We start from the raw sequence: 101,480 nt of genomic DNA on the forward strand, positions 1-101,480 counted from the left end.
ATGCTGTGGTGGGCCGAGTCGCTGACCAGGATCGTGTTCCGCGGCGTCACGACCGCCTTGGCGGGGAACCGGAGCGTGGTGTCCGCGGGCTCCGGCGCGACGTACGGCCCGGAACCGCGGTGCAGCGTGCCCTTGGCACCGTGCTCCTCGACCAGCTCGCCGATGATCGTGTCGAGCGCGTCGACGTGCCCCTCACCGGCGGCGACGTGCACGACGTAGCCCTCGGGGTCGATCAGCGTGAGCGTCGGCCACGCCTTGACCGCGTAGTGCTGCCACGTCGTCAGCTCGGGGTCGTCCAGAACCGGGTGGTGCACCTCGTAGCGCTCGACGGCGGCCTTGAGGGCTTCCGCGTCCGCCTCGTGCACGAACTTCGGCGAGTGCACGCCGATCGTCACCAGGACGTCGGAGTACTTCTCCTCCAACGGGCGCAGCTCGTCGAGGACGTGCAGGCAGTTGATGCAGCAGAACGTCCAGAAGTCGAGCAGCACGATCTTGCCGCGCAGGTCCTTCAGGCTGACCGGGGCGCCACCGGTGTTGAGCCAGCCGCGTCCGACCAGCTCAGGGGCGCGGACACGGGCACGGCGCTTCGCAGTCGTCACGGCCGTATCCAACACTGTGGACGGTCGAGCTGTTCCGGTGTCCATCATGTGGACTGGGCCAGCACCTCGCGCAGGTCGCCCACGCCCTGGCGCCACAGCGGTCCGTGCCCGGCGTCGTCCCAGAGCACGGCGAGCTCGGAGTTCGCCAGCACCCGGTCCAGCGCCCTCACCGCGAGCGGAGCCAGGTCCGCCGGGAACGCGGGCAGGGCCTCGCGGGGGCCGTAGGCGGTGGTGACCGGCTTCCCGCCGGGGCACTGCGCGGCGACCAGCGTGGCTGCCGCCACGGCTTCGCTGCCGTCATCGGCCTCGACGTCGTCCGCCTCGGCCGCGCGGGCCAGGGCGGCCCGGACGATGCCTTCGCGTTCCTCGGCCCGCGCCTTGTCCAGCCTGCCGGCGAAGTCCGCTGCCGCGTCGTTGTCGAACGACCCGATGTCCCAGGTCCCCAAGGCGATCCCCCGGTGTCAGGTGGAAAGGCGGCGTGGAGCTCGCCGGTGCTGATCATGCGTGACCGCGCGGCCCCGGCGAGCGGCACCCCTGCTCCACACGGGCACGACGGGCTCTACGACCTGCCCTTGGACACGCCGTTCGAGCGGATGCCGACCGAAGACCCCGAAGGACCGGCACGACCTTGCCGCGCAGGAGTTCAATGGCGGCGTGGACGCTCTCTACCCGCGCCTGGTCGTGCGCGACTTCGCCGCCTCCGTCGAGTTCTGGACGACCGTGCTGCGCGAGCTCGTCGGAGTCGAGCCGGTCAAGGTGATTCCGCAGGCCGAGTACGCGAACTGGGACATCGGCGGCGAGGCCGCGCTGGCGGTGTTCGGCCGGGCGCGGCTCGTCGAGGTGGTCGGGAGCGAGGACGTTCCCGGGCCGGCGATGCTGGTGTTGCGGGTCGGTGACGTGGACCGGGCGGCGGAGGTGTTCGTGGCGGCCGGGGGCAGGGTCGTGGTCGAGCCGACGGATCGGCCGGACTGGGGTGTGCGGGCCGCGCACCTGCGGGATCCGGAAGGGAACCTCGTGGAGTTGCAGGCGTACTGAACCGCGAACCTGTCGACGTCGACAGGTTCTGAACCGGGTGCTGACCATCGGCGTACTGGTCGCCGGGAGGTGCGCGGTGGTGGAGTACGTGGTGATCGGTGCGGGTCCGGCGGGGCTGCAGATGGGGCACTTCCTGCACGAGGCGGGGCGTGAGTACGTGATCCTCGAAGCGGGGCCGTCGGCCGGGACGTTCTTCCGCGAGTTCCCGCGGCACCGGGTGCTGGCGACGGACGACAACTCGTTGTTCGGGATGCCGTTCGCGCGGTACAGCAAGCGGGCGTTCCCGCCGGCGGACGACCTGGTCCGGTACCTGGAGGACTTCGCGCGGCCGCTCAACGTCCGGTACCGGACGCGGGTCGAGGGCATCCGGGGCAACGAGGTCCGGCACGAGCACGGGACGGTCGTCGCCGAGCGGATCGTGCTGGCCACCGGGCGGGCTGAGCCGCACCTGCCGAGGATCGAGGGGATCGAGCTCGCCGAGACGTACGCGTCGGCGAGCACGGACCCGACGGTGTACGCGGGGCAGCGGGTGCTGATCATCGGGCGGGGGCGCAGCGCGTTCGAGACCGCGGACCTGGTGTCGTCGACCGCGGCGGTCACGCACACGGTGGGGCGGACGTTGCGGCGGATCGCCAGGCACGGCAACGGGTTCAAGGCGACGCTCGACACCGGGGAGCTGTACTACGACCGGGTCATCGCGTGCACGGGGTTCAAGCGGGACACGTCGCTCGACGTGCCGCACGTGCACCTGGCGGCGGGCGACTCGATCAAGGCGATCCGGCACTCGACGAGGGCGCTGCACCGGACGCTGGAGGCCGAGCACCACGGGGTGCCGTGGCCGCACCGCAGGCTGCGCAACCGGCCGGACGCGCTGGCGGCGACGATCGCCACCAGGGCGCGGGAGATTCCCGAAGGGCTGGCGGATGTCGTTGTGCCGCAAGGGCAGCACGCGATCCTCTACGACGAGATGCCCACGCGCGGGCGCAACGGGTTCGTGGTCACGCGCGCGCAGGTCGAGCACTACCGGCACAACGAGCTGATCGCCGTGGAACGCAGGCTGCACCGCAAGCCGCTGGAGAGGTTCTTCTCCACGCAGCTCGCGGTGCCCTGTATCGCCTGAAGAGCCTTACACCACCTGGAACTGGTGCAGCTTGGTGTTCTGGCCGGCCTTCACGGTGCACGGCGAGGTGAACGTGCCGAGGAACGTCGTCGAGCCGTCGGCGTGACGCGGGGTGAGCGTCAGCGAGGCGTTGCCGAGGTTGATCGTCGTGGTGCCGGCCTTGGCCAGCGTCAGCGACGGGAAGACGCCGGTGCCGGTGACGTTGAACGTGCCGGAGGCCGCGACGGGCGTCTTCGGGATGGTCAGCGTCGCCGTGGCCGAGGAGACGGTACCGGCGTTGTTGATGGTGTTCGTGGTGCTGAGGGTGCCTTCGACGGTCGCGGCGCCGAGCCAGTTCAGCACGCCGGTCGCGGACTCGGAGACGGTCGAGACGACCTGGGTCTGGCCCGCCGGGGTCGGCGTGCCGACGGTGGCGGAGTCCGGCATGTTCGTGGCGGTGACCGTGGACGGCTGGTCCTGGGCGCCGATCAGGGTGAACGTGCAGGAGTACGTGATGTTCAGCGTTACGTCGGCGGCCTGGCCGGTGCCCGCTGCCGCAATGCTCATCGTTCCGGCGAACAAAACAACCGCGGCGGCACGTGCGATGATTCCGAGTTTCATGGCAGGGTTCTCCTGAGTGCGGCATCGAACTACAGGGAATGGAGCTACTCACCAGTAAAGTAGCGACGGGGATTGGACAAAGCAAGCATCGCGAAGTTTTTGTCATCCGCGTAATAATCGCCGCGAAGCGATTTGTCAGTCGCGACCCAAAAACGTCTGCGCCCGCAGTGCCAGTTCGAGCGTGAAGCGCTCGTCGGCGTCGTGCAAACGGTCGCCGAACAGTTCCTCCAACTGGTTCACCCGGTACCGCACGGTCTGCGGGTGCACGTCCAGGCGGGCCGCGATCTCCGGTGCGCCGCCACGGGCCGAAAGCCACGCGAACAACGTCTCGGCGAGCTTCGTGCGTTGTCTGGTGGTCAACGGCGCGAGGGGTGCCAACGCGCGCGCGGCCAGCTGACGGGCCAGGAACTCGTCAGCGAGCAACGTCAGCTCCACGAGGTGGTCGGCGCAGTCGAACACCTGCCCGCCCGGCAGCACACCCGCGTGCGACAACGCCAGCACCCGGCGAGCGCAGGCCAGCGACCTGCGCGCCTCCTGCGGCGGCACGGCCAGCCCCACCACGGCCCGCCGGTCGAGCGCGCGGATCATGCGCGGCACCTCGACCGGGTTCGGGACCAGCAGGTACGGCGTCGCGTCCTCCAGGCTGACCAGCACGTCCGGTGGCAGCAGCAGCTCGTCCACGTGCCCGGACGACGGTTCCAACGCCACGGCGCACAGTGTCGCGGGCATCGGCCACGCCGCCACGTCCGCCGCGTCGACCACGGCCTGCCACGGCGCCGGCGGGTCGCCGACCAGCAGTTCCGTCAGCCGCCGGCGTTTGCGTTCCAACGTCCCGGCGGCACTGGCCTGGGCCGCGGCGTACCCGTCGACGGACAGGCTCACCAGCTCGTCGACGTGCGCGATCATCGCCTCGCCGAGCACGCTCATCGCGCGCAGCGACAACGCCCGCCGCTCGGCGAACGCGCACACGTGCCGCCACGCCACCCGCGCGCCGATCCGGTAGGCCGCCTGCAGGCTGTCCAGGCTGCGGCCGGACTTGAACTCCCACGCGCCCAGCTTGCGGTGGATGTCGTGCGGATAGACCACGGCATCGGGCACCGCGATGTGGTCGACGAACTTGTCCAGCGCCTGCTGAATGCCTTCGATGACGTTTTCCCGGAAATGCTGGTACTCCGGAATCGATTTCTCGATCGCCTCGAAGATGCTCTCGGCGAGCGGCGGTATCTCCCGCCGCAGAAGTGGTGCGAGTTCGCGGGGCACCGAACTGCGCGGATCGTCCGGCCGGCTCATTCACCCTCCCACTGCCCGGAGCGTACGGGGCAGGTGAAAGGACGTCGTCAGCCAACCGGACGAAGCCGCGGTTCAGACGATCGCACTACCCACCGGCAGCGTGCGGTCCAGGAACGCCGTCGTGAGGTCCCACGCGCGGTCGGCGGCGGCCTTGTCGTGGAAGTGGCCCAGGTGGTTGTGGAACGCGTGCCCGGCCGGCTGCAGGTGCACCTCGGCGCCCTCGTGCGCGTCGGAGGCGTCGACCACCTTCTGGTAGCCGGGGATGAACTCGTCCTCGGTGCCGAAGTGGAAGATGATCGGGCAGGTGATCTGCTCCAGCTTGCCGATCTGGTCCGGCACGCCCGAGCCGTAGAACGACACGGCGGTGTCCGGGTCCGAGACCGCGGCGGCGTTGAACGCGAGCGTCCCGCCCAGGCAGAAGCCGAACACGCCGACCCCGCCGGTGACCTCGGGCAGTTCGCGCAGGTACTGCACGGACGCGACGACGTCCCGCACGGCCTGCGGGAAGTCCAGTCCCTGCACGACCTCCATGGACCGCTGCACGCCCGCCTCGTCGTGCTCGCCGACCCAGCCGGGCTGGAAGCGGTGGAAGAGCTCGGGAATCGCCACGACGTACCCGCGTGCGGCGAGGTCCGCGGCGACCCCCTGCAGGTAGGAGTCCAGCCCGAAGATCTCCTGGATCAGCACGATGCCGGGGCCGGATCCGCTCTCCGGCAGCCAGACCGGCAGCGGGATGTCGTTCACTCGATGGGTCATGGGTCGATCCTGCCGGAAGGTCAACTGTGCGCTCACGCCTGCCCGTGCGATGGGAAAAGCCGTGCCGCGCACGAGACCGTTGCCCGATAATCGGCCGATGATCAGGCTGATCGCCACCGACCTCGACGGCACCCTGCTGCAGCCGGGCGGTGTGCTCAGCGACCGCACCCGCGCCACCCTCGACGCGGTCGACGCGGACGTCGTCGTAGTTACCGCGCGGCCACCGCGGTTCGTGGCGGACCTGGGGCTGACCGGAACCGCGGTCTGCTCGAACGGGGCGGTGGTCTACGACCTGACGAGCCAGACGGTCACGCACGCGCAGACGGTGCCGCTGGACGTCGTGCGGACGGTGTCGAAAACGCTGGCGGGGGTCATCCCGGACGTCGGCATCGCGGTCGAGACCGGCCTGGAGGTGTTGTGCGAGCCCGCTTTCCGCGGGTTCAGCGCCGGCAACCCGCACCGGACGCTGGAGCTGCTCGACCACGTCTTCGACGAGGCGCACCAGGTCGTGCAGATGCTCGCGTGGGCGCCGGAGCGCGAGTCCGACCACCTGATGGAGATCGCCAGGGAGGCGGTCGGGCAGCACGTGACGGTCACGCACTCGGGCGGGCTCGGGTTGCTGGAGATCAGCCTGCCCGGTGTGTCGAAGGCCGCCACGCTCGAAGCCCTGTGCGGCACCAGGGGAATCGGCAGGGACGAGGTGGTCGCGTTCGGCGACATGCCCAACGACCTGTCGGTGCTCGGCTGGGCGGGCACCGCCTACGCGATGGGCAACGCGCACCCGCTCGTGAAGCAGGCCTGCGCGAACCACGCCCCGCCCAACACCGAGGACGGCGTCGCGCAGGTCCTCGAACAGCTCTTCCGGCTCTAACGGCGCGGCACCGAGGTGGGGCCGGCCACCTCGGCACCGAGCGCCGTCACCCGCCGCCGCAGCTCGCGGTCGGCGGTCACCACCGTCACCGCACGGCCGTCACCCTCGGCCCGCACGACCTCGACGATCGCGTCGTCGCCGGAGCGGTCGGCGGCGACCACGCGCACGCCGGGAACGCTGGAAACGGTGCGCGCCTTGCCTTCCACGACCAGGACGACCTCCTCGTCGCGGCCGCGCAACGCGTCGCGCAGGCGTTCGGCCGCGCCCGCGCGGTCGCGCCACCACCCGTCGGGCACCGATCCCACGACGTTGGCGGCGTCGACCACGAGCAACGGCTTCACGCCCGTCAGCCTGCCTCAGCCCCGGCGAGCCCGCAGCGCGTCCAGCGAGTCGGGGTCGGCACCGGTGTCGGCGACCGACGCCGAGACCGCGGCGGACACCCCGGCCCAGCGCCGCACCGCCGCCGTGGCCGCCGCACGCTCGGTTTCCGGCAGCTTCGCGATGTTCGCGCCGTGGTTGCCCGCGGGGACAACGAACGACAGCGAGTCGCGCGTCCCCGGCCCGATCCGGAACGGTTCCGCGCTCCACGGGTCGTTCTGCCCGTACACGAACAACAATCGGCTGCCCTGGAGGCGCACCCAGCGGTCGACGTCCTTCATCGCGTGCCGGTCGAACCGCGGGAACCCGATCTCGGCGGGCACCATCGTGCGCGGCACCGAGACACCGGGGTAGCGCAACAGGTCCGCCACCGCCGACTCGTCCGCCGCCGGCCAGCCGAGCTGCGTTCCCGCCTGGTAGTAGTACGCCGTGTAGGGCGCGACACCCGCATCGTTGTAGAAGTCCCAGCCGACGGTCTTGTCGATGAACGTCCACAGCTCGTCGACGGTCGCACCGGCACCCGGCACGAGCGCGCACTGCTCCTGGGTCCCGTACTGCCAGAACGTGAACGGCGTGTCCAGCACCAGGACCTCCAGCGCCCGCTGACCGCCGCCGAACTGGCGGAACGTGTACCCGGCGGCCTCCAGCCGGGCGACGAACGCGTCGCGCTGCCGCAGGATCTGCCGCTGCACGCCTTCGAGCCGCCGGTTGCAGGAGGGGTCGTTGCCCACGCCGCGGATGAACTCGCCGTAGGCGTCCCGGTCGTTCACCACGTCGTTCGGCGTGACGTAGGCGATCGTCGCGTCGACGTCACGCGGGAAGAACCGCCGGTGGTAGACCGACGTCATGCCGCCCTTGCTGGCCCCGGTCGACAGCCACCTGGCGCCGTAGATCCGTTTGAACGCCGAGACGATCCGGTGGTGGTCGTTGGCGGCCTGCCAGATGTTCAGGTCGCCCCAGTCGGCCGGCGCCGGGCGTGAGGGCGTGAAGAACCGCTGCTCGACGCTGAGCTGGTTGCCGTCGACCAGCCGGGCCGGTTCGGAGGCACCGACCGTGCCGGGCAGCTGGTAGCCGGTGGTGTGCAGCACCATCGGGCGGGCGGTGTCCTTGTGCAGCAACGAGAACCGCTGCTCGAACCACTGCCCGCGCGGCCTGCGGTGGTCCGCGGGCTGCCGGATGCCGAGCACGAACGTCCTGGCGGTGCCGGACGTCCCTTCGCTGATGATCCGCACACCGGGGAGGGCGGCGATGCGGTCCTTGATGTCGGTGGCGGCGGTCGCGACCGCCGCTGTGGCCGTGACCTGTGCCGATACCAGGCCGAACGCCAGCAGGGAGCGCACGAGTCTGTTCACGCACCGACGCTAGCCAGCGCGGGCCGGGCGGCGGACCGGCCGATCGGCGGGACTGCAGGTCTCTTGCAGCGGACTTGGAGACGCCTTGCAGACGGGCCCTCGAACCTTGCCCCAAGTCTGAAGAGGGAGACCGGGGATGAAGGTTCGGGAGTTTCTCGGAACCAGCGTGGTCGCTGTCGCGCTCGTCATGGGAATGGCGAACGTGGCGGCGGCAGACGACATGAGCGTGATGTTCAACTGCGGGACGTACCCCGCGGGCAAGCAGACAGCCAGGGACGAGGCGCTGGCCAGATCCACGACGTGGCTCCAGGCACGGGTGCCGTACAGCCAGAGCGCCTGTCACAACAACCAGTTCGGTTCGTACCGCACGGACTGCAGCGGCTACCTGTCGATGGTCTGGGGGCTGGGCCACTCCTACACGACCGCGACGCTGCACGAGGTCTCGCACACGATCAACCGCGCGGACCTGCAGCCGGGCGACGCGCTGAACTGGCCGGGGCAGCACACGGCGTTGTTCATCGGCTGGGCGGACGCGGCACGGACGATGCCGCGGGTGCGTGAGCAGGCCGGCCCGAACGGTTCGCCCACGACGGAACGCAACTGGGCGGCCGCGACCGCCGCCAAGTACACGCCGATCCGCTACAACAACATCGTCTCCTACAACGTCTACGGCGACATCGGCGCGAAGTGGCGTGCGATGGGCGCCGAGGGCAGCGTCGTGGGCGCACCGGTCAACAACGAGGCCGACGGCGCTCCCGGTGGCCGCTGGCAGGGCTTCCAGCGCGGCAACATCTACTGGACGCCCGCGCTCAACGCCCACCCCGTGTACGGCGACATCCACACCAGGTTCATGAACACCGGCGACGAGCACCGCTGGGGCTACCCGGTCAACGACGAGTCGGCCGGCGCGAACGGCGGGCGCTGGCAGGGCTTCCAGGTCGCGAACTTCTACTGGACCGCCGCGACCGGCGCGTTCCCCGTCTACGGCGACATCCTGACCAACTTCATGAACGCCGGTGACGAGCACCGGTGGGGCTACCCGCTGATGGAGGAGGCGGCCGGCGCCAACGGTGGCCGCTACCAGAAGTTCCAGAACGGCGTCTGGTACTGGTCGGCGCGCACCAACGCCTACCCCGTCTACGGCGACATCCTGACGAAGTTCGCGGCGACCGGTGACGAGCACACCCACGGCTACCCGAAGGAAGCCGAGAAGGAGTGGACCGGCGAGACGGGCGGGCGCATGCAGGTCTTCGAGAACTCCACCTTCTACTGGACCGCCGCCAAGGGCGCCTGGTCCGTGCAGAACGCCGGGTGACGGGCGTGCGGAAGAGCGTTCTCACGATCGCCGCGCTGTCCCTGCTGCCCCTCGCGGGCGTCGCGCAGGCCGAGCCGGTGCACATCTCCAACGCCGAGATGATCGCCGCCTGCGCGGTGCCGTCCAACCGCGACCTCAACGTCACGCGGATCGTCCACGACGTCGGTCTCCGGCGCGGTGTGTCGGCCAAGGTCATGCTCGCCGGGTTCGAGGCGGGCTGGGTCGAGTCGCACATGAACAACCTCAGCTGCGGCGACCGCGACTCGCTCGGCGTGTTCCAGCAACGGCCCTCGCAGGGCTGGGGAACACCCGAGCAGATCATGAACGTCGACCACGCCGCCGACCGCTTCTTCGCGGAAGCCCAGCGCGTGGAACCGAAGTACCCGAGCCTGAGCGCGGGTCTGCTCGCCGACAAGGTGCAGCGCTCCTGCTGCCCGGCGCGCTACGACCAGGCCGAGGCCAAGGCGCGGCAGATGCTCGACGAGGTCAGGATCTCCGTCTACGGCGACATCGGCGTGAAGTGGCGTGCGATGGGCGCGGAGAACAGCGTCGTGGGTGCGCCGGTCAACAACGAGGCCGACGGCGCTCCCGGTGGCCGCTGGCAGGGTTTCCAGCGCGGCAACATCTACTGGACCCCGGCGTTGAACGCCCACCCGGTCTACGGCGACATCCTGACGAGGTTCATGAACACCGGCGACGAGCACCGCTGGGGCTACCCGGTCAACGACGAGTCGCCGGGTGCCGGAGGTGGCCGCTGGCAGGGGTTCCAGGTCGCGAACTTCTACTGGACGGCGGCGACCGGCGCGTTCCCGGTGTACGGCGACATCCTGACCAGCTTCATGAACGCCGGTGACGAGCACCGCTGGGGTTATCCGCTCATGGAAGAGGCGGCGGGAGCGAACGGCGGCCGCTACCAGAAGTTCCAGAACGGCGTCTGGTACTGGTCGGCGCGCACCAACGCCTACCCGGTGTACGGCGACATCCTCACGAAGTTCGCCGCCACCGGTGACGAGCACACCCACGGCTACCCGAAGGAAGCCGAGAAGGAGTGGACCGGCGAGGCGGGCGGCCGGATGCAGGTCTTCGAGGGCTCGACCTTCTACTGGACCGCCGCCAAGGGTGCCTGGTCCGTTCGGAACTAGCTGTTGAAGCTGGCGTAGTAGGCGGCGGCCATGTCCTCGTCGCCGTGGCCTCGGGTGACCGCGCGGTTCAGGCGGGCACCCGAGGCCTGTGCCACGTCCAGCTGCACACCGGCCCGCACGGCCGCCTCGTTCACCAGCAGCGCGTCCTTCAGCGCGTTCTGCACGCTGAACGCGGGCTGGAAGGACCGTTCGATGATCGCGTTGCCCTTCAGCCGCAGGTATCCGCAGTCGAGCGGGCCACCGGAGACGGCGTCGAGGAACAGCTTCGGGTCGAGCCCGGAGGACTCCGCGAGCGCCACGGCCTCGCCGATCGCGGAGGTCAGCGCGAGGACCCAGCTGTTCGCGACGAGCTTCAGCCGCGACGCCGCACCCGCCTCGCCGACCCACATCGTGCGGGCGCCGATCACGTCGAACACCGGCTGCACCCGTTCGCGCAGCTCCTCGGCACCCGCGGCGAGCACGACGAGCGTGCCGTCCTGGGCGGGTTTGGTGCTGCCGAGCACCGGGGCGTCCACGAACTCCAGCCCGAGCGAACGGGCGAGGGCGACGTGGTCGTCGGTCGCGTCGACACCGACTGTCGAGGCCTGGATCCACACGGCGTCGTGCGGCAGCGCGGAGGAGGCGTCCTGCATGGTCGCGGTGACGGCAGCACCGTCGTTGAGCATCGTCAGCACGATCTCCACGCCCTCGACGGCGGCCGCGGGCGAGTCCGTCACGGTGGCGCCCCGCGCGGCCAGCGGTTCGGCCTTGGAGCGGGTGCGGTTCCAGACCCGGACGTCGTGTCCGGCGGCGGCGAGGTTGACTGCGATGGGGGCACCCATGAGGCCGGTGCCGAGCACGGCGATCTTCATGCCCCCAGCAAACAAGAAACCTCGCGGTGCTGCCAGGTCGGGGGTCCGACAGCACCGCGAGGTCAACCGTGACATCGGCGTACCGATGCGCTCTGTTACACAGCCACCATACTGTGTCCTGGATCACGTTTAACAGAGAAAACCCCCTGACGCGCGGGAGGTGCGTCAGGGGGTTCCCGTTTGGGGAGGCACTCGCGACGGGGCGCCGTGCGAGTGCCGGGTTTCGTGAGTGTCAGCGCAGGGTCGTGACCTGAGCCTGGGCGATGGCCATCAGCTCGTGACGCATGGCCGGGGTGGGGGCCATGTCGATCGCGCGAGCCACGGCCTTCCGGTTGCGCGCCTCGGCACGACGGGCGCGGAGCTTCGCTGCGAAGTTCATCGGGGTCTGCACTTCCCTCTCGGAGGTCTGTTCGGTTGGTAACCCAAGTATGCACCCTCAGAGCCACGAAAGCACGTGTTTATCCGGTGAGGTGGCGCACACGCCGATGAATCGTCGGTCGACAAGGTGAACGGCCGGACAACGCCGGTCAGTCCTCCCTGCCGAGCAGGAACCGCCCGAAGTGGGGAACGGTGAAGGCGATCTGACCCCGTTCCGCGCTGTAGACCAGGCCTTTCTTGATGAGCGAGTCTCGTGCGGGGGACAGCGAGGAGGGCTTGCGGCCCAGGTGGTCGGCCACCTGCGCGGTGTTCACCCCCGCGTCCTTTCCGTCGGTCAACTCGGCCATCGACCGGAGATACTCGCGTTCAGCGGGCGTTGCACGCTCGTATCGGGAGCCGAAGAACCCCACGGCAAGCTCCGCGTCGGCCTCGGGAGCGGCCACGGAGACGTCCAGCGCGGTGATCGGGTCGGCCGGGGCGGCGTCCCAGGCGGCCTTGCCGTAGGCCTGGATGAAGTACGGGTAGCCGCCGCTCGCGTCGAACAACGCGTCCAGCGCCTCGTCGGTGATGCCCGCGTCCTCGCGTTCGACCGGGGCGAGCACGGCCCGGTCGGCGTCCGCGCGGCTCAGCCGGTCGATCCGGACGTACCGGAAGAGCCGTTCCGAGTAGGACTTGCTCGCGCTCAGCACGGCCGGCAGGTGCGGCAGGCCCGCGCCGACGACGACCAGCGGCGCGCCGAGCTGCGACAGCTCGTGGCAGGCCGCGCACAACGCGCTGATGTCGTCCGGCCGCAGGTCCTGCATCTCGTCGATGAGCAGCGCGACGCCCGTGCCGACGTCCTGCGCCAGCTCGGCGACGTCGGTGAACAGCTCGACCAGGTCGATCTCGATGTCACCGGAGTCGGCCCTGCCGCTCGCCGCCGGCACGTCGATCCCCGGCTGCCAGCGGTCACGGAGCTTGGCGCCGTCCGGGGCGGCCCGCAGCGCAAACGCCTTCAGCACGCCCAGGATCGCCTCGACCCGGTCCGGCGCGCGGTGGCGCACCGCGAGGTCGCGGACCGCCCGGTGCAGCGCCGCCGACAACGGTCTGCGCAGGTCGGCGTCGGGCCGTGCCTCGATCTTGCCGGCGCCCCAGCCGCGTTTGACCGCCATCGACCGCAGCTCGCCCAGCAGCACCGTCTTGCCCACGCCGCGCAGCCCGGTCAGCACGAGGCTGCGTTCCGGACGCCCGCGGGCCACGCGTTCGAGGACGACCTCGAACGCCGAGACCTCCTTCTCGCGGCCGGCGAGCTCGGGAGGCCGCTGGCCGGCACCGGGGGCGAACGGGTTGCGCACCGGGTCCATGCCTCGCACCGTATCGGCGTTTCTAGGCCCTCCAGTAGAGACGCGCAGCCGAACTACGACTGAAGCTGTATTCGTTTATCTAGTGATAGATCTATAGAGGCGAATAGTTGCGGATGGGGTGGGGTGGCGGTTGGGTGGGTCACGTGGCTGAAGTCGTGACGAAGGGAACCGGCGAGGTCGAGCGCACCGCCGACCGCGCCCAGGTGGACGTGACGTTCGAGGCGCTCGGCGCTGAGCGGTCCGAGGCGGTGAGCACGCTCAACCAGCGCATCTCCGCCGTGGAACCGCTGCTGGCGGACTTCGAGGTGCGGTCGCGCCAGCTGTCCGTGCACGACAACTGGGACAACAACCAGCGCATCGGCAGCCGGGCCACCCAGCAGTACGTGATCTGGGTGAAGGACCTCGACAAGCTCGACGGCCTGCTCGCCGAGCTGGTCCAGGCCGAGCCGTCGTGGGTCAACGGGCCGTCGTGGACGCTCGTCGACGACACCGAGGCGATCCGCGAGGCGCAGAAGGAGGCCGTGGCCGACGCGTTGCGCCGGGCCGAGGGCTACGCGAACGCGCTGGGGCGGCGGCTCGGGCCGTTGCTGCGGATCGGCGACACCGAGAGCGGCGGCTACTCGCCCAAGATGATGCGCAGCGCGTCGTTCGAGATGGCCGGACCGGCCGGGATGGTCGACCAGCTGAACCTCAAGGCGCAGCAGATCACCGTGACCGCGACCTGCACGGCCGCGTGGGCGTTGCTCGACTAGAGCTTGAGCTTCGCCTTCCGGCAGGCGTTGACGCGGTACTCCAGGAACGTGCCCTTCGGGTCCTCGAAGCGGCTCCACGGTGCGCCGTCCGCCCGGTTGCCGAGGGCACGGAACTGGTCGATCACCTCGGTGAAGCGGTTGTGGTCGTACAGCGCGAGGACCAGGTGGCCGCGGTCGTCGTTCGACAGCTCGTCCTCGGCCAGGAGCCGCTCCACCGCGTCGGTCACCAGGTCAGTGCGCCAGATGACCGGGTCGTCGTCCTCCAGCAGGAACGCCGCCCGCAGGACCAGGGCGGGGCCGGCGTTCGCCGCGAAGTCGAGCATCACGTCGGACGACTGACCGGCCCAGTACTCCAGGGCGTCCTCGTGGGCGGCCCGGTGCCGCGGCGCCCGGCACCTGAGCCCGTGCCAGATCTCGGCGAAGCGCGCCTGGTCGAACGAGAGACCGCAGGCGATCTGAACGAGCGTCCACCACGGCGTCGGGTCCTGCGGGGCGAGCTCGGCGGCGTGCCGCGCCGCGCGTTCTGCCCGGCGCAGCACGCGGTGGAAGCCGTCCACGTGGTCCTGCTCGTCGCTCTCGCCGAGGATCGCCTTCGCCACCAGGACCCACGCCGCCGCGTCGAGCACGGCCAGGTCCTCGTCCGGCTGCTCGTCGCGCCAGCTGATCAGCCACTCGTCGGTGCGCGCGCCTTCACGGGCCAGCGCCAGTGTCACGCGGGCGCGGCGGTCCCAGTCGCCCCTGGTGTCCCTCATCGCGTCCGCGGCCGGCCGCCACCGCCCGCGGGAGGCGGCCGCGATCGCGCGGGCCAGCACCGGGTCCTCCTCGGGGAAGAAGTCGCGGACGTGCGCGTCCGGCACCAGGCCCCAGCGCTCCGGGTCGGCATGTCTGTTCGGGTCGAGCACCACTGGTTCTTCTCCTAGCGGGCCGGGGCGTGGTCGACGTGGAGACCGGCGAGCGCCGCGCGCAGACCGGCCGTCGAGCCCCTGTCGTCGGTGGCCTGTTCGATCTCGGCGGCGAGATCGGGGCCGTGGAACGTCGTGGTGCCGAGCCAGTCGGACTCCCAGTGCGCCTGGTGCTGGTCCGCGAGGGTCAGCTCGACCAGCGCGGTCAGCTCCCCGATCAGCAGGCCGCGGGCGAACTCGCGTCGCACCCGCTGCCCGGACGTGCCGCTGCCGGGCCGGACGTCGGTGCGCAGCAACGAGGTCAGCTCGCCCGCGTCGAACAGGTCGAGCACGGCGCCGAGCGAGCCGCCGCCGACCCGCACCAGCCGCCGCGACCGATCCACCCTGGTCGCGCGGACCGCGGTGTGCGACAACGTCGCCCAGTCGACGCGCCTCTTCACGCCGAGCTCCTCGACCAGCTCACCGACCAGCGTCTTGTCCATCACCGCGCCGTTGTCCGCGAGCAGTGCACCGGCCGGCCGGTCGGGTCCCTTGCCGGGCACGGCCAGCGCGGTGACCGCGGCGATCCGCTCCGGCAGCGGCGGGTGCGAGTCGTACCGGCTGAGCACGCGCTCGGGCGGGTTCTCCCGCACCTCGTCGAGGTGGGCGCGCAGCTCCGGCGAGCCGCGCAGCCCCGCGAACGCCTCGAAGATCGTCGTCGGCAGGAACCCCGCCTCCCAGGCCGGGCGGAAGTGCCGGTCGTGGAACAGGGTCCAGGCGGCGTGGACCACCGGGAGCTCCCGCAGCGAGCTCACCGCGGCCTCGGTCCCGGCGATCCGGGTGGCCGTCGCGTCGGCGGCGAGCTCCTGCTGACGTGACAGGGACGCGGTCACCGCGAAGTAGAGGTTCGCGTAGAGCGCGAACATCCCGGCGACCACGGCGTGGTACCAGGAGCGGTTGTCCAGCTTGGCGAGCACGCGGATCAGCGCGACCCGCCCGGCCACCACCACGCCCGTCAACCTCGTGTCGCGGTTGCTGTAGTGGCCCAGCTCGTGCGCGAGGACGAAGCTCAGCTGCCGCTCGGTCAGGCACGCGAGCAGCGGCGCGCCCACGTACATCCGGCGGGTGGTCGCGATGAGCCCGAGCAGCCTGGTGCGCTGGGACACCGCGGCGTTCGCCTCCGGCACGATGAAGACGCGGTCCGGCGGACGCGTGCCGACCTCGGCGGCGAGGCGGCGGACCAGCGCCCACAGCTCGGGCTCGTCCTGCTCGCCGACCGGTTGACCGCGCACCTCGTCGTCCGAGGTACCCGCGATCGTGAACAGGCTGCTGAGCAGCGCGAACGCCAGCATTCCCTCGACCCCGAGGGACCACAGGAAGGCGATCGGCCGGTCGTTGACGAAGAACAGCACGTCGACCAGGACGATTCCGGCCAGCACCGCCAGCACCAGGACGTACGTCCCGAGCAGCAGCGCCAGCGCGACAACAGCACGCATCACTTCCCCCCACGCACCGCTCCCCAGCGGTGGAAGTGAGAGTGTGCACGATCAACGGTCCTACCGGGCAGCGTGTTTCCAGAAGTCGCGCATCACCGGCACCGGCTCGGGGCTCGTCATGGCGGTGCGGGTGAGCAGAACGGTCACCTTGTCCTGCGACGGGACCACGTGCGCGGCCGTGCCGGAACCGCCGACCCAGCCGTAGCGGCCGGGCACGTTCCACGGGTTGATCTCCGCGATGTCGACGCTGCCGCCGTGGCCCCAGCCCTGCCCCTCCAGGAACAGCCTGGCGGCCTCGCGCTCGTCCGCCGACGTGGTGTCGGTCGCCAGCACCGGCAGCAGGTCGCTCGCGAGCAGGCCGCGGCCGAACGCCAGCAGGTCGTTCGCGGTGGAGTTCAGCCCGCCCGCGCCGGAGGGGAAGACCGGGCTGGCGAAGCTCGTGGCGGTCATGCCGAACGGGCCGCAGACGCGGTCGGCGAGGAAGTCCGGCAACGACCCCGTGACGCGGTCGAGGAGCACGCCGAGCACGTCGTAACCGGTGTTGTAGAGCCATCCCGCACCCGGCTGGTGCAGCAGCGGGACCTCGGCGAGCTGCGGCAGCCACTCGTCCGGCGTGGGCAGCTCCGACGCACCGTGCAGGTGCGCTTTCGCGAACAGCAGCTGCGTGGCGGGCAACGAGAAGTCGGCCGTGAAGCCCCAGCCCGACCGCGACGACTGCAGGTGCCGCACGGTGATCGGCGTGGTCGCGGGCACCACGTCGTCGACCGGGCCCCGCGGCGTGCGGGCGACCTTCGGCTCGGCCAGTTCCGGCAGCCACTGAGCGATCGGGTCGTCCAGCGCGATCCGGCCGTCGCGCACCAGCAGCTGCGCGGCGTAGGCCACGACCGGCTTGGTGACCGAGGCGACCGCGAAGACCGAGTCGCGGGTCTCGCCGCCGAGCGCCGCGAACTCGACGTCGTCGCCGCGGGCCACGAGCGCCGCGGCGTTCGGCGTGGTCTCGCGGTGGGTCTCCAGCACGTTCTGCAGAGTCATGGCGCCATCCTTCTCCTGAACGGGTTCGGATGGTCTGACCTCACGACCGCGCGGAACTCATCGCTCCAGGATCGCCGTGATCCCCTGACCGCCGGCCGCGCAGATCGACACGAACCCGCGCCCGCTGCCCTTCTGGTGCAGCAGCTTGGCCAGGGTCGCCACGATCCGGGCGCCGGTCGCCGCGAACGGGTGACCCGCCGCGAGCGACGAGCCGTTGACGTTGAGCTTGGCGCGGTCGATCTCGCCGAGGTCGTCCTCCCAGGCCTTCAGCGTGGCGAGCACCTGCGACGCGAACGCCTCGTGCACCTCGTAGAAGTCGAACTCCTGCAGCTTGAGCCCTGCCTTCTCAAGCATGCGCGGTGCGGCGTGGACGGGTGCCATGAGCAGGCCCTCGTCGCCGTGCACGTAGTCGACGGCCGCGGTCTCGGCGGAGGTCAGGTAGGCGAGCACCGGGAGGTTGCGGGCCGCCGCCCACTCCTCGGTGGCGAGCAGGACCGCGGAGGCGCCGTCGGAAAGCGGGGTGGAGTTGCCGGCGGTCATCGTGTCGCCGAAGACCGGCTTCAGCTTGGCCAGCTTCTCGGGTGAGCTGTCCGGGCGCAGGTTCTGGTCACGGGTCAGGCCCAGGTAGGGCGTGACGAGGTCGTCGAAGAAGCCCTCGTCGTAGGCGCGGGCGAGGTTGCGGTGGCTGCGCGCGGTCAGCTCGTCCTGGTCCTCGCGGGTGATGCCGTACTTCGCGGCGGTGACGGCAGCGTGCTCGCCCATCGACATGCCGGTGCGCGGTTCGCCGTTGCGCGGCAGGTGCGGGACGACGTGGCCGGGGCGCAGCTTGGTGAGCAGGCTGACCTTGCGGGTGCGGTTGAACTCCAGCAGCAGCTTGCGGAAGTTCTCGTTCACGCCGATCGGGGCGTCGCTGGTGGTGTCGACGCCACCGGCGATGCCGGCCTCGATCTGGCCGAGCGCGATCTTGTTCGCCACCGCGATGACGGCCTGCAGCCCCGTGCCGCACGCCTGCTGGAGGTCGTAGGCGGGGGTCTGCGGGCTGAGCCGGCTGCCCAGCACCGACTCGCGGACGAGGTTGAAGTCGCGCGAGTGCTTGAGCACGGCGCCGGCGACCACCTCGCCGAGTCGTTCGCCCTGCAACCCGAACCGGCTGACCAGCCCGTCCAGCACCGCGGTGAACATGTCCTGGTTCGACGCGGTGGCGTACGGGCCGTTCGAGCGGGCGAACGGGATGCGGTTGCCGCCGATGATCGCTACTCGCATGCCGCCATACTACCTACTAGCGGGTAGACTTACTAGCGAGTAGGTTGTTCGGCGTGGACAGGTACCAGAAGTTCGCATCTTCGGGGCTGGGGCGCCAGCTCGTGCGCAGGCTCGGCCTGCCGAACCCGTACCCACTCCGTCGCGACGCGGCCCTCGCCACCCCCGCGCTGGTCGGTGGCGCCGATCGGTTGCCCTTCCTCAAGCAGCTGGAAACCGGATCGGCCCCGTACGGCGCGCTGGTGTTCGACGCCTCCGACATCGCGACGGTCGGCGACCTGCGGCAACTGCACGACTTCTTCCACCCGGTGATCACGCGGCTCGGGCCGTGCGGGCGGGTCGTCGTCATCGGGCGGTCACCGGACACAGTGGCGCAGCGGGCGCTCGAAGGGTTCGTCCGGTCGGTCGGCAAGGAGCTGCGCCGCGGCGGGACGGCGAACCTGGTGTACGTGGCCGACGGCGCGGAGGACGGCGCCGAGTCGACGCTGCGGTTCCTGCTGTCCGGGCGGTCGGCGTACGTGTCCGGGCAGGTGGTCCACGTGTCGGGGGCCGCGGCGCCCGGCACGCTGGAGGGCAAGGTCGCGCTGGTCACCGGCGCGTCGCGGGGCATCGGCGAGGCCATCGCGGCGACGCTGGCCCGCGACGGCGCGCACGTGGTGTGCCTGGACGTGCCCGCGGCCGGCGAGGACCTGTCGAAGGTCGCCAACGCCGTGGGCGGCTCGGCGCTGCAGCTCGACATCACCGGCGACCCGGCGAAGCTGACGTCGTACCTGCTCGAACGGCACGGCGGCGTGGACGTCGTCGTGCACAACGCGGGCATCACCCGCGACAAGACGCTGGCGCGCATGGACGCGTCGAAGTGGGACGCGGTGCTGGAGGTCAACCTCGCCTGCCAGGAACGGGTCAACGCGGCGTTGCTGGAGGGCGACGTGCTGCGGACCGGCGGGCGGATCGTCGGGGTGTCGTCGATCGCCGGGATCGCGGGCAACGTCGGGCAGACCAACTACGCCACGTCGAAGGCCGGCGTGATCGGCATGGTGAAGTCGCTCGCTCCGGTGCTCGCCGAGCGCGGGGCCACGATCAACGCCGTGGCGCCCGGTTTCATCGAGACGAAGATGACCGCCGCTGTGCCGTTGCTGACCCGCGAGGTCGGACGGCGGATGAACAGCCTGTCGCAGGGCGGTCTGCCCTCGGACGTGGCAGAGACCGTCGCGTGGTTCGCCGCGCCCGGATCCGGTGGCGTGAACGGCAACGTCGTGCGGGTGTGCGGCCAGATGCTGCTGGGGGCGTGATGTTGCTGAAGGCGGCGCTCACGTCGTTCCGCCGCGGTGACTCGCTCACGGCGGCGCCGGTCTCGGCCACGCACGACGTCTCGCTCAAGCACCTGGCCGCGTACAACGAGGTGTGCGGGTTCGGGCTACGCGACGCGTTGCCGCTGACCTACCCGCACGTGCTGGGCTTCCCGTCGCAGATGCGGCTGATGACGGGGCCGGGGTTCCCGTTCCCGTTGCCCGGCCTCGTTCACGTCGCGAACCGGATCACGCAGTCGCGGCCGTTGACGCTGGACGAGCCGCTGGAGATCACGGTGTCGGCGCGCGACCTGCGCGAGCACCCGCAGGGCACCCAGGTCGACGTGGTGACGTCGGTGTCCGGGGTGTGGGAGGGCGTGTCGACCTACCTGCGGCGCACCCGGTCCGGTTCGTCGTCGGGCGAGGAGCTGCAGCGTCCGGCCGGGTCCGCGGTGTGGCGGGTGCCCGCGGACATCGGGCGGCGCTACGGCGCGGTGTCCGGCGACCGCAACCCGATCCACCTGCACCCGTTGAGCGCCAAGCTGTTCGGGTTCACCAGGGCGATCGCGCACGGGATGTGGACGAAGGCGCGCTGCCTGGCCGCTCTGGAGGGGCGGCTGCCGGAGGCGGTGGCGGTCGACGTGAGGTTCAAGAAGCCGTTGCTGATCCCGGGACGCGTGGAGTTCTCCGCGCGCGAGAACCCGGACGGCTGGGAGTTCGCCGTCTGGGGCAAGGGCCCGCACCTGGTGGGGTCAACGGGGCTGGGCTCAGCGACGTGACGGCGGGTGCCAGACGTTGCCGTCGACCAGGTCGCCGAAGCCCATCCACACGAGGTTCATGAGCCGGGCGGCGACCACGCCGGCCGGCTCCTCCGGGTGGTCGAGCCACCAGTCCGCGAGCGACTCACCGGCACCGACGAGCGCGGCGGCCAGCGACTCGGCCTCCAGCTTGGTCGCCGGCGCCTTGGTCGACTGGGTGAGCAGCGCCGCAACCAGCGACACCGCCCGCCCGCGCATGTCGGCGAGCTCGGCGGCGAACGGCCCGCCCTGCGAGGACGCCTGCCGGTGCAGCACCTGCCAGCTCGACCGGTTCTCCCCGACGAACCCGAAGAACGCCCGCAGCCCGCTCCACAGCTGCACGTCCGGTTCCTGGTCGGGTTCGACCCCGGTCGCGATGGCCTCGATCATCCTGGTGGCCTCGCGCCGGATGCAGGTCGCGAACAGCTCCTCCTTCGACCCCAGGTAGGCGTAGAGCATCGGTTTGGAGATGCCGGCGACGTCGGAGATCTCGTCCATCGACGCCGCGTGGAAGCCGAGCCGCGAGAACACGTCGATGGCGGCGTCCATGATCTGCCGCTCACGCACCGCGCGTGGCAAGCGCTTGGCTCGACCTTCTGTGCGCATCACTACCCCTCAGTCAGGAGGTGCAAGATTATCCGATCGGCTTGCCGCTCTATCTACTCACCAGTAGTCTTACTCGCGAGTAGGTACCAGGAGGTGTCTCGATGACGCTCGACCTCACGACCGAGGCGATCGCGAAGCTCAGCCCGGCCGAGCTGATCAGCACGTTGCGGCAGATCTCACCGGACGATCCCGCGCTCAAGGACGTCGACATCGACGTCATCGCGCGCGGCATCGACCCGAAGAAGCTCGGCAAGGACGACTTCGCCGCGCTGCTGAACGCACTCGGCGCGCTGGCCGACGGCGGCGCCGACCTCGACCTCTCGAAGATGGACCCGTCGAACTTCGCCCGCATCATCTCGCGCGCCTCGAAGGACCAGATCGAGGCCGTCGTGGCGGACCCGGCCCTGCGCGTGCGGGTGCTGGACGAGGTGTTCCGCCGCATGGAGGTCCACTTCCGCGCGGACCGGGCGGGTGCGACTCGCGCCGTCGTGCACTTCCACGTGCTCGAAGACGTCTACGAGGCCATCATCGAAGACGCGCAGTGCACCATCAACAAGGGCGTCACGCGCGAGGCCCGTGCCATCGTGACGCTGACACCGGCCGACTTCCTCAAGCTCGCGACCGGCAACGCGTCGGCTCCCGTGCTGTTCATGACGGGCAAGCTGAAGGTCAAGGGCGACCTGGGGTTCGCGGCCGGGTTCATGAGCCTGTTCAACATCCCGAAGGCGTAGGAAGGTTCTCCAGTGGGTGGCTTCTCGCTCGAACTGAACGAAGACCAGACCGACCTGCGCGACTGGGTGCACGGCTTCGCCCGCGACGTGATCAGGCCGGCCGCCTCCGAGTGGGACGAGCGCGAGGAGACGCCGTGGCCGGTGATCCAGGAGGCCGCGAAGATCGGCCTCTACGGCTTCGAAGCCCTCGCGACCTGGTTCGCCGACCCGATCGGCCTCTCGCTGCCCATCGCGACCGAGGAGCTGTTCTGGGGCGACGCGGGCATCGCGCTGTCGTTGATGGGCACCGGTCTCGCCGTCGCCGGCATCTTCGCCGGTGGCGAGCCCGAGCAGCTGGCCGAGTGGGTGCCGGAGTGCTTCGGTGACGAGTCGGACCCGAAGCTGGCGGCGTTCTGCGCCTCCGAGCCGCAGGCCGGCTCCGACGTGGCCGGGTACCGCACGCGGGCGCGGTACGACGAGGCCACCGACGAGTGGGTGCTGAACGGCCAGAAGGCCTGGGCCACCAACGGCGGCATCGCGAACGTGCACGTCGTGACGGCGGTCGTGGACCCGGCTCTGGGCTCTCGTGGCCAGGCCGGCTTCATCGTTCCGCCCGGCACGCCGGGCCTGTCCTCTCCCGGCAAGATCAAGAAGCACGGGATGCGTGCGTCGCACACGGCGGACGTGTTCCTGGACGACGTGCGGGTGCCCGGCCGTTGCGTGCTCGGCGGCCGCGAACGGCTGGAAGCCCGCCTGGCACGCGCCCGCGAGGGCCTGAAGGCCGGCGGCCAGGCGGCGATGGCGACGTTCGAGACCACCCGCCCGACCGTCGGCGCGATGGCCGTGGGTGTCGCCCGTGCCGCCTACGACTACGCGCTGGAGTACGCGAAGGACCGCGAGGCGTTCGGCCGCAAGATCATCGAGAACCAGTCGATCGCGTTCGACCTCGCGAACATGCGGATGGAGATCGACGCGTCCCGGCTCCTGGTGTGGCGCGCGGCCTGGATGGGCCGCAACAACGTGCCGTTCACCGCGGGCGAGGGCTCGATGTCGAAGCTCAAGGCGTCCGAGGTGTCGGTGTGGGCGACCGAGCGGGCGATCCACATCCTCGGCGGGGCCGGGTACACGCGCGAGCACCCGGTGGAGCGGATGCACCGGGACGCGAAGATCTTCACGATCTTCGAGGGGACGTCGGAGATCCAGCGGCTGGTGGTGTCGCGCATGATCTCGGGGATGCAGATCAAGTGATCCGCGCGGGCGGGCGTGGCGACAGCAGGTCCGTGCCCGCCCAGCGGTGAAGCCCTCGCCTTCTGCGGGTCCCGCTGACCGGATGACCGCGGAAACGCGGGGTGACGATGCGCCCGATCCGGTGACCCCGACGACCCGTGGGTGGGCTCGGTGAGGCCCTATCCTCCGGCCATGAAGACGTTGCCGGTGCAGCGGTTCGCCCTCGGCGTGGCCGTGCTGAACGCGCTCCTGGTCGTCGCGACCTTCCTGCCGGGCGCACCGCTGCTGCCGACGTGGGTCGCGATCGGCTGCCTGGTGCTGGCCGGTGTGGCGGTCGTCGTCATGGTGATGGGTGTGCGCCGGGTGCGGTTGCGGGTCGACGGGATCGGTGGTCTGTTCCGCGCGGTGCGCGAGACGTTGCCGCGGTGGGCGGTCGTGCTCGCGGCTGTGGCGTTCTACGGTGGCTGGGGTCTCGGGTTCGTCATGCTCGCGACCGAGACCAAGGGCAACCTGAAGTACGAGAACGGCGAGTACACGACCACCCAGCGCAGGACCGTCACCGTCCTGACCGAGGAGCAGTACCTGCGCGCCACCAACGCGAACCAGCGCGCCGCCGCCTCCACGGCGTTGGCGGTCGCGACCGGCGTGTTCGTGCTGGCGGGTCTGGCGCAGCGGCTCAGGCAGCAGGCCTAGGCAGCGGTCTGGGGCAGGTCCAGCACGCGGCTCACGTGGTGCGCGAGGTCCTTGCGGTGCAACGCGAGCAGCACCGTGTCGTCGGCACGGCGGAAGTGCACGACGACCAGGTTCGGCGCGATTTGCCACGCGTCGTCGTCATCGGTGACCTTCTCGATCCAGCCCTCGTCGGGGCTGAAGATGATCTGCTCGTTCCAGATGACCTTCGTCGGGCCGAAGAAGAGCTGGCCCTCCTCCCAGCGGCCGTCGAGGTACACGGCACCGCGACCGCGCAGGTCGTCCTCGGCGCCGGGCGAGAAGAACTCGCCGATCGCGCCACCGAGCAGTTCGAACAAAGCAGACATGGCGACTCCCCCTTCGTTGTCACGGGAACGAGCTGGGCGCCCAGCTGGTTCCCGTGTGCGGCAGGGGGCCTAGCCCAGCGGCACCCCGGCGGCGCGCAGCCAGTCGCGTTCGCGGGAGTGGTCGGGCATGGCGGGCCAGCCGTTGACGCGGCCGATCAGCACCCAGTACCGCTCCGCCCGCGGGTCGGCGAAGTCGGCGTACTCGCGCAGCCGCTGGACGACGGTCTCGTCGTCCGGCACGCCCAGCGCCTCCGCCCACCTGGTGTTGACGCGGGCGACGACCTCACGTGCGGCTGCCGAGTCCGGTGCGATGCCGGCCTCGATCGCCTCGCGCGCCTGCTCGACGGAGTAGTTGAACGTCTCCAGCTGCGTGCCGCCCGACGGCGGTGTCATGTCGACGTCGTTGCGGCGGTACTCCTCGTGCTGCCGGGACATCCGCTTGATCGACGCGCGGAAGTCCGGGTCCTGCACCAGCTTCGCGAGCTCGACCCAGGCCTCCAGCTGCTCGGGGGTCGGGTCGTCCGGCAGCTCGATCCGCACGGAACGCATGTGCTGCTCGAACTGCGGGTCCAGCTCGTACGGCCCGAACACGTCCTCGAAGAAGTCGTCGAGGATGCGCTGGCGCTCCTCGTCCGACATGCGGGCCAACTCGTTCATCAGTTCCATCTCCCCTCCTTTGGCGACGGCGCGCAGGACGGCACGGCGCAGCCGCAACGTCTTCATCTGCGCGTCGATCGCATCGGCGTGTGTGCGCGCCACGTCGGTCACCGACACCTCCCGTGCCAGCACTCGCCCGGCCGTCGGCAGGTCCACACCCAGGTCTCGCAGGGTGCGGACGAGCTTCAGCCGGGCGACCGCGTCGGCGTCGTAGGTCCGGTAGCCACCGGCGGTCCGGTCCGCGGGCGGGATGAGGCCCGAGTCGGAGTAGAACCGGATGGTCCTGACGGTCAGGCCGGTCAACCTGGCCAGCTCGCCGATCTGGTAGCGCGTCACGGGGACAACTCTGAACCCTCCAGCGACTGGAGAGTCAAACCCGATTACCGACCGAGTTCCAGAACGAGCAGTTGTGCCTGGTCAGAGCATTGATCTGGCCGATGCCGCCGAGCTCGTACTGGTGCACGCGGCCGGAGCGGTAGGGCGCCCAGCCCGGCTTTCCGGTGCGGGCGAACGTGGTCCAGTCGCGGATCATCGTCGCGGCGAGCTCCCGCTGGGCCGGGTTCAGGTCGAACGTGGGGATGTCGAACAGGTAGGAGAGCTCGAACGAGTGCGGTGCGCCGGCCGGGAAGCTCTCGGAGAAGAGGTCCTTGAACCACCCCGCCGGTGCGGTGCGGTCGGCGAACTCGTAGCCGTACGTCGGTGTGAACCGGGCGAGCAGCCGGTCGTCGTCGGCGAGCTGGTTGCACGCCCACACGCCGTCGGTGAGCACGGCGCCGTACGCCAGCCGTGCGTTGCCGTACGCGCTCACCGGGTACTCGGCGATGATCTCGGCCGCCCTGTCCGCGCCGAACGACTGCTCCAGCAGACCGGGGTAGTCGAACGGTTCCGGCACGGTCGCGGACGTCAGCCTGCCCTCGTCACGGGTGTTGCCCCAGATCACCGGCACGCGGTTGAACCGCCCGGACCGCAACGCCTCGACGGGGTGCACCGGCAGCACCCGGTTGCCGACCACCACCGGCGTCGTGCCGCGGTCGATGGCGGTGAAAGCCCTGGGCGGCAACGCACGCAGGCACTCGACGTCCGAACACCCGAGCTGCGCCGAAACCGCCACCGCGTCGGCCTGGGCGGCCTTCTGCGAGATCCAGGGTGCACCGGCCGCCTTGCCGTGGATCACGCCGTTGGCACCCCACGTCGTGGAGCAGCCACCGCTCTGCGCGATGGCACGGTGGAACAGGCCGCGCGACAACGGTGACGTGACGTGCGCGCACACGTCGAACGCGCCGCCGGACTCGCCGAAAACCGTGACGTTGCGGGGATCTCCGCCGAACGCGGTGGCGTTGCGCTGCACCCACCGCAGCGCGGCCTGCTGGTCCTCGATGCCGTACGCGCCGGAATCCGGCAGGTCCGGGTGCCCGAAGAAGCCGAAGAACCCGAGCCGGTAGTTGATCGTCACGACCACGACGTCGCCCTGCACGGCCAGGCGGCCCGTGCCGTACCCGGCGCCGGACAGGTAGCTGTTGCCGCCGCCGTGGAGGTAGACCATGACCGGCTTGCGGCCGTGCCGCGAGGGCGTGTCCACGTTGAGGTACAGGCAGTCCTCGGTGCTGCTCGGCGAACCGGCGCCGGCCGCCTGCGCGCAGGCCGCGCCGGGTGCGGTGGCGTCACGGGGTGCCGTCCACGGCGTGACCGGCTGCGGCGAACGCCACCGCAGCTCGCCCACCGGGGGTGCCGCGTACGGAATGCCCTGGTAGAGCTGGTGGTCTGCGAGAACGGTGCCGCGCACCGGGCCGGCGTCGGTGCGCACGAGGGTGGGTTCGGACGCCTGGGCCACGCCCACCGGACCCGCCAGCAGGGCCGCGGCGATCAGCAAGGAAAGTCGCTTCTTCATGCCCAGGCGTCGAACGAAGGGCCCGCGGATCGACATCCGCGGGCCCTCGCATACCGAGCAGCAGATCAGTAGGTCATCGCGATGCCCGGCTCGGCCAGCAGCGCGCCGACGTCGGCCAGGAACTGCGAGCCCTGCTGGCCGTCGACCACGCGGTGGTCGAAGGACAGCGCGAGCTGGCAGACCTTGCGGATCTTGATCTCGCCGTCGACCACCCACGGCGTGTCGCGGATCGCGCCCAGGGCGAGGATCGCGGACTCGCCGGGGTTGAGGATCGGCGTGCCGGTGTCGACGCCGAAGACGCCGACGTTGGTGATCGTGATGGTGCCGTTCATCATGTCGGCCGGAGACGTCTTGCCGTCGCGGGCGACGGTGGCGAGCTCGTCGAGCGCGACCGCGAGCTCCTTGAGGGACATGCGGTCGGCGTCGCGGACCTTCGGGACCACCAGGCCGCGCGGCGTGGCGGCCGCGATGCCGAGGTGCACGTAGTCCTTGTAGACGATCTCGTTCGCCGCCGCGTCCCACGTGGCGTTCACGTCCGGCGTGCGCCGCGCCGCCAGCACGACGGCCTTGGCGCAGAACGCCAGCGGCGTGAGCTTCACGCCGCGGAACTCCGGGTGGTTCTTCAGCCGGGCCCGCAGGTCCATCATCGGCGTGACGTCGACCGTCAGGAACTCGGTGACGTGCGGTGCGGTGAACGCGCTGTCCACCATCGCCTGCGCGGTCGCCTTGCGGACGCCCTTGATCGGCACCCGGCGTTCGCGCGTGCCGTTGTCCACAACGGACTGGGCCGGCGCGGCGGCCGGTGCCGTGACGGCGTTCTCGACGTCGGAGCGGGTGATCACGCCGTTCGGGCCGGAGCCGGAGAGCGCGTACAGGTCGACGCCGAGGTCCTTGGCCAGCTTGCGGACCGGCGGCTTGGCCAGCGGGACGTACCCACCCGGAGCCGTGACAGGTTGCGGCACGACCGGAGCAGGCGCCACGACCGGCGGTGCGGCGATCGGAGCCGGCGGTGCCACGGCGGCGGCCGGGGTGATCGCGGCAGCGGCGGCGTTGGCCGCGGCCGGTGCGTCCTTGCGCGCACGGCGCTTGGCCACACCGGACTTCGGGCCGTAGCCGACGAGCGTCGCGATGCGCCCGCCCGGCATCTCCTCGCCGATCTTGCCCGACGAGCTGCCGTTGGACTCCGCGGCGGCAGCGGCGGGAGCCGGGGCGGCCGCGCCACCGGGGTCGGTGTCGATCGTGATGATCGGGACGCCGACCTCGACGGTCTGACCGGGCTCCGCGAGCAGCTCGGTCACGACGCCGGCCCACGGGCACGGCAGCTCGACGGCGGCCTTGGCCGTCTCGATCTCGACGATGATCTGGTTGACCGCAACGGTGTCACCCGGCTTCACGTGCCAGGTGAGGATCTCGGCCTCGGTCAGCCCCTCTGCCGTGTCGGGCAGGGGGAATTGCTTGTACTGCGGCATTTCCGGTGTTCCCCTTACCAGGCGAGAGAGCGGTCGACGGCGTGCAGCACCCGGTCGAGGTCGGGGAGGAACTCCTCCTCGAGCTTCGAGGGCGGGTACGGGGTGTCGAAACCGGTCACCCGCAGCACCGGTGCCTGCAACGAGTAGAAGCACTCCTGCTGGACCTTGGCTGCAATCTCGCTGGCGATCGAGGACTCGGACGGCGCCTCGGACACGACGACCAGCCGGCCGGTGCGGCGCACCGACTCGAACACCGGCTCCAGGTCCAGCGGCGACAGCGTGCGCAGGTCGATGACCTCAAGTGAGGTGCCGTCCTCGGCGGCCGCGTTGGCGGCGTCGAGAGAGGTGCGGACCATCGGGCCGTAGGCCACCAACGTAGCGTCGGTGCCCTGACGCAGCACGCGCGACTCGAACAGCTTGCCGGGCTGGGTCGTGGTGTCGACCTCGCCCTTCTCGTAGTAACGGCGCTTGGGCTCGAAGAAGAGCACCGGGTCGTCGCAGTCGATGGCCTGCTGGATCATCCAGTAGGCGTCGGCCGGGTTCGAGCACGAGACGACCTTGAGGCCGGCGGTGTGCGCGAAGTACGACTCGGGCGACTCCGAGTGGTGCTCGACGGCACCGATGCCGCCACCGAACGGCACGCGGATCACGATGGGCATCTTGATCTTGCCCTGCGTGCGGTAGTGCAGCTTCGCGACCTGCGACACGATCTGGTCGAAGCCGGGGAAGATGAAGCCGTCGAACTGGATCTCGCACACCGGGCGGTAGCCGCGGATGGCGAGGCCGACGGCGGTGCCGATGATGCCGGACTCCGCGAGCGGCGTGTCGAGCACGCGCTGCTCACCGAAGTCCTTCTGCAGGCCGTCGGTGATGCGGAAGACGCCACCGAGCTTGCCGATGTCCTCGCCCATCATGATGACCTTGGGGTTGGCCTCCATGGCCGCCCGCAGGCCCATGTTGAGCGCCTTCGAGATCGTGAGCGTCTGCGCCGGGGTCGCCGGGGCAGCCGCGGTCGAACGATCCATCGTCGGAGCAGCCATCAGTGCTCACCTCCAGCAAAACCCGAGACGTAGTCGAGGAACTCATCGCGCTGCGCTTCGAGGTTGGGGTTCCCCTCCGCGTAGACGTTGCTGAAGATCCGTTCAGCGGGCGGGTCGGGCATGTTCGTGCAGAACTCCCGCAGCTCCTCGCCCAGCTTGTCGGCGTCTGCCTCGACGCTCTCGAAGAACGCGCTGTCGGCCCACTGCTGGCGGACCAGGTAGACCTTCACGCGCTCGATCGGGTCCTTGAGCTTCCACATCTCCAGCTCGTCCGACAGCCGGTAGCGGGTCGGGTCGTCGGAGGTGGTGTGCGCGTCCATCCGGTAGGTGAACGCCTCGATCAGGATCGGGCCGTTGCCGTGGCGGCACTCGTCCAGCGCCCACTTCGTCACGGCCAGCGTCGCGAGGACGTCGTTGCCGTCGACGCGGATGCCGGGGAAGCCGTAGCCGCGGGCGCGCTGGTACAGCGGCAGGCGCGACTGGCGCTCGGTGGGCTCGGAGATGGCCCACTGGTTGTTCTGGCAGAAGAAGACCAGCGGCGCGTCGTAGACCGCGGCCCACACGAAGCCCTCGTGCACGTCACCCTGGCTGGTCGCGCCGTCGCCGAAGAAGCACATGGTGGCTTCTCCCTCGTCGTCGCCGACCTTGCCGTCGAACTTCTGGCCCATCGCGTAGCCGGCCGCGTTGAGGACCTGGTTGCCGATGACGATCGTGTACGGGTGGAAGCGCTTCTCGACCGGGTCCCAGGTGCCCTGGTCGGTGCCGCGGAAGATGCCGAGCAGCTCCGTCGGGTTGATCCCGCGGGTCCACGCGATGCCGTGCTCGCGGTAGCTCGGGAAGGCCATGTCGGTCGGGCGCATCGCGCGGCCGGCACCGATCTGCGCAGCCTCCTGGCCGAGCAGCGGCACCCAGATGCCGAGCTGGCCCTTGCGCTGCAACGCGTTCGCCTCGCGGTCGACGCGGCGGATCAGCACCATGTCGCGGTACAGACCGCGCAGCTCCTCCGCCGTGATGTCCACGTCGAAGTCGGGGTGGTGGACCCGCTCGCCCTCCGGGGTGAGCAGCTGCACCAGGTCGGCGCCGCCCTCGTCTGTTGCTCGCAAGCCTGCGATCACCTGTTCCGCCGTCGGTTTCGCGGCAGTGGCGGCCGGCGCTGCGTCCGGCTCAGGGTGCGTCCATTGCTCAGGGGACGACATGCGCCTTCTCCTCTGTCTTCTCCGACCGCCTGATCGCTCGTGACGACCTCGTGCGGCGACGTCAGCGGTCGCCGCCAACCCTGTGGGACCGGAGGCAGCCGTCGACGGTGACGGTGGCTTACGACCACATCCTGACACGGCCTCACCCGAGTTGGTGAGACCCGTCCCACTTCGTAACACACCAGTCAACGTTCTGATCAGGGACAACAGTCGGAGGTTCGACCTTTTGTCCTCCGACTAGGCCGTCCGATTACCGGACAGCACTGTCCCGGTTACCGATCGTTAACTTCTGCGGCCCTCTCCTGGTAAGAGGCTAGGGACGCGAGCAGAGGCCGAGTCGTGACAGGATCGAGAGGTGGACCGCTCCGTTGTGACCAGCACCGTCCGGACGCTCTGGGACTCCGACATCGTCGAGAGCCTCTCTCAGCTCGTGGCCGTGCCTGCCATCTCTCCCGCATTCGACCCGGCGTGGGAAGAACACGGCGAACTGGCCGCCGCGATCGACCACGTGCGCGCCTGGATCGCCTCCCGCGACCTGCCCGGCGTGACGCTGGAGGTCGTCCAACTGGCGGGACGCACGCCGCTTCTCGTGGTCGACGTGCCCGCGTCCGGTAACGCGGGCGACGACACCGTGTTGCTCTACGGACACCTCGACAAGCAGCCGCCGGTGGGTGGCTGGAGCGAGGGACTGGGCCCGTGGACCCCCGTGCTACGTGACGGACGTCTCTACGGCCGCGGTTCGGCCGATGACGGTTACTCCGGTTATGCCGCAATTGCCGCTATCGAGGCCGTGCGCGCGGCCGGTGGCTCCCATGCGCGCTGCGTCGTGCTGCTGGAGACCGGCGAGGAGTCCGGTTCGCCCGATCTGCCCGCGTACCTGGAGCACCTGTCCGAGCGACTGGGCCGCGTGTCGCTCGTCGTGTGCCTGGACTCCGGCGGCTCCGACTACGAGCGGATGTGGCTGACCACGTCGCTGCGCGGGCTGGTGCAGGTCACGATGACCGTGCGGGTCCTCAACGGCGGCCTGCACTCGGGCATGGCGTCGGGCATCGTGCCGTCGTCGTTCCGCATCGCCCGCGCGCTGCTCGACCGCCTCGAAGACTCCGCGACGGGCGAGGTCCTCGTGCCGGAGATGCACGTCGAGATCCCGCCGCACCGGCTCACCGAGGTCCGCGAGGCCGTCGAGGCCGCGCCGGGCGCCCTGTGGGGCCCCGTGCCGCGCGTCGGCGACCTGCAGCCGGTCTCGCCGGACGAGGTCGAGATGGCGCTGAACTCCGGCTGGCGGCCGACCCTGTCCGTGACCGGCGCCGACGGCCTGCCCGCACCGGACGACGCGGGCAACGTGCTGCGCCCGTTCACGACCCTCGTGCTCTCGTTCCGCCTGCCGCCCACGGCCTCGTCCGCGGCCGCGCTGGAGGCCGTGCGCGACAAGCTCACCACCGACGTGCCCTACGGCGCGACCGTCGAGCTCACGCGGGTCGAGGCCGCCGACGGCTGGAACGCCCCCGAGCTCGCACCGTGGCTGTCGGCGACGCTGGACGACGCCGGCAAGGACGTCTTCGGCTCGCCGTGGCGGACCGTGTCGCTGGGCGGCTCGATCCCGTTCATGGGGCTGCTGCACGAGGCGTACCCGGACGCGCAGTTCCTGGTCACGGGCGCGGTCGGGCCCGACTCGAACTGCCACGTGCCGGACGAGTGGCTGCACCTGGGGCACGCGGCACGGGTGACCGAGGCGGTGGCGCTGGTCCTCGAGGCGCACTCCAGGCGTGCGTGACCAGCAGCTGAGTGAGGAATGACTCAGAGCTGACCGGGAGGTAACCGGACTTTCGCCGCCGTGTCGCACACTGGAACGATGGGCGAACAAGCGGAACGGGCGCGTCTCGCGGAGTCGGACACCCCGACTTCGCCGTGGCGGCGGTGGGGGCCGTACCTCTCCGGTCGCCAGTGGGGCACGGTCCGCGAGGACTACTCGGACAACGGGGACGCCTGGGCGTCGTTCCCGTTCGACCACGCACGCTCGCGCGCCTACCGGTGGGGCGAGGACGGCATCGCGGGCATCTGCGACGTGCACGGGTTCCTCAACCTCTCGCTCGCGCTGTGGAACGGCAGGGACCCGATCCTCAAGGAGCGGTACTTCGGTCTCGCCAACGAGGAGGGCAACCACGGCGAGGACGTCAAGGAGCACTGGTGGGTGACCGACGGGACGCCCACCCACTCCTGGATGCAGGTGCTCTACCGCTACCCGCAGCGCGAGTACCCGTACGGGCTGCTCAGGGAGCTGGCGCGCAGCGCGGGGCGGGAGAACCGGGAGCCGGAGCTCTCCGACACCGGGGTGCTCGACGAGAACCGGTTCTTCGACGTCGTGGTCACCTACGCCAAGGCCGAGACCGACGACATCTGCGTCGAGATCAGCGCCACGAACTGCGGGCCGGAGGACGCGCCGCTGCACCTGCTGCCGCAGCTGTGGTTCCGCAACACCTGGGCGTGGGGGCGCGACGGGCGGCCGTGCCAGCTGGTCGCGAGCACCACGACCGGGCGCAAGGTCACCGCCGACCACGGCAACCTCGGCCGGTACACGCTGCACCTCGACGACTCGCCGTCGTTGCTGATGACGGACAACGAGACCAACGAGGTGGCGCTCTTCGGGGCCGGGCGCAACCCGTCGCCGTGGACCAAGGACGGCATCTGCGACTACGTCGTGGGCGGGTCCACGTCGTCCTGCCAGGTGGTCGGTCCGGACGACCCCGGCGCGGCGGGCACGAAGTTCGCCGCCTGGTACTCGTTCGACCCGGTCGAGCCGGGCGAGACGGTGACGATCCGGGTGCGGCTGGTCGGCGGCGACGGGCACATGGACCCGTTCGGGCCGAGTTTCGCCGAGACCATGGCGGCACGGAGGCTGGAGGCGGACGAGTTCCACGACTCGATCGCCCCCGAGGCCGCTCCTGAGCAGAAGCACGTGCTGCGGCGCGCGCTCGCCGGGCTGATGTGGACGAAGCAGCACTACCGCTTCCGCACCCGCGACTGGCTCGACGGCGACCCGACCAAGCCCGAGGCGCCGTCGAGCCGCAGGACGCCGGAGGCGCGCAACGTGCACTGGCGGCACCTCGACGTGGCCGACGTGATCTCCATGCCGGACGAGTGGGAGTACCCCTGGTTCGCGGCGTGGGACCTCGCGTTCCACACCATCCCGTTCACGCTCGTGGACCCGGCGTTCGCGAAGGAGCAGCTGCTGCTGTTCTGCCGTGAGTGGATGATGCACCCGAACGGCCAGATCCCCGCCTACGAGTGGGAGTTCGGCGACGTCAACCCGCCCGTGCACGCGTGGGCTGCGCTGCAGGTCTACCGCGCGGACGGCAGCAGGGACCGGCAGTTCCTCGCGAAGGTCTTCCACAAGCTGCTGCTGAACTTCTCGTGGTGGGTCAACCGCAAGGACGCGGGCGGCAGCTACCTGTTCGAGGGCGGCTTCCTCGGCATGGACAACATCGGCCCGGTCAACCGGTCGGAGCCGATGCTCGGCGAGTGGCGGCTGGAGCAGTCCGACGCCACGTCGTGGATGGCCGCCTACAGCCTGCACCTCATGCAGATCGCGCTGGAGCTCGCGCGTGACGACGAGTCGTACGAGGACGTGGCGACCAAGTTCGTCGAGCACTTCCTGTCGATCGCGGAGGCGTTCACGCACTTCGGCTCGTCGGGCAGCGGCATCTGGCACGACGAGGACGGCTTCTGCTACGACCGGGTCTCGCGCCGGCGCCCCGACGGCTCGGTCGAGTCGGAGCCGGTGCGCGTGCGGTCGATGGTGGGCCTGATCCCGTTGCTGGCGTCCGCGGTGCTGGAGCCGTGGGTGCTCAACGAGCTGCACGGCTTCACGTCACGGCTGGAGCACCTGCTCCGGCGCCGGCCGGAGCTGCGGCAGTTCATCACGTTCCACTACGAGCGCGGCGCGTTCGTGTCGCTGCTGGACGAGCTCAAGCTGCGGCGGGTGCTGCACCGGATGCTCGACGAGCAGGAGTTCCTGTCGCCGCACGGCATCCGGTCGCTCTCGGCGGCGCACCGCGAGGGCCTGGAGGTCAAGGTCGCCGGGCAGGACCACCGGATGGGCTACGAGCCGGGCGAGTCGAACACGCCGATGTTCGGCGGCAACTCGAACTGGCGCGGCCCGGTCTGGCTGCCCACGAACGCCCTGCTCGTCGAGGCGCTGCGCACGGTCGAGGCGTTCCACCGCGGCGAGTTCCTGGTCGAGATGCCGACGCACTCCGGACGCGGTCTCACCGCCGGTCAGGCCGCCGACGAGCTGAGCGACCGGCTGATCGGGCTGTTCCTGCCCGACAGCGACGGGCGGCGGCCCTCGGACGGCAAGCGGATCGAGGCGTCGGAGTCACCGCTGTGGCGGCGGCACGTGACGTTCAGCGAGTACTTCGACGGCGACACGGGTGAGGGGCTCGGGGCGACGCATCAGACGGGGTGGACGGCGCTGGTGGCGGGCCTGCTGACGGAACGTTCCCGCTGACCGCGGGCGTCGTGATCAAATCCTGATCAAGGGCACGCTCGCACTTCGTCACCATTCGTGTGCAATACGTGCAGACGTTGTGTGATGTAAGCCAATTCGCGCAACATTCTGCGGTCGAACGGGCCATGTCACGCAAAATTGTTGCAGCGGAGTGTCCTGTAACACGCACGTGCTGTCCACCACGTCACCCGAGTGGCAGTATCCCGTTCACTCGTCCGCAACAGTTACGAGGAGTGACGCAGTGGCTCGTCGAACCCGGCACGTGCTCGCCCTACTGCCCGCAGCGGCCCTAGCGCTGACCGCGCTGTCCGGCTGTGCGACGAGCACCAACAGCGGCAGTGGCAACGGCGACAGCGGGGTGAAGCTCGTCAAGGATGGCAAGCTCGTCACCTGCACGCACCTGTCCTACAAGCCGTTCCAGTACAGCGAGGGCGACAAGACGGTCGGCTTCGACGTCGACCTCGTCGACTTGGTCGCCAAGAAGCTCAACGTGCAGCAGGAGATCCTCGACACCGCGTTCGAGGGCATCCAGAACGGCCAGAGCCTCAACGTCGGTGACTGCGACGTCGCCGCCGCGGCGATGACGATCACCGACGAGCGCAAGAAGGCGCTCGACTTCTCCGACGCGTACTTCGACGCCGAGCAGGCGCTGCTCGTCAAGAAGGGCACCGGCTACAAGGACCTGTCCGCGCTCAAGGGCAAGAAGCTCGGCGTGCAGCAGTCCACCACCGGTGAGATCTACGCGAACGAGAACAAGGAGAAGTACGGCTACGAGGTCGTGCAGTTCGAGGACCTCACGCTGCAGGAGACCGCGGTCCGCACCGGCGCCGTCGACGCCGCGATCAACGACAACGGCCCGCTGTACGACTACGCCAAGGAGTTCCCCGACACCGAGGTGACGACGGAGTTCCCGACCGGCGACAAGTACGGCATCGGTGTCAAGAAGGACAACAAGCCCCTGCTCGACGTCGTCAACCAGGTGTTGAAGGACGCGAAGAGCAGCGGCGAGTACGACAAGATCTACGAGAAGTGGTTCGGCAAGAAGCCGGCGTCGAAGTAAACGGCTTCCAGCGGGGTCGGCAGACGAGCTGCCGACCCCGTCTCACGTCCGGACCGAACCGCTAGGAGCCTCACATGGCGCTGTCCAAGCGAAAGCGCGCCACTTACTTCAGGTATGCGCAGTACGGCCTGCTGGTGCTGATCGCACTGGTGGTGGCGTTCACCGCGAACTGGTCGGAGATCACGCACACGTTCTTCGACGTGAAGACCGCGACGGCGATGTTCCCCGAGCTCATCACGGTCGCGCTGAAGAACACCGTCCTCTACACCGTCTTCGGTTTCGCGCTCGCCCTGGTGCTCGGTCTCCTGCTGGCGCTGATGAAGCTGTCCTCGGTGGCGCCGTACCGGTGGATCGCCACCGTCTACATCGAGTTCTTCCGCGGTGTCCCGGCGCTGCTGGTGTTCCTCGCGTTCACGGTCGCCGTGCCGCTCGCGTTCCAGGTCAAGTTCGACATCCTCTCCACCGTGATGATGGCGCTCGGCCTGGTCGGCGCCGCCTACATCGCGGAGACGACCCGCGCCGGCATCCAGGCGGTGCCGAAGGGGCAGATCGAGGCGGCGCGGTCGCTGGGCATGTCGCGCGGCCGGGCGATGATCACGATCGTGATCCCGCAGGCGTTCCGGATCATCCTGCCGCCGCTCACCAACGAGCTGATCCTGCTCACCAAGGACTCGTCCCTGGTGTACATCATCGGCCTGGCGCGCGACGAGTACGAGCTGCTCAAGTTCGGCCGCGAGTTCCTCAGCCGCAGCCCCACGCTGACGCCGATCCTGGTCATCGGCCTGACGTACCTGATCATCACGCTGCCGCTGGGTTACCTGTCGCGGTACCTGGAGCGCCGCACCGGCGGGAAGAAGGTGGCCGTCGTATGAGCGACATCTGCGTCGAGATCACCGGGCTGAAGAAGTCGTTCGGCCCGCTCGAGGTCCTCAAGAACATCGACCTGACGGTCAACCGCGGTGACGTGGTCTGCATCATCGGGCCGTCCGGTTCCGGCAAGTCGACGTTGCTGCGGTGCATCAACCTGCTGGAGGAGCCGAACGACGGCAAGATCGTCGTCAACGACGTCGAGCTCACCGACCCGGACGTCGACATCGACCAGGCGCGCACGAAGATCGGCATGGTCTTCCAGTCGTTCAACCTGTTCGCGCACCTCAACGTCATGAACAACCTGACCGTGGCGCAGCGCAAGGTGCTCAAGCGCAGCGAGCAGTCGGCGAACGAGATCGCGATGCGCAACCTCGAACGCGTGGGGCTCAGGGAGAAGGCCAACGCCATGCCCGCGCAGCTCTCCGGTGGCCAGCAGCAGCGCGTGGCGATCGCCCGCGCGCTGTCGATGGACCCCGAGGTGATGCTGTTCGACGAGCCCACCTCCGCGCTCGACCCGGAGCTCGTCGGCGACGTGCTCGGCGTCATGCGCCAGCTCGCGGACGAGGGCATGACGATGCTGGTCGTCACACACGAGATGCAGTTCGCCCGCGAGGTCGCCGACAAGGTGATCTTCATGGACGGCGGCTACATCGTCGAGGCCGGTCCCGCGGCCGAGGTCATCGGCAACCCGCAGGAGGAACGCACGAAGTCCTTCCTGTCCCGCGTGCTCGACCCGACGCACCAGGGGCCGGCCCAATAGCGGACCGGTTCGGCGTGATCGACCTCGAAACGCGGTGCGGCCAGTCACACTGGTGGGGTGGCCACGCAGAAGAGGCTCCCTGCGGCTGACGTACTGCGCGGCCTGGGGGAGAACGAGAACAACTCCGGTGGTGGCGGGTGGCGGTTGCCGCGGCGCAGGCCGAGCACCCCACCCGTCATCCGCGTGGTGGACCGCGTGGTCACCGACGTGCTCGACCTGCGCGCGGTCGACGTGCCGTACGTGCTGGAGTTCGAGCGCTGCCGGTTCGAGGCGCCGCCGGACCTGCGGCAGGCGAACCTGGCGGGGATCTCGTTCACCGACTGCGAGCTGCCCGGTCTCGAAGCGCGCAACCTCAGCAGCAGCAACGACGTCTCCCTGCTCGGCTGCGCGGTCACCGGCCTGGTCGACCTGACCGACGCCGAGATCGCGGGCTCGGTGTTGTTGCGCGACAGCAGGTTCAGCGTTCCCGGCGGGTTGTGCGTGCACGCCGACCGGTTGACGCTCGCCGGTGCGCTGCTCGGTTTCGGCATCCACACCGAGGGGGAGATCCGGCTCGCGGGTGCGCGGATCGGCGGCAACATCAACCTGGTCAACGCGGTGCTGCGCAACGCCGACGGTTTCACGTTGAACGGCAACGGGATGCGGGTCGGCGGCAACTTCCTCGGCACGTTCACCTCGCACGGCGTGGTGTTCCTCGCGAACGCCCGGATCAGCTCGGCGCTGTCGTTGCGCGGCGCCGTGCTCTCGCGCGGCGAGGAGTTCGAGGAGACCACCGACCCGCACGCGGACCCGTCGGCGACGCTGGTCCTGGACCGCGTCGACGTGTCCGGTGACGTGGAGCTCGACCGCGCCTTCACCAGCGCGGGCACGATCCGCGCGGTGAACGCGAAGATCGGTGGCACGCTCTCGCTGGCCGACGCCGTCCTGGACGCCGTGTCGCCACCCGCCGTGGGCACCGAGCCGACGGGTTCCGGGCGCGCGTTGCACGTGGACGGCGCGGAGATCGGCGGCGACGTCGTGGGCCGGGGCGTGCGGATCACGGGCCAGCTGCGCATGGTCGACACGCACGTGCGCGGCAGCATCACCATCGAACGCGCCACTGTGGACAACCCGTTCGCGGACGCCGTGCTGGCCAACCGGACCCGCGTGGGCAGCAACTTCGTGCTGCGCGAGTCGGACATCTCCGGCGGGCTGGAGCTGCGGGCCGTGACCATCGGCGCGAACCTGGACCTGCGCGGCAGCCGGCTGACCAAGCCGGGCAAGTACCGCCACCAGCCGCGCGAGAAGCCGTCGCTGGACATCGGCGGCGCCACGATCGGCCGCGACCTCATCTGCGCGCGCGGCGACAAGGAGTTCGTCGCACACGGCGGCGTGCGGTGCCGGCGTGCGGTGATCGGCCGCATGGCGAACTTCAACGGCGGCGTGCTCGGCTACAAGCTCGACAGCCACGCGTTGAACGCCATGGGCATGCACGTCCAGGAGCTGATGCTCAACGTCGTGTCGCCGCCCAAGGGCCTGGTGACGCTGCGGCAGGCGCGGTGCACGTCGCTGGACGACAACGAGACCTTCTGGAACGCCACCGGGTTCATCGACCTCGACGACTTCCGCTACGACTCGCTGGCCAGGCCGATCGACCTGCGCGACGACGCCCAGGTCCAGCAACGGCTGCGCTGGCTGCGGCACGCGATGCGGCGCAGCTACCACCCGCGGCCCTACGACCACTTCGCCGAGATGCTGACCGCGGCCGGCAACGAGGAGCACGCCTCGACCGTGCTGATCGAGAAGCAACGCCTGCGGTACCGCGCGGTCGCCGAGGGCATGCGGTTCTTCGGGCCGCTGGTGCTGTTGTGGAGCTTCCTGCAACGCTCGATGGTCGGCTACGGCTACCGCCCGGCGCGCGCGTTGGGGTGGCTGATCGCGGCGTGGGCGATCGGCAGCATCTGGTTCCAGTACAAGGGCCCGCTGGTGCCGATCAACGCCGACGACCACCTGCCGTGGAACGCGTGGCTCTACACGATCGACCTGGTCGTGCCCATCGTGGACTTCGGCAACAAGAACCGCTGGCAGACGCCGGGCACGTCGATGTGGATCGCGTCCGGCCTGATCGTGACCGGCTGGCTGCTGGCGACGACCGTCGCCGCCGGTCTCACCCGGATGTTGAAGCGCTGACCGCGCGAACTCCACCATCGGGGTATTTCGTCGACTGCCCAACAGTGGTGCGATCGTCTGCGTGATCGCCGCCGAGTCGACCGAGCTCTTCGTCGGGCCTCGGACCGCGCTGCTCCAGGTGGTGCGCGTGACCGCGCCGGAGCACATGGGGCCGGTGCACGCCCACGTCACCGGTCCGGGCCTGCACTCGGCACGGCACGGCGGTTCGCTGCCGCACGGCCCGTTCGGGTTCGAGGTCGGTGTCGACGTCTCCGGGCACCCACCCGGCTCGGTGGTGCCCGCGGTGGCCGTCGTGCGCTCCGCCGAAGGCGAGTCCACCTGCCCGTTCTCGCTGGTCGTGGCGTCGCCGGGGTGGACGGTGCACCTGGTCGGCCACGTGGCGGCGGACGCGCCGTTCGACGTGCTGCGGGCGCACCTGGACCTGGCGCTGACCGATCCGGTCTACCGCTTCGCGGTGACGTCGGTGGAGCTGCTGCAGCCGTACTGGGACACGTTCCCGCAGCACCGGTCGTTGCTGCTGCGGCTGATCGAGGAGGGCCGCGTCGAGGTCGTCGGCGCACCGTCCAATGTGGTCGGTGTCGCGCCGCTGCTGCCGTCGTTGCCGCCCGGCGTCGAACTGCTGGCGTCGTCGCTGGCCGAGGCGGAGCGGTCGGTCCACGCGTCGTTCCTGTCGCTGCGCAGGCCGGTCGGCGCGCCGCACGTGATGGTGCCCGTGGGCTCGCCGCGGGCGTGGCCGAACCCGTGGACGACCGCGATCCACCACGACTGGAACGCGCGCTACACGTGGCCGCGGATCGTGTGCGCGTTGCCGCGCGACTACTACGTGCGCGGCTCCGTTCCGCTGCCTCCGCCACCGGTCGACGAGTCCCCGGCGGCGGTGTTCGCCACGCACGCGGCCCGGTTGACCGGTGCGGCTTATCCGGCGGCCACGCTGGAGCGTGCTCGTTTCGCGCATCCCCGCGAGGCCTTCGACCTGCGTTCGGAGGTGGTGGCGCGGTCACTGGCGGCGCTGACGTCTACTGTGGACTCGTCGGTGACGGTGTGGAACCCGTTGACCGTGCCCGTGACCGACGTCGTGACCGTGCATCTGCCGGTGGCGCGCAACGTGCACGTGTCGGACGGTTCGCCGGTGCCGACGCTGGTCGACGGTGTGACCGTGACGTTCCTCGCGCGTGATGTGCCGGCGTGCGGCTGGCGGACGTACGCTCTCGTGGAGGACGACGCCGACCACGGCTGGAAGCCCGGCTACGGCACCGAGATCGCATCCACGCACTTCGTGCTGTCGTGCGATCCGGTCGCTTCCCTGGTGGCGGTGGACGGTCCGGCACTGGAGCCGCCCGCGCTGGAGGGGCCGGTCAGCGTGTGGCACTGCGAGGTCGGCGAGAAGATGGTCGGGACGTCTTCTTTCGTGCTGTGGAACGAGGTCGCGCACCTCGGACCGTCACCGCTGGTCGGCGTGCTCGGCTCGCGGACACCCGCTTCCGGCTCGCTGCCCGCGGTGCCGGCGCGGCTGGCGCTGGCCGGCGAGCCGCTGGGCCCCGTGTCGCCCGCGGTGACGCCGGTGTTCGCGCGGTACTGGCTGCACGAGCCGGCACCGTTGGGCGGCCTGGCGGCGAACGTCCGCCTGGAGGCGTTGTCACCGACGCGGCTGCGGGTCGTGGTGATGTCCGACGGCCCGGCGTTCTCCGGCTCGGTGTCGCTGTCGCTGCCGGGCGGCTGGTCGGCGTCGTGGACGTCGTTGCCGGTCACGGTGCCCGCGGGCGGTTACGTGACGGAGGAGGTGCGGTTGCTGCGGTCGTCGACGCCCGGCTGCCACCCGGTGCGGGCCGTGCTGGACGGGTCGGTGGAGGACGGGGCGGTGGAGGACGTGGTGCTGCTGACGGTGCCGGAGTGGGACTCCGCGGCCCCGGTGGCGCCGCTGTGGGGCTCCGGGGACCCGGTGGCGCCGCTGTGGATCGCGTCCGCACCTCCGGTCGTCACCGTTTCGCCCGGTACGTCCGCCCCGCTGCGCGTGGTCGTCGCGTCCGGCGCACACGGCTCACTCCCGTTGCGGGCGTGGCTCCTCTCGCCGCGCGCGACGTGGGAGCTCGCCGGACCGTTCTGCGTGGGCGGCACACTGCCCGCGCAGGGCCGGACGACGCTGGAGTTCACCGTGTCGGCACCTCCGTGGGCCGAACCGGGCTCGTGGCCGGCGGTCGTGAAGGTGGCGGCCGCCGAGCTGGTCACGACCACTCCGGTGATCCGGATCGAGGTCGCTGGTTAGGATCGGTCATCATGACTGATCTGGTGCTGGCACTGGACTTCGGCGGCACCAAGATCGCCGCCGCCCTGGTCGACCCGTCCGGTTCCGTGGTGCGGACCGCGCGCGTTCCCACGCCCACCTCGGACCCGTGGCCCGCGGTGGAGTCGCTGATCCGGTCGGTGGTCGCCGACGCGCCGGTCGTGGGCGCTGCGGTTCCGGGCGCTGCGGTTTCAGGCGGGACGGTCGCCGACGCCGCGGGCGCCGCGGCTGCGGGCACCGCGGTTCCAGGCGCTGCCGTCACGGATGCCGCGGTTGCGGGCGCGACGGTCGTGGGCGTCGGAATCGCCTCAGCCGGCCCGGTCGACGCGGTCCGCGGCACCGTGTCGCCGATCAACGTGCCGTCGTGGCAGGCGTTCCCGCTGCGCGACTCGGTGGCCGCCCTGTTCCCCGGCGTGCCGGTGGAACTGGCCGGCGACGGCGTCTGCATGGCACTCGGCGAACACCACCGCGGCGCCGGCCGCGGCAGCCGCTTCATGGTCGGCCTGGTCGTCTCGACCGGCGTCGGCGGCGGCCTGGTCCTCGACGGCCGCCCCTTCGGCGGCCGGACAGGGAACGCCGGCCACATCGGCCACATCGTGGTCGAACCCGATGGCGAGCCGTGCAGCTGCGGCGGCCGCGGCTGCGTGGAAACGGTGGCCGGCGGCCCGCGAATGGTGGCCTGGGCCCGCCACAAGGGCTGGCAGGCCCCGCCCGACGCCGACGCGGCCGTGCTGGCGGCATCCGCGCTGGCCGGCGACGAGATCCCCCTCGCCGCCTTCGAACGCGCCGGTCAGGCGGTCGGAATGGCGATCGCCGGGGCTGCCGCGGTGTGCGACCTGGAGGCCGCGGTGATCGGCGGCGGGGTGGCGCAGGCCGGTGAGCTGCTGTTCGAGCCGGTGCGGCGGGCTTTGAAGGTGCATGCCGGGTTGTCGTACCTGGACGGGCTCGAGGTGCGGGCGGCGGAACTGGGCGGACAGGCCGGGCTCGTGGGGGCCGCGGCGTTGGTGAGGATGGGCTGAGGGGTTGGGCAGGCCGGGCTCGAGGTGCGGGCGGCGGAGCTCGGTGGACAGGCCGGGCTCGTGGGCGCGGCGGCGTTGGTGCGGACGGGCTGAGGGGCTGGGCAGCCGGGCTCGAGGTGCGGGCGGCGGAACTGGGCGGCCAGGCCGGGCTCAAGGTGCGGCGGAGCTGGGCGGCCAGGCCGGGCTCGAGGCGCGGCGGAGCTGGGTGGGCAGGCCGGGCTGGTGGGCGCGGCGGCGTTGGTGCAGGCGGGCTGAGGGGCTGGGCAGCGCGGCTCGATGACAATCCCCGGCCGAGCGCATCCACCCGTCTCAAACGGACCCAACCGTCTCAAACGGACCCAGGAACCCACGGACCGAAAGCACCGTCCAGTTCCGGGCTGAACCATCCACACGCTCCCCTCCGCGCGTTTCCATATCTGCGGGCGCCGGTGACCCCGAGGTCCTGACACCTAAGAGACGACGGCAGGCGCAAACCCGGACAACGTTCACCCGATCGGGTGGCGAGATCGACCGGTGAACAACAAAAAAACCGGCTCACCCCGCATGACGTGCGTGCCGCAGCGGCGACTCCACGCGCGTGACCTCCACACCCGCCGCCTCCAACGCCGTGCGGACCGCGCGGGCGATCGACGTGGCGCCGGGGGTGTCGCCGTGCACGCAGATCGAGTCGGCCTGGAGGCGGACCGGGTGGCCGGTGATGGAGCGGACCCAGCCCTCGGTGGCCAGCTGGACGCAGCGGGCGGCGATCTCGGTGGGGTTGCGGAGGACCGCGCCGGGTTCGGTGCGGGGGACGAGGGTGCCGGCGGAGGTGTAGGCGCGGTCGGCGAAGGCCTCGTGCCAGGTGCGGAGGCCGGCTACCGAGGCGCGTTTCAGCCAGACCGCGCCGGGTGGGCCGAGGACGGCGAGGGAAGGGTCGAAGAGGCGAACCGCGTCGACCACGGCGTCGGCTTGGGGCTCGTGGCGGATCAGCGTGTTGTAGAGGGCGCCGTGGGGTTTGACGTAGGAGACGCGGGTGCCTGCCGTGCGGGCGAAGGTCGAGAGCATGGCCAGTTGGGCCAGGACCTCGTTGGTCAGGGTGTCGGGGGCGACGTCGATGAAGCGGCGGCCGAAGCCGGGGAGGTCGCGGTAGCCGATGTGGGCGCCCACCGCCACGTCGGCTTCGGCGGCGAGGGCGCACGTCCTGCGCATCGTGTCGGGATCGCCGGCGTGGTGGCCGCAGGCGATGTTGGCGCTGGTCACCAGCGTCAGGAGGGTGGCGTCGTCGCCGAGGGTCCAGTGGCCGAAGCCCTCGCCGAGGTCTGCGTTCAGGTCCATGGCCGACTCCTACAACGCTCGACGAGATTGTGGGATTGTTGAACGATTCTACGATACTGCAATCGAACGATCCTGCAAATAGACTGGCGTGGTGACCGAGACGTGGGTGTCGACGCTGGCGCAGGGCAAGAGCGGCCTGGAGCGGGCGAGCACCGCGCAGAAGGTCGCCGACATGCTGCGGGAGCGGGTGCTCGACGGGGAGCTGGCGCCGGGGTTGCGGCTCAGCGAAGAGGCGATCGGCGGGGCGCTCGGGGTCAGCCGCAACACGTTGCGGGAGGCGTTCCGGCTGCTCACGCGGGATCGGATCCTGGTGCACGAGCACAGCCGCGGGGTGTTCGTGCGGACGCCGACGGGCGATGACGTGCGGGATCTCTACGCGGCGCGCAGGGTGATCGAGTGCGGTGCGCTGCAACGGTGGCCGGACGTCGACGAGGTGCGGCGGGACGCGGTGCGGACGCCCATCGAGGAGGCGGTCGCGTTCGGGGCGCGGAAGGACTGGACGCGGGTCGGCACGGCGAACGTGCGGTTCCACCGGGGGATCGTGGGGCTGGCGGGCAGTCACCGGTTGAGCGAGGAGTCCGACCGGCTGTTCGCGGAGCTCATGCTGGCGTTCCGGGTGGTCAGCGACCCGAAGCGGCTGCACATGGCGTACCTGCCGCTGAACCGGGAGATCGTCGGGCTGCTCAACGCGGACGACGTGGACCGGGCGATCGGCAGGCTGCGGGAGTACTTCGACCTCGCGGAGGCCGACCTCGTCGAGCAGCTCGGCGAAGCGGGGCGCTGACCGCCCAAAGAAAGTGTTAAGCGGAGTGCAACGATTCCGATCAGCGTGCTGACGAGCCGTGTCGTCCGGCCTAACATCCGCGCAACACCGCGTACACGGAGGGCCGCCCCATGCCGTCGGAACCCAGGACCGGCTTGCGCTGGAGCAACTGGAACCTGTTGCTGATAGTCCCGCTGCTGATGCTCATCACGCCCTGGTTCAACTCGGACGAGCCCCGCGTCTTCGGGCTCCCGTTCTTCTACTGGTACCAGTTCGCGTTCGTGCCGCTCGGCGTCCTCGCCGTCGGCCTGGTCTACGTGAAGACCAAGGACAAGCCGGTCGTCACCGGTAAGCCGGACCGGCTGGGCGTCGACGACCTGGACGAGGGAGCGAACTGATGCAGTGGACCGAGCTGATCGTTTTCAGCGTCCTCTTCCTGCTCGTCACGGTCATGGGCTTCGTCGCGGCGCGGTGGCAGAAGGGCGAGACGCTCGACCACCTCGACGAGTGGGGGCTGGGCGGCCGCAAGTTCGGCAGCTGGATCACGTGGTTCCTGGTCGGTGGCGACCTCTACACCGCGTACACGTTCGTCGCGGTGCCGGCGCTGATGTTCGGCGCCGGTGCGCTCGGCTTCTACGCCCTGCCGTACACGGTGGTGCTCTACCCGATCGTCTTCCTGCCGCTGGTGCGCATGTGGTCGGTGAGCCGCGTGCACGGTTACGTGACGCCCGCTGACTTCGTGAAGGGCCGCTACGGCTCGCACTGGCTGGCGTTGCTGATCGCGATCACCGGCATCGTCGCGACGATGCCCTACATCGCCCTGCAGCTGGTCGGTCTCGAAGCCGTGCTGCGGTCGATGGGTCTCAACGGCAGCGGCATCCTCGGTCACCTGCCGCTGTTCATCGCGTTCGTGATCCTCGCGCTCTACACCTACCAGTCGGGGCTGCGGGCGCCGGCGCTGATCGCGTTCGTCAAGGACATCCTGATCTACATCGTCATCCTGGTGGCGATCGTCTACCTGCCGTCGAAGTTCGGTGGCTGGGGCGAGATCTTCAACGACGCGCAGGCCAAGTTCGACGCCACCCCGGCCAAGACCGACGGCATCCTGTTGAACAGCAACAACCAGCTGCAGTACGCGACGCTCGCACTGGGCTCCGCGCTGGCGTTGTTCATCTACCCGCACTCGCTGACCGGCATCCTCGCGAGCCGCGGCCGCAACGTGATCAAGCGCAACATGGTCGCGCTCCCGGCGTACTCGCTGGTGCTGGGCCTGCTGGCGCTGCTGGGCTACGTCGCGATCAGCGCGGGCACCAAGCCGATCGTGAACCAGGCGACCGGCCGTCCCGACACGAACACGATCGTGCCGGAGCTCTTCGGTCACAACTTCCCGTCGTGGTTCGCGGGCGTCGCGTTCGCGGCCATCGGCATCGGTGCGCTGGTGCCCGCGGCGATCATGTCGATCGCGGCGGCGAACCTGTGGACGCGCAACGTCTACAAGGAGTACATCCACAAGGGTGCCACCCCGGCGCAGGAGGCGAAGCAGGCCAAGCTCGCGTCGCTGGTCGTGAAGTTCGGCGCGGTCGCGTTCATCGTGTTCGTCGACCCGCAGTTCTCGATCGACCTGCAGCTGATCGGCGGCGTGATGATCCTGCAGACGCTGCCGGCGGTCGCGATCGCGCTGTACACGCGCTGGTTCCACGTCTACGGCCTGATCGCGGGCTGGGTCGCCGGCATGGGCTACGGCATGTGGCTGCTCTACAACATCGGCAACCCGGCCATCAACAAGGCGCACTTCGCCGGGTCGGCCCTGCCGCTGGGCAAGCTGTCGATCTTCGGCTGGCACCCGTTCGGTGCCTCGACGGTGCAGATCTACGTCGGCATCGTCGCGCTGACGGTGAACCTCCTGGTGGCCGTGGTCGTCACGCTCATCGCCAAGAAGGCCCGGTGGTTCAACGGCACCGACCAGACCGACCCGTCGGACTACCACGTCGACGAGGACAACCCGAGGGTCAAGGCGGTCGCCGCGCACTGACGCCGACCGACGCCATACAAGACGCAGAGTTAACGCAAGGGTCCACCCGGCGGGTATGCCTGGTGGGCCCTTGCGTTAAGTATCAGTGCGTGAAAACCATCGCCGGACTGGTCGGACTCATCGCGACGGCGTCGCTGTTCGCGGCGCCCGGTGTCGCGCAGGCGCAGGACGCGAACTGCTACGACACCAGCGCACCGCTCACGGTCGAGGAGCAACGGCTCGACGACGCGCTCGTCCCCGGTGGGCCCGCCGCCGGTCCCGCGCTGGTCGCGCTCGGCGGGTTCGACGGCCGGGTCAGGGACTTCACCGCCAAGCTGTGCCGCCAGATCGTGCAGCGGCAGGCGCAGCAGTTCGTCGCGAACGAGGGCAACGCGCTGTGGAAGGCCGCCGTCGCCCGCGCGCAGAGCACGAAACCGCTCGCGCACGACGCCTACGACGACCGCCCGCTCTACTGGGCACGTCTGCAGCTCACGGCCGCGCTGCGCCAGTGGCAGCCGCGTTTTCCGTTGTCCGTCAACGACCGCGCGAACCTCGTGCGGCAGTTCGACTGGGCCTCGCGCGGGCTGAGTGACGCGGCTTTCCCCGCCAGGGCGGGGGTGCGGCGGATCGCGGTGACCGGCTTCGACCCGTTCCAGCTCACCGGCACGAACGTCCGGCGCGCCAACCCGGCCGGTGCCGCGGCGTTGCAGCTCGACGGCAGGGAGATCACGACGCCGACCGGCAAGGTCGTGCTGCAGGCGGCGGTGCTCCCGGTGCTGTGGGGCGGTTTCGACGAGGGGATCGTCGAGCAGTTCTACGGTTCGGCGTTGGAGCGGAAGAACAAGCCGGACGCGTTCGTGACGATCAGCCAGGGCCGGCCGGAGCGGTTCGACGTCGAACGGTGGGCGGCGCGCTGGCGTGGCGGCTCGCCGGACAACAACGACGTGCGGACGTTCGGCAGCGTCCCGGACGCGGCGGGCTGGCCGCAGCCGGCGACCGAGTTCATCGAGACGTCGTTGCCGTACCAGAAGATGATCGACGCGGGCACCGGCCCGTACCCCGTGGTGCTCAACCGCAGCTTCTGCGAGTGGAAGGTCGGCACGCCGGTCGGTTCCCAGCTGGACTGCCGCACGGACGAGCCGACGCCGGGTGCGGTCGCCGCGGTCGGTGGTGGCGGCGACTACCTGTCCAACGAGAGCATGTACCGGGCCAACCGCGTTCGAACCGGTTACGGCGCAACGAATGTCCTCGGCGGACACCTGCACACGCCGGTGCTCGGCCAGCCGGCCGACCCGGCCGCGCTGACCGATGCGGCCTTCGAAAACCAGCGCCGGGCCATCGTCGATCAGGTCAAGGCCCTAGTCTCTGTGGTGTGACTCGTGTGCGGCTGGCGGTGGCGATCCTCCTGAGCATGACGGCACTGTCCGCATGCGCGATCAAGGTGGGCGGGCAGGCGATCCCGGGACCGATGCCCTCCACCGCCAGCGCGTCCGCTCCGGCGCTGCCGAAACCGGGGCAGTGCATGAACGCCTTCGACCTCAAGGTGCTCGACTGCGCCGGTTCGCACGAGGCCGAGGTGATGAGCGTCGGCGACCTCGCGGGCCTCAGCACGGCCTACCCGGACACGCAGGCGCTGCGCAAGGCCGCGCTGCCGCCGTGCCGTTCGGCGCTCACGGAGTACCTGGACAGTGCGGACGCGGACTCGACGCGCCTGCGGGTCTGGGCGTTCTGGCCGAACGAGCAGGGCTGGAAAGACGGCCAGCGCTGGCGGCTGTGCACCGTGGTGGAGATCAGCCCGGACGAGAAGCCGTTGCCCCGCAAGGGTTCCGTGAGGGGCGTCCTGGGTCAGAACGGCTTTGCGACGTTCCAGACGTGCACCAGCGGGTCACCGTCGAAGGACGCGGAGGTCAAGGTGACGGCCTGCAACGGCGCGCACCTGGCTGAGGCCGTGCCCGGCGGTGTCGTGTCGCTCGGCAAGTCGACCGACCCCGCTCCGTCCAAGGAGCAGATGAACGCCATCGCGAAGGACAAGTGCACCAAGGCCGTGCACGACTACCTGGGTTCGTCCAAGCGCGCGGACGTGTTCCCGGCGTGGCGGAACCCCGGTTCGCAGGCCTGGTCAGAGGGTTGGACCAACGCCATCTGCTACGCGGAGGCCACCAAGGCCTTCAGCGGCACCCTCCTCGGCATCCGCGACAACCCGCTGCCGAACTGATCCGGCGACCACGACCATCAGCACGGCGGCCAGGGACAGCACCAGCATCGCGATTCCTGCGATTCCCACGGCACACACCTCCCTTTCCGTCCTGGTTGACGATCTTTGTGATCGCCCTCACAGATAAGACGTTCCCGGGAGGGGCCGGGTTCATTCCTGGAGCAAGACCGTTTCGGCGAACTGTGACGCGCTCCACGTGCTGCCCACAGGCTGTCCACAGCTATCCACAACCTGTGCACAGACTCGTCCACACCTGTGGACAACTTCGTCTCAAGAGGACGGTGAGCTGCGCTGATTCACAGAAAATTGCTGCACAGGACCACGCCGGCGGCAACGCCGATGGCCAGCCCGGCGAGGAATGTGAGGGTGTAGCGCCACCACGGCGTGCGAGCCGGCGGCGCGGGCGGCACCGGGTAGTAGCGGATGATGCCCGTCGTCGGGCCGACCGCGACGTCGCGCTTCGAGCCGTCGAAGTTCAGCCCGCCGAGGAGCTCGTCCTGCGTCACCCCTCAGTGATACCCCACCTCAGCGACCCCGTCACTCCCCGCTTTCGCTGAAAAGCAACGCGGGGACCTTTCGTACGACCAGAGCGTACGAAAGGTCCCCGCGTGCGATCAGGGTCAGCCGAGGCGCTGCTTCAGAGCGGCGAGCTCGTCGCGGAGCGTGGTCGGGACCTTGTCGCCGATCTTGGCGAACCACTCCTCGACCAGGGGGATCTCGGCACGCCACTCGTCGGCGTCGAACGCCAGCGACGCCTCGATGTCCTCACGCGACGCGTCCAGGCCGTCGAGGTCGAGGTCGGCCGCGGTCGGCACGTACCCGATCGGGGTCTCCTGCGCGGCGGCCTTGCCCTCGATGCGCTCGATGGCCCACTTCAGCACGCGCGAGTTCTCGCCGAACCCGGGCCACAGGAAGCGCTTGTCCTCGCCGCGGCGGAACCAGTTGACGTAGAAGATCTTCGGCAGCTTGTCGGCGTCGGCACGCTTGCCGAGGTCGACCCAGTGCTGGAAGTAGTCACCGGCGTTGTAGCCGATGAACGGCAGCATCGCCATCGGGTCACGCCGCACGACACCGGTCTTGCCGACCGCGGCGGCCGTGGTCTCCGACGACAGCGTGGCGCCCATGTAGGTGCCGTGCTGCCAGTCGCGCGACTCGGTGACCAGCGGGATCGTCGTGGCGCGGCGGCCACCGAAGAAGATCGCCGAGATCGGCACGCCCTGCGGGTCGTCCCACTCCGGCGCCTTGATGTCGCACTGCTCGATCGGCGTGCAGTAGCGCGAGTTCGGGTGCGACGACAGCTCCTCGCTGTCGGGCGTCCAGTCCTCGTGCTTCCACGAGGTGAGGTGGGCCGGGGGCTCGCCCATGCCCTCCCACCAGATGTCGCCGTCGTCGGTCAGCGCGACGTTCGTGAACAGCGAGTTGCCCTTCGCGATGGTGCGCATCGCGTTCGGGTTGGTGTGGTAGTCGGTGCCGGGCGCGACGCCGAAGAAGCCGTTCTCCGGGTTCACCGCGTACAGGCGGCCGTCCGCACCGAACCGCATCCAGGCGATGTCGTCGCCGAGCGTCTCGACCTTCCAGCCGGGGATGGTCGGCTCCAGCATGGCGAGGTTCGTCTTGCCGCAGGCCGACGGGAACGCGGCGGCGATGTAGTACGCCTTGTTCTCCGGCGAGGTGAGCTTGAGGATCAGCATGTGCTCGGCGAGCCAGCCCTCGTCGCGCGCCATCACGCTCGCGATGCGCAGCGAGTAGCACTTCTTGCCCAGCAGGGCGTTGCCGCCGTAGCCGGAGCCGAAGCTCCAGATCTCGCGGGTCTCCGGGAAGTGCGAGATGTACTTGGTCTCGTTGCACGGCCACTGCACGTCCTGCTGGCCGTGCTCGAGCGGCGCGCCGAGCGAGTGCAGCGCCGGAACGAAGTCGGCGTCCTCACCGAACAGCGCGAGGGCCTTGGTGCCCATGCGGGTCATGATGTGCATGGAGACGACGACGTACTCCGAGTCGGTGATCTCCACACCGAGCATCGGCTTCTCCGCGTCGAGCGGGCCCATGCAGAACGGGATCACGTACATCGTGCGGCCACGCATGCAGCCCCGGTAGAGCTCGGTCATGATGGCCTTCATCTCGGAAGGGTCCATCCAGTTGTTCGTGGGGCCCGAGTCCTCCTCGCGCACGGAGCAGATGTAGGTCCGCTCCTCCACCCGGGCCACGTCGCTGGGGTCCGAGGCGGCCCAGAACGAGTTCTGCTTCTTCTTGAGCGGCACGAACGTGCCGGCGTCGACGAGCTTCTGCGTGAGGCGGTCCCATTCGGCCTGGGAACCGTCCGCCCAAACAACCTCATCGGGGCAGGTCAGCTCAGCGACTTCCTGAACCCAAGCGAGCAAACGCGCGTGGTTGGTAGGTGCGTGGTCGAGACCGGGAATGGTCACTGCCGTCATCTCGTCTCGTCTCCTGGTTGAACGCCTCGGCCTCCCGAGGACGTGGGTCGTCCGGTGTGCGGGACTTCGTCGTCCTCGGAAATAGCTCCAGACGCCCGGTTGGGCCGGGCGTGCGGAGAAGGGGATGGACCGAGGTTAGCCCGGTGAATGGCGGGTAACGCACCCCCAGCCTGTCGCTTCCCTCACAAAACCGATTCTGGAATCGATTCAGCACACGGACGGAGTTAAGACACGAGTGAGGTGGGAAAAACACAAGAGGCCCCGATGCGGTTCTCACCACATCGGGGCCTGTGAGCTGCGCTTCAGTTAGGGCTGATCCACTGCCCCGTGGTGGAATCGATTCGGACGACGCCGTCGAACCGTTCCTCCTCGAACCACTCGTCCGAGTCGTCCAGAATGCCGCTCTTGGAGTCGGTCACGTACCGGCCGTCGGACTCGATGTGCCCGTGCTCGACCTCGACCCAGTCGTCACCTCGGTGTTCCGACATCGTGACCTCGCCGGATCGGGTGATCTCGGTCGCCACGTCGGCCCGCCCGTCACCGTTCTTGTCGGTGAACAGCCACGTGTCGCCCTCGTCGTCCTTGACCACCGCGGTGTCGGCCTTGCCGTCGCCGTCGGTGTCCTCGGTCGCCTGACCGACCTTTCGCTCACCTTCGTCGGTGTCCACGACAATCGTCTGCGAGGCGCCGGAATTCGTCTTTTGTTGCGTGCTGTCGTGCGGATCGACGGCAACCCACTCACCTGAATTCTCCTCGAACCGCGCCTGGCTCAGGAGATTGCCGTCCTTGTCGAACGTGCTCATCAGATCGGCGTCGCCGTCGCCGTTCGTGTCGGTGAACGCGAGGTGACCACCGTCGTCCGTCTCGACCACGGCGGAGTCGTTCACGCCGTCGTCGTCGAGGTCGAAGGTGACGTCGGCGGTGTACTCCTCGTGCTCGACGGTCACCTTCAGCTCGGCGTCGGCCGCACCGTTCTCGTCGATGTACACCGGAACACACCTCCTGCGCCTCTTGCGTACCGGTATGACCCACGTTATGCCGGTTTGGTTCCACGGCCAACCGTCTGCGTCGGTGTCGCCCGCCCGAGCAGGCCACGTGACCGGCAGCCGTCCGCCGCGGCGGAGCGATCAGGTCCGGTCGCGGACCTGGCGGATGCGGCCCAGCAGCTCCTCGGCCTTGGACCGCCCCGACTCGACCTCCGCGAGCTGCCGCGTCACCGCCTGCAGCTCGCGCCCGCGTTCCCCGGCCTCCATCCGCAACGCCTTGTCGACCTCGCGCAGCTCCGCCTCGATGGCCTCGATCCGCTTCGCCAGCGCCTCGTCGAGCGCCAGCGACAGCGCCTGCTCGGCCTCGATGAGCTGTTCCGCGGCGAGCTGGTCGACGGTGGAGCGGGCGTCGGCGATCGCGTCGGACAGCCACTGCTTGACGTGCTGCTTCTCCGCCGTGTGGGTGCGGGTGCGGGCCATCCACCAGCCGGCGCCCAGGCCGAGTGCGATGGTCACCGGCAGGATGATCGGGTTCAGCGCGGCGATGCTCAGGCCCGCGAGCGGCATGACGGCGAGCTTGCCCGCGCCCAGACCGCCGGAGACGCCCATGAACACCAGCAGCTTGTCCTCCGCGGTGGGTGGACGTTTCTCCTTGGGGCGCAAGACGATCGGCGGTTGCTCGCCGCGGGCGAACTGGCCGCAGATCAACGTCAGCTCGTCGGCGCTGAAGAGGGAGGCCAGCACGGCGTCGGCGACCGAGGCCAGCCGCACGGACAGCGCGGTGGAGATGCGGCCGGAGACGACCTGCAACGCGATGTCGACCTGGCCGGGCAGCGACGTCAGGGCAGTGCGGTCGGCGGTGTCGATGGCCTGGCGGTACCAGGTTTGCAGGTCGCGCATCTGGCGGGAGATCTCGTGGGAGTTCTCAATGCGGGCGCGCTGGACCTCGCCGCGCAGGCGGACCTGCCAGCCGCGGGTGGAGGAGCGGCGTTCGGTGACGAGCTCCTCGCGGCGGGCGCGCAGCACCTCCGCCTCGGCCTCGCCGACGGACAGGGCGCGTTTCTCGTGTTCGAGGCGCACGGTCAACTCGGCCAGCACGGTCGACAGGGCGCGCAGGGCGTTGGCCTCGGCGAGCATTCCCGCGCGACCCGCGACCAGCTCCTGCAGCGCGGTCTGCAGGGCGCCGACGCCGGAACGTTCGCGGAGCATCGCGGCGGCGTCGGGGTTCGGGGCCTGAGCGGCCATGTCGAACATGCGGGACGAGACCGGGAAGAACGTCGCGTCGGCGAACCGCGGGGCGTGCTCGGCCAGCAACGCGATGTCGGCGTCCATGACCTGGCGCCAGCCGCGGTACTGGTCGGTCTTGGTCAGCGCGAAGACGACGGTCTCGACCCGGTCGCCGACGCGTTTCAGGAAGTCCAGCTCGCCGCGGGTGAACGGCGACGAGGCGTCGACCACGAACACCAGCGCGGTCGCGGACGTGACGGCTTCCAGCGCCAGTTCACCGTGCACGGACTCCAGCCCGCCGACACCCGGAGTGTCCACAACGGACATCCGCGACAGCAACGGGATCGGCGCGTCGACCTCGACGTACCGCGGCGGCAGCTCGCCGGGCGGCAGCTCGTGGGCCGCGGAGACCCAGTTGATCAGAGCGGGCAGCGGGAACGAGACGGGTGCCAGCACGCCGGGGTAGCAGGCGCGGGCGGCCCACTCCGGGCCGTGCTGGAAGACCAGGTAGGTGGAGGTGGCCACGTCGGCGTCGACCGGCGACAGGCCAGGGGTCGCCAGCAGGGCGTTGACCAGCGAGGACTTGCCGCGGTTGGTCTCGCCGACGACGACCACGGACGAGGTCTCCGGCACCGAGCGGCGGGAGACCCAGTCGGCCATCGCCGGGTCGAGGTCGCGGACCAGCGCCGTGAGGCGTTCACGGGTCGCCCGGACCGTTTGCGGAAGGTTGCTCATCGGGGCGTGTAGACCGTCACGATCGGTGCGCGCAGCACGCGGCCGCGGTCGCAGAAGCCGGGGACCTCGGTCTCGGCGACCAGGCCCAGCAGCGACACGTCGTCGGTCGGGACGGTGCCGGCGGCCTCGTGCTGGGCCGGATCGAACCGCTGGCCGTCCGCGCGCACCGCCACCACGCCTATGGACGACAGGCCTTCCTCGATGCGCTGCACCACGCCAGAGCTCGCGCGGTCGAGCGCGTACAGGCAGAGCTGCACCAGTGCGCGGCGCTCGGCCAGCGCCTGGTCGAGCAGCTCGTCGGCAATGGTCTCCACACCAGCGTCCGACGTCAGGCCGGCCGGATCGGTTCCACTCGCGCTCATCGGTGCCCCCCAGCACGTAGTTGTTGCCAGATGAGGAAATACGCCCTGTGGACGACGTGCGCCACCCGGGCCTGCGCCGGTGTCGCGCCGAAGGAGGCGAACGAACGCCACCAGCCGGCCCGTTCCAGCGCGAACGCCTGCAGCTCGCCGACCGGACGGCCCGGCAGGCCGAGCTGCCCGGCGAGGTCAGGGGTGCTGCCGACGCGCAGCACCTCCTCGGTCAGGTCCGGTGCCAGCGTCACCGTGCCCGACGAGACCAGCGTCAACGCCTCCAGCAACCGCAGCTGGTTCGCCTCCGGCCTGGCCAGCAGCACCTCGATCGCGTCGTGCACGCGCTGCCGTTCGCCGGGGTCGGCCGACGCCAGCTGCGTGACCGAGGCCAGCGCGGCCGCCGCCTTGATGCCGTCGGCCCGCGAGCGGAACACCGCGTCGAGCCGCGCCCGCACGGCGGCGAACCCCGACGCGTCGAACAGCACCCGCCGCAACGCACCGGCGGTGAGACCGGGGTCGGCGTCCAGGGCCGAGAGCGCGCACCCGATGCCGTACAGGTCGAGCTTCTCCAGCAACCGCGACCGCACGCCCGACGGCACGGCGCACTCCCACGACGTGAAGAGGTCGCCGGACATCAGCATCATCGTGCGGGTGTCGGCGTCCAGGGACGCCAGCTGCCGCAACGCCTCCGCGTCCGCCGACGTGAACTCGCCGGTCTCCGCCGACTCGGCGAGCAGGCTGATCACCGGCAGCACGTCGGCCACCCGCGGCTTGAGCAGCTCGGCCTGCTTCGACGCCAGGATCTCCGCCGCACGCCACACGTCGCCGTCCGAGCCCGCGACCGTCTCCGGTGCCACCGCGTCGACCTTGTTCAACGCCGCCACCGCGTTCACCGGGCCCGCCTCCCGTGACGCCGTGGCCGCCGTGAACGCCGCCAGCGTCTGGTGGTCGTCGGCGCGCACGCCCTGCGTCACGACGTAGAGCACCGCCTCGGCACCCGCGACCGCGTTGCGCGACACCGGGTCCAGCAGCTCCTCGGTCCGCGCGACCGACGCGGCGTCCAGCGAGCCGAGCCCCGGTGTGTCGATGACCGTGAAGTCGCGCAGGACCGCGTTCGTCAGGTACGCCTCGATGTGCGAGACGCCGTCGAGGCCGAGGGAAGCGGGGATCATGCCGGCCGCGTCGAACGGCAGGACCTGCCGCCGGCCATCCTGCAGCACGACCTCGATGCGGTCGACCGTGCCGTACTGGTACCGCGTCACGAGCCGCGTGCACTCGCCGACGTCGGTGGGGGCGACCCGCCGGCCGATCAGCGCGTTCACCAGCGTGGACTTGCCGGACTTGATCCGGCCCGCGACCGCGACCTGCAACGGTGCGTGCAGCCGCCGCAGGACCTCCTGGAACCCGGCCGCCGTGGCGGGCGAGACCTGCCGTCGCAGGGCAACACACAGTTGGGCCACCGCCGCGCAAAGCGGGCCGGCCAGTTGTTGTCCCTGCAACGCCGTCACGGCCGAATCCTGCCACGGTTTGTAGGCGTGCGTGCGCGGGTAGCCACAGCGCATGGGTGACAGCTACGTGACGTTCCTGGTGCTGGGAATCGTCCTGGTCGTCGTGGACGGCCAGCTGATCTACCGCAGCGGCAAGGGATACCTCAAGCGCGCTGCGTACGACGACGAACGGGTCAGCGGCATGATGAAGCTGACCACCGTCCTGTTCCACCTCGTCGTGCTCGGCCTCCTCGCGTTGGTGTCGACCATCAACATCGAGACCGGCGACGCGGTGAAGAACGTGGTCGTGAAGCTCGGGCTCGTGCTGCTGCTGCTCGCACTCGCCCACGGCGTCACGATGGCGGTCCTGGCCAGGATCAGGGATCGCCAGGTACAGCAACAGCTCGCCGACCAGATGGCGGAAGAGCACCGCATCTACGAAGAACGCCACGCACATGTGAGCGAACCGCGACCCGCGCCCAAGATCGAGTCGCCTTACTCGGCGCAGTAGTTCGCGCGGACGGCGTCCAGTGCCTCCCCCTCACTGACGCCGAGAGACCGGGCAACTGCGACGAACTCGGCCGCGGCGGCGGCGAGCGGGTCCGGTGCATTCGAAGGCAGGGCAGCCACCACGGTGCCCTGCCTTCGTCCTGTCGTGAGCACGCCCCCGGTCTCCAGCTCCCGGTACGCCCGCGCGACGGTGCCCGCGGCCAGCCCGAGGTCGGCGGCGAGCTGCCGGATCGTCGGCAGCCGTGCCCCGATCGGCAGCACGCCGCCGCTGATCAGCAGGACGAGCTGGTCGCGGACCTGGCGCCAGGGTGCGACGCCGTTCTCGACGTCGACGACGATGCGGGGTGCGCTCACCTGTCGATCTTCGCGGTTCTCGGCGCCGTGTTCGCCATCGCGGCCCACATGAGCAGCCCGAGGATCCCGATCCAGGGGTGGACCAGCCCGCCCACGACCGCCACACCGAGCCCCGCCGCGACGTGCACGCTGCGGGTGCGCAACGCCATGTCGGCGGCGTGGTCGCCGTCGGCGGGCCGCGTGACGGCCGCCCAGACGATCAGCCCGACCGCGAGCACCGAGCCCGCGAGCCACGCGAGCGCCGTCCACCGCGGGTGGATGACGAGGTGGACCGCGGCGCCGCCCACGAACACCGCGTAGGACAGCAGCACCCACCTCGACGCGATGTCGAACAACCCGCGCGGCGTGAGCAGCGCCTCCCGGCGGGCGCCCAGGCGTGGCCGCAGCGCCAGCAGCTCGGCGAGCAACGTGCCCGTGAGCACGACGACCACGAACTGGTCGACGTCGTCTCCCCACTTCGGCACGAGCCAGAGCACCGCGTAGAGCCACGGGTACAGCACCCGCCGGCGCTTGAGGTAGCGCACGCCCTCCGCCACCTGCTCGGCGGACGGCTCTGCCACGCCCCACTTCGTGAGCAGACGCCGGCCGTTCGCCTCCGTCGGCCACAGCACCGCCAGCAGCAGCAGGCCGGTGACGACGAACGCCCCCAGCGCGATCCACGGGTTGATCTCCACCACGCCGCCCCCAAACTTTGTATCGACCCCTCGACACAATAACTCACTCCGGGGTAGTACGCGGTGTCAGCCCGTGGCGCGACGCGCGGAAGTTCGACCCGCACCTAACCTTGTCCGGTGCGGCGGTTCAGCCTGTGGATGAAGGCTCACCCGGCGTTCGGGGACTCCCTGATCGCCGGGATCTTGTTGTTGTTCGACCTGGCAGCGGGCGTGGCCGGCGCCGACCGCGGCCTGTCCGTCTCCGCGTTCCTCGCCGTCACGCTGCTGATGCTCGGCCCGTTGCCGTTCCGCCGCTACCACCCGGTCGGCTCCAGCTACCTGATCCTCGCGGGCGGGTTCCTGCAGCTGTTCACGCACGGCGGCTGGGAGACCGGCCTGCCGGTGCGGATGGCCGACTTCGCGCTGGCGATAGCGCTGTACACGCTGGTCGCGTACGTGGGCCGCAGGTCGGGGCTGATCTACTCGGCCTGGCTGGTCGCGGGCACGCTGCTGTGGGCGGTCTTCCAGATCGGCGAGCCCGAGGCCGTCCTGCTCGTGTTCATGATCTTCGTGATCTTCGGGTTCAGCTGGGCGATGGGCGAGTTCATCGGCGCCCGCCGGGCGTACCAGCGCGAGCTGGAGCAACGCCTCAAGCTGCTGGAGACCGAACGCGACCAGCAGGCGAGGATCGCGGTCGGCGAGGAGCGCTCCCGCATCGCCCGCGAGCTGCACGACGTCGTGGCCCACGCGGTCAGCGTCATGATCGTGCACGCCGACGGCGCCGCGTACACGATCCGCAAGCAGCCGGAGGTCGCCGAGAAGGCCGTGCGCACCATCGCCGACACCGGCCGGCTGGCGCTGACCGAGATGCGCCGGCTGCTGGGCGTGCTGCGCAGCGAGGACGCCGAGACCCAGTGGGAACCGCAGCCCGACGCGCGCGGCGTGGTCGAGCTGGCCGAGAACACCCGCGCGGCCGGCGTCCCGGTCCGCCTGGAGATCACCGGTGACGTGGACGACCTGCCGGTCGGCGTCGGGCTGAGCATCTACCGGATCGTGCAGGAGGCGCTGACCAACACCATCAAGCACGCGGGCACCGGTTCGACGGCGACCGTCCGGCTGGCCCGCACGCCGGAACAGCTGCACCTCGAGGTCGTCGACGACGGCTTCGGCACGCCGCACGACGTGGTGAAGGTGTCCGGCGGCAACGGTCTCATCGGCATGAGGGAAAGGACGGCGGTGCTGGGTGGCGAGTTCGAGGCGGGCCCCAACCCCGGTGGTGGCTGGCGCGTCCGCGCGGTCTTCCCGCTCGCCGCATAGGGTGATCACGTGATTCGGGTGCTGCTGGTCGACGACCAGGAACTCATGCGCATGGGCTTCCGCATGGTGCTGGGTGCGCAGGAGGACATCGACGTCATCGGCGAGGCCGCCGACGGGCTGGACGCCGTGCAGATGGCCGACAAGCTCCGGCCCGACGTCGTGCTGATGGACGTCCGCATGCCCGTGCTGGACGGTGTCGAGGCGACCAAGCGCATCACCGAGGCCGGCACGGCCAAGGTGCTGGTCATGACGACGTTCGACATGGACGAGTACGCGTTGTCGGCGTTGCGCAACGGCGCCAGCGGCTTCCTGCTCAAGGACACCCCGCCCGGCGACCTGGTCTCGGCACTGCGGGCCGTCGCGTCCGGCGACGCCGTGGTCTCGCCGTCGGTCACGAAGCGGCTGCTCGGCCGGTTCCTCGGCGACGGCGGCGGCGAGCTGCGCGACGCCACCGTGCTGGACGTGCTGACCGAACGCGAGCGCGAGGTGCTCGTGCTGATCGCGAAGGGCCTGTCGAACACCGAGATCGCGCGCAAGCTCTTCCTGTCGGAGGCGACGGTGAAGACGCACGTCGGCCGGATCCTCGCCAAGCTGGAGCTGCGAGACCGGGTGCAGGCCGTGGTGCTGGCCTACGAGACCGGTCTCGTCCGCCCCGGTGACGCCTAGCGGTACTGCTCCGGGTCCGCGTCCACGGTCTGCCCGGCCATCCGCGGCTTCACCACCTCGTCGTACCAGCGGCCCCAGTCGGGCTGCGAGCCGTCGAGGTCGGTGAACCCGTACTCGCGCATGAGCCGCCACGACGACAGGCACTGCCCGGCGAACCGGCGGCGGCCCGGGTCGGCGGCGAGGTGCGCGAGGCCGCGGCCGAGGTAGTGCGGTGTCTCGGACAGCGCGTAGTCCGGCACGTTCTCGATCGCGTCACGCCAGTTCGCCTCGGTGACGCCGAACCCCTCCAGCATCTGCTCGGACCGCAGGAAGCCGGGAGTGGCGGCCACCGCGGTCACGTTCGGGTGGTCCTTCAGGTCCTTCGCGAGCACCTCGCCGAACCGCCGCACGGAGCTCTTCACCGCGTCGTACGGCAGGTTCACGAAGTACGCCTCGCCGTCCTCGCCGTCGGTCACCTCGACCACGAGACCCTCGTCGGACTTCAGGACCAGCGGCATCAGCTTGTGGATCGCGACCAGGTGCGACTCGACGCCGTTGCGCCACATGCGGAGCTGCCGGTCGAGGTCGTGCTCCCAGAACTTGCCCCACTCGACCAGGTTCTCGCCACCCCACACGTCGTCGACGAAGACGTCGAGCCGGTCGATGCGCGCCGCGAAGGCGTCCACATCGGACGGATCGGTGAAGTCGCACCGGACGGCGATCCCCTTGCCACCGGCGGCGTCCACCAGCTCGGCGGTCTCCTCGATCGTCTCGGACCGGCCGACGTCGGAGCGCTGCTCCCGCGTCGTGCGGCCGCCGACGAACACCGTCGCCCCCGCCGCGCCCAGCTCGACCGCGATGGCACGGCCGGCACCGCGCGTCGCGCCTGTGACGACGGCGACCCGTCCGCTCAGGTCGGGCTCACTTCTTCGTGACACGCCGGATCCCCCTTCCCTCGTGCCAGGACAGGACGACCATCTCGTCCCCCTCGACGGTGAGCGACACGACCTCGGTGACGTCGAGCCGGTACAGGTCGAGCTCACCGCCCTCCGGTATCCACCCGGTGCGGTCGTACAGGTCCTTCAGGTAGTCGTCCTTGTCGGTCCAGAACTCGGCCATGCCGCTGACCTTCGCGTCGCCGCCCTCGGTCATCGAGGCCGTGGTGGTGTTGCAGTGCAGGGAAAACCTCGGATCGCGCCGCAGATCGCGCGACTTGAGCGAGTCGAGCATCATGCCCACCCACAGCTCACCGCGCGCGAAGTCCGGCTCCACACCGCTGATCCGCGGTGCGCCGTCCTTGCGCAGGGTCGCGATCAACGCGTGCCGGTCAGCGGCGAACCGGCCCTGCACGAACGCGGCCAGTTCGGGCTGCTCGGCCGCGAACTCCGCCCAGCTTGCCATCAGCGCATCCCCTTCAGCACCAGGTCGATGTCTTCCTCCATGCGTGCGTTCAGTTCCCCTCGTGGCCGCACGGACCAGTCCATGGCGATCCCGTACACCAGCGCGGCGAGCACGCGCGCCGCGTTCGGTGGCAGCGCCTCGGCCGCGCACAGGACCTCCAGCTCGGCCTCCAGCACCGCGAAGTGCCCGGCCAGCAACGCCCGCAGCTCCGGGTCGATCAGGTCGACCCCCAGCTGCGCCAGGTTGTTCGTCGCCACGACCGGGTCGGCCAGGCGGTCGAACCACGTCAGCAGCGCCGCGCGGACGGAGCCAGCCGCCCGCATCCGGTGGACGACCTCCTCCGTGCCGGCTCGGGTGAGCGCCTGCAGCAGACCGCTCTTCGACCCGAACCGCTTGGCCACCGCGCCGACCGACACCCCGGCCTCCGCGGCGACGTCGGCCACCGTGAACTCGGGGCCGCGCCGGTCGATGACCGTCGCGACCGCGGTGATGATCCGTTCGTCGGAGATGGTGCGAGGCCGTGCCACGCCGTTAGTGAACCACAATTCACTAACCTTCGCCTAGGGTGGCTCCACGTGAACTGGAGACCGCGCCTGGTCGCGCTGGACATCGACGGAACCCTCACCGGGGTCGGCTCGAACGACGTCTCACCCGCGGTGAAAGCCGCCGTCACGCGCGCGGCGGACCACGGCACGCACGTGGTGCTGTGCACCGGCCGCAGCCTGATCGGCACGACCCCGGTCGCACCCCAGCTGCCGGTCTCGCTGGCGCTGTGCTCGAACGGCGCGGTGTGGTGGGACCCGGATTCGAGGGAGATCACCCGGCGCACGACGTTCGAACCCGGCCCCACGATCAAGACGTTGCAGGCGTTGCTGCCGAACTCGGTGTTCGCGGTCGAGCAGACCGGCGTCGGCAACCTCTCCCTCGGCGAGTTCCTGCCGCACGACCTGTGGGGCGAGACGACCCGCGCGACGTTCGACGAGCTCGCGGCCACCCCGACCCCGCGCCTGGTGATGCGCTGGCTCGACCACACCCCGGCGGAGCTCGCGTTCGCGGTGCGGGAGCTGGAGCTGCCCGGTGTCTCGTGGAGCGTCGACCACACCGAGGCGTGGCTGACCGCGGTGCCCGCCGGGGTCACGAAGGGGTGGGCGCTGGAGGACCTGCGGGTCTCGTTGGGGATCGACGCGGCGGACACGCTGGCGATCGGCGACGGGTCCAACGACGTCGAGATGCTGCGGTGGGCCGCGCGGGGGATCGCGATGGGTCAGGCACCGGCGACCGTGCAGGCCGCGGCCGACGAGGTCACCGCGACCGTGCTGGAGGACGGCGCCGCGCTGGCGCTGGACCGGTTCTTCCCGGCTTAGACCACGGACCGCACCACGTCGCGCAGCCAGCGCTGGGCCGGGTCGGCGTCCAGCCGGGCGTGCCAGTGCGTCCGCACCTCGATCATCGGCAGGTCGGCGTCGACCGGGAACCACCGCAACACGCCGCGGTGCTCCTCGGCGAGACGCTGCGGGATCAGTCCTATGTGGTCGGTCGACGCGACCAGCAGCACGGCGGCCGCGTAGAAGGGCACGACGACGGCGACGTGGCGTTGCCGGCCCGCCGCGCGCAACGCCACGTCCAGCGGCCCCCGGGTGCGGCCGCGCCGGGAGACGCTCACGTGCGGGTAGCGGCACAGCTGCGCGAGTGTCGGTTTCCCGAGCGGGTGGCCGGTGCGGACCACACCGACCATCCGTTCCCGGTACAGCACCTCCGACCGGATGTCGACCTCCTGGCCCGCACCGGCACCGAGGTCCAGGTCGACCGAACCGTCGCGCAATGCCTCGACGCTCTCATCGCCCTCCGCCACGAACCGCAGCACCACGTGCGGCGCGACCGCGGCCACCGCGCTGACCAGCGGTGTCACCACGCCGTCGCCCACGCGGACGGTGAAGGTGCGGCGCAGCTCGCGCAGGTCGAGGTCGCGGTCGGCGGTGACCAGCGCCGCCGCCTCGTCGAGCAGCGACCGCACCCGCGGGGCGATGCGCAACGCGAACGGCGTCGGCACCAGCTCGCGGCCCGCGCGCACGAGGATCGGGTCGTTCATGGCGCGCCGCAGCCGGGCCAGCGCCCTGCTGGTCGCGGGAACGGACAGGTGCAGGCGCTCGGACGCGGCGGTCACGCTGCCGTCCTGGAGCACGGCGTCGAACACGCGCAGGAGGTTCAGATCGAGCTGATCAGGCACGTTTGCAGCGTACGCAAGTCTGCCTTGCCGAAGTTGCGTGGCACGAAAGGCCCGCCGGTTCGTAGCGTCGGCGCCATGACGACCTTCGAAGCGGAAGTGACCGCGTTCATGCTGATCAAGACGACGCCGAAGTGGCTGTCGATGGCCGTTCCCGAGCGCATGCGGGCGTTCGAGACCGAGATCCTCCCGGCGCTGGAGGACGTGCAGGGTGTGCGTTCCCGGTTCTACGACACCGAGTTCTACAACGCGCGGGTCACCGACGTGTGGGTGTGGGAGGCGCGCGACCACGGGTCGTTGCAGCGGCTCGTGGACGCGCTGCGCGAGACCCCGTTCTGGGACACCTACTTCGAGGTGCTGGACCTGCTGGTCGGGGTGGAGAACGGGTACGCGCGCAACTACGGCGTGGCCCCGCTCGCCACCGTCGACAACACCTGACGGGCTACTCGGCGACGTTCGTCTTGGCGACGACCTTGTCGACCTTGACCCGGACGACCATCTCACCGGGAACGCCGTTGCGTTCGGCGTAGGCGTCGGCCTGGTCGTCGCCCATGTAGCGGGCGGCGGTCCGGCCGGCCCAGTACCTGAGCTGCTCGGGGTCCTCGTCGACCACGGCGTGGCCGGTGATCGTGACGAAGTTGAACGGCGGTGTCTCGTCGTCGAAGCACAGCGCCACCCGGCCGTCGCGCAGGATGGACTTGCCCTTGACCGTGTCGCGCGCGGTCAGGAAGACCAGGTCGGGTCCGTCGAGGTCGACCCACACCGGTGCGATGTGCGGCGAGCCGTCCTTGCGGGTGACCGCGAGCTTGCCGGTGCGGGCCGGCGTGGCCAGCACGAACTCGCGCCACCAGCCTTCGGGAGCTTCCGTGTATCCCATGTGGCTCATTCAACTACGACGGAGGTAGCGGCACCCGGCGACGGAAGTTGACGCCTTCGCAGACCGCAGGGCGATGTGCCGGGCACCCCGGTCGCAGGAGAGTTGTCCCCGACACCACGAGGGGGCGACACCATGATCGAGGCAATCGGCCTCACCAAGCGATACGGCAGGACGGTCGCGGTCGACGACCTGTCGTTCACCGTCCAGCCTGGACGGGTGACCGGGTTCCTCGGTCCGAACGGCGCCGGCAAGTCCACCACCATGCGGATGATCCTGGGACTCGACCGCCCGACGGCCGGCCGCGTGCTGATCGACGGGAGGTCCTACGCGGACCTCAACCGTCCACTCCGGACAGTCGGTGCACTGCTCGACGCGAAGTGGGTGCACCCCAACCGGTCCGCCCGCGCCCACCTGCGCTGGCTCGCGAAGTCCAACGGACTGCCCGGCAAGCGCGTGGACGAGGTGCTCGACGCGGTCGGCCTCACCCAGGTCGCCGGCAAGAACGCCGGCGGGTTCTCGCTCGGCATGTCGCAGCGGCTGGGGATCGCCGCGGCACTGCTCGGCGACCCGCGGGTGCTGCTGTTCGACGAGCCGGTCAACGGCCTGGACCCGGAGGGCATCCTCTGGATCCGCACGTTCATGCAGAACCTGGCCGCGGAAGGCCGCACGGTCCTGGTGTCGAGCCACCTGCTCTCGGAGATGGCTCTCACGGCCAGCGACCTCATCGTGATCGGCCGGGGGAAGCTGATCACGCAGAGCACCACGGCGGAGTTCATCGAACGCTCGACCGGCAACTCCGTGCTCGTGCGCAGCCCGCAGCTCTCGCGGCTCGCCCCGCTGCTGGTCGACAAGGGGTTCACGGTTCGTGACGGAGCAGATGGGGCACTGTCCGTATCGGGTGCCGCAAGTGACCAGATCGGTGACATCGCGGCGGCGAACGGTGTGGTGCTGCACGAGCTGAGCCCGCAGCGCGGTTCGCTCGAAGAGGCGTTCATGCAGCTGACCGGCGATGCTGTCGAGTACCACGCAGAGATCGGGAAGTGAGTCTGATGACCCTGTTGGCAGTGGAGCGGATCAAGCTCTTCTCGACCCGTTCGCCGTACTGGTGCAGCGCGCTCGCCATCGTGCTGGGCGTGGGCCTCACCGCGATCGTCGCGGCCGCGAGCGAGGGCCAGGTGTCGCTCGGCGTGACGCAGATCGGCAGCTCCCAGCTCGCCATCGCGGTCGTGCTGGTGATGGCGGCGATCGCGGTCACCACCGAGTACCGCTTCAACACCATCCGCGCCACGTTCCTCGCCGTGCCGGGCCGGACGTCCGCGCTGGTCGCCAAGGCCACCGTGGTCGCGCTGATCGCGGGTGTGCTGGGCGAGATCATCGCGTTCGGCTCGGTGGGCATCGCCAAGCTGCTCTCGCCGAGCTCCGACCTCGCGATCAACACCGCGGCCGAGTGGCGGCACGTGGCCGGTGTCGGCCTCATCTACGCCATCGGCGCGGTCATCGCGGTGGCCGTGGGCGTCCTGGTCCGCCAGACCGCCGGCGCGGTCGCGATCCTGCTCGTCTGGCAGATGCTCGCGGAAGGCCTGATCGGGATCATCCCCAAGGCCGGCGTGAAGATCCAGGCGTGGCTGCCGTTCATGAACGCCACCCACTTCCTGTCGATGGCCTCGGCGAGCCCGGAGCAGGGTGGTTCCGGCGTCGACTTCAAGCTGAGCGAATGGGGTTCGCTCGGTTACTTCGCCGGCATCGCGGTCGCGCTGCTGGTGGTCGCGCTGGTCGTCGCGAAGCGGCGGGACGCGTGACCGGTTCCGAATGAAGGGGGAGCGGGACGCAGGCCATCCGTCGGGGGAGGCCTGCGTCCCGGTCGGTTCTTCCGAGCGAACGGAGAGGTCATGATCGAGGCAGTGCGGCTGGCCAAGCACTACGGCCGGACCAAGGCCGTGGACGACCTGTCGTTCACCGTCCGGCCCGGCCGCGTGACCGGGTTCCTGGGGCCCAACGGCGCCGGCAAGTCCACGACGATGCGGATGATCCTCGGCCTCGACACCCCCACCGGTGGCGACGTCACGATCGACGGCAAGCACTACGCCGAGCTCAGGCAGCCGCTGCGCAAGGTCGGCGCGCTGCTCGACGCGAAGTGGGTGCACCCCAACCGGTCCGCGCGCTCGCACCTGAGGTGGCTCGCGGTCTCCAACAAGATCCCGGTCAGCCGGGTCGACGAGGTGCTGGAGGTCGTCGGCCTCACCGAGGTCGCGCACAAGAACGCGGGCGGCTTCTCCCTCGGCATGGCGCAGCGCCTCGGCATCGCGGGTGCGCTGCTGGGCGACCCCGAGGTGCTGCTGTTCGACGAGCCGGTCAACGGCCTGGACCCCGAGGGCATCCTCTGGATCAGGCAGTTCATGCACCGGCTCGCCGACGAGGGCCGCACGGTGTTCGTGTCGAGCCACCTGCTCTCGGAGATGGCGCAGACCGCGCAGGACCTCATCGTGATCGGCAAGGGCCGGCTGATCGCCCAGACCAGCACCGAGCAGTTCATCGCCGACGCCACCCAGGACAACGTCCGGGTGCGGTCACCGCACGCCGCGAAGCTGCGCGAGATCCTCGCCGCCGACGCCACGGTGACCGAGGACGCGGTGGACGGCGCCCTCGTCGTGCACGGCCTCCCGGCGCAGCGGATCGGTGAGCTCGCCGCCGAGAACCAGATCGTGCTGCACGAGCTCAGCCCTCAGCGCGGGTCGCTGGAGTCCGCGTTCATGCAGCTCACCAAGGAGTCGGTGGAGTATCACGGGCACTGACCGGCCGGCGGCGCGACCGCGCGGCGGGCAGCGCGATCAGCAACGCCGTCAGCACCGCGACCCCGCCGGCCGTGGCACCGACGAACGGCAGCCGGTCGCGCAGCACGACCGGCTGCACCGGCCGCTCCTGCGCCACCGCGGCCGGTGGTGTGGCCGACGGCTTCTGCGGTGGCAGCAACGGGTTGCGCTCCACCGGCGGCAGCTGGGCGCTCACTGCGGCGACCGGGTCGACCAGGCCGAAGCCGGTCCGCTCGTCGCGGCCGGGCCGGTCGAGGTCCGTCGCGGTCCGCACCAGCGCGTTGACGACGTCCTTCGCGGCCATGTCCGGGTGCTTGGCCCGCACGAGCGCGGCGACACCGGCCACGATCGCCGAGGCCGCACTGGTGCCGTCCATCTCGGCGTACCCGCTCTCGTACACGCTTTCCGGCGACGCGGTGACGATGCCCTCGGCGGGAGCGGCGAGCACGGTGTCCGCGCCGACGTTGGACGACTTCCACGGCAGGCCCTGGCGGTTCGTGCCCGCCACGGCGATCACACCGCCGATGTTCGCGGGCGACGAGACCTCCCTGCCCTCGTTGCCGGTCGCGGCGACGAGGACGACGTCCTTCTCCATCGCGTAGTTCACGGCCTTGACCAGGCCCGGTGTCGTCGAGCCGGTGAAGCCCAGCGACAGGTTGATGACCTTGGCGCCGTGGTCGGTGGCCCACCGGATGCTGTCGGCCACGACGTCGAGCGCGAACTGGGTCTTCTCGGCGCTCGCGACCGGCAGGATCTTCGCGCCGGGGGCGATGCCGAGCGCGCCGCCGTTGCGGCCGGTGCCCGCGATGATCGCCGCCATGCCGGTGCCGTGGCCGTCGGTGTCGGTGGTGCCGTCGGTGCCCTTGGCGCTGCCGAAGCCGGTGCCCGGTAAGACGCGTCCCGCGAGGTCGGGGTGCTTGGCGTCGACGCCGGAGTCGATCACGCCGACGATCACGCCCTCGCCGCGGGACTGCTCCTGGGCGCTGTAGACGTCGAGCGCGTCGAGGTGCCACTCCTGTTCCTCGATGGTCTGCGCGGCGAGCAGCAACGGCAGCGCGACGACGAGCGCGGGGACCAGTGACACGTCCCGTTCATCGCGTTTCGGCCGTGCGGCGCAACGTGCCCGGTGTCACACCCAGCGTAAGGGCCCTGTTAACAAACCGTGAAAAGCCCTTATTCGGACATCCCTCACGTTTGAGTTGCCGTTGAATGGGGTTATCCCGAGGCCGGAGGTGGCCAGTGGTTCGTGTCGAAGCAATGCTCGGCCTCGAATGGGCTAGTGCGCTCGAGGCACCCAACTCTGTCGATCTCGCCCAGTCCCCCGCTGACGCCCGGCGATCCTGGGTGAACAAGGCGAGCGAGAAGCAGGTTCTCGCGATGTACCGATCCGTCCGAGACGTCGAGGACGCACCGGCACCGTGGTGGTTGCGTGCGCTCGACAGAGGCAGACTGAGGTCCCGTGCCGAAGGTCACGCCATCGAGGACGCGGTGACCGAGCTGTTGTCGGCCCGCCCGGGATGGGTGTACGTCCCGTGGGTGGACCTCGGTGAGGTCGGCTACTGGGAGTACGTGCCGTCCGAAAGCGGTGTCTACGGCCCGGCGACACCGACGACGGTGCAGTTCACCGACTCCCACCGCGGCTGGATCCACCTGGTGCCGGCGCACCGCGGACCCGGCCACGCGCAGCCGATCGACTTCACGGTCGCCGACCTGCGTGCGCAAATCGAGGACATCGAGCTCATCGCCTAGGCTGTCCGGTCGTGACCAGGCCTGAGCACCACCGTTCCATCGTCAGCTTCGTGCAGCGCGGCGAGCGCATGACCGTGGGGCAGGAACGTGCCTGGGACACGTACTGGGAGAAGCTCGGCCACGACGTGAAGACGTTGCCGGACGGACCGCTCGACTTCACGTCGTGGTTCGGTCGTTCCGCGCCCGTGCTCCTGGAGATCGGTTCCGGCATGGGCGAGACCACCTCCCAGCTCGTGGCCGCCGCGCCCGAGCTGAACTACGTCGCCGTCGAGGTCTACAAGCCCGGCCTGGCCCAGCTGCTGCTGCGCGCCGAGCACCTGGGCGGGCTCGACAACCTGCGCGTGCTGCGCGGCGACGCCGTCGACCTGCTGACCGACCACGTGGCACCCGCGTCGCTGCACGGCGTGCGGATCTTCTTCCCGGACCCGTGGCCGAAGAAGAAGCACCACAAGCGCCGCCTGGTGCAGCCGGAGTTCATCTCGCTGCTCGCCTCGCGGCTGGAGCCCGGTGGCGTGCTGCACCTGGCGACCGACTGGGAGAACTACGCGGAGCAGATGCTCGAGGTGTGCTCCGGTGAGCGCCTGCTCACGAACATGTACGACGGCTGGGCGCCGCGGCCGGACTGGCGGCCGGTCACGAAGTTCGAGCAGCGCGCCGTGAACGAGGGCCGCGTGTCGCACGACCTGATGTTCAAGCGGAACGACCTCACCTGATCGAGGTCTCAAGCGGGCAGGTCGGCCACTACGGGTCTTGGCGTCACCCGATCAGGTGGCTGGTGTTGATCACCCGATGTGCCCCGAGTGGCAGTGACGCGTGAGGCCGTCGCCGAATTAGGTTCTCGCTCCGTGACCCCCGACGTCCTCCCCGTCGCGGAGGAGTTCGTCCGCATGTTCCACGCGGCGCACTCCGACGCAGGCTCGCTGTCCGCCCGCATCGCTCAGGTGCGCGCCGAGATCGCCGAGACCGGAACCTACCGCCACACCACCCACGAGCTCGCCTACGGCGCGCGGATCGCGTTGCGCGACTCCGGCTGGTGCACCTCGGGTGTGCCGTGGCGGCGGCTGAAGGTCCGCGACCTGCGCGGTTACCGCAACGCCGCCGCGGTCGCGGGTGAGTGCGTGGAACACCTGCGGCTCGCCACGAACGGCGGTGAGATCCGGCCGCTGGTGACCGTCTTCGCGCCGGACGCGCCGGGCTCGCCCGGCCCGGTGATCTGGAACGAGCAGCTGGTCCGGTACGCCGGGTACGCCGACGGCACCGGTGACCGGCGCTACGCCCAGTTCACGGAGACCATGCAGGGCATGGGGTGGCGGCCGCCGGCCCGCAGGTCCCGCTTCGACCTGCTGCCGCTGGTGGTGGAGACGCAGCACGAGGGGCCGCGGCTGTTCACGTTGCCGTCCGAGATCGTGCACGAGGTGCCGCTGGAACACCCGGCCCTGCCGTGGTTCGGCGAGATGGGGCTGCGGTGGCACGCGGTGCCGGTGATCTCGAACATGCGCCTGTCGATCGGCGGCGTGCACTACCCGGCGGCGCCGTTCAACTCGTGGTTCGTCGGCGCGGAGATCGGCACGCGGTCATTGGCCGAGGAAGGCGCGTACGGCGTGGCACGTGACGTTGCCGAGGCCCTCGGCCTGGACACGTCGTCCGAACGCACGCTGTGGCGGGACCTCGCGACAGTTCACCTGAACGCGGCGGTACTGCACTCGTTCGACAAAGCGGCCGTCACCATCACCGACCACCACGCCGAGGCGTTGCACCGGCTCGCCTGGCTGCGCTCCCGCCAACGCCCGTCGCCGGCGCGTCCGGCGTTCCGGCTGGACCCCGCCGCCGCGGCACGCGCACGGACCGGTGCTCCGGCGCGCTTCACCACCGCCTTGGACGAGACGCGCCCGCAGCCGACGAGCAGACTGGCCGAGCTGCTGCGCCAGCAACACTCCCTGACCAGCGCCTGACTTCCCCATCACACGCTGGTGCCGGCGGGTCTGCCTAGCTCTGGGAGTCGATCAGCACGCCCGACAGGGCCATGAGCGCAAGCACCAGCAGGCCGACCACCGCGGCTGCCCACGTGAACACGACTGACAACATGACGTCCTCCACTTCCCGTCTTCCGTCATTCCAGAGTCCGTCACGGCGTCGTCGTCCGGCATCCGCCGGGAGGGTGTTTCCGCAGGTCGCCCAGTCAGCCTTATGGCTGATGGCCTCCCAGACCCCGGTCGGACGCGGGATCAGCCTTCCGGCTTTACCGTGTACCGGGTGGAGAGCACGGATCTGAACTGGCGGTTGCTCGCCAAACGCCAGTGGCCGCTGGCGCTCTCGCTCACCGGCATCACGGTCGCCGAGTTCGGCTCGATCGGCACCGCGCTCGGCTGGTGGCAGGTCCCCGGCGTGCTGGTCGTCTGCACGATCGCCGTGCTCGCCCCGCGCCGGCCGTTCGACGCGGCGCTGGCACTGACGTTCGCGATCGTGTGCACGGCGCTCTACATGCGGTTCCTCGGCGTCGCGATCGAACCGCACTTCTTCCTCAGCGGTGCCGACATCGCGATCACCGGTGCCGCGATGGCGACCATCGCGGTCCTGGTGCGGGAGGCGTCGACCTGGCGTGCGGTGAGCGGAACCGTGCTGGTGGTGGCGGCGATGGTCACCGCGGAGGTGCTGGGGTGGCCCGTCGTGTCGGCCACCGAGTACCAGGACTGGACGCCGTCCAGCACGTCGTACCTGTTCGGCGCGACGATCATGTTCGTGCTGGCGGTGGGCACCGGGCTGTACTTCCGCGCGCGGGACGACGAACGCGCGTCCCAACTGGCCGCCTCCGTCGCCGCGGCACAGAACGCCGAGCGGATGGCGCTGGCGCGCGAGCTGCACGACGTGGTGGCGCACTACGTGACCGCGATCGTGGTCCACGCCCAGGCCGGGCAGCTCAACCGCGAGGTCGACGTGCTGCCGTCCATCGCCGCGTCCGGCGCGGAGGCGTTGAGCGCGATGCGGCGGCTGGTCGGGACGTTGCGCGACGGTGAGGCCAGTAGCCCGGCCGCGTCGTCGTCGCTCGTGGACGACGTGGAGGCGCTGGCTGCGGAGTCGGGGCTGCCGGTCCGGCTGTCGTTCGACCTGCGGGACGCGGTGCCGCAGGAGCTGGCCCGCTCGGTGCTGCGGCTGGTCCAGGAGTCGTTGACGAACACCGTCAAACACGCGGCCGCGGTGTCCTCAGTGGACGTCTCACTGTCCTCACAGGACGGTGTGCTGCGGCTGGAGGTCTCCGACGACGGCATCGCGTCGGGCGTTCCCGTCGGTGGATCAGGGGGTTACGGCCTCGTCGGCATGCGCGAGCGGGCGGAGCTGCTCGGCGGCACGTTCTCGGCCGGCCGACGCGAACCGACTGGGTGGACGGTCCGCGCCGAACTGCCGGTTTCCTAGTTCTCGTCGCGGATGACGTCGAACTCCTGCGTCATCTCGACATCGCTGAACTGGTCGTCGTTGTGTGGGTCGATGTCGGCCACTGATGCCTCCGCATGATCACGCCGTACCCGTGCGGTGTGATCATGCCAACTCAGCGCCGTGTCGGCGGCTTGGGGGTGGCGGGCTTCTGCGCGCGCCGGAAGTCTCCACTGGACGTGCACGGCTTCTTCGACATGATCATGAGACGCCGCTGTGCTCGCCCTGGTTGCTCACCCGATGCACAAAAGGCCCGCCGCGAGTGACGCGACGGGCCCCTTGGTTGGGGAAAAGTAAGGGGCCGGATGCGGACCCTGGGGGTCGGCCCGCACCCGGACAACAACTGGATTCCCACTCTTCGACCACCTATGCATGCTTGTGATCGGCATCACAATGGCAGGATCCCCCGCATGTCACTGCGTCTGCACGCCCCGGTGGTCCTGCCCTGCGACCCGACCTGCTCCGTCCTGCGCGACGCGGTCGTGGACGTCGTCGACGGCCGCATCACGCACGTGGGCCCGCTCGCGGACGCGCCGGCGTTCGACGGCGAGGTCCGCACGGTGCCGGGCATGCTGCTGCCCGGCCTGGTGAACACCCACGCCCACAGCCCGATGACGGTGCTGCGCGGCCTGGGCTCCGACCTGCCGCTGCTGCGCTGGCTGCAGGAGCAGATGTGGCCGAACGAGGCGCGGATGACCGCCGCCGACGTCGGCACCGGCATGCTGCTGGGCGCCGTGGAGATGCTGCGGCGCGGCGTCACCACCTCCGCCGAGATGTACTTCCACGGCCCCGAGCTGGTGTCCTCGGTGCTGGCGGCCGGCTCACGGGTGGTGTTCGGTGGCGCGATCCTCGACGTGCCGGGGATGGACTGGCGTGCGCTGACCGGTGAGATCTCGTCGTGGATCGACGCGGACGGCCTGCGGTTCGGCCCCGGCGAGCGGGTCGAGCTGGCCTACGGCCCGCACTCCGCCTACACCCTCTCGGCTCCCCAGCTGACGTCGATCGCGGCCGAGGCACGGGAGCGCGGCGCGCTGTTCATGGTCCACGTCGCCGAGTCGCCGTTCGAGGACGAGGCCGCACGGGCGGAGTTCGGCTCCGTGCCGGCCCTGCTGAAGGCCTCGGACGTGCTGGGCGGCCGCGTGCTGTCCGCGCACTCCGTGCACCTGTCCGACGACGACATCGCGCTGTACGCGTCGTTCGGCGTCGGCGTGGCCCACTGCCCGTCCTCGAACGCGAAGCTCGCCTCGGGCATCGCACGGGTGCGCGACCTGCTGAACGCCGGCGTGAACGTCGGCCTCGGCACCGACGGCCCCGCGTCGAGCGACGACCTCGACCTCCTCGCGGCGGCCAGGCTGGCGGCACTCTTCGCCCGCGTCTCCGCCATGGACGCGACGGCCCTCGGCGCCGCACAGGCGTTGCTGATGGCGACCCGCGGCGGCGCCGCCGCCCTGGGCCGCGACGACATCGGCGCGCTGGAGACCGGGCGCTGGGCCGACGTCGTGCACGTCGACGTGGACGACCCTGCGTTCGCGACCGGGCTGGACGCGCCGGACGAGCAGCTGCTGGCCAACCTGGTCTGGGCGGCCGGGTCGCGCCGGGTCACCGACGTGTGGGTGGCGGGCGACCAGGTCGTCGCCGGTGGCGAGTCGACGCGGGTGGACCGGCACGAGGCGCAGGCCGGCGTGACGGCCGTGGCGCAGCGACTGCGGAGCGTCAGCCGCTAGCCACAGGTTGTTGACAAGCCTGTGGACAACTTCACCTGGGCTGTGGACGGATGACGAGCTCGGTGATGTGGGCGTCCGGCGTGGCCAGCACGGCGGACGCCACCGCCCGCCCCACCGAGGCCGGGTCCAGGTACTGGGTGGCGTCGTAGTCGCCGCCCTCCTGGCGCCGCACCTCCTGCTGCATCGGCGTGTCGGTGCGGCCGGGGAACACCGAGGTCACGCGCAGCGCGGGTTCGTCGGCGCGCAGGGCGTCGGCGTAGGCGCGCAGGGCGTACTTCGAGGCCGCGTAGACGCCCCAGCCGGGGTTGACGCGCAGGCCGGCGCCGGAGTTGACCAGCACGACCTGGCCGGCCGCCGCGCGGAGCCGGGGGAGCAGCAGGCGGGTCAGTTCGGCGACCGCGAAGACGTTGACCTCGAAGGTCCTGCGCCAGTCGTCGTCGGTGGCCTGGGACAGCGGGCCGAGCAGTGCCACGCCGGCGCTGTGGACCAGCACGTCGAGGCGGGAGAGCGTGGCCAGGTCGGCGGAGGCGGTGTTGGTCAGGTCGAACGGCCACGCCTGTGCGCCGGGGAGCTCCGCGGCCAGCAGCGAGAGCGACGTTTCGTCACGTCCGCCTAGCAGGAGGTCGTGGGTTGGCGCCAGACTGCGGGCGATGGCAGAGCCGATCCCGCTGGACGCTCCGGTGACCAGAGCGACCGGACGAGCCGTGTTCACCTGTGACTCCGCTGGGGAGCGCACCTCGTCACGCATGGGGGGAACCGTAGCGTGCCCAAGAAGCTGATCCTGCCGTACCTGTGCCTGCTGTACTTCGTGAACTACCTCGACCGGGTGAACATCGGCTTCGCCGGACCCAACGGCATGTCGGAGGAGCTGCGGCTCACCTCGACGGTGTTCGGGTTCGCGTCGGGCGTGTTCTTCATCGGCTACCTGCTCCTGGAGGTGCCGAGCAACCTGGCGCTGCACCGGTTCGGGGCGCGCAGGTGGATCGCGCGGATCATGATCAGCTGGGGGATCGTGGCGAGCGCCATGGCGTTCGTGCCCAACGGGACCGTGCTGGTCGTGCTGCGGTTCCTGCTGGGTGTGGCGGAGGCCGGGTTCTTCCCGGGGATCATCCTGTACCTGACGTACTGGTACCCGCAGAAGGACCGGGCGAGGGTCGTCGCGATGTTCATGGTCGCGGTGCCGATCTCGACGGCGCTGGGCGCCACGGTCAGCGGGTTGCTGATCCAGTGGACGGACTGGCGCACGATGTTCCTCCTCGAAGGGCTGCCGGCCATCGCGCTGGCGTTCGTGACGTGGTTCTGGCTGCCGGACCGGCCGGAGGAGGCCGTCGAGCAGCCGGCGGAGGAGCACTGGCCGTTGCGCAAGGCCCTCACGCACCCGCGGGTGCTGGCGCTGAGCTTCGTGTACTTCGGGATCGTCTATGGGCTGTACACGCTGGGGTTCTTCCTGCCGACGATCATCAAGGGGCTGGCGCCGGGGGCGAACACGGTCGAGCGCGGGCTGATCAACGCGATCCCGTACGTCCTCGGCGCGGTCGCCATGGTCCTGTGGGCCAGGCACGGCGACCGCACCGGAGAGCGGAAGTGGCACGTCGCCGCGCCGATGCTAGTCGGTGGTGCGGCGATCCCGGTCGCGCTCTACCTGGAGCACCCGGTGGCCGCGATGGTCGCGGTGAGCGTGTGCGCCATCGGTGTCTGCGCCGCCCTGCCCACGTTCTGGGCGCTGCCGACCGGTTTCCTGGGTGGCACGGCCGCCGCGGGCGGGATCGCGTTGATCAACTCACTGGGCAACGTGAGCGGGTTCGTCGCGCCGTACGTCACCGGGTGGCTGCGCGACGTCACCGGGACCCAGAAGACCGGCCTCTGGGTCGTCGGCGTCACGATGGTCAGCGCTGCCGTGGTGGCGCTGGTTCAGCGGGCGGGCGCGGAGAAGACGTAGAGGGCCTCGTAGTGCACGGAGGTCTGCTCGCCCTCCTGGCACGTGCCGGCCGGCGCGACACCGCCCCTGGTGGAGAGGCGCTGCACGTAGCTGACGCCTTCGAACACGCCCTTGCCCCTGGTGGACCTGGCCTTCAGCAGGAGCTCGGGCACCGCTCCCGCCACGTCGTTGCGGGCGCCGTCGACCGGGGCGGCCTCGACCGCGCTTCCATCCACTGTGGACACCCAGATCGGGCCGCGCGAGTGCAGGGCGACCGCGCGGCCGAGGCGGTCGGCGAGGGTGGCGGCGGGTTCCAGGCCCTTCCAGGCCCCGGCCGTGCAGCTGTAGGTCTGCACGCCCTTGGCGTAGAACCTGGCGACGACCCGGTTTCCGGCCGGCACCTGGACCGCGGGCGCGACGGCGACGGCGGACTCACCCATGACCTCGGGCGTCGGGGCGGCGGTGGAGCCGGCCGCTCCCGCGCCGAGGCCGGCCAGAGCTGTTGCGACGAGCACGAGACCAGCACGCTTGAACATCACTCACTCCCAAGTGGACAGACAGTGCGACGTGTCTCGGCTGTCCGCGGTGCAGCCACCAGGGCATACGGCCTGGTGGCTGCACCGGTTCAAACGAACTCGGGGAGTGAGCGGGGCGGTACCGCCCGTCAGCCGCAGATGCGGCGGCGGTCCTGGCGCCACACCACGGCCACGGCCGGGCGCGGCTGCGAGGTGCCACCGTCCGGCCAGTGCGACAGCGGGTTGTTCGCCGACGCGCCGTCGATCTCACCGGGGTGCTGCACCGACACCAGGACGAAGTCCTCCGTGACGACCGGGCCGCACGCCTCCGCGCCCTTGGGCACCGTGAGGAACTGCTTCACGAAACCGCGGCGCTTGCCGTCGACCGGCACCGCGAAGATGCCGTCGTTGGACTTCAGCGCGTTGCCGTCGGTGGAGATCCACAGGTTGCCCCGCGGGTCGAACGCGACGTTGTCGGGGCAGGAGATCGGGCTGACCTGCGACTTGTCGTAGCCGCCGAAGTAGGTGTCCGGCGACTTCGGGTCACCGCAGACCAGCAGCAGCTTCCACGAGAACGTGGTCGCCGTGTTGTCGCTGCGGCGCTCCTCGATCTCCAGCACGTGGCCGTGCTTGTTGTTGATCCGCGGCGCGACCTCGGTCGGGCCCTCCTTGCCGGGCTTCACACCGCGGTCGGTGTTGTTGGTCAGCGCGGCGTAGATGCGGCGGTTCTTCAGCGACGGCTCGACGTCCTCGGGACGGTCCATCTTCGTGGCGCCCACCTTGTCGGCGGCCAGGCGCGTGAAGACGTACACCTCCTCGGCGGTGAAGCCGGGGACGAACGACCTGTCGTTGTGCGCCAGCGGGATCCACTCGCCCGAACCGTCGAACTCGCCGTCGGAGGGCAGCTTGCCGGTGCCGTCGATCTCGGCGGCCGGGCTGTCGCCGGTGAACCTGGCGACGTAGAGCGTGCCCGAGTCGAGCAGGCGCTTGTTGTGCTCACGCGCGCGCTTCGAGTCGCCGCGCTGGTAGTAGCCGTCGGTGACGAACTTGTACATGTAGTCGAAGCGCTCGTCGTCACCCATGTACGCGACGACCCGGCCGTCCCGCGCGACGATGACGTTGGCGCCCTCGTGCTTGAAGCGGCCGAGCGCGGTGTGCTTGACCGGCGTCGAGGTCGGGTCGAGCGGGTCGATCTCGACGATGTAGCCGAAGCGGTTGGCCTCGTTCGGCTCCTTCGACAGGTCGAAGCGCTTGTCGAAGTTCTCCCACTTGCGCAGCGACGCCTTGCCGGAGAAGCCGTAGCGGCCGAGCTTGGCCTTGGTGTCGGCGTCGGTGACCAGGTCCGCGTTCGCGAAGTACTGGTTGAAGTTCTCCTCGCCGGACAGGATCGTGCCCCACGGCGTGACGCCGCCGGAGCAGTTGTTCTGCGTACCGAGGACGACCTTGCCCGACGGGTCGGCGGAGGTCTTGAGGAACTTCGAGCCGGCGGCCGGGCCGCGCACCTCGAACGGCGTGGTCAGCGTGATGCGGCGGTTGTAGCGCTTCTTGTCCTTGGACACCACGAGCTTGCCGGAGCGGTGGTCGCGCTCGACCTGCACGACCGACAGGCCGTGCGCGGCCCACGCGATCTTGGCGTGCTTCTCGGTGGCGGTGGTTTCGGTCCAGTCCTTGAACATGAAGGACTCGGTCGTGTACTCGTGGTTGCTCACCATGAGCCAGCGGTCCCAGCCCGGCAACGGGACGAGGCCGCAGAAGTCGTTGTTGAAGCCGAACTGCTTGGCCTGCGCCTCGGGCGTCTGGTTGTCGAAGTCGAACTTCGGCGCGTCGGCCAGGACCGGGTCACCCCAGCGGATGACGACCTCGGTCTGGTAGCCCTTCGGCACCACGACCTCGTCGAGGGTGTTGGGCTGCACCGGCTCGAAGTTGAGGCCGTCGCGGTCGTGGCCGAACCTGCGGTCGAGCTCGGCGTCGAGGCCGGCCTCGGCACCGGCGGGAGCGGCGGCGGCAGCACCGGAGAACGCCAGCGCGCCGGCACCGGCGGCGGCGACGACCGCACCGGCCTTCAGCATGCCGCGGCGGCTCACGACCTCCTTGACGACGTCGCCGAAGTAGGCGTTGCGCGACGAGTTGGGCGCCTCGTGCGAACACGCGTTGCCGCAGCGGAACTCGCAGGTGACGGCCTGACGCCCGAGCGGGTGGCCGGTCGGGAGCAGGGGCAGCATGCGGCGGCCCCGATCGGTGGGTGAGGACACGCAGGCCTCCGAGATCGGTCAGTGTGGGAACTGGCCGAACCTAAGAGCCCAACGAGATCGCCTGCCGTCCAGCAGGTGAACGGCAGGCGAACTCGTCCTACTCCCGAACGACCGGGGCACGCAGGGTGATCAACCGATTTCACCCAGCTGACGACGGCCCTTGCGCCACACCGCGACGACCGACGGACGCGGCCGCGCGGTGCCCCGGTCCGGCCAGTTCGACACGGGCTTGTCGGCGTTCGCGCCGTCCACCTCGCCGGGGTGCTGCACGCACACGGTGACCACCCGCTCGCCGATCACCGGACCGCACGTCTCGGCGCCGCGCGGCACCGTGAGGAACAGCTTGAGGTGCCCGCGTTCCGGTCCCTCCAGCGGCACGGCGTAGAGGCCGTCGTTGAGCCCGTCGAGCTTGCCGTCGGCGTCGGTGGAGATCCACAGGTTGCCGTGCCGGTCGAACGCCACGTTGTCCGGGCTGGAGATCGGGCTGACCTGTGACTTGTCGTACCCGCCGAAGTAGGTGTTCGGGTCGTCCGGGAAGCCGCACACCAGGAACAGGTCCCAGTCGAACCTGAGCGCGAGCGCGTCGCTGCCGCGTTCGACGAGCTCCAGCACCTGGCCGTGCCGGTTGTTGACCCGCGGGTTCGGCTCGGTCGGGCCCTCCTTGCCCGCGGTGACGCCGCGTTCGACGTTGTTGGTGAGCGCGCAGTAGACCGTGCCGGTGCGCGGGTGGCACTGGATGTCCTCCGGGCGGTCCATCTTCGTGGCGCCGACCTTGTCCGCCGCGATGCGCGTGAAGACGTACACCTCCTCGGCGGTCATGCCCGGCACGAACGACCGGTCGCCCGCCGCCAGCGGGATCCACTCGCCGGTGCCGTCGAACCTCCCGTCGGCGGGCAGCTTCCCGGTGCCGTCGATCTCGGCCGGCGGGCTGTCGCCGGTGAAGCGCGCGACGTAGAGCGTGCCGTCGTCGAGCAGCGTCATGTTGTGGCGGCGCGCCGCCTTGCTGTTGCCGTGCTTGACCTTGCCGTTCGAGATGAACTTGTAGATGTACTCGAACCGCTCGTCGTCACCGGAGTACGCGACCACGCGGCCGTCCTCGGCGATGCGCACGTTCGCGGTCTCGTGCTTGAAGCGGCCGAGCGCGGTGTGCTTGACCGGCGTGGAGTCCGGGTCGTGCGGGTCGAGCTCGATGACCCACCCGAACCGGTTGACCTCGTTGGGTTCCTGCGCGAGGTCCCAGCGCTTGTCGAAGCGCTCCCACTTGCGGGTGGTCGCCGTGCCGGTGACGCCGTACCTGCTGAGCCTGGGGTCGTTGCGGCCGGCGGCGTTGGCGAAGTACTGGTTGAAGTTCTCCTCGCCGGACAGGATCGTGCCCCACGGCGTGACGCCGCCGGAGCAGTTGTTGATCGTGCCCAGGACCCTGCGGCCGGTCGGGTCGGCCGAGGTCTTCAGCAGGTCGCTGCCCGCGGCCGGACCGCGCACCTCGAACGGCGTGTGCAGCGTGATGCGGCGGTTGTACCTGCTGAACCCCGGCCGGTAGTGGCCGGAGAAGAACGACCGCTTGATCATGAACACCGAGAGGCCGTGCGCGGCCCAGGCGATCTTCACCTGTTCCTCGGTGGGGTTGTTCGGGTCGTAGCCGCGGAACATGTGCGGCTCGCTGGTGTACTCGTGGTTGGTGACCATGATCCCGGTCAGCTCCAACGGGTCCAGCGGCAGGATGGCGGCGAAGTCGCAGTTGAAGCCGAACTGCTTCTCCTGCTTGGCGGCGGTCTGGTGGTCGAAGTCGAACTCGGGCACGCCGGGGAAGAGCGGGTCGCCCCAGCGGATCACGATCCCCTGCTCGTACCCCTCGGGGATGACGACCTCGTCCTTGGTGTTGACCTCGACGGGCGTGAAGTCGAGCCCCCTCGGCGGGCGGTGGCCCTGCGCCTCCGGCTGCGCCGCGGCGGTGGCGGTGGCGGTGGCGGGCAGTGCGACCGCCGCGGTGGCCGCGACCACGGCACCGGCCTTGAGCGCGGTGCGCCGGCTGAGCAGGTCGCCGAAGTACGGGTTGCCGGAGGTGTTCGGGACGTCGTGGAAGCACGCGTCCCCGCAGCGGTACTCGCATGTCACCGCTGCTCTGCCGATCCGGTGGTTGACGAGCGGCAGAGGGATCATGGTGGTGGCCTCCTACGGTCGGTTCGGGAACCGCGACCGACCGTAGTTCACCCTTCGTTAACCGACTAGCTGCTCACCGGCAATCACGACTTCCGTCGGTACCTCACGGGTGTCCGTGCGGTTGAACGCCAGCAGCACGGCCGCGACCACGCACAGCACCGCCGCTACGACGAACGGCTGCGCGAGGTGGCTGACGAACGTCGCCGCCAGCGCACCACCGAGCCACCGCAGGAAGTTGTACCCGGCGCTCGCCACCGGCCGCGGCGCGTCGCTGACGCTCATCGCGGCACCGGTGAACAGCGTGTTCAGCAACCCGCTGACCAGCCCGCTGACGATCACGGCGACCACCAGCAACGGCTTGCTGGGCACGGCCATCAGCAACATCAGCAGGGCGAACGCGAGCACCGACCCGATGACGGCGCTCTTCTCACCGACCCTGTCCGCGAGCCGCGGCGCGAGGAAGACGCTGGAGACCGCGACGCACACGCCCCAGCCGAAGAAGATCAGCCCGATCTCGACGGCACCCCACCGCAGGACGAACGGCGACCAGGCCAGGACCGTGAAGAACGCGGCCGTGTAGAGCGCGGCACCGATCGACGTGCGCAGCAGCACGGGGTGCCTCAGCGCCTTGAGCGGGTCGAGCAGCCCGATCGCGGGCCGTTCGTGGTGGGAGTCCTTGGCCAGGAAGATTGCACAAAGGACCAGCGCGACGGCCATCAGCACCGCGGTGCCCAGGAACGGCCCGCGCCACGAGAAGCTGCCGAGCAACGCCCCGAGCAGCGGCCCGACGCTCAGACCGAGCCCGAGCGCGGCCTCGTAGAGCAGGATCGCACCCTTCTGACCGCCGCTGGCAGCACCGACGATGACGCTGAGCGCGGTCGCGATGAAGAACGCGTTGCCGAGCCCCCACACGGCCCGGAGACCGACCAGCTGACCGATGCTCCCGGCCGCCGCGCACGCCAGCGTGGCGACGACGATCAGCGCGAGCCCGCCGACGAGCGTGCGCTTGGCCCCGAACCGCGCCGTCGCGGCACCCGTGAAGAGCATCGCCACGACCTGGACGCCGAGGTAGGAGGAGAAGAGGAGGGTGACCTGCGACGGTGTTGCGTGCAGACCCTCTGCGATGGACAGCAGGATCGGGTCCACGAGCCCGATCCCCATGAAGGCGATCACGGCTGCGAAAGCAGTGATCCACACCTGTTTGGGCTGAGCCTTGAAATTCACTTAGCTACCCTAACAGATTTACTTAGCATGGCGAAGTACAACGCGTCACAGTACGGTTCTCGTCGTGGAAGCGGTGATCTTCGACCTCGACGGCGTGCTGATCGACTCCGAGCAGGTGTGGGACGAGGTGCGCCAAGCCTTCGCGGCGGCGCACGGCGGCGTGTGGACGCCGACCGCCACCCGTGACATGCAGGGCATGTCCACCCCCGAGTGGGGCGCGTACCTAGTCGAGGCCGTGGGCGTGCGACTGACCCCGGAACAGGCCTCCGCCGGCGTGATCGCCGAGATGCAGAAGGCCTACGCCGCCCACCTGCCGCTGATCCCCGGCGCCGTGGACGCGGTCCGCGCGGCCGCCACCCGCTTCCCGGTCGCCATCGCCTCGTCCGCGCCGGCGGTGCTGATCAAGGTGTTCCTGGACGTGACCGGCCTGCCGGTGCCCGTGGCGGTGTCGTCGGAGGAGTGCGCGGCGGGCAAACCCTCACCGGACGTCTACCTGCTGGCGGCGTCGAAGCTCGGCGTCCCGCCGTCGTCCTGCTACGCCGTGGAGGACTCCACGAACGGGCTGCGCGCGGCGCTGGCGGCGGGGATGACGGTGCTGGCGGTGCCGAACCCGCACTTCCCCCCGGCCGAGGACGTGCTGGCTCAGGCGCGGGTGCTGGCCTCGATCGCCGACCTCCCGGACGCGCTGGCGTAACTCGTCGCGGCCATGCCCAGCGCGATGCACGTGCAGGCGATGACCCCCTCCGGCCAGTAGATGTGGCTGTCGAGGAACAGGAAGCTGCCCACCAGCAGGAGAACCGCTCCCGGAATCGCCTTGAGGCGGTGCTTGACCAGCGCACACACCGCGATGCCGACGCTGGCGGCGAAGAAGCACCACGACCCGACCGTGCCGAGCCGGTTGCCGATCTCGAAGACGGGCGCGTCCGCGTCCGTGCGACCACCGTTGGCCAACGTCATCGCACCGCCGCCAATGCCGGCCAACGCGTCGAGGGCGCCGTAGTAGACGACGTAGCCGAACGTCGCCACGCGGCCAAGCCAGCGCACGACCTTCGGGCTGTCGTCGAGCAGCACCCACTGCGCAGCGCCCAGCAACGGGAAGACCGCCGCCAGGACGATGTGCATGTCGCGCCACCACTGGGCGGTGGACGCGTCGAGGTGGTGGGGGTGGGTCAGGCCGATGCCGGCGAGGAGCAGGCCGGGGAGGGCGACGAGGAGCGTGCGCACCGCGCCGAACCTAGCGGAAGCCGGGCTTTCGCTGAGACTCCGAACACACGAATCAGGCTGTCTCCCGACGGCCCATCGTGCCTAGCCTCGCGCTCATGACGCAACGGGTGGCTGTGGTGACCGGCACGGCGCAGGGCATGGGGCTGCGGATCGCAGAGGTGCTGCGCGAGGACGGGTTCGCCGTCGTCGGGTTCGACCTGCGGGAGAGCGAGGGCGGGATCGTCGGCAACGTGGCGAGTGCCGCGGACGTCGCGAGGCTGACCGAGCACGTCATGAGCACCCACGGGCGGGTGGACGTGCTGGTGAACAACGCGGGGATCGCGGGCATCGTGCCGTTCGAGGACACCACCCTCGAACAGTGGGAGCGGATCATGGCGGTCAACCTGACCGGGCCGTTCCTGCTGACGCAGGCGCTCGGCAAGGTGATGCTCGACCAGCGTTCGGGCAGTGTCGTCAACATCGCGTCCGTCGCCGGGCTGCGGGGCGTGGCGGACCGGGCGGCGTACAACACGACCAAGCACGGGTTGATCGGGCTGACCAGGACGCTCGCCGTCGAGTGGGGTGGCAGGGGCGTCCGGGTCAACGCGGTGTGCCCGGGCTGGGTGAAGACCGAGATGGACGTCGAGTCGCAGGCCGGTGGGCACTACGAGGACGACGACATCACCGACCACGTGCCCATGGGGCGGTTCGCGGCGCCGGACGACATCGCGCAGGCCGTGCGGTTCCTGGCGGGCGACAACTCGCGGTACGTCAACGGGGTCGCGTTGCCGGTCGACGGTGGGTGGACCGCGGACGGCACCTGGCAGCGGCTGCGGCTCTCGAAGCGCTGAGCGGGCGGGCCGCCCTCCTGGCTGGAGGGCGGCCCGGCAGCGTCAGGCCTCGCCGCGGATGAAAGCCTCGACGGCCTCGTGGGCCTCGGGGTCCGAGTACTGCACGGGCGGGGACTTCATGAAGTACGACGACGCGGAGAGGATCGGGCCGCCGATGCCGCGGTCCAGGGCGATCTTCGCGGCGCGCACGGCGTCGATGATGATGCCCGCGGAGTTGGGGGAGTCCCACACCTCCAGCTTGTACTCGAGGTTCAGCGGCACGTCACCGAACGCGCGGCCCTCGAGGCGGACGTAGGCCCACTTGCGGTCGTCGAGCCACGCCACGTAGTCGGACGGGCCGATGTGGACGTTGTCCTTGCCGATGTCGCGGGACAGCTGCGAGGTGACGGACTGGGTCTTGGAGACCTTCTTGGACTCCAGGCGCTCCAGCTCCTTCATGTTGAGGAAGTCCATGTTGCCGCCCACGTTCAGCTGCATGGTGCGGTCGAGCTGGACACCGCGGTCCTCGAAGAGCTTGGCCAGCACGCGGTGCGTGATGGTGGCGCCGACCTGCGACTTGATGTCGTCGCCGACGATCGGCACGCCGGCCGCGCGGAACTTCTCGGCCCACTCCGGGTCGGAGGCGATGAACACCGGCAGCGCGTTGACGAACGCCACACCCGCGTCGATCGCGCACTGCGCGTAGAAGCGGTCGGCCTCCTCCGAGCCCACGGGCAGGTACGAGACCAGCACGTCGACCTCGGCCTCGCGCAGCGCCGCGACCACGTCGACCGGCTCGGAGTCGGACTCCTCGATCGTCTCGCGGTAGAAGCGGCCCAGGCCGTCGAACGTGTGCCCGCGCTGCACGACCACGCCCAGCGGCGGTACGTCCGCGATCTTGATGGTGTTGTTCTGGCTGGCCACGATGGCCTCAGCCAGGTCGACACCGACCTTCTTGGCGTCGACGTCGAACGCGGCGACGAACTCGACATCGCGCACGTGGTAGTCACCGAACTGCACGTGCATCAGGCCGGGCACGCGGGTGCTCGGGTCGGCGTCCCGGTAGTAGTGGACGCCCTGCACCAGCGACGCCGCGCAGTTGCCAACCCCGACGATGGCCACTCGAACGGTGCGGCGGTTTTCGCCCATTGCCGAGTCCTCCTTGATCAACGATGAAGTGCTGCTATCCGTCCTGCTCCGACCGTTCGTGCGCGATGAGCTCGTTGAGCCACCGCACCTCGCGCTCAGTGCTCTCCAGGCCCTGCCTGTGCAGCTCACGGGTGTAGCGGTCGATCTGCTCACCCGTGCGCGTGAGCCGCTCGCGCAGTCCCTCCCTGCGTTCTTCGACACATCGCCGCCGGCCTTCCAGGATGCGCATCCTGATCTCGGCCGGCGTCCGTGAGAAGAACGCCAGGTGGACACCGAACGAGTCGTCGTCCCAGGTCTGCGGGCCCGCGTTGACCAGGAGTTCGGCGAACCGCTCCTTGCCTTCCGGGGTCAGCTTGTAGACCTTGCGCGCCCGACGTCCCCAAGAAAGAGCCGACTCCTCCGGCCCTTCCTCCACGATCAGGCCCGCCCTCTGGAGTCGCCGCAATGTTGGGTACAGCGATCCGTAGGAGAACGCGCGAAACGCTCCGAGCAGGTCTTGCAAGCGCTTGCGCAGCTCGTAGCCGTGCATGGGCGCCTCGTGCAGCAGGCCGAGCAGCGCGAACTCGAACACGAGTCACCTCCTCGCGCCTGCACCGATAGGTGAGGTGATTATATCGGTGCGATACATCGTGGACCCCTCTTCGTTGTGGGATGTCGCACACCGTGATACCGCCTCGGACCCTGCTGCCCTGAACGGCCCATCATGGGGAAGCGGTCGGCACGTACTCTGGTCACGTGTTGACCCAACGGCAGATCGTGGACTACTCGCTGCAGCGCCGTGCGCTGCTGGCGGAGGTCTACTCCGGCCGGACGGGCACCATGGAGGTCTGCGACGCGAGTCCGTACCTGCTCAGAGCTGCGAAGTTCCACGGAACGCAGACGGACGTGCCCTGCCCGGTGTGCCGCAAGGAGCCGCTCACCCACGTGTCGTGGGTCTACGGTGACGAGCTGAAGCACGCGACCGGCTCGGCCCGCACACCCGAAGAGCTCGTGCGGATGGCAACCCTCTTCGACGAGTTCACCGTGTACGTGGTCGAAGTCTGTCGCACATGCAGTTGGAACCACCTGGTGCAGTCATACGTCCTGGGGAAGCGTGGGCTGGAAAAGCCACGCAGGCGGACTGCGGCGGAGTGAACCACTGGTGAGACTGCTGCGAATGATGTACGACCACCGAACCGTGTGCTGACGCACGCCGGTCTGGGAGGCCTTTTCACGTGAACGACCAGCATGATGACAGGCAGCGCGGCGGCGAGCCGCAGTGGCCGACCGGGGACGACCCGGACGGCGGCGGCAGGCGCGATGTCCCGAATCAGCCGCGACCGGGCACCCCGCCCGGCGGTTTCGCACGCCCTCCCCAGGGTGGCACGCCGCCCGGTGGTTTCCCACAGCAGCAGCCCCCACGCCGCCCGAACGGACCAGGCGGACCCCAGGGCGCTCCCGGCGGACCCCAGGGTGGACCCGGTGGCCCGCAGGGTGGACCCGGCCGGCCGCAGGGCCCGGCAGCGGGTGGTCCAGGCGGTCCAGGCCCCGGTGGCCGTCCGCCCACGCCGCCCGGTGGCGTGCCGATCGCACCCCCGCCCGGCGCCCGCCGTCCCGGTGGCCCGAACGGTCCGGGTGGTCCGGGTGGTCCCGGCGGTCCGCAGGGTGGCCCCGGCCGCCCCGGCGTGCCCCCGCGCAACCCCGGTGAGGAGCGGACGACGCAGCTGCCCCCGGTCAACCGGCCTGCGGCGCAGCGCGAACCCGACCTGCTGACCCACCGCGAGCCCGACGACGAGTTCCTGCTCGCCGGCGAACCGGCCGTCGACGACGAGTACTACGACGACGACGAGCCGGAGCTCACCGAAGAGGAGGAGCGCCGCCTGCGCAAGAAGAAGATCTGGAAGCGCGTCCGGATCGGTGCCTTCGTCGCGCTCGGCCTGATGATCCTCGGCCCGGTGATCGCGGTCGCCGTGGCGTACCCGCTGGTCGAGTGGCCGCGCCCGGACAAGGTCGCCGAGCAGCAGGACAAGACGATCACGCTGCGCTACTCCGACGGCTCGGAGATGGGCAAGATCACCTCGCCCGGTGAGAACCGCACGATGCTCACCTACGAGGAGATCCCGGACAACGTCAAGAACGCGGTGCTCGCCGCGGAGGACGCGAACTTCTACGAGAACCCCGGCTTCGACGCGAAGGCCATCCTGCGCGCCGTCTGGATCCAGGCGACGGGTGGCAGCTCCGGTGGTTCCGGTCTGACGCAGCAGTACATCAAGAAGGCGACCGGCAAAGAGGACGCCACGATCACCCGCAAGTTCACGGAGGTCGTCAAGGCCTTCAAGATGAGCAACGAGTCGGACCACAACACGATCCTCACGGCGTACCTGAACACCGTGTACTTCGGCCGCGGCGCGAACGGCATGAAGGCCGCCGCCCAGGTCTACTACAAGAAGGACATGAAGGACCTGACGCCGTCCGAGGCGGCGCTGATCGCGGGCATGATCCAGACGCCCTCCTGGTCCGAGGACAAGGAGTACGTCGCCAAGCGCTGGAAGTTCGTGATGGGGCAGATGCTCCAGAAGAAGTGGATCGACCAGGCCTACTACGACGCGCAGCAGTTCCCGACCCCGCTGCCGTTCGAGGAGACTCAGCCCGCGACCCTCGAGGGCCCGCTCGCCCGCGTGAGCCAGCAGGTCCAGAACGAGATCGACAGCGAGATGGTCGGCCTGACCATGGAGCGTGCGCAGAAGGTCGGCGTCACCGTCTACACGACGATCGACCCGAAGATGCAGAACGCCGCTGTCGAAGCGGTGAACGCCGTGATGACCGGTGAGGACCCCGAGCTGCGCACGTCGCTCAGCGCGATCGACCCGACCACCGGCGCGGTCAGGGCCTACTACCCCGGCAAGGACGGCCTGAAGGGCCTCGACTTCGCGAAGGGCACGGTCCAGGAGGCCGGCTCGTCGTTCAAGCCGTTCGACCTGGTGGCCGCCCTGAAGATGGGCAAGGGCATCGGCGACACCTACGACGGCACCTCACCGCGCAAGATCGGCGGCGTCGAGATCCGCAACGCGGGCCCCAGCCAGTGCGGTAAGCAGTGCCCGATCAAGCAGGCCATGAAGGAGTCGCTCAACACCGTGTTCTACGACATGGTGGCGAACGACACCGGTCCCAGGGCAGTTGCCGACGCGGCCCACGCGGCCGGCATCCCGGAGACGGTCCCGTACGACGGCAAGCCGTTCCGGACGCTCGTCGGCGAGGACGGCGGCGCACCCAACACCGGTATCGCGATCGGCGCGGACGACGCCAGGGTCCGTCCGTTCGACATGGCCTCCGCGTACGCGACCTTCGCGGCGCGCGGCATGTACCGCCCGCCGTTCTTCATCACGAAGATCGAGGCGCCGAACGGCGACCTGCTCTACCAGCACGTGGACAAGGCCACCCCGGCGTTCGACCCGGTCGAGGAGAAGAGCCGCGACATCGCCGACAACGTCACCGAGACGTTGAAGGAGATCCCCAGCGGGAAGATCGAGTGCGCCGCCAAGCGCCCGTGTGCCGGCAAGACCGGTACGCACGAACTCGCCCCCGAAGCGGCGCCGGACCGCAAGGCAGGCCACAACTCGAAGGCCTGGATGGTCGGCTACACGCCGCAGCTCTCCGCCTCCGTGTGGGTCGGCAAGGAAAAGGGCAACCAGCCGATCACGGACAAGGGCGGCAACCCGGTGTTCGGCTCGGGCCTGCCCGGCCTGATCTGGAAGAAGTTCATGGACGCCGCACTGGTGGGCTACCAGAAGGAAGCCTTCGCGAAGCCGAAGCCCCTCGGCAACTTCAACCCGCCGCCGCCGTCCAAGGCTCCGACGTCGAACTCGGCACCCAGCACGCCGCCGAGCACGCCGTCGACAGAGCCGACGCGGCCGTCCCAGACGCGGCCGTCGGAGCCGGACACCCCGTGCGGGCTCTTCGTGTGCCCGCCGTCGAACACGAAGCCGACGACCACGAAGCAAGGACCGGGCAACCCCACGGGTGGCCGGGATCCCGGGGACACGTAGCACGCGCGACAGCTGAAGAGTTCGGTGCACGTTGAACCGCTCTCCAGACGAGTTGGACCGATGATCCAGGTCCGACTGTCCGGGGAGCGGTTCGCTGCATCTTGGGGTTCCAGAGTGGCCCTGTCGTCGGTATGCCTCCTGCGCAGGCATACCCGCAACTCGAAGACAACGACACGGATAGCAGTCTTGACGTTACGCCAAGTCATCGGGTTGAATCAGATTGGTGCCGATGACCAGGGGATCATCACGCGCGACATCTCGGATGCTGGGGATTCGAGCGATCAAACTAGCGCCACTACATCCACATCTACCTTGAAGCGCAGACGGTTACCTTGTGATGCGCATTCCAAGTCGAGAAGACTGTTCATGCGCTTCATCAATCCGGACGAGCACTGACGCCCGGCCACACGAGCCACTTACAGTTAATCCGACACCTCCTGCTTTCGCGTGAATCCGCGAAGAGCCGGTTGCATCGGATCGATTTCGCATGCGAAATCCGACTGACATCAACCACTCGCTCCTCCACATCGCTCGACAGTGCAATGTCGGTTCCCGATTCCAAAGAAAGAGAAACAATGCTGCGCATGAAATCAGCCGCACTCGCAGTACTCACGGCAATGAGTATCCTGCTGCCGACGCAGCAGGCAACTGCGGAGGTGATCGCGACTACCCCCGTTCCCGCGCCATCGATGGGCGCTCAGCAGGTTGGCGAGGCGTGCAAGAGCATTGGAAACGGCGACATTTGCCTTCGCCTGGGAGACATCACCAACAACAGGGCAGACATCACGGTTTGGTATTCCAAGCACGCAGGCGACCCCGTGACGCTCCGGCTCGGCTACTTCCCCGGTGACGGCATCGACGAGGGTGCGTTCACCATCTACGCGGGCGAGGTCCGGGGGTACATCTGGAGGAACGTCAATCTGAGCACCCACTACTGCTACACCGGGGCGGTCCGCCAGGGCGGACCGCCCAACTGGTCGGCTGTCACCCTCGGCGGCGAAGTTTGTCGCTGACAGGAGAGACTCACACAGAAATCTGACGCCGCACCTGCTTGCGGTATACAGCATTCTTTGGGGGAACTCAGATGCATTTACGAAGAGCCCGTGGCCGCGTCCAGCGCAGATCGAAAACCGGCGTGGCGGCGGTCGTAGCTGCTCTGCTGGTCACCACAGCGCAGCCAACCACCGCAGCACCGGATAAATCATTCGATCAAGCACCGCCGTCCGCAACCGCGGTGAGCACGGAACCGGAATCCATCCCTCAGCACAAGCGGTCAGAAGTCATCGGCAAGGACTGGCAGGAATCCACGGACATCGCGTGGACCACCGCCGGTGACGCGAGTGGGTTCCACGTGCTGGCGGCTCAGGCCCGAGAAGGATACGCCTGGCGGACAGTCACATCGCTCGTCGAGCCAGGCTTTGACGCCGATCAGTGGATCGGCAACGCGTGTGCAACCGCGTCCGGCCAGAAGCTCGTGGTCGTCTATGCGCCGCGCACCTTCACGAACAAGCCCGACCTGTTCGAACGTGGCGCCTTCACCGCGATCGTCGACCTGGTGACCGGTGCTGTCAGCAAACTGCCGGTGAGCAGCACCCTCGCTTACTACAGCCCTGGCTGCGGCAGCGGTGAACGAGCGCTGATCACTCAGCAGGCCACGGAGCTGAACGGCAAGTCGCGCCTGGTCGAGGTTGATGCGGCAGCGGCCACCGCAGCCAAGCCGATCGAGGTGCTCGGCCAGGTCACGTCGGCCATTCCCACCAAAGACGGCATTGTTGCCGCAGACGCGGGGCGACTCATCACCGTGGACGCCAAAGGCGCCGCGCGAACACTCGCCAAGACGTCTTCGCTGCCGTTCCACCTGAAGGCGGATTCGTCCGGCGGTGTCGTCTTCTTGGACAGCGAAGGCGGCACGTCATACGTTCGAAGGCTGGAGCGGGCCGTCAAGAACGCCCCGATGAGCACTCTGGCCAAGGGGCCGCTGACCGAGCTCGGCCTGACGTCGAGCGCCAACGGCAAGGTGTTCATCACCGGAAAGAACGAAGAGATCAATCAGCTCCCGGCAACCGTTGTTCGCGCTGACGTGCCCAAGCCGAGCACAATGTCGGTGCAAGGCGAAATCGCCGTGACAGGGGTGATGCGCGCCAAACCTCAGGCGCAAAGCGCTGCGACGACCGATCCCGCAGATGCGCATCTGGTCCGCATCGAGGCCAAGGTCGCGGCGACGGGGAAGAACGTGGCATTCACCGTTCTGCCGAACGCAGCGTCCGGTGCCGGTCGGGTGGCCAGCCCGAAGCTCTCCACCGCAGGCGGTGAGATGACAGCATCCGGATCACCGAACAGCCCTCTCGACGATGAGTCGGTATGTGCGGTCCCCCGCAACAAAGCGGGCCTTGAGGTCTACCAGCCAACTCCTCGACAGGTTGAGTGGGCGGTGGACTACGCGGTGACGAACGGTCTGTACATCCAGCGGGAGGCTAACTGGAAGAACTCCGGAATGGAGACCGCGTGGAAGCCGCAGGAGCTGTTTCCGCCGATTCCACTGGAGGGCGGCGGTTCAGTTCCGCCTCAGGTGATGCTCGGGATCCTCGCCCAGGAGTCCAACCTCTGGCAGGCCGCGCGGTTCGCATTGCCCGGTGTCACCGCCAACCCGTTGGTCGGCAACTTCTACGGCGTCAACCTCTACGACTCGGACCCGCAAAACGACTGGGAAATTCGTTGGAGCCACGCCGACTGCGGCTACGGCATCACGCAGATCACTGACGGCATGCGCAAGGCAGGACGCGAGAAGCCGGACGAGGTCGCCTTACCTGCGCACAAGCAGCTGGCGGCGGTCGTGGACTTCGCCACCAACATCGCGGCCGGCCTGCGCATCCTGCAAGACAAGTGGAACCAGACGCGCAAAGCTGGGATGAAGGTCAACGACGGCGACCCACAGTGGCTGGAGAACTGGTACTTCGCTGTCTGGGCCTACAACTCCGGGTTCAAACCGCAAAATGGCACCGGCCCTTGGGGACTCGGCTGGGCGAACAATCCCGCTAACCCGAACTACCCGCGTGACCGGACGCCGTTCCTCGAGTCCGGCTACAGCGATGCGGCACATCCGCAGCACTGGTCATATCCGGAAAAGGTCATGGGCTGGGCGGGGCATCCGATCGAAGCCGTGGTGTCCCCAGGCGTCACCGCGTCCGGATACATGTACACGTGGTGGAACAACAACGACTACCGCCGCAGGGTCAAGCCGGACAGCTACCTCTTCTGCGTGAAGACGAAGAACGACTGCGACGAACATACCTCAGTCACACCCGACAAGCCAGACGACCCCAACACCCCTGAAGACGAAGGCACAATCGGCGAGCCCATCGGTCCGTGTGCTCATCGCGACGCTGCGGGTTACTACGACCTGCTGTGCTGGTGGCACGAATCGTCTACGTGGAAGTCGAACTGCGCTGAACAATGCGGGAACCAGACCAACCGATTCCGCGATCCAGACGTCGGATATCAGCCTGACGGGGTCAGCTATCCGCCGAATTGTTCACCGCCCGACCCGACCGGTATGCTGATCGTTGACGACTCAAGCGCGCCCTCGGCGCGAGCCTGCACCAAGCAGCCGAATTCAGGCACATTCGACCTGCAGTTCGGGAGCGACCGAGAAGGCAGATATCCGTCGAAGATCGATTTTCATCAGATCGGCGCTGGCTTCAACAGCCACTTCTGGTTCTCCCACACCAACAGGAACGATGAGTTCGGCACCAAGATGAAGGTTACCGGTACTTGGACCTTGAACCAGCCGATCAACGGCTGGTCACGAGTGCTGGTCCATCTTCCGGATCACGGAGCACATACCCAACAGGCCAGGTATGAGATCCACCTTGGTAACGGCAAGACTGAGTTCCGGTACATCTCGCAGAGAACCGAAGAGAACAAGTGGGTCTCACTCGGCGTGTACCCTTTCGCCGGAACGCCGAAGGTCCGTCTTAGTTCAGTGACCCAGGAAGGCAGCGGGGTCGATGACGTCGCCTGGGATGCTGTCGCCTTCCAACCGCTACCCGGGAAGCCCAAACACATAATTGCTGCTCTCGGCGACTCATTTTCATCCGGAGAAGGTGCAGGCAATTATTACAGGGAAACCGACATCAACCACGGCACGCCTCAGTGGAACGCGTGCCGGCGCAGCAAGGACGCTTGGTCGCGCAAGTTTACTATGCCCGGGAAGAATGGTTACATCGGAGATGCCGCGGACAAGTTTCCGGCCGATGTGGAGCTAGGTTTTGTCGCCTGCTCGGGAGCACTCACATGGCAGATTGACGGCGGCCCCACCGGGAACTCCATCCCTCGTTCGTGGGACACTCCAAACGAGTACGAGACCGGGAACGGCCAGTTCCGGGAGATCAGGCAGCTTGAGAGTGGTGTGCTCACCGAGCACACCACGCTGGTAACACTGTCGATAGGCGGCAACGATGCCGGGTTTACCGATGTCTTGGTGAATTGTGTCAGCTGGGACTGCACGACCGCCACAGCCAAACAAGAGCACCGACAATGGATCGACGAGGCGCAACCCCGCGTGCAGCAAGTTCTCGAGCGGGTGCGAATGAAAGCACCGTCCGCAAAGATCGTATTAATGGGATATCCCGAGCTGTTCAGTCGAGCGAAGGCGTGCGGCTTCGGAATCATCAGTACTGAAACCGACGAACTTGCCGATCTGGCACAGTACATGAACGAGAAATTGAAACAGACGGCGAACAGCGTTGGCTCTCAAGTCAGCTTCGCTGATCCGCGCGGAAGGTTCACAGGCAAAGGCGCCTGCGATCAGGATCCAGTCATCAACTTCCTCGTGCTGGGCCCACGAGGTGACGGCGATTTCCACGTCGGCGACCGCATGGCAACTTGCCTGCTATGGGATAGCACGTGCGTCAGCCGGACATCCCTGCATCCTAACGTGGCCGGAGCCTACGTGTACGGAAGGGTTTTGGAAGACAAGCTCAAGGAGATAAACTACGGACAATGACCAAAGATGCTTTTGATGGAACCAGCGGAGCCGGGCGATCGGCTTGGCTCCGCTGGGGCTGTCTCGCCGTTTCGGCCTTGGCCGTGCTGGGGGTGGTGTCGCTCGCCCTGCACGTGTACTCGTCGTTCGAGGAGTCGAACCCGGAAGAGCTGCTCGCCCGCGAGGTGGAGAAGTCGAAGAACCGCTTGAAGGAGCGCGCGACCGACGGGGTCCTGACCAACGAGGAGATCATGAGGAGCACGGCACGCGACAGCGACGGTGATCCGAGGGTCCGCCAGGACGACACCGCGATGCATTTCGACTCACCGGTCGCGGTGAACGTCGGTACCGCGCTCGGGTCGCGAGGGGCGCTGCGTTGTTACACCTTCACGATCACCAAGCCCCTTTCGCCGCTCAGCACCGTCACGGCCGTGGAACTCGCCTCGTGCCCCTCCCCGGACGGCGGCGGCAACTGACGTACCGCGGTGGGAACCCTGTGGATTCGGACGCGATGTTGACCACGCCGAAACGTTCTTGGCCGTAACATCCCGCCCGTGCCCAGCCCTGTTGAGCCCACCTCTGCCGAGCTCCCCGCGGAGGACACCGACTCGCTGACCCCGCAGCAGCGCGTCGCTCCGACCTGGACCGAGTCGCTCGCACGCACGCTGAGCAGACCGTTCGGCGGTCCGCTGGGCGAGCACGCGCAGGTCGGGCGGCACTGGTTCTGGACGGCGCTGCGGGTGGTGCTGCTGTTCGCGGTGCTGACGTTGCTGCTCGGGTACCTGCAGAAGTCGCCGTGCATCCAGCAGTACGTGGACGACAAGGGGCAGGTGCAGCTCGACTGGCGGGGCAGCAAGCAGTTCACGGCGCTCTGCTACTCGGACACGGTGCCGCTCTACACGGCGGAACGGCTGGACCAGCGCGGGTCGTTCCCGTACATCACCTCGTGGAAGGACGACGAGGGCAAGCCGACCGAGCACGTCCGGTACATGGAGTACCCGGTGGTCACGGGGCTGTTCCAGTGGCTGAACGCGCGGGTGGCGCAGGGGCTCGCGGTGCTGGTGCCGGGGCTGCCGATGACGGTGATCGTGTACTTCGACGTCACGGCGTTCTGGCTGGCGGTGGCGTGGCTGATCACGGTGTTCTCGGTGGCCAGGATCGCGCGGCGGCGGATGTGGGACGCGGCGATCGTGGCGGTGTCGCCGCTGGTGATCGTGCACGCGTTCACGAACTTCGACACGATCGCCACGGCGTTCGCGACGGCGGGGCTGCTGGCGTGGGCGCGGAAGAAGCCGGTGCTGGCCGGGGTGCTGCTCGGGCTCGGCGGGGCGGCGAAGCTGTACCCGTTGTTCCTGCTCGGGCCGTTGTTGCTGCTCTGCTGGCGTTCTCAACGGCTGAAGGCAGGTCTCACCACCACTGCGTCGGCCATCGGCGCGTGGGCACTCGTCAACGCGCCGATCGCGTTGAACCCGGCGTCGCATGCGGGCTGGAAGGAGTTCTTCCGGCTCAACACCGAGCGCAACGCCGACCCGGACACGCTCTACAACGTGCTGGTGCAGTGGACCGGGTGGCAGGGCTTCGACCCCGGCGTCACGCAGGGGCAGGCGCCGACGGTGCTGAACACGGTCAGCATGGTGCTGTTCCTCGCCTGCTGCGCCGGGATCGCGTACGTGGCGCTGTCGGCGCCGACCCGGCCGCGGCTCGCGCAGCTCAGCTTCCTGGTGGTGGCGGCGTTCCTGCTGACCAACAAGGTGTGGAGCCCGCAGTACTCGCTGTGGCTGGTGCCGCTGGCGGTGCTCGCGTTGCCGCGGTGGAAGCTGCTGCTGGCGTGGATGACGGTCGACGCGCTCGTGTGGGTGCCGCGGATGTACTTCTACCTCGGCACGGAGAACAAGGGGCTGCCGATCGACTGGTTCCTCGGGGCCGTGCTGCTGCGTGACGCCGCCGTCATCGCGTTGTGCGTGATCATCCTCAGGGAGATCTACCACCCGGAGCGCGACCGCGTGCGGATGGCGGGCGACGACCCGCTGGCCGGTCTGCTGGAGGACGCGCCGGACCGGCAGCTCGTCACACCCGCACGAGGCGAGCCATCGCACCGAATGCGGTCGCGTTCGGATGCAGATGATCACCGGAGTCGAACTCCGGACGCAGTCTGAGCGGGTCGGCCGGGTCGCGCAGCGCGGCGTCGAAGTCGATCGCGCCGGGGACGTTGGCGCGGATCCACGCGTTGGTCGCGAGGCGTTGCTGCTCGCGTTCCTCGGTCCAGTTCGCCCAGCCGCGCCACGGCGTGATGGTGCCGACGACGACGGACACGCCCTCGTTGCGGCACCGCAGCTGCACCGTGCGGATGCCGGCGATGACGTTCTCCGCGCTGAGGCCGTGCTGGATGTCGTTGATGCCGGCCAGCAGCACGACCTTGCGCACCTCGTCGCTGTAGAGCACGTCGCGGTAGAGGCGGGTGATCATCGGTGCGTCGCCGGCGAGCAGGCTGTTGCCGCTGACGCCCGCGTTCAGCACGGCGTAGTCGGTCTGCACCATGGACGGCCACGTGCCGGCGGAGTTCCCCTCGGTGATCGAGTCACCGAACATCACGACCGCGCCCGGTGCGGTGAACCCGGCGACCTCCACGGCCGAGACGAGGCAGACGTGGTCGCGTGCGGAGGTGATGGTGCGCAGTGCGCGCGCTTGGCACGGCGTGCCCTCGGGCGTGTGCGTGGTGATTTCCAACGTCTGGGTGACGACCAGCTGCACGGGGTCGCTGTAGACCTCGGACCGCGCCTTGAGCAGCACGCCGCGCGAGCCGCGGAACGAGAGCTCGCGGCTTTCCCCGTTCGCGGCGACCGCGACCCGCTCGATCCTGACCGGTTTGATGCCCATGAGGTTCGACAGCCGCACCCGGACCGCCGTGCCGCCCGCCGTGAGGTCGACGGTCGTGCGCACGACCTGGTCCGGCGTCGCCGCCGACAGGGTCGGCACCGCCTGCCACACCGGCAGCCAGCGCACCGGCGCGCCCCGGTCGTGCACGCCGGAGGCACCGCAGGCCAGCAGCAGCGCCAGCACGATGATCAGCCTCACCCGTGCAGTCTGCGGCGGGTCAGTGCTCGGCTGCCACCGCTCCGCGCAGGAACCCCCGGTCGCCTGAGTGGTCGTCCTCGGTCACGTCGCGGGCCTTGAGGAACACCACGAACAACGCCACCAGCAGCGCGGCCCGGCCCCACACGCCGATCATCACGGCCTGCGCGGAGAAGCTGTCGTAGATCCCGGCCGGCTGCCCGAACTCGATCGCCCAGAACCAGCGGAAGATCCCGATCCCCATCGCGAGGTCGACGGCGAAGTAGGCGAAGGCCCAGGTCAGCGGGATGCGCATGAGCACGAGGAACGGCACCAGCCACAGCGTGTACTGCGGCGAGTGGACCTTGTGCAGCAGCATGAACCCGCACAGCATCGCGGCGGACACCGCGACCCACGGGTAGCTGCCCTCGCGGCGGAACCGCAGCCAGCCGTACCCGGCCGCGACGGCGAACGAGACGAGCATCAGGATCGGTGAGATCACGCCGACCAGCGACTGCATCGCGTCGTCGCCGATGAACGGGCGCAGGCCCCAGTACCAGATCGAGTTCGTCGTGATGTCGACCCGGCGCTGCCCCTGGAACTCGAACGACGCCAGCCAGCCGTCGTAGCCCGCGATCGCGAACGGCACGTTGACCAGCACGACCGTGACGATCGAGGCCAGGGCGACCTTCACCGCACCGGCGACGTCAACCTTCTTGCCCGCGCGCAGGACCCGGTCCGGCAGCTCCCGCCCGCGCCAGCCACCGGTGGCGACGAAGAGCATCAACGGCAGCACGAAGACCGCCGGGTAGACCTTGAACGCGAACCCGAGGCCGAGCAGCACGGACGCGACCGTGGCTCGTTCGACCAATGGCCGGTTCCAGCGGTGCACCACGTAGACGGCGGCGACCGAGCACAGCACGACCGGCAGGTCCCAGTTGTGGAACGCGTACAGCACGAGCGGTGGCCCGATCGCCCACAGCAGGGCCCGCCAGCGGGCGAGCTTGCCCAGCAGGTAGCCGGTGAGCAGGCCGAACGGCGCCATCAGCAGCGACGAGTAGAGCAGGTACTCCGCGTCGTTGTGCGCGAAGATCGCACCGGCCCAGATCAGCAGCCCGCTGAGCACCGGGTACTCGACCGAGCCGCCGACCAGGATGCCCTGGTCGTTGATGCCGCCGTCGACGTAGGGGAAGACGTGCCGGTCGATGTCGCGCCCGATCCAGAGGTGCTGGATGTCGGAGTAGCAGACCTCTTCCTTGTTGCGCTCGTCGTAGTCGGGCTGCGTGCGGCCCCACTGGTCGAACGCGGGACCGGTGCAGCGGTCCTTGTTGGCGAAGCCCAGCAGCAGCGTGAGCCCGCACAGCAGCACGAGGACGGCCAGCGCGACCCTGCCGAAGCGGTGCGCGGAGCCCCCGGCACCGCCTCGCTCGGGTGTCACGCCCACCACCTCGTGCACGCTGTTCACCGGCCGGCGCGGTCGCGCAGGAACGCGATGTCGTCGGCCTGGCCCTCGTCGGGTGTCTCCACCACGACGGGGCATCCGGCGCCGGCGACCACGGCCACCAGCTGGTCTGCGTCGATGGTGCCAGTCTTGATGTTGTCGTGCCGATCGCGCGCGGAACCGAACTCGTCGCGCGAGCTGTTGAGGTGCACGAGGTCGATCCTGCCGGTGATCGCCCTGACCCGGTCGACGATGCCGACGAGGTCCTCACCCGCGGCGAAGGCGTGGCAGGTGTCCAGGCAGAAGCCCGCACCGAACTCGCCGACGGCGTCCCAGAGGCGCTTGAGGTTGTCGAACGAGCGGGCCATGGCGTTGTCGCCGCCGGCGGTGTTCTCGATCAGGACGGGAACGGGGAAACCGCCCTCCGCGACCTGCCGCTCGAAGAACTTGCGCCAGTTCGCGAAGCCCTCCGCCGGGTCCTCGCCCTTCGTGACGTGCCCGCCGTGCACGATCAGGCCCCTCGCGCCCACCGCGGCGGCGGCTTCCGCGTGCTGGACCACGTTCTTCCTGGACGGAATCCGGATCTTGTTGTTCAGCGACGCGACGTTGATCAGGTAGGGGGCGTGCACGAACACCTCGAGGTCGGCGGCGAGCAACGCCTCCGTCTGCGGGTGCGGTTTCGGCTTCTTCCACCCCTGCGGGTCGGACAGGAAGAACTGGACGACCTCGGCACCGCGTTCGGCCGCGGCGCCGACCGGGTCGTCGTCGCGGACATGTGCCCCGATGCGCATGAGCAGGAGGGTAGTCGGCGTCCGCAACGCCACCGCAGCCGCCGCCGATAGGAGTAATTGCGAAAACCGGGGATGGTTTACGTCACCACCAGGACCTACGGTCGTTACTTGAGAGTAGGTAGCGAGGTGAGACAGGGGTGCACATGCGACTGCTGAGCGTCATCACCGCGACGCTGCTGGCGCTGGCCTCCGCTTCGGTGGGCCTGGTTCCGGCAACGGCGGCGGAACCCATCGTCGTGGGCAGCTGCGCGACAACGGTGCAGGGCACGCCCGGCCAGCCCATCTCGCTGAGCCCGAACGCGGTGCTGCAACCGGTGACCGACCTCATCCGCGCGGTGCCGGTGCTCGGCCCGCCGCTCGCCCAGCCGTTCAAGGACACGTTCGCGCAGCTCAAGCCCATGCCGATCGGCGTGGTCCAGCTCGGCACGACGACCATCAGCGGCGCTGCGATCGCGAACACCGTGATCGGCGAGCTGCAGAAGATCCCGCTGCTCGGACCGATCCTCGGCACGCTGACAGCGTCCGTGCGCTCGACGCTGACGCAGGGCTGCGGCATCGTCGTGACCGGTGTGAACGCCGTCGCCGCGCCGGTCCAGGACGGCAGCAAGGCCGTCGCCGACGGCTCCCAGAAGCTCACCCCGCAGCTGCCCGGCCAGCCGAAGCCGCCGGCCCAGCAGCCCCAGCCGCAGCCCGGCACGAACCCCGGCACGCAGCCGGGCGTGAACCCCGGCACGAACCCCGGCTCCGGCTCCCCGGCGGGCACGCCGATCAACCGCGACTTCTCGCTGTACTCGCTCGGCACGAACTTCGGCCGCGTGCCGCTGTTCAGCTACGGCTCGCTGCCGTTCGCGATGCCCGGCCTCTACTCGCCGTCGCCCGGCGTGCGCTACGGCTCGCAGGTGCCCCGCGCGTCCAGCGGCAACGGCCTGGACGAGGCGGTGCAGACCGCCGGCCGCGCGACCGCGCTGCCCAGGACGTCCGGCCCCGGCGGTGTCGGCCTGCCGGTGCTGGTGGCGGTGCTGCTGCTGGCCTGCGTGACGGGCGCGCTGGTGCGGACCTGGGTGCTCCGCCGCACCCCTGCGTAGTCGCCGGACGCGCTCTGTTAACATTCTCCAGTTGCTGACGCGACGACCCTCCTGCCACGGAAAGCCCGTGGCCGCGAGTCCACAGGAGGTGAGTGGTCCTCATGCGTCATTACGAAGTGATGGTCATCCTCGACCCCAGTCTCGACGAGCGCACGGTTGCGCCGTCTCTCGACACGTTCCTCAACGTCATCCGCACCACGGGCGGCAACGTTGAGAAGGTCGAGGTGTGGGGCAAGCGCCGGTTGAGCTTCGAGATCAACAAGAACACCGAGGGTATCTACGCGGTGCTCGACCTGACCTCGACTCCGGACGCGGTGAAGGAACTGGACCGCCAGCTGGGTCTGCAGGAGACGGTGCTCCGGACGAAGGTCCTGCGCCGCGAGCCCGCCAAGGCCGCCAAGTTGGCCGCCAAGGCCGCGGCCAAGGCGGACGCCAAGTCGGTCAAGTCGGCGGCCAGGGCCGCCGCCAGGGCCTGACGAACCTCGATTAGGGGAGCTCCCAAGACATGGCTGGTGAGACGACGATCACGGTGGTCGGGAACCTGACTGCCGACCCCGAACTGCGCTTCACCCAGAGCGGTGCCGCGGTGGCGTCCTTCACGGT

At 69.6% G+C, this 101,480-nt stretch carries 96 protein-coding genes and 1 pseudogene (1 of these 97 running past the window's edge); 49 read left to right on the forward strand and 48 right to left on the reverse strand.

Annotation, left to right across the window (positions count from 1 at the left end; translation table 11 throughout):
• Together ADL03_RS03590 and ADL03_RS03595 are read right to left on the reverse strand one after the other, a co-directional pair.
• Positions 1 to 599, reverse strand: the 5' end (the start) of a protein-coding gene (locus ADL03_RS03590) for an NHL domain-containing thioredoxin family protein (protein WP_231641443.1). The gene continues 1,222 nt to the left of window position 1, outside the view; the window shows 599 of its 1,821 coding nt (coding positions 1–599); its start codon is at positions 597 to 599; its stop codon lies off the left edge, out of view.
• A 44-nt stretch (positions 600 to 643) separates the two neighbouring features.
• Entirely contained in the window at positions 644 to 1,045 is a 402-nt protein-coding gene (locus ADL03_RS03595; protein WP_053731917.1) for a DUF4259 domain-containing protein, read from the reverse strand.
• A 208-nt stretch (positions 1,046 to 1,253) separates the two neighbouring features.
• Between ADL03_RS03595 and ADL03_RS03600 the strand changes: the two genes are divergently transcribed.
• Together ADL03_RS03600 and ADL03_RS03605 are read left to right on the forward strand one after the other, a co-directional pair.
• Positions 1,254 to 1,634 carry a VOC family protein gene (locus ADL03_RS03600; protein ID WP_053731918.1) on the forward strand — a complete coding sequence of 127 codons (381 nt, stop codon included), beginning with the start codon at positions 1,254 to 1,256 and terminating at the stop codon, positions 1,632 to 1,634.
• 37 nt (positions 1,635 to 1,671) lie between these two features.
• Positions 1,672 to 2,754: an NAD(P)-binding domain-containing protein gene (locus tag ADL03_RS03605; RefSeq protein ID WP_053731919.1), complete on the forward strand. Its 1,083-nt coding sequence runs from the start codon at positions 1,672 to 1,674 to the stop codon at positions 2,752 to 2,754.
• Positions 2,755 to 2,760: 6 nt separating this feature from the next.
• On the opposite strand, the gene ADL03_RS03610 is transcribed toward ADL03_RS03605, so the two are convergent.
• From ADL03_RS03610 to ADL03_RS03620, 3 genes are all read right to left on the reverse strand, one after another.
• Positions 2,761 to 3,354: a DUF6801 domain-containing protein gene (locus ADL03_RS03610; protein WP_053731920.1), complete on the reverse strand. Its 594-nt coding sequence runs from the start codon at positions 3,352 to 3,354 to the stop codon at positions 2,761 to 2,763.
• A gap of 135 nt (positions 3,355 to 3,489) precedes the next feature.
• Positions 3,490 to 4,644 carry a helix-turn-helix domain-containing protein gene (locus tag ADL03_RS03615; RefSeq protein ID WP_063798450.1) on the reverse strand — a complete coding sequence of 385 codons (1,155 nt, stop codon included), beginning with the start codon at positions 4,642 to 4,644 and terminating at the stop codon, positions 3,490 to 3,492.
• Positions 4,645 to 4,716: 72 nt separating this feature from the next.
• Complete coding sequence (locus ADL03_RS03620) at positions 4,717 to 5,400, reverse strand: dienelactone hydrolase family protein (protein WP_053731922.1); 684 nt, start codon at positions 5,398 to 5,400, stop codon at positions 4,717 to 4,719.
• A gap of 97 nt (positions 5,401 to 5,497) precedes the next feature.
• Here ADL03_RS03620 and ADL03_RS03625 point away from each other — a divergent pair, with 97 nt between their 5' ends.
• Positions 5,498 to 6,271: an HAD family hydrolase gene (locus ADL03_RS03625; RefSeq protein WP_197288051.1), complete on the forward strand. Its 774-nt coding sequence runs from the start codon at positions 5,498 to 5,500 to the stop codon at positions 6,269 to 6,271.
• On the opposite strand, the gene ADL03_RS03630 is transcribed toward ADL03_RS03625, so the two are convergent.
• Together ADL03_RS03630 and ADL03_RS03635 are read right to left on the reverse strand one after the other, a co-directional pair.
• On the reverse strand, positions 6,268 to 6,621 hold the full coding sequence (locus ADL03_RS03630) for a hypothetical protein (RefSeq protein ID WP_197288063.1): 354 nt from the start codon (positions 6,619 to 6,621) through the stop codon (positions 6,268 to 6,270). The two genes, ADL03_RS03625 and ADL03_RS03630, sit on opposite strands and share 4 nt — an antisense overlap.
• Positions 6,622 to 6,627: 6 nt before the next feature.
• Positions 6,628 to 8,001 carry a S28 family serine protease gene (locus ADL03_RS03635; RefSeq protein WP_082372856.1) on the reverse strand — a complete coding sequence of 458 codons (1,374 nt, stop codon included), beginning with the start codon at positions 7,999 to 8,001 and terminating at the stop codon, positions 6,628 to 6,630.
• A 136-nt stretch (positions 8,002 to 8,137) separates the two neighbouring features.
• On the opposite strand from ADL03_RS03635, the gene ADL03_RS03640 reads away from it, so the two are divergent.
• Positions 8,138 to 9,316 (forward strand): LGFP repeat-containing protein, encoded by a 1,179-nt coding sequence (locus ADL03_RS03640; RefSeq protein WP_082372857.1) that lies wholly within the window; start codon positions 8,138 to 8,140, stop codon positions 9,314 to 9,316.
• Positions 9,317 to 9,321: 5 nt separating this feature from the next.
• A complete protein-coding gene (locus ADL03_RS03645) occupies positions 9,322 to 10,458 on the forward strand; it encodes an LGFP repeat-containing protein (protein ID WP_157527910.1) in 1,137 nt (378 codons plus the stop codon).
• On the opposite strand, the gene ADL03_RS03650 is transcribed toward ADL03_RS03645, so the two are convergent.
• The 3 genes from ADL03_RS03650 to ADL03_RS03655 all read right to left on the reverse strand — a co-directional run bounded on the left by ADL03_RS03650 (position 10,455) and on the right by ADL03_RS03655 (position 13,030).
• Positions 10,455 to 11,309 (reverse strand): NAD(P)-dependent oxidoreductase, encoded by an 855-nt coding sequence (locus ADL03_RS03650; RefSeq protein ID WP_053731926.1) that lies wholly within the window; start codon positions 11,307 to 11,309, stop codon positions 10,455 to 10,457. The genes ADL03_RS03645 and ADL03_RS03650 overlap by 4 nt on opposite strands.
• A 232-nt stretch (positions 11,310 to 11,541) precedes the next feature.
• Entirely contained in the window at positions 11,542 to 11,688 is a 147-nt protein-coding gene (locus ADL03_RS48075; RefSeq protein ID WP_197288052.1) for a hypothetical protein, read from the reverse strand.
• A 148-nt stretch (positions 11,689 to 11,836) separates the two neighbouring features.
• Positions 11,837 to 13,030, reverse strand: a complete 1,194-nt coding sequence (locus ADL03_RS03655; protein ID WP_053731927.1) for an ATP-binding protein — start codon at positions 13,028 to 13,030, stop codon at positions 11,837 to 11,839.
• A 143-nt stretch (positions 13,031 to 13,173) separates the two neighbouring features.
• Between ADL03_RS03655 and ADL03_RS03660 the strand changes: the two genes are divergently transcribed.
• On the forward strand, positions 13,174 to 13,782 hold the full coding sequence (locus ADL03_RS03660; protein ID WP_082372858.1) for an SIMPL domain-containing protein: 609 nt from the start codon (positions 13,174 to 13,176) through the stop codon (positions 13,780 to 13,782).
• On the opposite strand, the gene ADL03_RS03665 is transcribed toward ADL03_RS03660, so the two are convergent.
• From ADL03_RS03665 to ADL03_RS03680, 4 genes are read right to left on the reverse strand one after another with little or no spacing between them, the layout of a single operon-like run.
• Positions 13,779 to 14,684, reverse strand: coding sequence for a hypothetical protein (locus tag ADL03_RS03665; protein ID WP_157527913.1), 906 nt, complete (start codon positions 14,682 to 14,684; stop codon positions 13,779 to 13,781). The two genes, ADL03_RS03660 and ADL03_RS03665, sit on opposite strands and share 4 nt — an antisense overlap.
• Positions 14,685 to 14,698: 14 nt before the next feature.
• Positions 14,699 to 16,159, reverse strand: a complete 1,461-nt coding sequence (locus ADL03_RS03670) for a M48 family metallopeptidase (protein ID WP_053731930.1) — start codon at positions 16,157 to 16,159, stop codon at positions 14,699 to 14,701.
• A gap of 60 nt (positions 16,160 to 16,219) precedes the next feature.
• Positions 16,220 to 17,191: a serine hydrolase gene (locus ADL03_RS03675; RefSeq protein WP_063798452.1), complete on the reverse strand. Its 972-nt coding sequence runs from the start codon at positions 17,189 to 17,191 to the stop codon at positions 16,220 to 16,222.
• A gap of 57 nt (positions 17,192 to 17,248) precedes the next feature.
• The gene (locus tag ADL03_RS03680; RefSeq protein WP_053731931.1) at positions 17,249 to 18,454 is read right to left on the reverse strand and encodes an acetyl-CoA C-acetyltransferase; all 1,206 of its coding nucleotides are present in this window, start codon (positions 18,452 to 18,454) and stop codon (positions 17,249 to 17,251) included.
• 53 nt (positions 18,455 to 18,507) lie between these two features.
• Between ADL03_RS03680 and ADL03_RS03685 the strand changes: the two genes are divergently transcribed.
• Both ADL03_RS03685 and ADL03_RS03690 read left to right on the forward strand, forming a co-directional pair.
• Positions 18,508 to 19,743 carry a 3-oxoacyl-ACP reductase gene (locus ADL03_RS03685; protein WP_053731932.1) on the forward strand — a complete coding sequence of 412 codons (1,236 nt, stop codon included), beginning with the start codon at positions 18,508 to 18,510 and terminating at the stop codon, positions 19,741 to 19,743.
• Entirely contained in the window at positions 19,743 to 20,519 is a 777-nt protein-coding gene (locus tag ADL03_RS03690; protein WP_053731933.1) for a MaoC/PaaZ C-terminal domain-containing protein, read from the forward strand. The genes ADL03_RS03685 and ADL03_RS03690 overlap by 1 nt, the downstream gene beginning before the upstream one ends.
• Here ADL03_RS03690 and ADL03_RS03695 read toward each other — a convergent pair.
• Entirely contained in the window at positions 20,508 to 21,143 is a 636-nt protein-coding gene (locus tag ADL03_RS03695; protein WP_082372859.1) for a TetR/AcrR family transcriptional regulator, read from the reverse strand. The genes ADL03_RS03690 and ADL03_RS03695 overlap by 12 nt on opposite strands.
• Before the next feature lie 101 nt (positions 21,144 to 21,244).
• On the opposite strand from ADL03_RS03695, the gene ADL03_RS03700 reads away from it, so the two are divergent.
• The 3 genes from ADL03_RS03700 (at position 21,245) to ADL03_RS03710 (ending at position 23,773) form a co-directional block, all read left to right on the forward strand.
• A complete protein-coding gene (locus tag ADL03_RS03700) occupies positions 21,245 to 21,874 on the forward strand; it encodes an SCP2 sterol-binding domain-containing protein (RefSeq protein ID WP_053731935.1) in 630 nt (209 codons plus the stop codon).
• Between the two features lie 12 nt (positions 21,875 to 21,886).
• Entirely contained in the window at positions 21,887 to 23,101 is a 1,215-nt protein-coding gene (locus ADL03_RS03705) for an acyl-CoA dehydrogenase family protein (protein ID WP_053731936.1), read from the forward strand.
• A 171-nt stretch (positions 23,102 to 23,272) separates the two neighbouring features.
• Positions 23,273 to 23,773, forward strand: coding sequence for a hypothetical protein (locus ADL03_RS03710; RefSeq protein ID WP_053731937.1), 501 nt, complete (start codon positions 23,273 to 23,275; stop codon positions 23,771 to 23,773).
• On the opposite strand, the gene ADL03_RS03715 is transcribed toward ADL03_RS03710, so the two are convergent.
• The 6 genes from ADL03_RS03715 to pdhA all read right to left on the reverse strand — a co-directional run bounded on the left by ADL03_RS03715 (position 23,770) and on the right by pdhA (position 30,367).
• Entirely contained in the window at positions 23,770 to 24,117 is a 348-nt protein-coding gene (locus ADL03_RS03715) for a hypothetical protein (RefSeq protein ID WP_157527916.1), read from the reverse strand. The genes ADL03_RS03710 and ADL03_RS03715 overlap by 4 nt on opposite strands.
• A 69-nt stretch (positions 24,118 to 24,186) precedes the next feature.
• The gene (locus tag ADL03_RS03720; protein WP_053731939.1) at positions 24,187 to 25,110 is read right to left on the reverse strand and encodes a MerR family transcriptional regulator; all 924 of its coding nucleotides are present in this window, start codon (positions 25,108 to 25,110) and stop codon (positions 24,187 to 24,189) included.
• A gap of 34 nt (positions 25,111 to 25,144) precedes the next feature.
• The gene (locus ADL03_RS03725; RefSeq protein WP_063798453.1) at positions 25,145 to 26,662 is read right to left on the reverse strand and encodes a carboxylesterase/lipase family protein; all 1,518 of its coding nucleotides are present in this window, start codon (positions 26,660 to 26,662) and stop codon (positions 25,145 to 25,147) included.
• A 65-nt stretch (positions 26,663 to 26,727) separates the two neighbouring features.
• Entirely contained in the window at positions 26,728 to 28,131 is a 1,404-nt protein-coding gene (locus ADL03_RS03730; RefSeq protein ID WP_053731941.1) for a dihydrolipoamide acetyltransferase family protein, read from the reverse strand.
• A gap of 14 nt (positions 28,132 to 28,145) precedes the next feature.
• Positions 28,146 to 29,156 carry an alpha-ketoacid dehydrogenase subunit beta gene (locus ADL03_RS03735; RefSeq protein WP_197288064.1) on the reverse strand — a complete coding sequence of 337 codons (1,011 nt, stop codon included), beginning with the start codon at positions 29,154 to 29,156 and terminating at the stop codon, positions 28,146 to 28,148.
• Between the two features lie 14 nt (positions 29,157 to 29,170).
• Entirely contained in the window at positions 29,171 to 30,367 is a 1,197-nt protein-coding gene (pdhA, locus tag ADL03_RS03740) for a pyruvate dehydrogenase (acetyl-transferring) E1 component subunit alpha (RefSeq protein WP_053731943.1), read from the reverse strand.
• Positions 30,368 to 30,722: 355 nt separating this feature from the next.
• Here pdhA and ADL03_RS03745 point away from each other — a divergent pair, with 355 nt between their 5' ends.
• The 8 genes from ADL03_RS03745 to ADL03_RS03780 all read left to right on the forward strand — a co-directional run bounded on the left by ADL03_RS03745 (position 30,723) and on the right by ADL03_RS03780 (position 43,033).
• Complete coding sequence (locus tag ADL03_RS03745; protein WP_053731944.1) at positions 30,723 to 32,141, forward strand: M20/M25/M40 family metallo-hydrolase; 1,419 nt, start codon at positions 30,723 to 30,725, stop codon at positions 32,139 to 32,141.
• Between the two features lie 78 nt (positions 32,142 to 32,219).
• Entirely contained in the window at positions 32,220 to 34,874 is a 2,655-nt protein-coding gene (locus tag ADL03_RS03750; RefSeq protein WP_053731945.1) for a glucosidase, read from the forward strand.
• A 241-nt stretch (positions 34,875 to 35,115) separates the two neighbouring features.
• Positions 35,116 to 35,934: a transporter substrate-binding domain-containing protein gene (locus ADL03_RS03755; protein WP_053731946.1), complete on the forward strand. Its 819-nt coding sequence runs from the start codon at positions 35,116 to 35,118 to the stop codon at positions 35,932 to 35,934.
• A gap of 74 nt (positions 35,935 to 36,008) precedes the next feature.
• Complete coding sequence (locus ADL03_RS03760) at positions 36,009 to 36,806, forward strand: amino acid ABC transporter permease (protein WP_053731947.1); 798 nt, start codon at positions 36,009 to 36,011, stop codon at positions 36,804 to 36,806.
• Positions 36,803 to 37,564, forward strand: coding sequence for an amino acid ABC transporter ATP-binding protein (locus tag ADL03_RS03765; RefSeq protein WP_053731948.1), 762 nt, complete (start codon positions 36,803 to 36,805; stop codon positions 37,562 to 37,564). Before ADL03_RS03760 ends, ADL03_RS03765 begins: the two co-directional genes overlap by 4 nt.
• Positions 37,565 to 37,621: 57 nt before the next feature.
• Positions 37,622 to 39,733: a hypothetical protein gene (locus ADL03_RS03770; protein ID WP_053731949.1), complete on the forward strand. Its 2,112-nt coding sequence runs from the start codon at positions 37,622 to 37,624 to the stop codon at positions 39,731 to 39,733.
• A 61-nt stretch (positions 39,734 to 39,794) separates the two neighbouring features.
• The gene (locus tag ADL03_RS03775) at positions 39,795 to 41,996 is read left to right on the forward strand and encodes a hypothetical protein (protein WP_053731950.1); all 2,202 of its coding nucleotides are present in this window, start codon (positions 39,795 to 39,797) and stop codon (positions 41,994 to 41,996) included.
• Positions 41,997 to 42,007: 11 nt separating this feature from the next.
• Complete coding sequence (locus ADL03_RS03780; protein WP_053731951.1) at positions 42,008 to 43,033, forward strand: ROK family protein; 1,026 nt, start codon at positions 42,008 to 42,010, stop codon at positions 43,031 to 43,033.
• A 534-nt stretch (positions 43,034 to 43,567) separates the two neighbouring features.
• Here the strand turns inward: ADL03_RS03780 and ADL03_RS03785 are convergent.
• Positions 43,568 to 44,347 (reverse strand): LamB/YcsF family protein, encoded by a 780-nt coding sequence (locus ADL03_RS03785; protein ID WP_053731952.1) that lies wholly within the window; start codon positions 44,345 to 44,347, stop codon positions 43,568 to 43,570.
• 91 nt (positions 44,348 to 44,438) lie between these two features.
• Between ADL03_RS03785 and ADL03_RS03790 the strand changes: the two genes are divergently transcribed.
• From ADL03_RS03790 to ADL03_RS03810, 5 genes are all read left to right on the forward strand, one after another.
• The gene (locus tag ADL03_RS03790; RefSeq protein ID WP_053732002.1) at positions 44,439 to 45,131 is read left to right on the forward strand and encodes a GntR family transcriptional regulator; all 693 of its coding nucleotides are present in this window, start codon (positions 44,439 to 44,441) and stop codon (positions 45,129 to 45,131) included.
• A gap of 110 nt (positions 45,132 to 45,241) precedes the next feature.
• Positions 45,242 to 45,508: a DUF3311 domain-containing protein gene (locus tag ADL03_RS03795; RefSeq protein ID WP_053731953.1), complete on the forward strand. Its 267-nt coding sequence runs from the start codon at positions 45,242 to 45,244 to the stop codon at positions 45,506 to 45,508.
• Positions 45,508 to 47,142 carry a monocarboxylate uptake permease MctP gene (gene mctP / locus ADL03_RS03800; protein ID WP_053731954.1) on the forward strand — a complete coding sequence of 545 codons (1,635 nt, stop codon included), beginning with the start codon at positions 45,508 to 45,510 and terminating at the stop codon, positions 47,140 to 47,142. The genes ADL03_RS03795 and mctP overlap by 1 nt, the downstream gene beginning before the upstream one ends.
• 89 nt (positions 47,143 to 47,231) lie before the next feature.
• The gene (locus ADL03_RS03805) at positions 47,232 to 48,497 is read left to right on the forward strand and encodes a hypothetical protein (protein WP_053731955.1); all 1,266 of its coding nucleotides are present in this window, start codon (positions 47,232 to 47,234) and stop codon (positions 48,495 to 48,497) included.
• Entirely contained in the window at positions 48,494 to 49,336 is an 843-nt protein-coding gene (locus tag ADL03_RS03810; RefSeq protein WP_157527919.1) for a septum formation family protein, read from the forward strand. Before ADL03_RS03805 ends, ADL03_RS03810 begins: the two co-directional genes overlap by 4 nt.
• 296 nt (positions 49,337 to 49,632) lie before the next feature.
• Here the strand turns inward: ADL03_RS03810 and ADL03_RS03815 are convergent, their stop codons facing one another.
• The 6 genes from ADL03_RS03815 to ADL03_RS03840 form a co-directional block, all read right to left on the reverse strand.
• Complete coding sequence (locus ADL03_RS03815; RefSeq protein WP_053731957.1) at positions 49,633 to 49,842, reverse strand: hypothetical protein; 210 nt, start codon at positions 49,840 to 49,842, stop codon at positions 49,633 to 49,635.
• 114 nt (positions 49,843 to 49,956) lie between these two features.
• The gene (locus ADL03_RS03820; RefSeq protein ID WP_053731958.1) at positions 49,957 to 51,768 is read right to left on the reverse strand and encodes a phosphoenolpyruvate carboxykinase (GTP); all 1,812 of its coding nucleotides are present in this window, start codon (positions 51,766 to 51,768) and stop codon (positions 49,957 to 49,959) included.
• A gap of 302 nt (positions 51,769 to 52,070) precedes the next feature.
• A complete protein-coding gene (locus tag ADL03_RS03825; RefSeq protein ID WP_053731959.1) occupies positions 52,071 to 52,757 on the reverse strand; it encodes a DUF6802 family protein in 687 nt (228 codons plus the stop codon).
• 138 nt (positions 52,758 to 52,895) lie between these two features.
• Positions 52,896 to 54,716 carry a dynamin family protein gene (locus ADL03_RS03830; protein WP_053731960.1) on the reverse strand — a complete coding sequence of 607 codons (1,821 nt, stop codon included), beginning with the start codon at positions 54,714 to 54,716 and terminating at the stop codon, positions 52,896 to 52,898.
• Positions 54,713 to 55,078 carry a nucleotide exchange factor GrpE gene (gene grpE / locus ADL03_RS03835; protein ID WP_053731961.1) on the reverse strand — a complete coding sequence of 122 codons (366 nt, stop codon included), beginning with the start codon at positions 55,076 to 55,078 and terminating at the stop codon, positions 54,713 to 54,715. Before grpE ends, ADL03_RS03830 begins: the two co-directional genes overlap by 4 nt.
• Positions 55,075 to 56,577, reverse strand: a complete 1,503-nt coding sequence (locus ADL03_RS03840; RefSeq protein ID WP_053732003.1) for a dynamin family protein — start codon at positions 56,575 to 56,577, stop codon at positions 55,075 to 55,077. Before ADL03_RS03840 ends, grpE begins: the two co-directional genes overlap by 4 nt.
• Positions 56,578 to 56,629: 52 nt before the next feature.
• On the opposite strand from ADL03_RS03840, the gene ADL03_RS03845 reads away from it, so the two are divergent.
• A complete protein-coding gene (locus ADL03_RS03845; RefSeq protein WP_063798454.1) occupies positions 56,630 to 57,067 on the forward strand; it encodes a hypothetical protein in 438 nt (145 codons plus the stop codon).
• Here the strand turns inward: ADL03_RS03845 and ADL03_RS03850 are convergent.
• Together ADL03_RS03850 and ADL03_RS03855 are read right to left on the reverse strand one after the other, a co-directional pair.
• Positions 57,052 to 57,420, reverse strand: coding sequence for a GntR family transcriptional regulator (locus tag ADL03_RS03850; RefSeq protein ID WP_053731962.1), 369 nt, complete (start codon positions 57,418 to 57,420; stop codon positions 57,052 to 57,054). The two genes, ADL03_RS03845 and ADL03_RS03850, sit on opposite strands and share 16 nt — an antisense overlap.
• Complete coding sequence (locus ADL03_RS03855; RefSeq protein ID WP_082372860.1) at positions 57,417 to 58,097, reverse strand: hypothetical protein; 681 nt, start codon at positions 58,095 to 58,097, stop codon at positions 57,417 to 57,419. The genes ADL03_RS03850 and ADL03_RS03855 overlap by 4 nt, the downstream gene beginning before the upstream one ends.
• A gap of 114 nt (positions 58,098 to 58,211) precedes the next feature.
• Between ADL03_RS03855 and ADL03_RS03860 the strand changes: the two genes are divergently transcribed.
• Both ADL03_RS03860 and ADL03_RS03865 read left to right on the forward strand, forming a co-directional pair.
• Positions 58,212 to 59,390 carry a sensor histidine kinase gene (locus ADL03_RS03860; RefSeq protein ID WP_197288055.1) on the forward strand — a complete coding sequence of 393 codons (1,179 nt, stop codon included), beginning with the start codon at positions 58,212 to 58,214 and terminating at the stop codon, positions 59,388 to 59,390.
• 9 nt (positions 59,391 to 59,399) lie between these two features.
• Positions 59,400 to 60,056 carry a response regulator transcription factor gene (locus ADL03_RS03865; protein ID WP_053731963.1) on the forward strand — a complete coding sequence of 219 codons (657 nt, stop codon included), beginning with the start codon at positions 59,400 to 59,402 and terminating at the stop codon, positions 60,054 to 60,056.
• On the opposite strand, the gene ADL03_RS03870 is transcribed toward ADL03_RS03865, so the two are convergent.
• From ADL03_RS03870 to ADL03_RS03880, 3 genes are read right to left on the reverse strand one after another with little or no spacing between them, the layout of a single operon-like run.
• Entirely contained in the window at positions 60,053 to 60,973 is a 921-nt protein-coding gene (locus ADL03_RS03870) for an SDR family oxidoreductase (RefSeq protein ID WP_231641453.1), read from the reverse strand. The two genes, ADL03_RS03865 and ADL03_RS03870, sit on opposite strands and share 4 nt — an antisense overlap.
• On the reverse strand, positions 60,957 to 61,436 hold the full coding sequence (locus tag ADL03_RS03875; protein WP_053731964.1) for a pyridoxamine 5'-phosphate oxidase family protein: 480 nt from the start codon (positions 61,434 to 61,436) through the stop codon (positions 60,957 to 60,959). The genes ADL03_RS03870 and ADL03_RS03875 overlap by 17 nt, the downstream gene beginning before the upstream one ends.
• A complete protein-coding gene (locus ADL03_RS03880; protein WP_053731965.1) occupies positions 61,436 to 61,963 on the reverse strand; it encodes a TetR/AcrR family transcriptional regulator in 528 nt (175 codons plus the stop codon). The genes ADL03_RS03875 and ADL03_RS03880 overlap by 1 nt, the downstream gene beginning before the upstream one ends.
• A 48-nt stretch (positions 61,964 to 62,011) precedes the next feature.
• Here ADL03_RS03880 and ADL03_RS03885 point away from each other — a divergent pair, with 48 nt between their 5' ends.
• Positions 62,012 to 62,800, forward strand: coding sequence for an HAD family hydrolase (locus ADL03_RS03885; RefSeq protein ID WP_063798455.1), 789 nt, complete (start codon positions 62,012 to 62,014; stop codon positions 62,798 to 62,800).
• Here the strand turns inward: ADL03_RS03885 and ADL03_RS03890 are convergent.
• Positions 62,797 to 63,663: a LysR family transcriptional regulator gene (locus ADL03_RS03890; RefSeq protein ID WP_053731966.1), complete on the reverse strand. Its 867-nt coding sequence runs from the start codon at positions 63,661 to 63,663 to the stop codon at positions 62,797 to 62,799. The genes ADL03_RS03885 and ADL03_RS03890 overlap by 4 nt on opposite strands.
• A 75-nt stretch (positions 63,664 to 63,738) precedes the next feature.
• On the opposite strand from ADL03_RS03890, the gene ADL03_RS03895 reads away from it, so the two are divergent.
• The gene (locus ADL03_RS03895; RefSeq protein ID WP_053731967.1) at positions 63,739 to 64,098 is read left to right on the forward strand and encodes a darcynin family protein; all 360 of its coding nucleotides are present in this window, start codon (positions 63,739 to 63,741) and stop codon (positions 64,096 to 64,098) included.
• A 4-nt stretch (positions 64,099 to 64,102) separates the two neighbouring features.
• Here the strand turns inward: ADL03_RS03895 and ADL03_RS03900 are convergent, their stop codons facing one another.
• Entirely contained in the window at positions 64,103 to 64,537 is a 435-nt protein-coding gene (locus ADL03_RS03900) for a PPOX class F420-dependent oxidoreductase (protein ID WP_053731968.1), read from the reverse strand.
• Positions 64,538 to 64,669: 132 nt separating this feature from the next.
• On the opposite strand from ADL03_RS03900, the gene ADL03_RS03905 reads away from it, so the two are divergent.
• The 3 genes from ADL03_RS03905 (at position 64,670) to ADL03_RS03915 (ending at position 67,329) form a co-directional block, all read left to right on the forward strand.
• Positions 64,670 to 65,581 (forward strand): ABC transporter ATP-binding protein, encoded by a 912-nt coding sequence (locus ADL03_RS03905; protein WP_053731969.1) that lies wholly within the window; start codon positions 64,670 to 64,672, stop codon positions 65,579 to 65,581.
• A gap of 5 nt (positions 65,582 to 65,586) precedes the next feature.
• Entirely contained in the window at positions 65,587 to 66,336 is a 750-nt protein-coding gene (locus tag ADL03_RS03910) for an ABC transporter permease (protein WP_053731970.1), read from the forward strand.
• Positions 66,337 to 66,426: 90 nt separating this feature from the next.
• Entirely contained in the window at positions 66,427 to 67,329 is a 903-nt protein-coding gene (locus ADL03_RS03915) for an ABC transporter ATP-binding protein (RefSeq protein WP_053731971.1), read from the forward strand.
• Here ADL03_RS03915 and mycP read toward each other — a convergent pair.
• Entirely contained in the window at positions 67,295 to 68,431 is a 1,137-nt protein-coding gene (gene mycP / locus ADL03_RS03920; protein ID WP_053731972.1) for a type VII secretion-associated serine protease mycosin, read from the reverse strand. The two genes, ADL03_RS03915 and mycP, sit on opposite strands and share 35 nt — an antisense overlap.
• 293 nt (positions 68,432 to 68,724) lie before the next feature.
• Here mycP and ADL03_RS03925 point away from each other — a divergent pair, with 293 nt between their 5' ends.
• From ADL03_RS03925 to ADL03_RS03940, 4 genes are all read left to right on the forward strand, one after another.
• Complete coding sequence (locus ADL03_RS03925; protein ID WP_157527922.1) at positions 68,725 to 69,096, forward strand: hypothetical protein; 372 nt, start codon at positions 68,725 to 68,727, stop codon at positions 69,094 to 69,096.
• A gap of 11 nt (positions 69,097 to 69,107) precedes the next feature.
• Positions 69,108 to 69,809, forward strand: coding sequence for a tRNA (guanosine(46)-N7)-methyltransferase TrmB (trmB, locus tag ADL03_RS03930; protein ID WP_082372861.1), 702 nt, complete (start codon positions 69,108 to 69,110; stop codon positions 69,807 to 69,809).
• Between the two features lie 132 nt (positions 69,810 to 69,941).
• Positions 69,942 to 71,048 carry a nitric oxide synthase oxygenase gene (locus tag ADL03_RS03935; RefSeq protein ID WP_197288056.1) on the forward strand — a complete coding sequence of 369 codons (1,107 nt, stop codon included), beginning with the start codon at positions 69,942 to 69,944 and terminating at the stop codon, positions 71,046 to 71,048.
• A gap of 301 nt (positions 71,049 to 71,349) precedes the next feature.
• Positions 71,350 to 72,507 (forward strand): sensor histidine kinase, encoded by a 1,158-nt coding sequence (locus ADL03_RS03940; protein ID WP_053732009.1) that lies wholly within the window; start codon positions 71,350 to 71,352, stop codon positions 72,505 to 72,507.
• On the opposite strand, the gene ADL03_RS46550 is transcribed toward ADL03_RS03940, so the two are convergent.
• Entirely contained in the window at positions 72,504 to 72,710 is a 207-nt protein-coding gene (locus tag ADL03_RS46550) for a hypothetical protein (protein ID WP_157527925.1), read from the reverse strand. The two genes, ADL03_RS03940 and ADL03_RS46550, sit on opposite strands and share 4 nt — an antisense overlap.
• A gap of 225 nt (positions 72,711 to 72,935) precedes the next feature.
• On the opposite strand from ADL03_RS46550, the gene ADL03_RS03945 reads away from it, so the two are divergent.
• The gene (locus ADL03_RS03945; protein WP_053731974.1) at positions 72,936 to 74,249 is read left to right on the forward strand and encodes an amidohydrolase family protein; all 1,314 of its coding nucleotides are present in this window, start codon (positions 72,936 to 72,938) and stop codon (positions 74,247 to 74,249) included.
• Between the two features lie 31 nt (positions 74,250 to 74,280).
• Here ADL03_RS03945 and ADL03_RS03950 read toward each other — a convergent pair whose 3' ends face one another.
• Complete coding sequence (locus ADL03_RS03950; RefSeq protein ID WP_053731975.1) at positions 74,281 to 74,997, reverse strand: SDR family oxidoreductase; 717 nt, start codon at positions 74,995 to 74,997, stop codon at positions 74,281 to 74,283.
• 15 nt (positions 74,998 to 75,012) lie between these two features.
• Between ADL03_RS03950 and ADL03_RS03955 the strand changes: the two genes are divergently transcribed.
• Positions 75,013 to 76,188, forward strand: coding sequence for an MFS transporter (locus ADL03_RS03955; protein WP_053731976.1), 1,176 nt, complete (start codon positions 75,013 to 75,015; stop codon positions 76,186 to 76,188).
• Here the strand turns inward: ADL03_RS03955 and ADL03_RS03960 are convergent.
• From ADL03_RS03960 to ADL03_RS03975, 4 genes are all read right to left on the reverse strand, one after another.
• Positions 76,161 to 76,703, reverse strand: coding sequence for a DUF3455 domain-containing protein (locus tag ADL03_RS03960; protein ID WP_053732010.1), 543 nt, complete (start codon positions 76,701 to 76,703; stop codon positions 76,161 to 76,163). The two genes, ADL03_RS03955 and ADL03_RS03960, sit on opposite strands and share 28 nt — an antisense overlap.
• A gap of 128 nt (positions 76,704 to 76,831) precedes the next feature.
• On the reverse strand, positions 76,832 to 78,904 hold the full coding sequence (locus ADL03_RS03965) for a PhoX family phosphatase (RefSeq protein ID WP_053731977.1): 2,073 nt from the start codon (positions 78,902 to 78,904) through the stop codon (positions 76,832 to 76,834).
• A gap of 159 nt (positions 78,905 to 79,063) precedes the next feature.
• Positions 79,064 to 81,094, reverse strand: coding sequence for a PhoX family phosphatase (locus ADL03_RS03970; protein ID WP_197288057.1), 2,031 nt, complete (start codon positions 81,092 to 81,094; stop codon positions 79,064 to 79,066).
• A gap of 57 nt (positions 81,095 to 81,151) precedes the next feature.
• A complete protein-coding gene (locus ADL03_RS03975; RefSeq protein ID WP_231641456.1) occupies positions 81,152 to 82,267 on the reverse strand; it encodes an MFS transporter in 1,116 nt (371 codons plus the stop codon).
• A 115-nt stretch (positions 82,268 to 82,382) separates the two neighbouring features.
• Between ADL03_RS03975 and ADL03_RS03980 the strand changes: the two genes are divergently transcribed.
• Positions 82,383 to 83,012 carry an HAD family phosphatase gene (locus ADL03_RS03980; protein ID WP_053731979.1) on the forward strand — a complete coding sequence of 210 codons (630 nt, stop codon included), beginning with the start codon at positions 82,383 to 82,385 and terminating at the stop codon, positions 83,010 to 83,012.
• On the opposite strand, the gene ADL03_RS03985 is transcribed toward ADL03_RS03980, so the two are convergent.
• Positions 82,961 to 83,542: a hypothetical protein gene (locus ADL03_RS03985; RefSeq protein WP_063798456.1), complete on the reverse strand. Its 582-nt coding sequence runs from the start codon at positions 83,540 to 83,542 to the stop codon at positions 82,961 to 82,963. The two genes, ADL03_RS03980 and ADL03_RS03985, sit on opposite strands and share 52 nt — an antisense overlap.
• Positions 83,543 to 83,637: 95 nt before the next feature.
• On the opposite strand from ADL03_RS03985, the gene ADL03_RS03990 reads away from it, so the two are divergent.
• Positions 83,638 to 84,372, forward strand: coding sequence for an SDR family NAD(P)-dependent oxidoreductase (locus ADL03_RS03990; protein WP_053731980.1), 735 nt, complete (start codon positions 83,638 to 83,640; stop codon positions 84,370 to 84,372).
• A 42-nt stretch (positions 84,373 to 84,414) separates the two neighbouring features.
• On the opposite strand, the gene ADL03_RS03995 is transcribed toward ADL03_RS03990, so the two are convergent.
• Positions 84,415 to 85,500: an inositol-3-phosphate synthase gene (locus tag ADL03_RS03995; protein WP_053731981.1), complete on the reverse strand. Its 1,086-nt coding sequence runs from the start codon at positions 85,498 to 85,500 to the stop codon at positions 84,415 to 84,417.
• Positions 85,501 to 85,534: 34 nt separating this feature from the next.
• Positions 85,535 to 86,071 carry a PadR family transcriptional regulator gene (locus ADL03_RS04000; protein WP_053731982.1) on the reverse strand — a complete coding sequence of 179 codons (537 nt, stop codon included), beginning with the start codon at positions 86,069 to 86,071 and terminating at the stop codon, positions 85,535 to 85,537.
• A gap of 164 nt (positions 86,072 to 86,235) precedes the next feature.
• Here ADL03_RS04000 and ADL03_RS04005 point away from each other — a divergent pair, with 164 nt between their 5' ends.
• From ADL03_RS04005 to ADL03_RS04030, 6 genes are all read left to right on the forward strand, one after another.
• Positions 86,236 to 86,634: a DUF5318 domain-containing protein gene (locus tag ADL03_RS04005; protein ID WP_197288058.1), complete on the forward strand. Its 399-nt coding sequence runs from the start codon at positions 86,236 to 86,238 to the stop codon at positions 86,632 to 86,634.
• 425 nt (positions 86,635 to 87,059) lie between these two features.
• On the forward strand, positions 87,060 to 89,525 hold the full coding sequence (locus tag ADL03_RS04010; RefSeq protein WP_157527928.1) for a transglycosylase domain-containing protein: 2,466 nt from the start codon (positions 87,060 to 87,062) through the stop codon (positions 89,523 to 89,525).
• A 575-nt stretch (positions 89,526 to 90,100) separates the two neighbouring features.
• Positions 90,101 to 90,538, forward strand: a complete 438-nt coding sequence (locus tag ADL03_RS04015; protein ID WP_157527931.1) for a hypothetical protein — start codon at positions 90,101 to 90,103, stop codon at positions 90,536 to 90,538.
• A 122-nt stretch (positions 90,539 to 90,660) separates the two neighbouring features.
• Positions 90,661 to 94,530, forward strand: a complete 3,870-nt coding sequence (locus tag ADL03_RS04020) for an SGNH/GDSL hydrolase family protein (RefSeq protein WP_197288059.1) — start codon at positions 90,661 to 90,663, stop codon at positions 94,528 to 94,530.
• Positions 94,531 to 94,607: 77 nt separating this feature from the next.
• A complete protein-coding gene (locus tag ADL03_RS04025; protein ID WP_053731986.1) occupies positions 94,608 to 94,985 on the forward strand; it encodes a hypothetical protein in 378 nt (125 codons plus the stop codon).
• A gap of 78 nt (positions 94,986 to 95,063) precedes the next feature.
• Positions 95,064 to 96,665, forward strand: coding sequence for a glycosyltransferase family 87 protein (locus ADL03_RS04030; protein ID WP_053731987.1), 1,602 nt, complete (start codon positions 95,064 to 95,066; stop codon positions 96,663 to 96,665).
• On the opposite strand, the gene ADL03_RS04035 is transcribed toward ADL03_RS04030, so the two are convergent.
• From ADL03_RS04035 to ADL03_RS04045, 3 genes are read right to left on the reverse strand one after another with little or no spacing between them, the layout of a single operon-like run.
• Positions 96,577 to 97,584 carry a GDSL-type esterase/lipase family protein gene (locus ADL03_RS04035; protein WP_053731988.1) on the reverse strand — a complete coding sequence of 336 codons (1,008 nt, stop codon included), beginning with the start codon at positions 97,582 to 97,584 and terminating at the stop codon, positions 96,577 to 96,579. The genes ADL03_RS04030 and ADL03_RS04035 overlap by 89 nt on opposite strands.
• Before the next feature lie 19 nt (positions 97,585 to 97,603).
• Entirely contained in the window at positions 97,604 to 98,998 is a 1,395-nt protein-coding gene (locus ADL03_RS04040) for a glycosyltransferase family 87 protein (RefSeq protein ID WP_231641458.1), read from the reverse strand.
• Between the two features lie 23 nt (positions 98,999 to 99,021).
• The gene (locus ADL03_RS04045; protein WP_053731989.1) at positions 99,022 to 99,792 is read right to left on the reverse strand and encodes a deoxyribonuclease IV; all 771 of its coding nucleotides are present in this window, start codon (positions 99,790 to 99,792) and stop codon (positions 99,022 to 99,024) included.
• Between the two features lie 143 nt (positions 99,793 to 99,935).
• On the opposite strand from ADL03_RS04045, the gene ADL03_RS04050 reads away from it, so the two are divergent.
• From ADL03_RS04050 to ADL03_RS04060, 3 genes and pseudogenes are all read left to right on the forward strand, one after another.
• Entirely contained in the window at positions 99,936 to 100,877 is a 942-nt protein-coding gene (locus ADL03_RS04050; RefSeq protein ID WP_053731990.1) for a hypothetical protein, read from the forward strand.
• Positions 100,878 to 100,978: 101 nt separating this feature from the next.
• Positions 100,979 to 101,254: pseudogene (rpsF, locus tag ADL03_RS04055) on the forward strand (30S ribosomal protein S6); the annotation flags it as partial.
• A gap of 128 nt (positions 101,255 to 101,382) precedes the next feature.
• The coding region (locus tag ADL03_RS04060; RefSeq protein ID WP_157527936.1) for a single-stranded DNA-binding protein at positions 101,383 to 101,480 on the forward strand (98 nt) is incomplete at its 3' end.

This window comes from Nocardia sp. NRRL S-836 (genome assembly GCF_001279525.1).
Taxonomy (GTDB): Bacteria; Actinomycetota; Actinomycetes; order Mycobacteriales; family Pseudonocardiaceae; genus Lentzea.

Coding starts and splice junctions, on each gene's coding strand:
- ADL03_RS03610 (WP_053731920.1), bottom strand. CDS start 3,354: ATGAAACTCGGAATCATCGCACGTGCCGCCGCGGTTGTTTTGTTCGCC.
- ADL03_RS03615 (WP_063798450.1), bottom strand. CDS start 4,644: ATGAGCCGGCCGGACGATCCGCGCAGTTCGGTGCCCCGCGAACTCGCA.
- ADL03_RS03620 (WP_053731922.1), bottom strand. CDS start 5,400: ATGACCCATCGAGTGAACGACATCCCGCTGCCGGTCTGGCTGCCGGAG.
- ADL03_RS03625 (WP_197288051.1), top strand. CDS start 5,498: ATGATCAGGCTGATCGCCACCGACCTCGACGGCACCCTGCTGCAGCCG.
- ADL03_RS03640 (WP_082372857.1), top strand. CDS start 8,138: ATGAAGGTTCGGGAGTTTCTCGGAACCAGCGTGGTCGCTGTCGCGCTC.
- ADL03_RS03650 (WP_053731926.1), bottom strand. CDS start 11,309: ATGAAGATCGCCGTGCTCGGCACCGGCCTCATGGGTGCCCCCATCGCA.
- ADL03_RS48075 (WP_197288052.1), bottom strand. CDS start 11,688: ATGAACTTCGCAGCGAAGCTCCGCGCCCGTCGTGCCGAGGCGCGCAAC.
- ADL03_RS03655 (WP_053731927.1), bottom strand. CDS start 13,030: ATGGACCCGGTGCGCAACCCGTTCGCCCCCGGTGCCGGCCAGCGGCCT.
- ADL03_RS03670 (WP_053731930.1), bottom strand. CDS start 16,159: ATGCGTGCTGTTGTCGCGCTGGCGCTGCTGCTCGGGACGTACGTCCTG.
- ADL03_RS03675 (WP_063798452.1), bottom strand. CDS start 17,191: ATGACTCTGCAGAACGTGCTGGAGACCCACCGCGAGACCACGCCGAAC.
- ADL03_RS03680 (WP_053731931.1), bottom strand. CDS start 18,454: ATGCGAGTAGCGATCATCGGCGGCAACCGCATCCCGTTCGCCCGCTCG.
- ADL03_RS03690 (WP_053731933.1), top strand. CDS start 19,743: ATGTTGCTGAAGGCGGCGCTCACGTCGTTCCGCCGCGGTGACTCGCTC.
- ADL03_RS03695 (WP_082372859.1), bottom strand. CDS start 21,143: ATGCGCACAGAAGGTCGAGCCAAGCGCTTGCCACGCGCGGTGCGTGAG.
- ADL03_RS03700 (WP_053731935.1), top strand. CDS start 21,245: ATGACGCTCGACCTCACGACCGAGGCGATCGCGAAGCTCAGCCCGGCC.
- ADL03_RS03710 (WP_053731937.1), top strand. CDS start 23,273: ATGAAGACGTTGCCGGTGCAGCGGTTCGCCCTCGGCGTGGCCGTGCTG.
- ADL03_RS03715 (WP_157527916.1), bottom strand. CDS start 24,117: ATGTCTGCTTTGTTCGAACTGCTCGGTGGCGCGATCGGCGAGTTCTTC.
- ADL03_RS03725 (WP_063798453.1), bottom strand. CDS start 26,662: ATGAAGAAGCGACTTTCCTTGCTGATCGCCGCGGCCCTGCTGGCGGGT.
- ADL03_RS03730 (WP_053731941.1), bottom strand. CDS start 28,131: ATGCCGCAGTACAAGCAATTCCCCCTGCCCGACACGGCAGAGGGGCTG.
- ADL03_RS03735 (WP_197288064.1), bottom strand. CDS start 29,156: ATGGATCGTTCGACCGCGGCTGCCCCGGCGACCCCGGCGCAGACGCTC.
- pdhA (WP_053731943.1), bottom strand. CDS start 30,367: ATGTCGTCCCCTGAGCAATGGACGCACCCTGAGCCGGACGCAGCGCCG.
- ADL03_RS03750 (WP_053731945.1), top strand. CDS start 32,220: ATGGGCGAACAAGCGGAACGGGCGCGTCTCGCGGAGTCGGACACCCCG.
- ADL03_RS03760 (WP_053731947.1), top strand. CDS start 36,009: ATGGCGCTGTCCAAGCGAAAGCGCGCCACTTACTTCAGGTATGCGCAG.
- ADL03_RS03765 (WP_053731948.1), top strand. CDS start 36,803: ATGAGCGACATCTGCGTCGAGATCACCGGGCTGAAGAAGTCGTTCGGC.
- ADL03_RS03780 (WP_053731951.1), top strand. CDS start 42,008: ATGACTGATCTGGTGCTGGCACTGGACTTCGGCGGCACCAAGATCGCC.
- ADL03_RS03785 (WP_053731952.1), bottom strand. CDS start 44,347: ATGGACCTGAACGCAGACCTCGGCGAGGGCTTCGGCCACTGGACCCTC.
- ADL03_RS03795 (WP_053731953.1), top strand. CDS start 45,242: ATGCCGTCGGAACCCAGGACCGGCTTGCGCTGGAGCAACTGGAACCTG.
- mctP (WP_053731954.1), top strand. CDS start 45,508: ATGCAGTGGACCGAGCTGATCGTTTTCAGCGTCCTCTTCCTGCTCGTC.
- ADL03_RS03820 (WP_053731958.1), bottom strand. CDS start 51,768: ATGACGGCAGTGACCATTCCCGGTCTCGACCACGCACCTACCAACCAC.
- ADL03_RS03830 (WP_053731960.1), bottom strand. CDS start 54,716: ATGAGCAACCTTCCGCAAACGGTCCGGGCGACCCGTGAACGCCTCACG.
- grpE (WP_053731961.1), bottom strand. CDS start 55,078: ATGAGCGCGAGTGGAACCGATCCGGCCGGCCTGACGTCGGACGCTGGT.
- ADL03_RS03845 (WP_063798454.1), top strand. CDS start 56,630: ATGGGTGACAGCTACGTGACGTTCCTGGTGCTGGGAATCGTCCTGGTC.
- ADL03_RS03875 (WP_053731964.1), bottom strand. CDS start 61,436: ATGGCAAGCTGGGCGGAGTTCGCGGCCGAGCAGCCCGAACTGGCCGCG.
- ADL03_RS03895 (WP_053731967.1), top strand. CDS start 63,739: ATGACGACCTTCGAAGCGGAAGTGACCGCGTTCATGCTGATCAAGACG.
- ADL03_RS03900 (WP_053731968.1), bottom strand. CDS start 64,537: ATGGGATACACGGAAGCTCCCGAAGGCTGGTGGCGCGAGTTCGTGCTG.
- ADL03_RS03905 (WP_053731969.1), top strand. CDS start 64,670: ATGATCGAGGCAATCGGCCTCACCAAGCGATACGGCAGGACGGTCGCG.
- ADL03_RS03910 (WP_053731970.1), top strand. CDS start 65,587: ATGACCCTGTTGGCAGTGGAGCGGATCAAGCTCTTCTCGACCCGTTCG.
- ADL03_RS03915 (WP_053731971.1), top strand. CDS start 66,427: ATGATCGAGGCAGTGCGGCTGGCCAAGCACTACGGCCGGACCAAGGCC.
- ADL03_RS03925 (WP_157527922.1), top strand. CDS start 68,725: ATGTACCGATCCGTCCGAGACGTCGAGGACGCACCGGCACCGTGGTGG.
- ADL03_RS03945 (WP_053731974.1), top strand. CDS start 72,936: ATGTCACTGCGTCTGCACGCCCCGGTGGTCCTGCCCTGCGACCCGACC.
- ADL03_RS03950 (WP_053731975.1), bottom strand. CDS start 74,997: ATGCGTGACGAGGTGCGCTCCCCAGCGGAGTCACAGGTGAACACGGCT.
- ADL03_RS03960 (WP_053732010.1), bottom strand. CDS start 76,703: ATGTTCAAGCGTGCTGGTCTCGTGCTCGTCGCAACAGCTCTGGCCGGC.
- ADL03_RS03965 (WP_053731977.1), bottom strand. CDS start 78,904: ATGCTGCCCCTGCTCCCGACCGGCCACCCGCTCGGGCGTCAGGCCGTC.
- ADL03_RS03970 (WP_197288057.1), bottom strand. CDS start 81,094: ATGATCCCTCTGCCGCTCGTCAACCACCGGATCGGCAGAGCAGCGGTG.
- ADL03_RS03990 (WP_053731980.1), top strand. CDS start 83,638: ATGACGCAACGGGTGGCTGTGGTGACCGGCACGGCGCAGGGCATGGGG.
- ADL03_RS03995 (WP_053731981.1), bottom strand. CDS start 85,500: ATGGGCGAAAACCGCCGCACCGTTCGAGTGGCCATCGTCGGGGTTGGC.
- ADL03_RS04015 (WP_157527931.1), top strand. CDS start 90,101: ATGCTGCGCATGAAATCAGCCGCACTCGCAGTACTCACGGCAATGAGT.
- ADL03_RS04045 (WP_053731989.1), bottom strand. CDS start 99,792: ATGCGCATCGGGGCACATGTCCGCGACGACGACCCGGTCGGCGCCGCG.
- ADL03_RS04050 (WP_053731990.1), top strand. CDS start 99,936: ATGCGACTGCTGAGCGTCATCACCGCGACGCTGCTGGCGCTGGCCTCC.